This is a genomic window from Actinokineospora sp., from assembly GCF_052390155.1.
Lineage (GTDB): Bacteria > Actinomycetota > Actinomycetes > Mycobacteriales > Pseudonocardiaceae > Actinokineospora.
The window spans coordinates 1-98,971 of the sequence record NZ_JBQTHF010000001.1; the positions used below are offsets into that span (position 1 = coordinate 1).

General features: G+C 74.7%; 6 protein-coding genes and 1 pseudogene. 6 read left to right on the forward strand and 1 reads right to left on the reverse strand.

Annotated elements, in window-relative coordinates; translation table 11 throughout:
- Positions 1 to 17: 17 nt before the first annotated feature.
- The 5 genes and pseudogenes from ACT4N7_RS00005 to ACT4N7_RS00025 form a co-directional block, all read left to right on the forward strand.
- Positions 18 to 6,683 (forward strand): annotated as a pseudogene (locus tag ACT4N7_RS00005) (SDR family NAD(P)-dependent oxidoreductase); the annotation flags it as partial.
- The gene (locus ACT4N7_RS00010; RefSeq protein ID WP_444826424.1) at positions 6,680 to 24,997 is read left to right on the forward strand and encodes a type I polyketide synthase; all 18,318 of its coding nucleotides are present in this window, start codon (positions 6,680 to 6,682) and stop codon (positions 24,995 to 24,997) included. The pseudogene ACT4N7_RS00005 and the gene ACT4N7_RS00010, both read left to right, overlap by 4 nt.
- Before the next feature lie 177 nt (positions 24,998 to 25,174).
- The gene (locus ACT4N7_RS00015; protein WP_444826419.1) at positions 25,175 to 53,026 is read left to right on the forward strand and encodes a type I polyketide synthase; all 27,852 of its coding nucleotides are present in this window, start codon (positions 25,175 to 25,177) and stop codon (positions 53,024 to 53,026) included.
- A gap of 3 nt (positions 53,027 to 53,029) precedes the next feature.
- Positions 53,030 to 75,022: a type I polyketide synthase gene (locus ACT4N7_RS00020; protein ID WP_444826420.1), complete on the forward strand. Its 21,993-nt coding sequence runs from the start codon at positions 53,030 to 53,032 to the stop codon at positions 75,020 to 75,022.
- Between the two features lie 33 nt (positions 75,023 to 75,055).
- Positions 75,056 to 82,099, forward strand: coding sequence for an SDR family NAD(P)-dependent oxidoreductase (locus ACT4N7_RS00025; protein WP_444826421.1), 7,044 nt, complete (start codon positions 75,056 to 75,058; stop codon positions 82,097 to 82,099).
- On the opposite strand, the gene ACT4N7_RS00030 is transcribed toward ACT4N7_RS00025, so the two are convergent.
- Positions 82,074 to 83,246 carry a cytochrome P450 gene (locus ACT4N7_RS00030; RefSeq protein WP_444826422.1) on the reverse strand — a complete coding sequence of 391 codons (1,173 nt, stop codon included), beginning with the start codon at positions 83,244 to 83,246 and terminating at the stop codon, positions 82,074 to 82,076. The genes ACT4N7_RS00025 and ACT4N7_RS00030 overlap by 26 nt on opposite strands.
- A 290-nt stretch (positions 83,247 to 83,536) precedes the next feature.
- Here ACT4N7_RS00030 and ACT4N7_RS00035 point away from each other — a divergent pair.
- A partial coding sequence (locus tag ACT4N7_RS00035; protein ID WP_444826423.1) for an SDR family NAD(P)-dependent oxidoreductase occupies positions 83,537 to 98,971 on the forward strand: 15,435 nt, incomplete at its 3' end.

Sequence of the window (98,971 nt, forward strand, 5' to 3'; positions counted from 1 at the left end):
AGGAGCGGTTCCGTGCGGTGGCGGGCAGTGTGGACGTGGTGTTGAACGCGTTGGCTGGGGAGTTCGTGGACGCGTCGCTGCGGTTGTTGGCCCCGGGCGGTCGTTTCCTGGAGATGGGCAAGACCGATGTTCGCGCGGCGGGTGCGGGGTATCGGGCGTTCGACCTGAGCGAGGCCGGACCGGACCGGACGCAAGAGCTGCTGGTCGAGTTGATGGCCCTGTTCGACCGGGGCGCGCTGCGGGAACTGCCGGTGGCGGCGTGGGATGTGCGGCAGGCGCGCGCGGCGTTCCGGTTCATGAGCCTGGCCAAGCACGTCGGCAAGATCGTGCTGACCATTCCGTCCACTTGGGACCCGAACGGCACGGTGCTGATCACCGGGGGGACGGGTGGTCTCGGCGCGGAGTTGGCCCGGCACCTGGTGGCGGCGCGGGGCGTGCGGCACCTGGTGTTGGTGTCGCGGCGCGGGCTGGACGCGCCGGGTGCGGTGGCGCTGCGGGCGGAGTTGACCGCGTCGGGTGCGGAGGTGGTGATTGCCGCCGCTGATCTGGGTGTGCGGGAGTCGGTCGCCAGTGTCGTGGCGCTGGTGTCCGCCGCGCATCCGTTGACGGCGGTGGTGCACGCGGCGGGTGTGCTCGACGACGGGCTGGTCGGGTCCATGACGCCGGAGCGGCTGGCGGGGGTGTTGCGGGCGAAGGTGGACGCGGCCTGGCACCTGCACGAGCTGACGTCCGGTTTGGATCTCGCCGGGTTTGTGTTGTATTCCTCGCTGTCGGGAGTGTTGGGCGGTTCGGGGCAGGCCAATTACGCCGCGGGCAACACCTTCCTCGACGCGCTTGCCGCGTACCGGCGCGGGTTGGGGCTGTCCGGGGTGTCGGTGGCATGGGGCGCGTGGGCCCAGGGCGGCGGGATGACCAGCGCACTGTCCGATGTGGACATGGCACGGATGGCGCGGTCCGGCCTGCCCGCGTTGTCGGTGGCGCGGGGGTTGGCGATGTTCGACGCGGCGACCGTGTCCGAAGCGTCGATGGTGGTCGCGGCGACCGTCGACGCGCGTGCGCTGGGGGAGCGATCGGACGTGGCGGCGGCGCTGCGCGGCCTGGTCCGCGCCCCGCGCCGGGCGGCAGCCAACAGCGGCGGTTCGTCGCTGGTCGGCCGGTTGGGCGGGCTGGACGCGGGGGCGCGGCTGGGGGCGCTGGTCGAGGTGGTGGGTGCTGAGGCCGCCGCCGTGCTGGGCTACGAGTCCGCCGTCGAGGTCGACCGCTCGTTCAAGGAGTTGGGGTTCGACTCGCTGACGGCGGTGGAGTTGCGCAACCGGCTCGCCACGGTGGCAGGGGTGCGGCTGCCGCCCACGCTCGTGTTCGACTACCCGACCGTGACGGTGCTGGCCGGGCACCTCTTGGCCGAACTGTTCGGTTCCGACACCGTTTCCGTGCGGGCGGCCGCGCCCACCCGGGTGGTGGACACCGACCCCGTGGTGATCGTGGGGATGGCGTGTCGGTTCCCGGGCGGGGTCGGGTCGCCGGAGGAGCTGTGGCGGCTCGTCGTCGAGGGGCGGGACGGGATCACCGACTTTCCCACCGATCGCGGGTGGGACGTGGCGGACCTGTACGACCCGACCGGTGTTCGGGCGGGGAGTTCGGCGACGCTGGCGGGCGGGTTCCTCGCTGAGGCAACGGGTTTCGACGCGGGATTCTTCGGCATCTCGCCGCGGGAGGCGCTGGCGATGGACCCGCAGCAGCGGGTGCTGCTGGAGACGGCGTGGGAGGCGGTGGAGCGGGCCGGAATCGACCCCGGCGGGTTGGCCGGGACGTCGACGGGGGTGTTCGTCGGCGCGGCGAGCGCGGAGTACGCGTCGCTGCTGCCCGGGGGTCCGGCGACGGAAGGGTTTGTGCTCACCGGGAACACGGCGAGTGTGCTGTCCGGGCGGATCGCGTTCACCCTCGGGCTGGAGGGGCCCGCGTTCACTGTGGACACCGCGTGCTCGTCTTCGCTGGTGGCGCTGCACTTGGCGGGTCAGGCGCTGCGCCGCGGGGAGTGTTCGCTGGCGCTGGTCGGCGGGGTCGCGGTGATGGCCGAGCCGTCGATCTTCGTGGAGTTCACCCGCCAGGGCGGGGTCGCGCCGGACGCGCGGTGCAAGGCGTTCGCCGAAGGTGCGGACGGCACTGGCTGGTCCGAAGGTGCTGGTGTCCTTGTGGTGGAACGATTGTCGGACGCGCGGCGCAACGGCCATCGGGTCTTGGCGGTGCTGCGCGGATCGGCGGTCAACTCCGACGGCGCGTCGAACGGGTTGACGGCGCCGAACGGTCCGGCGCAGCAGCGGGTGATTCGGCAGGCGCTGGCGGACGCGGGGCTGACGGTGTCCGACGTCGATGTGGTGGAGGCGCACGGGACCGGCACCGCGCTGGGTGATCCGATCGAGGCGCAGGCGTTGCTGGCGACCTATGGGCAGGACCGTGAGCGGCCGGTGTTGTTGGGGTCGATCAAGTCGAACATCGGGCACACGCAGGCCGCCGCCGGGGTGGCGGGCGTGATCAAGATGGTGCTGGCGATGACCGAGGGCACCGCGCCCCGATCGCTGCACCTGGACACGCCGACGACTCATGTCGACTGGGCCTCGGGTGCGGTGGAGTTGCTCACCGGCAACACCGACTGGCCGGACACGGGTCGGCCGCGCCGAGCGGCCGTGTCGTCGTTCGGGATCAGCGGCACCAACGCGCACCTGATCATCGAGGAACCACCTGCCGTGGCCGAGGCCGAGCCTGCTCGCGCGCCTGCCGTGGTTCCATGGATTCTCTCCGCCAAGTCCGATGCCGCGCTGGCCGAGCAGGTCGACCGGTTCACTGTCTACACGGGACACTCGGCGGTCGATGTCGGCTACACCCTGACCACTCGGTCCGCGTTCCGGCATCGGGCGGTCGTTCTCGCGGGCGAGGGCGGCAGCGGTGCCGTGCTGCGGGGGGTCGCGGGTGACCGCGTGTTGGCGGTGCTGTTCTCGGGCCAGGGGTCGCAGCGGCTGGGGATGGGCCGGGAGTTGGCTGCCCGTTTCCCGGTGTTCGCGGCCGCCTTCGACATTGTGCTGTCCGAACTGGACGGACATCTGACCGGCTCCCTGCGCGAGGTGGTGTGGGGTTCGGACGCGTCGGCGTTGAACGGGACCGGGTGGGCGCAGCCCGCGCTGTTCGCGATCGAGGTGGCGCTGTTCCGGCTGATCGAGTCCTTCGGTCTGGTGCCGGACTTTGTCGGCGGGCACTCGATCGGCGAGGTCGCGGCGGCGCACGTGGCGGGCGTGCTGTCGCTGGCGGACGCGTGTGTGCTGGTGGGGGCCCGGGCGTCGCTGATGGCGGGGTTGCCCGCGGGTGGGGCGATGGTGGCGGTGCGGGCGTCCGAGGACGAGGTGGTGCCGCTGCTGACCGAGGGGGTGTCGATCGCGGCGGTGAACGGACCCGTCTCGGTGGTGGTCGCGGGGGAAGAGTCGGCTGTGCTGGCGCTCGTGGAGCGGTTGGATGGTCGACAGACGTCGCGGTTGGCGGTGTCGCACGCGTTCCACTCGGCCCTGATGGAGCCGATGCTGGCCGACTTCCGGCGCGCCATCGAGGGGTTGTCCTTCGCGGAACCGCGAATCCCGATCGTGTCGAACGTGACCGGCGAGGTGGCGAAACCCGACCAGTTGTGCTCGGCCGAGTACTGGGTGCGCCACGTCCGCGAACCCGTCCGGTTCGCCGACGGTGTCGGGGCGCTGCGAGAGTCCGGTGTGGACACTGTGCTTGAGCTTGGCCCCGATGGGGTGCTGGCGGCCATGATCGCGGCCGCGGACACCGTGGTGGTGCCGCTGCTGCGCAAGGACCGGACCGAGGAACTTGCCGTGGTCACCGCGCTGGCCGGGTTGCACGTCCACGGGGTGACCGTCGACTGGGCCAGGGTGTTCGCGGACACCGGGGCGCACCGGGTCGGCCTGCCCACCTACGCCTTCCAGCGGGAGCGGTTCTGGCCGGAGCCGGTCGCCGACCTCGGGATGGCGACCGGTGACCACCCGGTGCTCGGTGCGGCGGTCGGCCTTGCCGAGGCGGGCGGCGCCGTGCTCGTCGGCCGGGTCGGGCTGCGGTCGCACCCCTGGCTCGCCGAACACGCGGTGCTGGGCTCGGTTGTCGTGCCGGACACCGCGTTCGTCGACTGGGCGGTGCGCGCCTGCGCCGAGGTGGGCTGCGATGTGGTGGCCGAGTTGACCGTGCACGCGCCGCTCGCACTGTCCGAAGAGGACTCCGTACAGCTCCAGGTCTCGGTCGGCGAGCCCGATGCGACCGGACACCGATCCGTCGGCGTGTACGCCCGGGTGGCGGACGCGCCCTGGACCCGGCACGCCACCGGCACACTGGCCACGGGGACCGCACCTGACCAGCCGAACCTGGCCGAGTGGCCGCCCGCGGGCGCGCGGCTGGCGGACGCGGCCGAGCTCGACCGGCTCCTGGCCGACCTCGATCTCGGTCCCCTGTTCCGCGGGATCGGCGGCGCCTGGCGGCTCGGCGAGGAGACCTTCTTCGACGTGGCGCTCCCGGAAACGGCGCACGCGCTCGCGGCCCGATTCGCCGTGCACCCCGCACTCTTGCAGGCCGCCGTGATCGCGGGTCTGGCCCAGCGGGCGGTCGCGGGCGATGGCGCGCTGCTGCCCGCCACCTGGCGCGGTGTCCGCGTCTCGACGTCGGGTGCGACCACGCTGCGGGTCCGCCTCGCGCCCGGGCCCGACGGCGCGCTCGCGGTGACCGCCGCCGACGCCGCGGGCGAGGTCGTGGTGACGGTCGACGCCGTGGTGGGCCGTCGAGTCCGCGCCGACGAGCTGGCGGCCGGGCGCGACGAACTGTTCCAAGTGGACTGGATGCCGTTGTCACACCACGACGACGACGCCATCGGCACGCACGGTACCGCGCACGATGTCGGGGAGCTGGCCGCGCTGGCGGTCGACGCGCCTGCCGTGGTGGTGCTGCGTGTTCACCAGGACACCGACGCGGACGTGGCCGCCGCCGCTCGCCGGACCGTCCACACCGTACTGGATGCGCTGCGAACCTGGCTGGCGGAACCGGGTTTCGCCGCGTCCCACCTCGTCGTGGTGACCAGGCAGGCCGTGGCGGCGGCGCCGGGCGAGCAGGTCGCGGGGCTCGCCGCGGCCGGAGTCTGGGGGCTGGTGCGGTCCGCGCAGGCCGAGCACCCTGGCCGGATCACCGTGGTGGACCTGGACGACGACGCCGCCGAGCAGACCCTGCCCGCGGCGATCGCGGCCGCGCGCGCCGCCGACGAACCGCAGCTCGCGGTTCGCGGTGGCCAGGTGCGCGTCGCGCGGCTGGTTCGGGCCGACACGGCCGACTCCGGCGGGGTGGACTGGGCGGCCGCGCGGGCGGGCACGGTGCTCGTCACGGGCGGCACCGGCACCCTCGGCGGCCGGTTCGCTCGCCATCTCGTTGCCGCGCAAGGTGTTCGGCACCTGCTGCTGATGAGCAGGCGCGGCCCCGAGGCGCCCGGCGCGCGGGACCTGTGCGACGAGTTGACCGCGCTCGGCGCCGAGGTCGAGGTGGTGGCCTGCGACGCCGCCGACCGGGACGCGCTGGCCGCCGCGCTGCGGGCGATCCCCGCCGACCGGCCGCTGACCGCGATCGTGCACACCGCGGGCGTGACCGACGACGGCGTCCTCGGCTCGCTCACGCCCGAGCGGATGGACCGGGTGTTCGCGCCGAAGGTGGCCGCGGCGTGGAACCTGCACGAGTCGACCCGCGACCTGGCGGCGTTCGTGGTGTTCTCCTCGGTGTCCGGGGTGACCGGCAGCGCCGGGCAGGCCAACTACGCCGCGGCGAATACGTTCCTGGACGCGCTGGCCGAGCACCGCCGCGCCCGCGGGCTGCCCGCCACCTCGCTCGCGTGGGGACTGTGGGCCGAACGCAGCGGCATCACCGACATCCTGGACGACGCCGACTTCGCCCGGCTGCGCCGCCAAGGTGTCCGCCCACTGTCCACTGAGGAGGGTCTGCGGCTGTTCGACACCGCGTGCGGAGCCGGTGCGGCACTGCTCGTTCCCGCGCCGCTGGACCTGCGAGTGCTCGCCGCGGACGACGTGCCCGCGCTGCTGCGCGCGCTCGTTTCCCGACGTGCCACCAGTTCGCCGCGCTCGTCGGCGCCCGATCTGCGGGCGCTGCTGTCGGGGCGGACCGCGGCCGAACAGGAAACCGTGCTGCTGGGCGCGGTCCGCGCGCACACCGCGACGGTGCTCGGCCACGCCTCGGCGGGCACGGTCGAGTCCGACCGCGGGTTCGTGGACCTCGGCATGACCTCGCTGTCCGCGGTCGAACTGCGCAACCGGCTCGCCGTCGACACCGGCCTGCGACTGCCCGAGACGGTCACCTTCGACCACCCCACGCCGATCGCGCTGGCGCGGTACCTGCTGGCCGAACTCGGCGCCGACGGCATGCGGGCGCCCGCGCCCGTGCTCGCCGAACTCGAACGGCTGGAGGCCGCCGTGACCAGCACCGCGCTCGACCCCGACACCGTGGCCAGACTGCTGACCCGGTTGACCGCCGTGCAGTGGAAGTTGGAGGAGCGGGCCGGGGCGCCGACCGACGATCTCGATCGGACCGAACTCGCCGTGGCGAGCGACGACGAGATGTTCGCCCTCATCGACAAGGAACTCGGACTCGACTGACGCGACCAGCAAGCCCCGTCGACAGTCTCCTTCCGAACCGCGAGGAACCAGCCATGAGCACCACCGAAGACAAGCTCCGCGAGTACCTCAAGCGGGTCACCGACGACCTGCGGCTCGCCCGCAGGCGGTTGCGCGCGGCGGAGGCGAAGGACCGGGAGCCGATCGCGATCGTCGCCATGGCGTGCCGCTACCCCGGTGGAACCCGCTCGCCGGAGGAGCTGTGGCGGCTGCTGGTCGAGGGCGGCGACGCGGTGTCCGCGATGCCCGCCGACCGCGGGTGGGACGTCGAGTCGGTCTACGACCCCGATCCAGACCGGCCGGGCAAGTCCTACAGCCGGGAGGGCGGATTCCTCCGTGACGTCGGTGCGTTCGACGCGGAGTTCTTCGGCATCTCGCCGCGCGAGGCGGTGGCGATGGACCCGCAGCAGCGGCTGCTGCTGGAAACGGTGTGGGAGGCCGTGGAGTGCGCCGGGGTGGACCCGAAGTCGTTGCGCGGCAGCGACATCGGCACGTTCATCGGTGCGGGCAACTCCAGCTACGACACGTTGACGGGGTCCATGGAGTCGGCCGAGGGCTATTCCGTGACCGGCGTCGCGTCCAGTGTGCTCTCCGGGCGGGTGGCGTACGTGTTCGGCCTGGAGGGGCCCGCGGTCACCGTGGACACCGCGTGTTCGTCGTCGCTGCTGGCGATTCACCTCGCGGCGCAGGCACTGCGCGGCGGCGAGTGTTCGATGGCGCTCGCGGGCGGCGTCGCGGTGATGGCGACCCCGGCGGAGTTCGTGGCGTTCTCCCGCCAGCGCGGACTGGCGCCGGACGGCCGGTGCAAGGCGTTCGCCGCCGCCGCCGACGGGGTCGGCTGGGGCGAGGGCGTCGGCGTGCTGCTGCTGGAGCGGCTCTCCGACGCCGAGCGCCTGGGGCACCCGGTCCTGGCGGTCGTCCGCGGCTCGGCGGTCAACCAGGACGGCGCGAGCAGCGGTCTCACCGCGCCCAACGGCCCGTCGCAGCAGCGGGTGATCCGGGCGGCGCTGGAGAACGCCCGGCTGACCGCCGACCAGGTCGACGTGGTCGAGGCCCATGGCACCGGTACCCGGCTGGGCGATCCGATCGAGGCGCAGGCGCTGCTCGCGACCTACGGCCAGGACCGCGCCACGCCGCTGCTGCTCGGCTCGGTGAAGTCGAACATCGGGCACGCCCAGGCCGCGGCCGGGATGGCCGGTGTCATCAAGATGGTGCTGGCGATGCGGCACGGCCTGCTGCCGAAGACGCTGCACGTCGACGCGCCGACGTCCCGAGTGGACTGGTCGGCGGGCGCCGTCGAACTGGTCACGGAGAACACGCTGTGGCCCGCCACGGACGGACCGCGTCGGGCGGCGGTGTCGTCGTTCGGGATCAGCGGCACCAACGCGCACGTGGTGCTGGAGCAGGCGCCCGCGGTCGCCGAACCCGCCGGCACGTCCGTCGTCTCGCCCGCGGTGGTGCCGTGGGTGGTGTCGGCCAAGTCCGATGCCGCGCTGTCCGGGCAGCTCGACCGACTGCTGACGCTCACCGACGTGTCCACTGTGGACGTGGGATACTCGCTGGCCGTCGGCCGGTCGGCGTTCGAGCACCGCGCGGTGCTGCTGGCCACCGAGGAGGGCATGGTGGCGGCCGCGCGCGGCACGGCGGGCGCGCCCTCGCTGGCGGTGCTGTTCGCCGGGCAGGGCTCGCAGCGGCTGGGGATGGGTCGGGAACTGGCCGACCGGTTCCCGGTGTTCGCCGACGCCCTGAACGCCGTACTGTCCGAATTGGACGGACAACTCTCCGGGTCGCTGCGCGAGGTGGCCTGGGGCGAGGACGTGGAGTCGCTGCACCGCACCGAGTTCGCCCAGCCCGCGCTGTTCGCCCTTGAGGTGGCGCTGTTCCGGCTGGTGGAGTCCTTCGGCGTGCGGCCGGACTACGTGGTCGGGCACTCGTTCGGCGAGATCGCCGCCGCGCACGTGGCCGGGGTGTTCTCGCTGGCCGACGCGTGCACGCTGGTGGCGGCACGCGCGCGGCTGGTGCAGGCGCTGGCCGCGGGCGGGGCGATGGTGGCGGTGCACGCGGCCGAGAGCGAGGTCGTGCCGCACCTGACCGCGGACGTCTCGATCGCGGCGGTCAACGGACCGGCGTCGGTGGTGGTGGCCGGGGTCGAGGCAGCGGTCCTGGAGCTGGCGAGCCGGTTCGAGGCGTTGGGGTGCAAGACATCCCGGCTGTCGGTGAGCCACGCGTTCCACTCGCCGCTGATGGAGCCGATGCTGGTCGAGTTCCGCCGGGCCATCGAGGGTCTGTCGTACACCGAGCCGCGGATTCCGGTGGTGTCGAACCTGACCGGTCGGGTGGCCGCGGGCGAGCTGTGTTCGCCGGACTACTGGGTCCGCCACGTCCGGGAGGCGGTGCGGTTCGCCGACGGGGTCGCCACCCTGCGGGACGCGGGTGTGTCGGCGTTCCTCGAACTGGGTCCGGCGGGTGTGCTGTCGGCGATGGTGCGGGAGTCGCTGCCCGCCGACGCCGTGGTGGTGCCCGCGCTGCGCGCCGACCGAGGAGAAGAGGTCGCGGCCGTCACCGCGCTGGCCCGGCTGCACGTTGCCGGGGTGCCGGTGGACTGGACCGGGGTGTTCGCCGACACGGGCGCGCGCCGGGTCGACCTGCCCACCTATGCCTTCCAGCACACCAGGTTCTGGCCCGAGGCAGGCGAAGCGGACACCGGGGACAGCGGCGGTGCCGAGTTCTGGGGCCTGGTCGACCGCGGGGACCTGGACTCCGTGGCGTCGCTGCTGGACCTCGACGGGGACACGGTCGCGGCGATGGTGCCCGCGCTGTCCACCTGGCGGGCCGAGCGGCGCGCCAGGTCCACTGTGGACTCGTGGCGGTATCGGGTCGTCTGGCGTCCGCTGTCGGAGTCGGCCGGAGCGGCGCTGGCGGGCACCTGGCTGGTCGTCGTGCCCAGGGCGGACGCCAATCGGGACTGGATGAACAGCGTCGCCGGGGTCCTCGCCGAGCGCGGGGCGTCGGTCGTGCAGGCCATTGTGGACGGTGCGGCGGACAGCGCGGTGCTCGCGCGGCAGATTGCCATTCTCGTGCCGGACGGGGAGCCGCTCGCCGGCGTGGTGTCGCTGCTCGGCACGGTGGAATCGGCGCACCCCGGCGCGGACGCCGTGCCCGGCGGTGTGGCCTCGACCCTGGCGCTGGTGCGGGCGTTGGGCTTGGCGGACCTCGACTCTCCACTGTGGAGCGTGACCCGCGGCGCGGTGTCCGTCGGGCCGGACGACCCGATTGGGCACCCCGTGCAGGCGGCGGTGTGGGGCCTGGGCCGCGTCGCGGTGCTGGAGCACCCCGACCGCTGGGGCGGCCTGGTGGACCTCCCGGACGTCCTCGACGACGCGGCGCTGCGCCGGTTCGCGGAAGTGTTGGCGGACCGCCTGTCCGGTGAGGACCAGGTGGCGATCCGGCCGTCCGGCGTGTTCGGCCGCAGGCTGGTCCGCGCCGCGGCCCGCACGGCGCGGGGCGGCCCGTGGCTGCCGCGCGGCACCGTGCTGATCACCGGCGGCACCGGCGCGCTGGGTGCGCAGGTGGCCCGGTGGGCGGTGGACAGCGGCGCCGAACATCTCGTGCTGACCAGCAGGCGCGGCGCCGACGCGCCGGGCGCGGTCGAGCTGCGCGCGGAGCTGGCGGCGGGCGGCACCCGGGTGACGCTCGCGGCGTGCGATGTCGGCGACCGCGCGGCGCTGGCCGAGCTGCTGTCCGCCATCCCCGACGACCTTCCGCTGACCGCCGTCGTGCACGCGGCGGGCACGATCGACGGCGACGGCGAGCTGGACGCGCTGACCCCGGAGCTGCTCGACGCGATGCTGCGGTCCAAAATGGATGCCGCGCGGCACCTGGACGAGCTGACCACCGGAATCGACCTGGACGCGTTCATCCTGTTCTCCTCGGTCGCCGGGGTGTGGGGAAGTGGCGGCCAGGGCGGCTATGCGGCCGCGAACGCGTTCCTCGACGCGTTGGCCGAGCACCGCCGGGCGCGGGGATCGGCGGCGCTGTCTGTCGCGTTCGGACCCTGGGCGGGTGCGGGCGTCACCGCGGGTGGTGACGCCGCGGAGCAGTTGCGCAGGCGCGGTGTCCAGCCGATGGAGCCCGCCGTGGCCATGGCCGCGCTGCGGGCGGCGGTCGAGGACGGCGAGACCGTGCTCACCGTCGCCGACATGGTGTGGGAGCGGTTCGTGCCCGGCTTCACCGCGGGCAGGCCGAGCCCGCTGCTGTCCGAGCTGCCCGACGTGCGCGCGCTTGCCTTGGCGGACACCGGAGACCGGAACGAGGCCGTGGCCGCGCTGCGGCAGCGGCTGGGCGGGCTGTCGGCCGCGGACCGTGAGCGGCTCGTGCTCGACCTGGTCCGCGCGGAGTCCGCGGTGGTGCTCGGGCACGCCGACGCGGCCGCGGTCGGCGCGGACCAGGCGTTCCGCGACCTGGGCTTCGACTCGCTGGCCGCGGTGGAACTGCGCAACCGGCTGACCTCGGCCACCGGCCTGGCGCTGCCCACCACGCTGGTCTTCGACTATCCCAACTCGACGGCCCTCGCCCGGCACTTGGCGGGGGAGCTGTCCGGCGCCGAACCGCGGGCCGACCTCGTCGTCGCGTCGGCCGTGGTGTCGGCCGACGATCCGATCGTGATCGTCGGCATGGGCTGCCGCTATCCGGGCGGTGTCGGGTCCACTGAGGACTTGTGGCGGCTGGTCGCCGAGGGCGGCGACGGGATCACCGAGTTCCCCACCGATCGCGGCTGGGACCTCGACTGGCTGTTCTCCGGCGGCGCCGACGGCGCGGGCCGCAGTGGCACCAGGGCGGGCGGCTTCCTGGCCGACCCGGCGGGCTTCGACGCCGGGTTCTTCGGCATCTCCCCGCGCGAGGCGGCGGCGATGGACCCGCAGCAGCGGCTGCTGCTGGAGACCTCGTGGGAGGCCATCGAGCAGGCCGGGGTGGACCCGCTTTCGCTGCGCGGCAGCCGAACCGGCGTGTTCATCGGCGCGTCCGCGCAGGGCTACGACGCGGACCTCGGCGCGACGCGGGACGTCGAAGGGTACGTCCTCACCGGCAGCACCACCTCGGTGATCTCCGGGCGGCCCGCCTACGTGCTGGGCCTGGAGGGGCCCGCGCTCACCGTGGACACGGCGTGTTCGTCGTCGCTGGTGGCGCTGCACCTCGCGGCACAGTCGATGCGCCACGGCGAGTGCGACCTCGCGCTGGTCGGCGGGGTCACCGTGATGGCCACGTCCGCGGCGTTCGTGGAGTTCACCAAGCAGGGCGGCCTGGCCCCGGACGGCCGGTGCAAGCCGTTCTCCGACAACGCGGACGGCACCGGGTGGTCCGAGGGCGTCGGTGTGCTCGTGCTGGAGCGGCTGTCCGACGCGCGACGTAACGGGCACTCGGTTCTGGCTGTGGTGCGGGGAAGCGCGGTGAACCAGGACGGCGCGTCGAACGGGCTGACGGCACCGAACGGGCCCGCGCAGCAGCGGGTGATCCGGCAGGCGCTGGCGAACGCCGGTCTGTCCACTTCGGACGTCGACGTGGTGGAGGCGCACGGCACGGGCACGGAGCTGGGGGACCCGATCGAGGCGCAGGCGCTGCTGGCCACCTACGGCCGGGACCGGGACCGGCCGCTGCTGCTGGGGTCGGTCAAGTCGAACATCGGGCACGCGCAGGCCGCGGCCGGGGTGGCCGGTGTGATCAAGATGGTGCTCGCGATGCGCGCGGGGATCGCGCCCAAGTCGCTGGCCGCGGACTCCGCATCGTCGCATGTGGACTGGACGGCGGGTGCGGTCGAGCTGCTGACCGAGAACACGGCGTGGCCCGCGCTGGACCGGCCGCGGCGGTCGGCGGTGTCGTCGTTCGGGATCAGCGGGACCAACGCGCATGTGGTGCTGGAACAGGCAGCTGAGATCGAGGAGCCGGTCGACGAGTCCGCCATGACGCCCGCGGTGGTGCCGTGGCCGGTGTCGGCGAAGACGGAGTCCGCGCTGGCCGAGCAGCTCGACCGGCTGCGCTCCCATGTGGACGGTCGGGAGCTGTCTCCGGCCGATGTCGGACGGTCACTGGCGGGCCGCTCGGCGTTCGCGCACCGGGCGGTGCTGCTCGCGGGTGCCGACGGTGTGGTCGAGGCCGCGCGCGGGGTGGCGGGCGCGCCCGCGCTGGCGGTGCTGTTCTCGGGCCAGGGCGCGCAGCGGTTGGGCATGGGCCGCGAGCTGTCCGCCCGATTCCCGGTGTTCGCCGAGGCTTTGACGGCAGTTGTGTCCGAATTGGATGGACAGCTCGACGGCTCGCTGCGGGATGTCCTGTGGGGCACGGATACCGAGTCGCTGAACCAGACCGGGTGGGCGCAGCCCGCGCTGTTCGCGGTCGAGGTGGCGCTCTACCGGTTGGCCGAGTCCTTCGGTGTCCGGCCGGACTTCCTGGCGGGCCACTCGATCGGCGAGGTCACCGCCGCCCACGTCGCGGGTGTGCTGTCGCTGGCCGACGCGTGCCGCCTGGTGGCGGCGCGGGCGCGGCTGATGCAGGCGTTGCCCAGTGGTGGCGCGATGGTCGCCGTGCGCGCGACCGAGGCGGAGGTCGTTGCGCACCTGACGCCGGAGGTGTCGATCGCGGCGGTCAACGGCCCGGCGTCGGTGGTGCTCGCGGGGGCCGAGGCGGCCGTGCTCGCGGTGGCGGGCCGGTTCGCCAAGACGTCGCGGCTGCGGGTGTCGCACGCGTTCCACTCAGCCCTGATGGAGCCGATGCTGGCCGAGTTCGGCCGGGCGATCGGGGGTCTGTCGTTCGCCGAGCCGACCATCCCGGTGGTCTCCAACGTGACCGGCGCCCTCGCCACCGCCGCTGAACTGCGCTCCCCGGAGTACTGGGTGCGCCACGTCCGCGAGGCGGTCCGCTTCGCCGATGGCGTGCGCGCACTGGCCGACGCCGGGGTGACGGCGTTCCTCGAACTGGGGCCGGACAGCGCGCTTTCCGCCCTGGCGAGGGAATCGCTGCCGGTGGCCGCGGTCGTGGTGCCAGTGTCCAGAAAGGACCGTGGCGAGGAGACCGCCGCGCTGACCGCGCTGGCGAGCCTGCACGTGGCGGGCGTGCCGGTGGACTGGGCGCCGGTGTTCGCGGGCACGGGCGCGCGGCGGGTCGACCTGCCAACCTATGCCTTCCAGCACGAGCGGTACTGGTCGGCGCCCGCGCGGGCCGAGGACCCGGCGGACGCGGAGTTCTGGGCCGCCGTCGCGGACCAGGACGTCGACACGCTCGTCTCGACCCTGGACCTCGACACCGCGACCGTCGCCGCGATGGTGCCCGCGCTGTCGTCATGGCGGACGCGCAGGCACGCGCGGGCCACGATCGACTCGTGGCGGTACCGGGAATCCTGGACGCGGCTCGCCGAACCCGCCGCCGCGCCGACCGGACGGTGGCTCGCGGTGACCCCGGTCGGGGACACCTGCGAGTGGATCGACGCCGCACTCGGGTCCACAGTGGACCGAATCGAGGTCGGCGACCTCGACCGCGCCGCGCTGGCCGAGCGGCTGCGCGGTCTGCCGGACGACATCGCGGGCGTGGTTTCCTTGCTGGCACTGGAAAAGACCGGTGTGGCGGGCACCGCCGTGCTGGTCCAGGCCCTCGGCGACGCGGGGATCACGGCGCCCGTGTGGGCCGTCACGAGCGGCGCGGTCGCGGTCGACGGCGCCGACACGGTGACCAGCCCAGCTCAGGCGGGCGTCTGGGGTCTCGGCCGGGTCGCGGCCCTGGAGTACTCGAGCCAGTGGGGCGGTCTGGTCGACCTGCCCGCGGTGGTGGACGAGCACTGCGCCCGCCGTTTCGCGGGCGTGCTCGCGGCCGGGACCGGCGAGGACCAGGTCGCCGTCCGGGCCGCCGGAGTCTTCGGCCGACGCATTGTGCGGGCAGGCACCGAGCCGCGCACCGCGCCGTGGCAGCCGTCCGACACCGTGTTGATCACCGGGGGAACCGGGGCCCTGGGCGGCAAAGTGGCGCGGTGGGTGGTCGCCCAAGGCGCCCGGCAGGTCGTGCTGGTCAGCCGCCGGGGGGCGCGGGCGCCGGGTGCCGAGGAACTGCGCGCGGACCTGGTCGCCGCGGGCGCCGAGGTCACCTTCGCCGCCTGCGACGCCGCCGACCGCGACCGGCTGCGGGCCGTGCTCGACGCCGTGCCCGCCGACTGTCCGCTGACCGCGGTGGTGCACACCGCGGGCGTGCTCGACGACGGCGTGCTGGACGGGCTGACCCCGGACCGGTTCGCCGCCGTGTTCCGGTCCAAAGTGGACTCCGCGGTCGTGCTGGACGACCTCACCCGCGACCTGAACCTGGCCGCCTTCGTGCTGTTCTCCTCCGTCGCGGGCGCCATCGGCAGCCCGGGCCAGGCGAACTACGCGGCCGCGAACGCCGTGCTGGACGCGCTCGCCACCGCCCGGCGGGCGGCGGGCGCGGCCGCGACCTCGATCGCCTGGGGGGCCTGGGCGGGCGACGGCATGATCGCCGCCGTCGAGGACCGGGCGCGGCACCAGGGTGTGGCGCCCATGGACCCGGACCTCGCGCTCACCGCGCTGGGCCAGGCCGCGACCGGCGCGGCGACCGCGGTGATCGCCGACATCCGGCCGGGCCCGCTGTCCGGCGCGCGACCCGCCCCGCTGTTCGCGGAACTGCCGGAGTGGGCCGCCACGCCGAGCGTCGACCAGGCGGGCGCGCTGCGGGACCGGTTGCGCGAGCTGCCTTCCGCGGACCGGCCCGCCGCGGCCGTCGAGCTGGTGCGCGCCCGCGCGGCGGCGGTGCTCGGACACGCGGACCAGACCGCGGTGGGCGTCGACAAGGCGTTCCGCGACCTCGGGTTCGACTCCCTCACCGCGGTCGAACTGCGCAACCAGCTCACCGCGGCCACCGGGCTGACGCTGCCCGCGGGGCTGGTGTTCGACTTCCCGACGCCGCGCGCGCTCGCCGAGCACCTGCTCGCGAACCTGCTCGGCGAGCAAGTGGAAACCGTGGTCCGCGCCCGCGGGGTGACCGACGAGCCGTTGGCGATCGTCGGCATGGCGTGCCGATTCCCCGGCGGCGTGCGGACTCCCGAGGATTTCTGGGCGCTGCTGGCACAGGGCCGCGACGGCATCGAAGGCTTCCCCACCGACCGCGGCTGGGACCTGGCGGGCGGGCGGAGCGTGACTCGCGAAGGCGGGTTCCTGCCCGACGCGGGCGGGTTCGACGCCGAGTTCTTCGGCATCTCTCCGCGCGAGGCCGTCGCGATGGACCCGCAGCAGCGGGTGCTGTTGGAGACCTCGTGGGAGGCCATCGAGCGGGCCGGGCTCGACCCGGTCTCGTTGCGCGGCAGCCAAACCGGGGTGTTCGTCGGCACCAACGGCCAGGACTACGCCACCCTCGTGCTCAACACCGCCGACGACGTGGCGGGCCACGCCGTCACGGGTCTGGCCGCGAGCGTGATCTCCGGGCGGCTGTCCTACACCTTCGGGCTGGAGGGCCCGGCGGTCACTGTGGACACCGCGTGCTCGTCGTCGCTGGTGGCTCTGCACCTGGCCGGACAGGCGCTGCGCCAAGGCGAGTGCGACCTCGCGCTGGCCGGGGGCGCGACCGTGATGGCCACCCCGGAGACCTTCGTCGAGTTCACCCGGCAGGGCGCCATGGCCGCGGACGGGCGGTGCAAGGCGTTCTCCGACACCGCCGACGGCACCGGCTGGTCGGAGGGCGTCGGCGTGCTCGTGCTCGAACGGCTCTCCGACGCCGAGCGCAACGGACACCCGATTCTGGCCGTGGTGCGGGGAAGCGCGGTCAACCAGGACGGCGCGTCCAACGGGCTGACCGCGCCGAACGGCCCGTCGCAGCAGCGGGTGATCCGCCAGGCGCTCGCCAACGCCGGACTGTCCACTTCGGACGTCGACGTGGTGGAGGCGCACGGCACCGGCACCACGCTGGGCGACCCGATCGAGGCCGAGGCGCTGCTCGCCACCTACGGCCAGGACCGCGAACGGCCGCTGTGGCTGGGCGGGGTGAAGTCGAACATCGGCCACACCCAGGCCGCCGCGGGCGTCGCCGGGATCATCAAGATGGTGCTGGCGCTGCGGCACGGCGTGCTGCCCAAGACCCTGCACGCGGACGTGCCGTCGTCGCATGTGGACTGGTCGGCCGGGGCCGTGCGGCTGCTCACCGACGCGGTCGAGTGGCCGCGGGCGGACCGGCCGCGCCGGGCGGGGGTGTCCTCCTTCGGGGTCAGCGGCACGAACGCGCACGCGGTACTGGAGGAGGCGCCACGGCGGGCCGAGGCCGCACCCGGGAGCGCCCCGGCGGTGGTGCCGTGGGTCGTCTCGGCGCGCACCGCGGCCGCGGTGCGCGACCAGGCGGCGAACCTGGTGTCCGGTGTGGACACCGAGTGGCGGCCGGTGGACGTGGGCGCCGCGCTGCTGGCGCGCTCGGTGTTCGAGCACCGCGCCGTCGTGGTCGGTGCGGACCTGGCCGAGCTGAGCGATGGCCTGCGCGCCGTGGCCACCGGTATGCCTGCCCCGGCGGCGGTCGTCGGTCAGTCCGATGTGGACGGAAAGACGGTGTTCGTGTTCCCGGGCCAGGGCGCGCAGTGGGTGGGCATGGGCGCCCGGCTGCTGGACTCCTCGCCGGTGTTCGCCGAGCGGATGGCGGAGTGCGCGGCGGCGCTGAGCGAGTTCGTGGACTGGTCGCTGCTGGACGTGCTGCGCGGCGGGGAACTGGAGCGGGTGGATGTGGTGCAGCCCGCGTCGTTCGCGGTGATGGTGTCGCTGGCCGCGCTGTGGGAGGCGCACGGTGTGGTGCCGGACGCGGTGGTCGGGCACTCGCAGGGTGAGATCGCGGCGGCGTGCGTGTCCGGTGCGCTGTCTCTTGTGGACGCCGCGCGGGTGGTGGCGCTGCGCAGCAAGGCCATCGCGGCCGAACTCGCCGGGCACGGCGGCATGCTGTCGATCGCGCTGCCGGTGGCCGAGGTCGAGGCCGGGCTGACGGCCGCGGTGTCGGTCGCCGCGGTCAACGGGCCGCGGTCGGTGGTGGTCTCCGGTGCGCCGCAAGAGGTGGCCGCGCTGGGCGAGCGGTTGGCCGCCGAGGGGGTCCGGGTCCGGCGCGTCCCGGTGGACTACGCCTCGCACTCCGCGCAGGTCGACCGGCTGCGGGAGCGGTTGCTCGCCGACCTGGCGCCGATCCGGCCGCTGGCGCCGCGGGTGCCGTTCCGGTCCACCGTCACGAGCGCGTGGGTCGACGGCCCGCTGCTGGACGCCGAGTACTGGTTCCGCAACCTGCGCCAGACCGTCGCCTTCGAGGCGGCGGTCGGCGCGCTGCTGGCGTCGGGCCACCGGGCGTTCGTGGAGGTCAGCCCGCACCCGGTGCTGACCGTCGGGGTCGAGGACGCCGTGGCCGCGGCGGGCGTGCCCGCGGTGGTCACCGGCACACTGCGCCGCGACGATGGGGGCCTCGGCCGGTTCGGCACCTCCCTGGCGGAGGCGTTCGTCCGGGGCGTGTCCGTGGACTGGGCGGCCTGGCTCGCGGGCGGCGGCGCCCGGCGCGTCGACCTGCCGACGTACGCCTTCCAGCGCGAGCGGTTCTGGCTCACCCCGGCCGCGGCGCCGACGACCCGGACCGACCCGCGCGACGCCGAGTTCTGGACCGCGGTCGAGGGCAACGACCTGGCCGGGCTCACCGCGAGCCTGCGCGTGGACGAGGACTCCCTCGCCGCCGTCGTGCCCGCGCTGTCCGCCTGGCGCTCGCGGCGCCACGAAGAATCCATTGTGGACTCTTGGCGTTACCGGCTCGCCTGGCGCCCGCTGGGCACGCTGCCCCAGGCCGCCCTCACCGGAACTTGGCTACTGGTAACCGAAAGCGCCGCGGACGAGGTGGCCGCCGCCCTGGCCGACCACGGCGCCGACGTGCGCACCCTGGTGCTCGACGAGTCCTGCACCGACCGCACGGTGCTCGCGTCCCGGCTGCCGAACACCGCCGACCTCACGGGGATCGTGTCCGTGCTGGCCGCCGCCGAGCAGCCGAGCGAGACCTACCCGGCGCTGGCGAGCGGGCTCGCGCTGACCGTCGCGCTCGTGCAGGCCCTCGGCGACGTCGGGGTCGACGTGCCGCTGTGGTTGCTCACCCGGGGCGCGGTGTCCACCGGCCCGGGCGACGACGTGGCGAACCCGGTCCAGGCGCAGGTGCTCGGCGTGGGCTGGACCGCCGCGCTGGAGCACCCGCAGCGGACCGGCGGCGTCGTCGACCTGCCGGTGACGCTGGACGAGCGGGCAGGCCGCGGCCTGGCCGCCGCGCTCGCGGGAGGTACCGGCGAGGACCAGCTCGCCGTCCGTGCCACGGGCGTGCTGGCCCGGCGCGTCGTGCGGGCGCCCGCGGGTGCCGAGCCCGCCCGGCCGTGGCGGCCGCGCGGCACCACCATCGTGACCGGCGGCACCGGCACCATCGGGCCGGACCTCGCCCGCTGGCTGGCCCGGGAGGGCGCCGAGCACCTGGTGCTCACCAGCCGCAGCGGCCCGGCCGCCGCGGGCGCCGCCGAGCTGGTGGCCGAACTCGCCGAGCTGGGCACACGGGCCGACGTCGTGTCGTGCGACGTCACCGACCGGGCGGCCGTGGCCGAACTGCTCGACGGGCTCGCGGCCGACGGACACACCGTTCGGGCTGTCGTGCACACGGCGGCCGTCATCCGGCTGTCCTCGCTGGCCAAGACCAGTCTCGCGGAGTTCGCGGACGTCGTGCACGCCAAGGTGGCGGGCGCCCGGCACCTGGACGAGCTGCTGCCGGACCTCGACGCGTTCGTCTGCTACTCCTCGATCGCCGGGATGTGGGGCAGCGGGGAGCACGGCGCCTACGTGGCGGGCAACGCCTACCTGGGCGCGCTGGCCGCGAACCGGCGGGCCCGCGGCTGCCCCGCGACGTCGGTGCACTGGGGCAAGTGGCCCGACACCGTGGCGACCGACACCGTGGCGACCCACGCTGGGCTGGACGCCGACGACCCGTATGGCGTGCGGCGCAGCGGCCTGGTCTACCTCGACCCGAAGCGGGCGATGACCGCCCTCGGCCGGGTCCTGGCCGACGACGAGACCGCCATCGTGCTCGCCGACGTCGACTGGGACCGCTACCACCCGGTGTTCACCTCGGCCCGGCCCACCACCCTGTTCGACGAGGTGGTGGAAGCCCCCGCCGAGCGGCCCACGCCGCGGGTCGACGGGTTCGCCGCGCGGGTCCGCGCGCTGCCGCCCGCCGAGCGGGACAAGCTGCTGCTGACCCTGGTCCGCGCCGAGGCGGCCGCCGTGCTCGGCCACGCCTCGGCCGAGCGGCTGCCCGAGCTGCGCGCGTTCCGCGACGTCGGGTTCGACTCGGTCACCGCGGTCGACCTGCGCAACCGGCTCACCGCGGCCACCGGGCTGACACTGCCCACCACGATGGTCTTCGACTACCCGAACCCGGTGGCGCTGGCCGAGTTCCTCCGCGGCGAACTGGGCGGCGACGTGGCCGGGGCCGTGCTCCCGAGCGCGGCGGTGTCCGACGACGAGCCGATCGCGATCATCGGGATGGCCTGCCGCTACCCCGGCGGCGTCAGCTCCCCGGAAGACCTGTGGCGGCTCGTCCTCGACGGCGTCGACGCGATCACCGAGTTCCCGACCGACCGCGGCTGGGACGCCGCCGCGCTCTACGACCCGGACCCCGACCGGGAGGGCTACGCCTACACGGTGCGGGGCGGGTTCCTGCACGACGCGGCCGAGTTCGACCCGGGGTTCTTCGGCCTCTCCCCGCGGGAGGCGCTGGCGATGGACCCGCAGCAGCGGCTGCTGCTGGAGACCTCCTGGGAGGCGGTCGAACGCGCCGGGCTCGACCCCACCACCCTGCGCGGCAGCCGGACCGGCACGTTCATCGGCGCCGCCTACCAGGACTACGGGACGGCGATGGGCGACACCGCCGAGGGCACCGGGGCGCACGCCATCACCGGGGTCTCGGCCAGCGTGCTGTCCGGCCGGGTGGCCTACCTGTTCGGCCTGGAGGGGCCCGCGGTCACGCTCGACACCGCGTGCTCGTCGTCGCTGGTCGCGCTGCACATGGCGGCCCAGTCGCTGCGTACCGGGGAGAGCAGCCTCGCGCTGGCCGGTGGTGTGGCGGTCATGGGCACGCCCAGCAGCTTCGTGGGCTTCAGCAGGCAGCGGGCGATGGCCGCGGACGGCCGGTGCAAGCCGTTCGCCGAGGCCGCCGACGGGATGACCCTCGCCGAGGGCGTCGGTGTCGTGCTGGTCGAGCGGCTGTCCGACGCGCTGGCCAACGGCCACCCGATTCTGGCTGTGGTGCGGGGTTCCGCGATCAACCAGGACGGCGCGTCGAACGGGATGACCGCGCCGAACGGCCCCGCGCAGCAGCGGGTGATCCGGCAGGCGCTGGCCAACGCCGGACTGTCCACTTCGGACGTCGACGCGGTGGAGGCGCACGGCACGGGCACCGCGCTGGGCGACCCGATCGAGGCACAGGCGCTGATCGCGACCTACGGGCAGGACCGCGACCGGCCGCTGTGGCTGGGGTCGGTGAAGTCCAACATCGGCCACGCGCAGATCGCCGCGGGCGTCGCGGGCGTGATCAAGATGGTGTCCGCGCTGCGCCACGGCGTGCTGCCGCGGACACTGCACGTCGACGCGCCGTCGTCGCATGTGGACTGGACCGCGGGCGCGGTGGAGCTGCTGACCGAGCAGATCCCGTGGCCGGAGTCGGACCGGCCGCGCCGGGCCGCGGTGTCCTCGTTCGGGATCAGCGGCACCAACGCGCACGTGATCCTGGAGCAGGCCCCGCCGGTCGACGCCGCGGAACCCGCCGCCGAGCCGGAGGTGCTGGCGTGGGTGCTGTCGGGCAAGTCCGAGCGCGCCGTGGGTGACCAGGCCGTGCGGCTGCGGTCGTTCGCGGCCGAGCGGCCCGAGCTGTCACCCGCCGAGGTGGGCTGGTCGCTGGCGACCGGCCGGTCCGGCTTCGAGCACCGCGCCGTGGTGCTCGGCGCGGACCGCGCGGAGCTGCTGCGCGGCCTGGACGCGGTGGCGCTGGCGGGTGCCGCGCCCGGGGTCGTGCGCGGGACCGTGGTCGAGGCGGGCGCCGGACCGGTGTTCGTGTTCCCCGGCCAGGGTTCCCAGTGGTGGGGGATGGGCCGCGAGCTGATGGAGCGCTCGCCGGTGTTCCGCGCGGCGGTCGAGGAGTGCGCCGACGCGCTGGCGCCGTACGTGGACTGGTCGGTGCCCGACGCCGTCGCGGGCACGGGTGACCCCGAGCTGGCGGACCGGACCGACGTGCTCCAGTCGACGCTGTTCACCGTCATGGTGGCCCTCTCCAGACTGTGGCGCGCGCACGGGATCGAGCCCGCCGCGGTCGTGGGGACCTCGCAGGGTGAGATCGCCGCGGCGCACGTCGCGGGCGCGCTCACCCTGGCCGACGCCGCCGCCGTGGTCGCCCTGCGCGGCAAGGCTTTGCTGGCGCTGCGCGGCGGGGGCGGCATGGTGTCGCTCGCCGCGCCCCCCGAGCGGGTGGTCGAGCTGATGGCGCCGTGGTCGGCGCTGCTGTCGGTCGCCGCGATCAACGGCCCGACGGCGGTCGTGGTGGCGGGCGAGCCCGCCGCGCTGGACGCGCTGGTGCTGCGGAGCACCGAACTGGGGGTGCGGGCACGGCGCCTTCAGGTGGACTACGCCTCGCACAGCGTCCAGATCGACCAGGTGCGCGACGAACTCCTGGTGGCGCTCGCGGGGGTGCGCCCGCGGGTGCCGGAGGTGCCGTTCTACTCGACGGTCACGGGCGCCCGGATCGACACCGCCGCCTTCGACGCCGACTACTGGTACACCAACCTGCGGCAGACGGTGCACCTGCGGGACGCGGTCAGCGCGCTGGCCGCCGACGGGCACCGCGTGTTCATCGAGTCGAGCCCGCACCCGGTGCTCGCCGCGGCCGTGCAGGAGACCCTGGAGGCCGCGGGCGTCGACGCCGCGGCCGTGCTCGGGTCGCTGCGCCGCGACGACGGCGGGTCGCGGCGCTGGCTGACCTCGGTGGTCGAGGCGTACGCGCACGGCGTGGCGCCGGACTGGCGGACGGTGTTCCCCGGTGCGCGCACGCGGCCGGTCGACCTGCCGACATATGCCTTCCAGCGGCGCCGGTTCTGGCCCACTGGCGGCGTTTCCGGCACCGCGCACACCGCGCCGGACGCGACCGACTCGGCGTTCTGGGCGCTGGTGGCGAGCGGCGACGTGGCGTCGCTGGCCACCGCGCTCGACCTCGACGCGGACGCGGTGCGGCCGATGGTCCCCGCGCTGTCGGCGTGGCGCGATCGCGGCCGCGCGCAGTCCACTGTGGACTCGTGGCGGTACCGGGTCGAGTGGACCCGGCTCGCGGAGCCGACCGGCACGCCCGGGCCGCTGCTGGTGGTGGTGCCCGCCGAAGGCGCCGATGAGGAGTGGGTGGCCGCGACAGTGGCCGCGCTCGGACCGGACACCGTCCGGGTCGATGTCGACACCGCCGCCGTGGACCGCGCCGCACTGGCGGTCGCGCTGTTCGGGCTGCCCCCGGTGGCGGGCGTGGTGTCGCTGCTGGCGACCGCGGAACGGCCGTGCCCGGACGCCGCGGCCGTGCCGGTCGGGCTGGCGGGCACGGCCGCGCTGGTGCAGGCCCTCGATGACGCGGGCGTCGTGGCGCCCGTGTGGGCGCTGACCCGCGGCGCGATGTCGGTCGGCCCGCACGACCGGGTGCTGCGCCCGGTGCAGGCCGCGGTGTGGGGCCTGGGCCGGATCGTGGCCCTGGAGCAGTCGAGCCGCTGGGGCGGGCTGGTCGACCTGCCCGAGCAGGTGGACGCGCAGGTCGGGGCCCGGCTGCGCGGCGTGCTCGCGGGCGCGGGCGGCGAGGACCAGGTCGCCGTCCGCGCGACCGGGGTGTTCGGCCGCAGGCTGGCGCACGCCCCGGCGCGTGCCCCGGCGGCCCCGGCCCGGCAGTGGCGGGCAGGCGGGACGATGCTGATCACCGGCGGCACCGGCGGGGTCGGCGGGCAGGTGGCCCGGTGGGCGGCGGCCAACGGCGCCGAGCACCTGGTGCTGACCAGCCGCCGCGGCGCCGACGCCCCCGGCGCCGCCGAACTGGCCGCGGAGCTGACCGCGGCGGGCACCCGGGTGACCGTCGCCGCCTGCGACGTGTCCGACCGCGCCGCGCTGGCCGCCGTGCTGGCCGACATCCCGGCCGACCTGCCGCTGACCTCGGTCATGCACGCGGCCGGGGTGGTCGACCCCGACGCGGGTGGCGTCGCGGCGGTGACCGTCGACGGGCTCGACGCCGTCCTCGGCGCCAAGATGGCCGCCGCGTGGCACCTACACGAGCTGACCGAGGGCCTGGACCTGCGGGAGTTCGTGCTGTTCAGCTCGGGTGCCGGAGTGTGGGGCAGCGGCGGCCAGCCGGGCTACGCGGCCGCGAACACCTACCTCGACGCCCTGGCGCAGTACCGCCGGAGCGCGGGTCGCACCGCGACGTCGGTCGCCTGGGGCGGCTGGGGCGAGGTCGGGATCGCCGCCCGGTCCGAGGTGACCGAGCAGCTCGTCCGCCGCGGTGTGCTGTCGATGGAACCGGACCTGGCCATCGCCGCGCTGCAGGGGGCGCTGGAGGACGACGCCACGGTGCTCACCGTCACCAACATGGACTGGGCGCGGTTCGCGCCCACCTTCACCGCCGCGCGGCCGAGCCCGCTGCTCGCCGACCTGCCCGAGGTGCGTGCGCTGGAGTCCGACGACGAACCCGCGGCCGCGTCGCCGCTGCGGCAGCGGCTCGAACGGCTGCCCGCCGCCGAACGCGGGCGCGTGCTGCTCGACGTCGTCCGCGCGGAGGGCGCCGCGGTGCTCGGCCACGACTCCGACGACGTCCTCCCGCCGGGCCGGGCGTTCCGCGACCTCGGCTTCGACTCGGTGACCGCGGTGGAGCTGCGCAACCGGCTCAAGGCGGCCACCGGGCTGACCCTGCCGGGGGCGCTGGTGTTCGACTACCCGACCCCGGCCGCGCTCACCCAGCACCTGCTGCCGCTGCTGTTCCCCGACACCATGGTCGAGGCCAAGGCCGACGACCCGGACGCGGCGGTGCGGGCGGTCCTCGCGTCCATCCCGGTCGGCAGGCTGCGCAAGGCGGGTCTGCTGGACATGGTGCTGCAGCTCGCCAAGGACGACGGCGAGGTCGAGTCCGCGGCTCCGACAGCGGAATCCTCGCTGGACGACATGGACGCCGAGAGCCTCCTGCGGCTCGCGATCGACAGCACGAGCTGAGGGCGCGGGTACCGACACTAGGGATTTTCCTGGCGGGCACGCGACGAGACTCAGGCGCATGTGGTCGTCGAACGCCAGTGTGCCCGCGCGCCCGCCAGGTACCGGCGGGGACGGCCGTCCATCCACTGGGGACACGCGGGGCGTCCGGTCACCGGTCGCCGAGATGGGTTGACGTAGATGGACAACGAGCAGAAGCTCAGGGACTACCTCAAGCGGGCGAGCAGCGATCTGGCGCGGACCCGCCAGCGGCTGCACGACCTGCAGGCCGCCGCGCAGGAGCCCATCGCGATCATCGGCATGAGCTGCCGGTACCCCGGCGGGATCGCGAGCCCGGAGGATCTGTGGCGCATGGTCGTCGCGGGCGAGCACGGCATCACCGGCTTCCCGACCGACCGCGGCTGGGAGATCGACGCGGACCCGGCGACGACGGCGGGCGGCTTCCTGCGCGACGCCGCCGAGTTCGACGCCGGGTTCTTCGGCATCTCCCCGCGCGAGGCGCTGGCGATGGACCCGCAGCAGCGGGTGCTGATCGAGACCGCGTGGGAGGCGTTCGAGCGGGCGGGCATCGACCCGCACTCGATCCAGGGCAGCCAGACCGGCATGTTCGTCGGCGCGATGGGCCACGAGTACACCGTCGGCCCGGACGAGGACGTCGAGGGCTTCCGGTTGACCGGCAGCGCCAACAGTGTGCTCTCCGGTCGACTGTCCTATGTGTTCGGTGCCGTCGGTCCGGCGGTGACGCTGGACACCGCGTGCTCGTCGTCGCTGGTCGCGCTGCACCTGGCCACCCAGTCGCTGCGCGCGGGCGAGTGCTCGCTGGCGCTGGTCGGCGGCGTCACGCTCATGGCGCGGCCGACGACGTTCACCGAGTTCGGCAAGCAGGGCGGCCTCGCGGGCGACGGGTTCTGCCGGTCCTTCGCCGACGCCGCGACCGGCACGGGCTGGGCCGAGGGCGTCGGCGTCCTGGTGGTCGAGCGGCTCTCGGACGCGCAGCGCAACGGCCGCGAGATCCTCGCCGTGGTGCGGGGTTCCGCGGTCAACCAGGACGGCGCGTCGAACGGCCTCACCGCGCCCAACGGGCCATCGCAGCGGCGCGTGATCGAGCAGGCGCTGCTCAGCGCCCGGCTCTCGGCCGACCAGGTCGACGCCGTGGAGGCACACGGCACCGCGACGACACTGGGCGACCCGGTGGAGGCGCAGGCGCTGATCGCGACCTACGGCCAGGACCGGGAACGCCCGCTGCTGCTGGGTTCGGTGAAGTCGAACCTGAGTCACACCCAGGCCGCGGCCGGGGTGGCAGGCGTGATCAAGATGGTGCTGGCGATGCGGCACGGGGTGCTGCCGAAAACGCTGCACGTCGACGCGCCATCGTCGCATGTGGACTGGTCGGCGGGTGCGGTCCGACTGGTCACCGAGAACGTCTCGTGGCCGGACACCGGTCAGCCCCGGCGCACGGCGGTGTCGTCGTTCGGGATCAGCGGCACCAACGCGCACACCATCCTGGAGCAGGCGCCCGAGCGGGCGGTCGAGCCGGAGCCCGCGCGGATCGACGCCGGGCCGGTGCCGGTGCTGGTGTCCGCGCGCACGCGCGCCGGCCTTGCCGCGCAAGCCGAGCGGCTGCTGTCCGCGCTCCCGGACGCGCCGCCGGTCGACCTCGCCTTCTCGCTCGGCACCACGCGGTCGGCCTTCGAGCACCGGGCCGCGGTCGTCGCCGCCGACCTCGACGGCGTGCGCGCGGGCCTGCGCGCCCTGGCCGCGGGTGCGCAGGCCGCCGGGCTCGTCACGGGAACCGTGCAGAGCCGGGCGAAGCTGGCCTTTCTGTTCACCGGGCAAGGCGCGCAGCGGCTCGCGATGGGCCGTGAGCTGTATGGCCGGTTCGCCGTCTTCGCCGAGGCGCTCGACGCCATCGCCGCGGACTTCGCGCCGCACTTGGCGGTGCCGCTGACCGAGGTCATGTGGGGCCAGGACGCCGACCTCCTCGACCGGACCGAGTACGCCCAGCCCGCGCTGTTCGCGCTGGAGGTGGCGCTGTTCCGGCTGGTCGAGTCCTGGGGCGTCAAGCCGGATTTCCTTGCCGGGCACTCCATCGGCGAGATCGCCGCGGCGCACGTCGCGGGCGTGCTGTCGGCGGCCGACGCCGCGAAGCTGGTGGCCGCGCGGGGAAAGCTGATGCAGGCGCTGCCCGCGGGCGGGGCCATGGTGTCCCTCCAGGCGACCGAGGCCGAGGTCGCGCCGCTGCTGGGCGAGCGCGTGTCGCTCGCGGCGGTCAACGGGCCCGCCGCGGTCGTGGTGGCGGGCGACGAGGACGCGGTGGCCGAACTCGCGGCCCGGTTCGACGCCGAGGGCCGCAAGACCAAGCGGCTGCGGGTGAGCCACGCGTTCCACTCGGCCCTGATGGACCCGATGCTCGACGAGTTCCGCCGCGTGGTCGCGGGACTCTCGCCGCGGCCGCCGCGGATTCCCTTTGTCTCCAACGTGACCGGCGCGCTCGCGACCGCCGAGCAGGTCACCTCGACCGACTACTGGGTGGACCACGTCCGCCAGGCCGTGCGCTTCGCCGACGGTGTGCGGCTGCTGCACGGCCAGGGTGTCACGACGTTCCTGGAGTTGGGCCCGGACGGGGTGCTCTCGGCGATGACCGGCGTGTGCCTTGCCGAGGCCGATGATGTCGTCGCGCTGCCGATACTCCGGTCCGGGAAAGCGGAACCGGAGACGATCACCACCGCGCTGGCCGGGGTGCACGCGCGGGGCGCGCGGGTGCGGTGGGCGGCGTACTTCGCCGGGACCGGCGCCCGGCGCGTCGACCTGCCGACGTATGCCTTCCAGCGGCAGCGGTTCTGGCCCAAGGGCACCCTGGCGTCGGCGGGCGACCCGCGGGCGGCCGGGCTCGGCGCGGCGCACCACCCGCTGCTCGCCGCCGCCGTCTCACTGGCCGACTCGGACGGCGCGCTGCTGACCGGGCGGCTGTCCGCGCAGACCCACCCGTGGCTCGCCGACCATGTGGTGCGCGGCCGGATCCTGTTACCCGCCACGGTGTTCCTCGAACTCGCGATCCGCGCGGGTGACGAGGTCGGCTGCGACCGCGTGGAGGAACTCACCCTCGCCGCGCCGCTCGTGCTGCCCGAGCAGGGTGGCGTGCAGGTGCAGCTCTGGGTCGGCCGCCCCGACGAGTCCGGCGCCCGGACCGTCAACATCTACTCCCGGCCGGACGGCGCCGAGGACCAGCGGTGGGCGCTGCACGCGACCGGTGTCCTCGTCGCGGGCGCCCGGCCCCTCCCGTTCGACGCGGCGCAGTGGCCGCCGGCGGGCGCCGAACCGATCGACCTCGACGGCCTCTACGACCGGCTCGACAGCGACGGTTTCGCTTACGGGCCGACGTTCCGCGGCCTGCGCGCGGCGTGGCGCTCGGGCGGCGACGTGCTCGCCGAGGTGGCGCTGCCCGAGTCCGTGGACACCGACGCCTTCGGCGTGCACCCCGCCCTGCTCGACGCGGTGCTGCACGCGCTCGCGTTCGTCGGGCTCGGCGCGGGCAGCCGCGGCGGGCTGCCGTTCTCGTGGGCCGGGGTCTCCCTGCACGCCTCGGGTGCCGCCGCGGTGCGGGTTCGGCTCTCGCTGGTCGGCGACGACACGGTGTCGATCGCGGTCGCGGACGTCGACGGCGCCGCGGTCGCGTCGGTCGAGGCGCTGGTGGTGCGCGCCGGGTCGGCCGACGAGGAGCCGGACGACGCGGGCGTCGCGCGGGACGCACTGTTCCGAGTGGACTGGACGCCGGTCGCGGACCACCCGGCGTCCGACGAGTCGATCGCCGTGGTCGGCGCGGACCCGTGGGGGCTGGCCGAAGTCGTCGGCGCGGCGCACAGCGCGGACCTCGCGGCGCTCGCCGCCGAGGACGGGCCGGTGCCCGCCGTGGTGCTGGTACCGGTCGTCGGCGAGTCGGCCGACGTGGTGTCCGGCGCCCACGACCTGACCGTGTGGGCACTCGGGCTGCTCCAGGACTGGCTGGCGCGGGAGCGGTTCACGGGGTCGCGCCTGGTGTTCGTCCGGCGTGCGGTGTCCGATATGGACAGTGCGGCGGCGGTGTGGGGGCTGGTGCGCTCGGCGCAGTCGGAGAACCCGGGCAGCTTCGGCCTGGTGGAGCTGGACGGCGTCGACGCGGCGGCGCTGCCGCGGGCGCTCGCCGCGGACGAGCCGGAGGTGGCGGTCCGCGACGGGCGCGTGCTGGCCGCCCGGCTGGCCCGGGTCCGCGGCGACTCGGCCGCGATCGGTTGGCGCGCCGAGGACTTGGTGCTGATCACGGGCGGTACCGGCGGCCTCGGCGGCCTGGTGGCGCGGCACCTGGTGGCCGAGCACGGCGTGCGGCGCCTGCTGCTGGTCAGCCGCCGGGGTGCCAACGGCGATGGAGTCGTGGACTTGGTCGCGGACCTGGCCGCGCACGGCGCCGAGGTCGAGGTGGCGGCGTGCGACGTCGCGGACCGCGACGCGCTCGCGGCACTGCTGGCCGCGCACCCGGTGTCGGCCGTGGTGCACACCGCGGGCGTACTGGCCGACGGTGTGATCGGATCGCTGACGCCCGAACGGGTCGACGGGGTGCTGCGGCCGAAGGTGGACGCCGCCTGGCACCTGCACGAGTTGACGCGCGACCGGGAGCTGTCGGCGTTCGTGCTGTTCTCCTCGGTGGCGGGGACCTTCGGCGGTACCGGGCAGGGAAACTACGCCGCTGGCAACGCGTTCCTGGACGCGCTCGCCGCGCATCGGCGAACGCTGGGGCTGCCCGCCGCGTCCCTGGCCTGGGGCCCGTGGACGCAGACCGTGGGCATGACCGCGAGCCTCGACGGCGCGGACGCGCGGCTGGCCCGGATGGGCATGCCGCCGCTGTCGGTCGGGCAGGGACTCGCGCTGTTCGACGCGGCACTGGCGACCGGCGAGCCGGTGGTGGTGCCGGTGCGGCTGGACTTGTCGCTGCTGCGCGCGGGCGGCGCGGTTCCGTCGCTGCTGCGCGGCCTGATCCGGGTCCCGGCGCGGCGCGCGGCCGCGCGCACCGCCGCGGGCGCCGGGCTGCTGGCCCAACTGTCCGAAATGGACGAAGGCAAGCGGCGCGAGTTCCTGGTCGACCTGGTGCGCGGTCAGATCGCCGTGGTGCTGGGGCACGCGGGCGCGGACGCCGTGGACCCGACCAGGCCGCTGCGCGAGCTCGGGTTCGACTCGCTGATGTCGGTGGAACTGCGCAACCGGCTCAACGCCGCGGCCGGACTGCGGCTGCCCGCGACGCTGGTGTTCGACTACCCGACGGCCGCCGCGCTGGCGGGCTACCTGCACGACGAACTCTTCGCGGCCGACGCCCGGGTGGCGGTTCCGGCGCGGGTGTCGCGGGCGGTGGCCGACGACCCGATCGTCGTGGTCGGCATGGCCTGCCGGTACCCGGGCGGGGTGCGCTCCCCGGAAGACCTGTGGCGGCTGGTCAGCGAGGGCACCGACGCCGTCACCGCGTTCCCGGCGGACCGCGGCTGGGACGTGGAATCCCTGTACCACCCCGATCCCGACCACGTGGGGACCTCCTACACCCGCGCGGGCGGGTTCCTGCACGACGCGGGGGAGTTCGACCCCGGCTTCTTCGGGATGAGCCCGCGCGAGGCGCTGTCCACCGACTCGCAGCAGCGGTTGCTGCTGGAGGTGTCCTGGGAAGCCGTCGAGGGCGCGGGAATCGACCCGGTGTCGCTGCGCGGCAGCCAGACCGGCGTGTTCGCGGGCGTCATGTACAACGACTACTCCGCGCTGCTCGGCGGGGCGGATTTCGAGGGATACCAAGGCAACGGCACGTCGCTGAGCATCGCGTCGGGCCGGGTGGCCTACGCCCTGGGGCTGGAGGGGCCCGCGGTCACCATCGACACGGCGTGCTCGTCGTCGCTGGTGGCGATGCACTGGGCGATGCAGGCCCTGCGCGCGGGGGAGTGCTCGCTCGCGCTGGCAGGCGGCGTCACGGTCATGTCGACGCCGATGGCGTTCGTCGAGTTCTCCCGGCAGCGCGGGCTGTCCCCGGACGGCCGCTGCAAGTCCTTCGCCGAGTCGGCCGACGGCGTCGGCTGGTCCGAGGGCATCGGCATGCTCCTGTTGGAGCGGCAGTCGGACGCGCGCAGGCTCGGCCACCCGATCCTCGCGGTGGTGCGGGGTTCCGCGGTGAACCAGGACGGCGCGTCCAACGGGCTCACCGCGCCCAACGGCCCGTCGCAGCAGCGGGTGATCCGGCAGGCACTGGCCGCCGCCGGTCTGTCCACTGTGGACGTCGATGCGGTGGACGGGCACGGCACCGGCACCACGCTGGGCGACCCGATCGAGGCGCAGGCGCTGCTCGCGACCTACGGGCAGGACCGGGAGCGGCCGCTGTTGCTCGGCGCGGTCAAGTCGAACATCGGGCACACCCAGGCCGCCGCGGGCGCGGCGGGCATCATCAAGATGATCATGGCCATGCGGCACGGCCTGCTGCCCAAGACACTGCACGTGGACACCCCGTCGTCGCATGTGGACTGGTCGGCTGGCGACGTGGCGCTGCTGACCGAGCACACGGCCTGGCCCGCGGTGGACCGCCCGCGCCGGGCGGCGGTGTCGTCGTTCGGGATCAGCGGCACGAACGCGCACGTGATCATCGAGCAGCCCGCCGCGGCGGTCGGGCCGGTGGCGGATCCGGTGGTGACCCCCGCCGTGGTGCCGTGGATCGTGTCGGCCAAGAGCGAGGCGGCACTCGACCTCCAGACGGACCGGCTTCGGTCCTTTGTGGAGCAAGGAGCCGGACTGTCCCCTGTGGACGTGGGTGGGTCGCTGGTGGCGGGCCGGTCGCTGTTCGAGCACCGGGCGGTGCTGCTGGCGGGTGCGGACGGTGTGGTCGAGGCCGCCCGGGGCGCGGCGTCTCGGCGGTCGTTGGCCGTGCTGTTCTCCGGCCAGGGCAGCCAGCGGTTGGGGATGGGGCGGGACCTCCACGACCGGTTCCCCGTGTTCGCCGCCGCGTTCGACACGGTGGTCGCCGAACTGGACGGACACCTGGACTCCCCGCTGCGCGAGGTGCTGTGGGGCACCGACCCGCAACCGCTGAACCAGACCGGATGGACACAGCCCGCGCTGTTCGCGGTCGAAGTCGCGCTCTACCGGCTGGTCGAGTCGTTCGGCATCACCGCGGACTTCGTCGGCGGGCACTCGATCGGCGAGCTCAGTGCCGCGCACGTGGCTGGCGTGCTGTCCCTTGTGGACGCTTGCGCACTGGTTGCGGCGCGGGCGAAATTGATGCAGGCGCTGCCCGTCCGCGGGGCGATGGTCGCGGTCGAGGCGGCCGAGGACGAGGTTGCCACGCTGCTGACCGCGGGCGTGTCGATCGCGGCGGTCAACGGTCCGGCCTCGGTCGTGATCGCTGGCGACGAGACCGCGGTGCTCGACCTCGCGGCCCGGTTCACCGAGCGGGGTCGCCGGACGTCGCGCCTGCCGGTGAGCCACGCGTTCCACTCGTCCCTGATGGACCCGATGCTGGCCGACTTCCGCGCTGTCGTGGCCGGTCTGTCCTTCGCCGAGCCCCGTATCCCGATGGTGTCGAACCTGACCGGCGCCCTGGCCACGGCCGAGCAGGTGTGCACTCCCGAGTACTGGGTGCGGCACGTGCGGGAGTCCGTCCGGTTCGCCGACGGGGTGCGGGCCCTGCGGGCGGCGGGGGTCTCCGCGGTACTCGAAGTGGGCCCGGACGGGGTGCTGTCGGCGCAGACGCAGGAGACCCTGGCCGAGCCCGCGGTGCCGGTGGTTCCCTTGCTGCGCAAGGACCGCGCCGAGGAACTCGCGGCCGTCACCGCGCTCGCGCGGCTGCACGTGGTCGGCGTCCGGGTCGACTGGGCGGCGGTGTTCGCGGGCACGGGCGCGCGCACGGTCGACCTGCCGACCTACGCCTTCGAGCACCGCCGCTACTGGCCGGAGCCGGGGGTGGCGCCGACCGAGGTGGACCCGGTGGACGCGGAGTTCTGGGCCGCGGTGCAGCAGCGGGACTTCGACGCGCTGACCTCGACGCTGGAGCTGGACAGCTCGACGGTGGCGGCGATGGTGCCCGCCCTGTCGTCGTGGCGCGCCCGGCGCCGCACTCAGTCCACAGTGGACTCTTGGCGGTACCGGGTCTCCTGGACCGCGTTGACCGAGGTGGCGCGGACGCCGTCGCCCGGGACGTGGCTCGCGGTGGTGCCCGCCGCGGTCGCGGCCGACGAGTGGGTGGCGGCGGTGCTCGCCGCGCTGGGGTCGTCGGTCGTGCGCCTGGAGGTCGCCTCCCTGGAGCGCGCCGCGCTGGCCGAGCGGGTGGCCGGGGTGCCGGACGCGGCGTTCGTGGGTGTGCTTTCCCTGGTGGCGCTGGATGAATCGGACTCCGGCGGAGCGCCTGCCGGGGTCGTCGGCACGGCGGCGCTGGTGCAGGCATTGGGTGACGCGGGCGTCGAGGCGCCGGTCTGGGCGGTGACGCGGGGCGCGGTGGCCGCGGTCGAGGCGGACCGGCCCGCCGATCCGCGCCAGGCCGCGGTGTGGGGCCTCGGCCGGGTCGCGGCGCTGGAGCAGCCGCACGCGTGGGGCGGACTGATCGACCTGCCGGAGCTGATGGACGGGCGCGCCGCACGGCGGCTGGCCGACGTCCTGACCCGCGGCGACGGGGAAGACCAGGTCGCCGTCCGCTCGACCGGCGTGTTCGGCCGCAGGCTGCTGCGGGCGCCGGGCGCGGCGGCGGCGGTCTGGGAGCCGTCCGGCCCGGTGCTGATCACCGGCGGTACCGGCGCCCTGGGTATCCAGGTGGCGCGCAGGCTGGCGGCGACCGGTGTGCGGGAACTGGTGCTGCTCAGCAGGAGCGGGCTGACGGCCCCTGGCGCGCCGGAACTGGTGGTCGAGCTTGCCGAGGCGGGCACCCGGGTCACGGTCGTGGCGTGTGACGCGGCCGACCGCGACGAGCTGGCTGCCGTGCTGGCGGCGCATCCGGTGGCCGCGGTCGTGCACACCGCGGGCGTGGTGGCCGACGGCGCCCTGGACTCGATGACACCGGACCGGTTCACCGCCGTCTTCCGGTCCAAAGTGGACTCCGCGATCGCGCTGGACGAGCTGACCCGCGACCTGGACCTGTCGGCGTTCGTGCTGTTCTCCTCGGTGGCGGGCACCATCGGCAGCCCCGGGCAGGCCAACTACGCGGCGGCCAACGCGATGCTGGACGCGGTGGCCGAGCACCGCCAGGCCGCCGGGCTCGCCGCGACGTCGATCGCGTGGGGCGCGTGGGCGGGCGACGGAATGGCCGCCGGGGGGCAGGAGCGGGCCGGTCGGCTGGGCATCGGCGCCATGGACCCCGAACTCGCGCTCACCGCGCTGGGACAGGTCGTGGGCGAGTCGCGGGCGACCGTGCTCGTCGCCGACATCGCACCGGATCGGTTGCTGGGCGCCATGTTCGCGCTGCGGCCGAACCGGGTGCTGGCGGACCTGCCGGGCGCGGCGGCCGTGCTCGCCGCGGTCGAGGCGGCGCGGCGCGAGGCCGAGTCGGCTGGGGCGGAGCTGACCGAGCGGCTGCGCGGCCGGTCGGGCGCCGAGCGGGTCGCGGTGCTGCTCGACGTGGTGCGCGGCCAGGCCGCCGCGGTGCTGGGCCACGCAGGCCCGGCGGCAGTCGGCGCCGACAAGGCGTTCCGCGACTTGGGGTTCGACTCGCTCTCCGCGGTCGAGTTGCGCAACCGGCTCGCCGAGCTGACCGGGCTGACCCTGACCGCGGGGATGGTGTTCGACTTCCCGACGCCGCGCGTGCTCGCCGAGCACCTCGTCGGCGAATTGCTCGGGCAGCGCGGCGAGATCGCCCCGGTCCGGTCGCAGGTCGGCGGGCCGACCGACGAGCCGCTGGCGATCGTGGGCATGGCCTGCCGGTTCCCCGGCGATGTGCGGACCCCGGAGGACTTCTGGCGGCTGCTGGCGCAGGGCCGCGACGGCATCGGCGGGTTCCCGACCGACCGGGGCTGGGACCTCGACGCGTTGGCGGGCACCGGCGGCGTCTCGCACAGCGACACCCAGGAGGGCGGATTCCTGCCCGACGCCGCGGGTTTCGACGCGGCGTTCTTCGGGATCTCCCCACGCGAGGCCGTCGCGATGGACCCGCAGCAGCGGCTGCTGCTGGAGGTGTCCTGGGAGGCGCTGGAGCGCGCCGGGATCGCGCCGCCCACGCTGCGCGGCAGCCAGGCCGGGGTGTTCATGGGCACCAACGGGCAGGACTACGCCAACCTGGTGCACCAGGCGGCCGAGGACATCGGCGGCCACGCCGCCACCGGGCTGGCGGCGAGCGTGCTCTCCGGCAGGCTCTCCTACACCTTCGGCCTGGAGGGGCCCGCGGTCACCATCGACACGGCGTGCTCGTCGTCGCTGGTGGCGCTACACCTCGCCGGGCAGGCGATTCGGCAGGGCGAGTGCGAGGTGGCGCTGGTCGGCGGCGTGACCGTGATGGCCACGCCGGACAACTTCGTCGAGTTCACCCGCCAGGGCGGGATGGCCGCCGACGGGCGGTGCAAGGCGTTCTCCGACGCCGCGGACGGCACCGGCTGGTCCGAGGGCGTCGGTGTGCTTGTGGTGCAACGGTTGTCGCACGCCCGGCGCGACGGACGCCGCGTCCTCGCCGTGGTGCGGGGCACGGCGGTCAACCAGGACGGCGCGTCCAACGGGCTGACTGCGCCCAACGGCCCGTCGCAGCAACGCGTGATCCGCCAGGCCCTCGCCAACGCCGGTCTGTCCACTTCGGACGTCGACGCGGTGGAGGCGCACGGCACCGGCACCACGCTCGGCGACCCGATCGAGGCGCAGGCGCTGCTGGCGACCTACGGGCGCGACCGCGAGCGGCCGCTGTGGCTGGGGTCGGTCAAGTCCAACATCGGGCACACGCAGGCCGCCGCGGGCGTCGCCGGTCTGATCAAGATGGTGCTGGCGCTGCGCAACGGCGAGCTGCCCAAGACGCTCTACGCCGAGGTCCCGTCGTCCCATGTGGACTGGCAGGCGGGCCCGGTGCGGCTGCTGAGCGAGCCGGTCGCGTGGCCGCGCGCGGACCGGCCCCGGCGGGCCGGGGTGTCCTCGTTCGGGGTCAGCGGGACCAACGCGCACGCCGTGCTGGAGGAAGCACCCGCGGAGTCGGACGTGGCCGAGTCGGTCGCCGGGCCGGTCGTGCCGTGGCTGGTGTCGGGCCGCGGTGCCGCCGCCGTGCGGGAACAGGCCGCGAGCCTCGCGTCCACTGTGGACGCCGCGAGCGATGTCGGGTTCACCCTGCTGGACACGCGCGCGGTGTTCGAGCACCGGGCGGTGGTGGTCGGCGAGGAGTCCGCGGACTTGCTGGCGGGTATAGGCGCCTTGGGTGCTGGGCTGCCGTCGCCCGCGGTGGTCGAGGGTCTGGCCGATGTCGAGGGCCGGACCGTGTTCGTGTTCCCCGGCCAGGGTTCGCAGTGGGTGGGCATGGGGGCCCGACTGCTGGACTCCTCGCCTGTGTTCGCCGAGCGGGTGGCCGAGTGCGCGGCGGCGCTCGACCCGTTCATCGACTGGTCGCTGGTCGAGGTGTTGCGCGGCGAGGCACCGGACTCGGTGCTGGAGCGGGTGGACGTGGTGCAGCCCGCGTCGTTCGCGGTGATGGTGTCGCTGGCTGCGCTGTGGGAGGCGCACGGTGTGGTGCCGGACGCGGTGGTCGGGCACTCGCAGGGTGAGATCGCGGCGGCGTGTGTGTCCGGTGCACTGTCTCTTGTGGACGCCGCGCGGGTGGTGGCGCTGCGCAGCCAGGCCATTGCCGCCGAGCTGGCGGGCAAGGGCGGGATGGTCTCGATCGCGTTGTCGCGGCACGAGATCCAGGACCGGCTGGCGGCGTGGGACGGTCGGGTGTCGCTGGCCGCGGTCAACGGGCCGCGGTCGGTCGTGGTGTCCGGCGAGCCCGACGCCCTGGCGGAGCTGAGCGCGGCGGTCGCCGCCGACGACGTCCGGGTCCGGCAGATCCCGGTGGACTACGCCTCGCACTCGGTGCAGGTGGAGTTGGTGCGGGAGCGGCTGCGCGAGCAGTTGGGGCCGGTGCGGCCGCGGGTGCCGCGGGTGGCGTTCTACTCCACGGTGAGCGACGGCTGGATCGACCAGCCGGTGCTGGACGCCGACTACTGGTACCGCAACCTGCGCCAGACCGTCGGCTTCCAGCCCGCGATCGAGGCGCTGCTCGGTCACGGCTACCGGGCCTTCGTCGAGGTCAGCGCGCACCCGGTGCTGACCTTGGGGGTGGCCGACTCGGTCGCCGAGGCCGGTGAGCCCGCCGTGGTGGCGGGCACGCTGCGCCGCGACGACGGCGGCCTGCGCCGGTTCGCCACGTCGCTGGCGGAGGTGTTCGTCCGGGGCGTGGCGGTGGACTGGGCACCGTTCTTCGCGGGCACCGGCGCGCGCCGGGTCGACCTGCCGACCTACGCCTTCCAGCACGAGCGGTTCTGGATCGCCACCACCGCACCGCGATCGGCCTCGGCCGACCCGGCGGACACCGAGTTCTGGGCGGCGGTGGAGCGCGCCGACGTTGCCGAGTTCGCGGCGGGCCTGCACGTGGCCGAGGACTCGCTCGCCGCGGTGCTGCCCGCGCTGTCGTCCTGGCGCAAGCAGCGCCGGGACCGGTCCGTTGTGGACTCATGGCGCTACCGGGTCGCGTGGCGCCCAACGGAATCCGCGCCGCGGGCGACCCTGGCGGGCGACTGGCTGCTGGTGACCGCCGAGGGCATCGCGGACGAGGACGTGGCCGCGGCGCTGGGCGCGCACGGGGCCGGGGTACGCAGGCTGGTGCTGGACGAGTCGTGCGTCGATCGGACCGAGCTGGCGTCGCGTATGGACAGTGCGGGCGATGTCGCGGGCATCGTGTCGGTGCTGGCCGCCGCCGAGCAGCCGTGCGAGCGGTACCCGGCGCTGGCGACCGGTCTCGCGCTGACTGTCGCCCTGGTGCAGGCACTGGCGGACACCGGGATCGAGGCGCCGCTGTGGCTGCTCACCCGGGGCGCGGTGTCGACCGGGCCGGGCGACACGGTCATCCGGCCGGTGCAGGCCCAGGTGCAGGGCATCGGGTGGACGGCGGCGCTGGAGCACCCGCGGCGCGGCGGCGGCGTGGTCGACCTGCCCGAGACCCTGGACGAGCGCGCCGCGCACCGGCTTGCCGCTGTGCTGGCGGGCGGAACCGGTGAGGATCAGGTCGCGATCCGGGCAGCAGGCGTGCTGGCGCGGCGGGTGGTGCGCGCACCGGCCACCGAGCGCGCGCGGACGTGGCGCCCGCGCGGCACCACACTGGTGACCGGCGCCACCGGGTCGATCGGACCGGACCTGGCGCGGTGGCTCGCGCGGCGCGGCGCCGAACACCTGGTGCTGACCAGCCGCAGCGGGCTGGCCGCGCCCGGTGCTGCCGAACTGGTGGCCGAACTCGCCGAACTGGGCGCCACGGCGACGGTCTTGTCGTGCGACGTCGCCGACCGTGACGCCGTCGCCGCGCTGCTGGCCGGGCTCAAGGCCGACGGGCATGTGGTGCGCACGGTCGTGCACACCGCGGCCGTGATCCGGTTGGGCCAACTGGCACAGTCCACAATGGACGAGTTCGCCATGGTGATCGACGCCAAGGTGGCGGGCGCGCGGCACCTCGACGAGCTGCTCGACGACGACGAGCTGGACGCGTTCGTGCTGTACTCCTCGATCGCGGGCCTCTGGGGCAGCGGCGACCACGGCGCCTATGTCGCGGGCAACGCCTTCCTCGGCGCGCTCGCCGCGGACCGCCGGGCCCGCGGCCTGCACGCGCTGTCGCTGCACTGGGGCAAGTGGGCCGACGACGAGCGCCTCGGCGAGGACCCGTTCGGGCTGCGCCGCCGCGGCCTGGTGTACCTGGACCCGGAGACCGCGATGGCCGGGCTGGGCCAGGCGCTCGACGGCGACGACACCGCCGTCACCGTCGCGGACATCGACTGGACGCGCTACTACCCGGTGTTCAGCTCCAGCCGCGCCACCCGGCTGTTCGACGAGGTGCCCGAGGTGCGCCTGCTGTCCGCGGCGACCCAGCGCAGTGCCGCGCCCGGGGGCGAGTTCGCGACGAAGGTGCGCGCGCTGCCCGCCGCCGAGCGGACGCGGACGCTGCTGGACCTGGTCCGCGCCGCGGCCGCGGCCGTGCTGGGCCACGCGTCCGGCGAGGCGCTGCCCGAGCGGCGCGCGTTCCGGGACGTGGGCTTCGACTCGGTCACCGCGGTCGACCTGCGCAACCGGCTCGCCGCGGCCACCGGGCTGACCTTGCCCGCCACCATGGTGTTCGACCACCCGAACCCGGTCGCGCTGGCCGAGTTCCTGGGCACCGAGATCGCGGGCGGCGCCCGCACGGTCGTCACTGTCGAGAGTGGACAGTCCGCTGCGGACGACGAGCCGATCGCGATCATCGGGATGGGCTGCCGGTTCCCCGGCGGGGCGGGTTCGCCGGAGGAGTTGTGGCGGCTGGTCCTCGACGGGGTCGACGCGATCACCGGGTTCCCGGCCGACCGCGGCTGGGACCCCGAGTCGGTCTACGACCCGGACCCCGACCAGCCGGGCAAGAGCTACACCGTGCAGGGCGGATTCCTGCACGACGCCGCGGAGTTCGACCCCGGGTTCTTCGGGATCTCGCCGCGCGAGGCGCTGGCGATGGACCCGCAGCAGCGGCTGCTGCTGGCCACCGCGTGGGAGGCGATCGAGCGGGCGGGCATCGACCCCGAGTCGCTGCGCGGCAGCCGGACCGGCGCGTTCATCGGTGCCAGCTACCAGGGTTACGGCGCCGACGGGTTCGGCGGGGTCGAGGGCGCCGAGGCGCACCTGATGACCGGCTCGTCGTCCAGTGTGCTGTCCGGCCGGGTGTCCTACCTGTTCGGGCTGGAGGGCCCCGCGGTCACCCTGGACACCGCGTGCTCGTCGTCGCTGGTGGCGCTGCACCTGGCGTGCCGGTCGGTGCGCAGCGGGGAAAGCTCGCTGGCGCTGGCGGGCGGCGTCACCGTGATGGCCTCGCCCACCAGCTTCGTGGGCTTCAGCAGGCAGCGCGCGCTGGCGGTCGACGGCCGCTCCAAGGCGTTCGCCGATGCGGCGGACGGGATGACGCTGGCCGAGGGCGCCGGCGTGCTGCTGGTGGAGCGGCTGTCCGACGCGGTGCGCAACGGGCACCCGATTCTGGCTGTGGTGCGGGGAAGCGCGATCAACCAGGACGGCGCGTCCAACGGGCTGACGGCGCCCAACGGGCCGTCGCAGCAGCGGGTGATCCGGCACGCGCTCGCCGACGCCGGACTGTCCACTTCGGACGTCGACGTGGTCGAGGCACACGGCACCGCGACGCGCCTCGGCGACCCGATCGAGGCGCAGGCGCTGCTCGCGACCTACGGCCAGGACCGGGACCGCCCACTGCTGCTGGGCTCGGTCAAGTCCAACATCGGCCACACCCAGGCCGCCGCGGGCGCCGCAGGCGTGATCAAGATGGTCATGGCGCTGCGCCACGGCATCCTGCCGAAGACCCTGCACGTCGACGCGCCGTCGTCGCACGTGGACTGGTCGGCGGGCGCGGTGGAGCTGCTGACCGAGCAGGCCGCGTGGCCGGACCGCGGCCACGCGCGCCGGGTGGGCGTGTCGTCGTTCGGGATCAGCGGCACCAACGCGCACGTCATCCTGGAGCAGGCGCCCGGGCAGGCCGAACCGGCGGACGCGCCCGCGCCGGGGCTCGCCCCGGTGCTGATCTCCGCGCGCACCGACGCGGCGCTGCGCGTACAGGCAGGCCGACTGCTGTCCATAGTGGACCAAACGGCGGCCGCGGACCTCGCGTTCTCGCTGGCCACCGGCCGATCCGGGTTCGAGCACCGGGCGGCGATCGTGCCGGGCGACCACGCGGACCTGGTCCGCGGCCTCACGGCGCTGCGCGACGGCGTGCCCGCCGCCGGTCTGGTGCGGGGCACCGCGGTGGCGGGCCCGCTCGCGTTCCTGTGCGCGGGCCAGGGCAGCCAGCGCCCGGGGATGGGCCGCGAACTGTACGCCGCGTTCCCCGCGTTCGCCGACGCCTTGGACGCCGTGCTGATCCACCTCGACACCGAACTGGACCGCCCGCTGCGCGAGGTCATGTTCGCCGAGCCGGACACCGCGGCGGCGGTGTTGCTGGACGAGACCGGTTACACCCAGCCCGCGCTGTTCGCGCTGACCGTGGCCCTCTACCGGCTGGTCGAGTCGTGGGGCGTCCGGCCCGACTACCTCGCCGGGCACTCCATCGGCGAGATCGCCGCCGCCCACCTGGCGGGCGTGCTCTCGCTGCCCGACGCGTGCACCCTGGTGGCCGCCCGCGGGCGGCTGATGCAGGCGCTGCCGCGCGGCGGGGCGATGGTGTCGGTGCGGGCGAGCGAGGACGAGGTCACCCCGCTGCTGACCGACCGGGTGTCGATCGCGGCGGTCAACGGTCCGGCCGCGGTGGTCGTCGCGGGCGACGAGGACGCCGTGGCGGCGGTGGCCGAGCACTTCGCGGCCCTGGGCCGCAAGACCAAGGCGCTGCGGGTGAGTCACGCGTTCCACTCCCCGCGGATGGACGCCATGCTCGCCGACTTCGCCCGTGTCGCCGAGCGGATCTCCTATCGCGCGCCGGAAATCTCACTGGTGTCCACTGTGTCCGGTGCGCTCGCCACCGCCGAGCAGGTCTGCTCGCCGCGGTACTGGGTCGAGCACGTCCGGCACGCGGTGCGCTTCGCCGACGGGGTCACCTGCCTGGCCGCACAAGGGGTCCGCACGTTCCTGGAACTCGGCCCGGACGGCGTGCTGTGCGCCATGGCGCGCGACAGCCTGGCCGACGAGCGGACGGTGCTCGTGCCCGCCCTGCGCCGCGACCGCGCCGAGGTGTCCGCCATCGTCACCACCCTGGCGGGCCTGTACGTGCACGGTGTGGCCGTGGACTGGGCCGCCTACTTCGCCCGCGCGGGCGCGCGCCGGGTCGACCTGCCCACCTATCCCTTCCAGAACCAGCGCTTCTGGCCGGAACCCTCGATCGTGCCCGCGCTCACCGAAGACGGTGTGGACGCGGAGTTCTGGGCCGCGGTGGAGCGCGGCGACCTGCGGTCGCTGGCCACCACGCTCGACCTCGACGGCGACACCCTCACCACCCTGGTCCCCGCGCTGTCCTCCTGGCGCCGCAAGCGAACCGCGCAGTCCATGGTGGACGGGTGGCAGCACCGGGTGACCTGGAAGCCGCTCGGGTCCGCCATTGCGCCGTCGAGCGGCACCTGGCTGGTGCTGATCCCGGCGGGCGCGCGGTCCGACGAGTGGGCCGCCGCCGTACTGGCCGGCCTCGGCGGGGACACCGTCCTGATCGAGGTCGCCGACCCCGACCGCGCCGCCCTCGCCGAGCGGCTGCGCGCCCTGGGCGCCGACGGCGTCCGGTTCGCGGGAGTGCTGGCGCTGCCCGCGCTCGCGTCCGGCGGCGCCGAGGTGCCCGCCTGCCTCACGTTCACCACCGCCGTCGTGCAGTCGCTGGGCGACGCGGGCATCGAGGCGCCGCTGTGGTGCCTCACCCGGGGCGCGGTGTCCGTCGGCCGGTTCGACGCCGCGCCCGATCCGGTGCAGGCCGCGGTCTGGGGCCTCGGCCGGGTGGTCGCGCTGGAGCACCCGCGCCGCTGGGGTGGGCTCGTGGACCTGCCCGCCGACCTCGACCCCGCCGCCGTCCGCAGGCTCGCGGGCGTCCTGGCCGGGACCGACGGCGAGGACCAGGTGGCCGTGCGCGCGGCGGGCGTGTTCGGGCGCAGGCTCGCGCACAGCCCGGCGACCGGGGACGCCGCCCGGCCCGAGTTCGCCCCGCGCGGAACGGTGCTGGTCACCGGCGGTACCGGCGGCCTCGGCAGCCAGGTGGCCCGCTGGCTGGCACACGCGGGCGCGCGGCACCTGCTGTTGACCAGCAGGCGCGGCATGGCCGCGCCCGGCGCGGTGGAGCTGCACCGCGAGCTGACCGACCTCGGCACCAGGGTCACCATCGCGGCCTGCGACGCAGCGGACCGGGACGCGCTGGCCGAGCTGCTCGCCGCGGTCCCCGCCGACTGTCCACTCGGTACGGTGATCCACACCGCGGGCGTCGTGGCGGACGGTCTCGTGGACGCGTTCACCCCGGCGGACTTCGCGGCCGTGCTGCGCGCGAAACTGGTCGCCGCCACCAACCTGCACGAGCTGACCGCGACCGCCGACCTGTCCGCGTTCGTCCTTTTCTCCTCGACGGCGGGCGTCATCGGCGCCGCCGGGCAGGGCAACTACGCCGCGGGCAACGCCTTCCTGGACGCCCTCGCCGAGCGGCGGCGGGCGAGCGGGCTGCCCGCGACGTCGATCGCGTGGGGCCCGTGGGCCGACACCGGCATGGTCGCCGACGACGCCGACGTGCGGAACCGGGTGCGCCGCGCGGGATTCACGCCGCTGGCACCGGACGCCGCGCTCTCCGCGCTGCGTCAGGCGATCGAGCAGGCGGACCCGGTCGTCGCCGTCGCGGACGTGGACTGGGCCCGGTTCGCCGCCGCGTTCGCCGCCTTCCGGCCCGCACCGCTGATCGCGGACCTGCCCGAGGTGCGCGCCCTCGCCGAGCCCGGGATCGGCGCGGGCCCGGCCGCGGACTCGGTGCTCGCGGACCTGCCCGCCGCCGACCGGGCGCGGTTCGTACTCGACGTGGTGCGCGCGCAGGTGGCCGCCGTGCTCGGGCACGCCGACGCGGGTGCCGTCGAGGCCGACCGGGCGTTCCAGGACCTGGGCTTCGACTCGCTGACCACGCTCGAACTGCGCAACGGCCTCGGCGTCGCCACCGGGCTGAGCCTGCCCGCGTCGCTGGTCTACGACTACCCGACACCGCGCGCGCTGGCCGAGCACCTGCTCGCCGAACTGCTCGGCTCGCTGCGGGAGCCGGTCGCGCCCGTCGTGCGGGTGTCCGACGACGACCCGATCGCGATCGTCGGCGTCGGCTGCCGGTTCCCCGGCGACGTGGCCACCCCCGAGGAGCTGTGGGCGCTGCTCGCCGACGGCCGCGACGGGATCTCGGGCTTCCCCGCCGACCGCGGCTGGGACCTGGCCGGGCTCGCCGCGGGCGCCTCGATCACCCGCGAGGGCGGGTTTCTGGCCGACGTGGCCGAGTTCGACGCCGCGTTCTTCGGCATCTCGCCCCGCGAGGCGCTGGCGATGGACCCGCAGCAGCGGCTGCTGCTGGAGACCTCGTGGGAGGCGCTGGAGCGCGCCGGGATCGACCCTGCGACCCTGCGCGGCAGCCAGACCGGCGTGTTCGTCGGCACCAACGGCCAGGACTACGCGGGCGTGGTCCGCGCCGCCGCCGCCGAGGTCCAGGGCTACATCGCCACCGGCACCACCGCGAGCGTCATGTCCGGGCGGCTGTCCTACGCGCTGGGGCTGGAGGGGCCCGCCGTCACGGTCGACACGGCGTGCTCGTCCGCGCTCGTCGCGATGCACTGGGCGATGCGCGCGCTGCGCGGCGGCGAGTGCTCGCTCGCGTTGGCGGGCGGCGTGTCGGTGATGTCCAGCCCGGACTCGTTCATCGAGTTCAGCACCCAGGGCGGGTTGGCGCCGGACGGCAGGTGCAAGCCGTTCGCCGCCGCCGCGGACGGCACGAGCTGGTCCGAGGGCGTCGGCGTGCTGGTGCTGGAGCGACTCTCCGACGCCGTCCACAATGGACACGACGTGTGGGGGCTGCTGCGCGGGTCCGCGGTCAACCAGGACGGCGCGTCCAACGGCCTGACCGCCCCGAACGGCCCGGCGCAGCAGCGCGTCATCCGGGCGGCCCTCGCCGACGCCGGCGTCGGCCCGGACGAGATCGACGCGGTCGAGGCACACGGAACCGGCACCACCCTCGGCGATCCGATCGAGGCGCAGGCGTTGCTGAGCACCTTCGGCGCGGACCGGGAGCGGCCGCTCTGGCTGGGCTCGGTCAAGTCGAACTTCGGGCACACGCAGGCCGCGGCGGGCGCGGCGGGCGTGATCAAGATGGTGCTGGCGATGCGGCACGGCGTGCTCCCGCGCAGCCTGCACATCGACGCGCCGACGTCCCATGTGGACTGGACGGCCGGGCCGGTGGCGCTGCTGCGCGAGCCGACGCCGTGGCCCGAGACCGGGCGCCCGCGCCGGGCCGGGGTGTCCGCGTTCGGGGTCAGCGGGACCAACGCGCACGTCATCGTCGAGCAGGCCGGGGTCGCGCCCGAACCGGTCCCGGCACCCGTCGCGTTGGCCGCGGTCACGCCATGGCCGGTGTCCGGCCGGACGGCGCAGGCGCTGGCCGCGCAGGTCGAGCGGCTCACGTCCTTTGTGGCCGGTCGACCGACGGTGTCCCCGGTCGACGTGGGGCACACGCTCGCCACCGCCCGTTCGACCTTCGCCCACCGCGCGGTGCTGCTGGCCACGGCCGACCGGGTGTTCGAGGTCGCCAACGGCGTCGCCGCGCGCACCTCGGGCGGCACCGCGTTCCTGTTCTCCGGCCAGGGTTCCCAGCGCGCGGGCATGGGCCGCGAGCTGTACCACCGGTTCCCCGTGTTCGCGGCGGCCTTCGACGAGGCCACCGCGCACCTCGACCTGGACCTGGACCGCCCGCTGCGCGGGATCGTGCTGGCCGACGCGGGCACCGCCGAGGCGGCTCTGCTCGACCGGACCGGCTACACCCAGCCCGCGCTGTTCGCCGTCGAGGTGGCGCTGTTCCGGCTGGTCGAGTCGCTCGGCGTGCGGCCGGACTTCGTCGCGGGCCACTCGATCGGCGAGATCACCGCGGCCCACGTCGCGGGCGTACTGTCCCTTTCGGACGCCTGCACGCTGGTGGCCGCGCGGGCCCGGCTGATGCAGGCGCTGCCCGCGGGCGGCGCGATGGTGGCGTTGCAGGCGAGCGAGGACGAGGTCGTCCCGCTGCTCACCGACCGGGTCTCGATCGCCGCCGTCAACGGGCCCACCTCGGTGGTCGTCGCCGGCCGCCAGAGTTCGGTCGTCGCGCTCGCCAAGCGGTTCGAGGAGCGGGGGCGCCGCACGAAGCCGCTCCCGGTGAGCCACGCGTTCCACTCGGCGCTGATGGACCCGATGCTCGAAGACTTCGGCACCGTCGTCGCCGGACTGCGGTTCCAGGCGCCGCGCATCCCCGTGGTGGCCAACCGCACCGGCACCCTCGCCGCGCCGGACACCCTGTGCTCGCCCGAGTACTGGGTGCGGCACGTGCGGGACACGGTGCGCTTCGGCGCGGGCGTACAGGCTCTGCGCGCCGCGGGCGTGACGACCTTCGTGGAGGTGGGCCCAGACGGCGCGCTCACCGCGCTGGCCCGCGAGGTGCTCGCCGAGTCGGCCGACCTGCTGCTGGTTCCGTTGCTGCGCAAGGACCGCAGCGAGGAGACCGCGTTCGCCACCGCGCTGGGCAGGCTGCACGCGCACGGCGTCGGGGTGGACTGGTCGCCGCTGTTCGCGGGCACCGGGGCGCGCCGGATCGACCTGCCGACCTACGCCTTCCAGCGCACCCGGTTCTGGCCCGACACCATCGCGGGTGCCGAGGCCGAACACCCGGTGGACGCCGAGTTCTGGTCCGCCGTCGACCGGGCCGACCTTCCCGCCCTGTCGTCCACATTGGACATCGAGGCCGGTGAGCTGTCCACTGTGGTCACCGCGCTCTCCACGTGGCGCAGGCGCAGGCACGAGAAGTCCACTGTGGATGGCTGGCGCTACCAGGTGGTCTGGGCGCCGGTCACCCTGCCCAAGGCGACGCCCGGCGGACCCTGGCTGGTGCTCGCCAGCCCCGGACAGCCCGAGGCCCCGTGGGTGTCGGACGCGCTGACTGCGGTGTCCGTCGAGGTCGACGGGACCGACGACGCGGCGGTGGCGCGGGCGCTGACCGGGCTCGGCGACCCGCCCTTCGTCGGCGTGGTCTCCCTGCTGGCCGGGCTGACGCCGGAGTCGCTGCTGTCCGCCCTGGCCGACGCGGGTGTCGAGGCGCCGCTGTGGTGGGTCACCCGGGGCGCGGTCGCGGTCGGCGGGACCGACCGGCTGGGCGATGTCGGACAGGCCGCCGGGTGGGGCCGGGGCCGGGTCGCGGCGCTGGAGCAGCCGCGGCGGTGGGGCGGCCTGGTCGACCTGCCGGACACCCTCGACGACGCCACCTCGGCCGCCTTCGCCTCGGTGCTGGCCGCGCGCGACGGCGAGGACCAGGTCGCGGTCCGCGCGAACGGCACCTTCGGCAGGCGGCTCGTCCGGCTGAACCCGGCCGGTGCCGGATGGTCTCCCGATGGCACGGTGCTCGTCGCGGGCGGGGTCGGGCCGATGGGGGCCCGGGTCGCCAGCTGGCTGGCCCGCGAAGGCGCCGAACACGTCGTGCTGACCGGGCGTCGCGGCGCGGCCGCCACTGGCGCGGCCGACCTCGAAGCGGACCTGCGCGCCCTCGGCGCGGACGTCACGGTCGCCACCTGCGAGTCCGCCGACCAGGCGGGCATCGCCGCCGTGCTGGCCGCGATTCCCGCGCCGAGCACGGTGTTCCTCGCCGACGACGAACCCGACTCCGCCGACGACCCGCTCGCTGCCGTGGCCGCCGTGGCCGCGGTGCTCGCCGACCGGCCGGACACCGCGCTGGTGCTGTTCGGGTCGATCGCCGGGGTCTGCGGCTTCCGCGGGCAGAGCGCCGAAGCCGGGGTGAGCGCCGTCCTCGACGCCGTCGCCCAGGACCGGCGCGACCGCGGCCTGGCCACCCTCACGGTGTCCTGGGGCGCGTGGGACACCGCCGTCGACTCGGCGACCGGGACCGGCGGGCACCTGCGGCTGAGCGGGCTGCCCGCGATGGACCCCGACCTCGCGCTGGCCGCGCTGCCCGGCGCGCTCGCCGCGGGCGTGCCCGCCGTGACCGTCGCCGACGTGGCGTGGGACCGGTTCGCGCCCGCGTTCACCGCGACCCGCCGCAGCCCGCTGCTGGGCGCGCTGCCGGAGGCCAGGGTCGCGATCGAGGCGGCCGCCCAGGCGGGCGAGACCGTTGGGGCCGAGCTGCGGGCGAGGCTGCTGGCCCTGCCCGGCGCCGAGCGGTCCGACGAGGTGCTGCACCTGGTCCGGGCCAAGGTAGCCGTGGTGCTCGGGCATGCCGGGCCGGAGGTGATCGAGCCGGACTGGCCGTTCAAGGACCTCGGGTTCGACTCGCTCACCGCGGTCGACCTGCGCGACCAGCTCACCACGGCGACCGGGTTGCGGCTGTCCGCCACCCTCGCCTTCGACTACCCGACGCCCGTGGCGCTCGCCGACCACGTGCTGGCCGAACTCGTCGGCGACGGCGGCGTCGACGACGCGCTGGTGCCCATGGCCGGTATCGACGCCAACGCCGACGACCCGATCGTCATCGTCGGCATGAGCTGCCGCTACCCGGGCGGGGTCCGCTCGCCGGAAGACCTCTGGCGGCTGGTGCTCGACGGCGTCGACGCGGTCGGCGACCTGCCCGCGGACCGCGGCTGGGACCTCGACGCCCTGGCCCGCGGCGACGCGGCGGGCCACGGCCGCAGCGTCACCGCGCGGGGCGGGTTCCTCTACGACGTCGCGGACTTCGACCCCGACTTCTTCGCCATCTCCCCGCGCGAGGCGCTGGTGATGGACCCGCAGCAGCGCCTCGTGCTCACGGCGGCCTGGGAGGCCCTGGAGCGCGCGGCGATCGATCCGGCCGCGCTGCGCGGCACCGACGTCGGCGTGTTCGTCGGCGGCGGCAGCGGCGACTACCGCCCGCCCGCCGAGACGGGCCAGTGGCAGACCGCGCAGTCCGCGAGCCTGCTGTCGGGCCGCGTCGCCTACACCTTCGGTTTGCAGGGACCCACCGTGTCGGTGGACACCGCGTGCTCGTCCTCGCTCGTGGCGCTGCACCTTGCCGCGCAATCGATCCGCGGCGGCGAGTGCGCGATGGCGCTCGCTGGCGGCGTCACCGTGATGGCCACCCCGATGGGCTTCACCGAGTTCAGCGAGATGGGCGCGCTGTCCCCGGACGGCCGGTGCAAGGCGTTCTCCGCCGACGCCGACGGCACCGGCTGGGCCGAGGGCGTGGGCATGCTCGTGCTGGAGCGACTCTCCGCCGCGCGCGACCAGGGCCACCGGGTGCTGGCGGTCCTGCGCGGGTCGGCGATCAACCAGGACGGCGCGTCCAACGGCCTGACCGCGCCCAGCGGACCGGCCCAGCAGCGGGTCATCCGGCGCGCGCTGGCCGCCGCCGGACTGTCCGGCACCGAGGTCGACGCGGTCGAGGCGCACGGCACCGGCACCACCCTCGGCGACCCGATCGAGGCGCAGGCGCTGCTGGCCACCTACGGCCGCGAGCGCGCGCGCCCGTTGCTGCTCGGCACCGTCAAATCGAACATCGGCCACACGCAGGCCGCCGCGGGCGTCGCGGGGATCATCAAGATGGTCATGGCGATGCGGCACGGCGTGCTGCCCAAGACCCTGCACGCGGACACCCCGTCGGCGCATGTGGACTGGTCGGCGGGCGGAGTCGACCTGCTCACCGACGCCGTGACGTGGCCGGACACCGGCCGCGCGCGCCGCGTGGGCGTGTCGTCGTTCGGCGCCAGCGGCACCAACGCGCACGTGATCCTCGAACAGGCGCCGCCGGTCGAGACCGCGGACCGGACGGCGCCCGAGCACGGGGTGCTGCCCGTGCTGGTCTCCGCCCGCACGCCCGCCGCGCTGCGCGAGCAGGCGGGCCGACTGCTCGCCCACGTCCGGGAGCACGACGTCACGCCCGCCGACCTCGCCTTGTCGGCGTCGACCCGATCGGTGTTCGAGCACCGGGCCGCCGTGCTCGGCGGCGACCGCGACGAGCTGCTCGCGGGCCTCGCGGCGCTGGCCCGCGACGAGCGCGCGCCGCACGTCGTGCGGGACGAGGCCGCCCGGTCGGGCAAGCTCGCGGTGCTGTTCTCCGGCCAGGGCAGCCAGCGGCTCGGCATGGGCCGCGCGGCGTACGACCGGTTCCCGGTGTTCGCCGCCGCGCTGGACGCGGTGCTGGCCGAGTTGGACGAGTCGCTGCGGGACCTGATGTGGGGTGCCGACGCCGACGCGCTGAACGAGACGGGCACCACCCAGCCCGCCCTGTTCGCGATCGAGGTGGCGCTGTTCCGGCTGGTCGAGTCGTGGGGGGTGCGGCCGGACCTGGTGGCCGGGCACTCGATCGGCGAGATCGCCGCCGCGCACGTGGCCGGTGTGCTGTCGCTGCCGGACGCGGCCCGGCTGGTCACCGCGCGGGCCCGGCTGATGCAGGCCCTGCCGCGCGGCGGGGCGATGGTGGCGGTGCGGGCGACCGAGGCCGAGGTCACCCCGCTGCTCGGCGACCTGGTGTCGATCGCGGCCGTCAACGGGCCCACGTCCGTGGTGATCTCCGGCGACGAGGCCGCGGTGACGGCGCTCGCGGAGACCTTCGCGGAGCAGGGCCGCGAGACCTCCCGGCTGCGCGTGTCGCACGCGTTCCATTCGCCGCTGATGGCGCCGATGCTGGCCGAGTTCCGGGCCGTGGTCGAGGGTCTTTCCCTTGCGGCGCCCCGTATCCCGGTCGTGTCGAACCTGACCGGCGCGGTGGCGGGTGCCGACGAGCTGTGCTCCCCGGAGTACTGGGTGCGGCATGTGCGCGAGACGGTCCGGTTCGGCGACGGGGTGCGGTCGCTGGTCGAGCGGGGCGTGACGGCGTTCGTCGAGCTGGGGCCGGACGGCCTGCTGTCGGCCATGGCTCAGGACAACCTCGGTGCGGCGCCGACCGCGCTGCTGGTTCCCGTGCTGCGCAAGGACCGCGGCGAGGAGATCAGCCTGGTCACCGCCCTGGCCCGACTGCACGCCCGCGGTGTGCGCGTGGACTGGGCCGGGTTCTTCGCGGGCCGCGGCGGGCACCAGGTCGACCTGCCGACCTACGCCTTCCAGCAGCAGCGCTACTGGCCCGACGCCGTGGCGCGGGTCGCCGCGCCGGGCGCGCCCGACCACGAGTTCTGGACGGCCGTGGCCGAACAGGACTTCACCGCCCTGGAGTCCGTGCTCGACGTCGAGGGCGACGCGCTGTCCAAGGTGCTGCCCGCCCTGATGGACTGGCGCAGGCAGCGGCAGGATCAGGCCGAAGTGGACAGTTGGCGGAACCGGATCACCTGGAAGCCGCTGACCCGGCCCGCCGCGGCCGCGCCCGCCGGGACCTGGCTCGCGGTCGTGCCCGCGGCCGGGTCCGACCCGGCCTGGGTGTCCGCCGTGCTCGACGCGGTGGGCACCGACGTGGTGCGGGTCGACGTGGCCGAGCCCGATCGGGGCGCACTCGCCGCGGTGCTGGGCGAGCGGGCCGCCGGGGTCGCGGGCGTCGTCGCGCTGCCCGCGCCGGGCGGTGCCCGGGCCGGGGCGGCGCTGGCCGCCACCGTGCTCCAGGCCCTCGGTGACGCGCGCGTCGACGCTCCACTGTGGTGCGTCACGCGCGGCGCGGTGTCGGTCGGCCGGTCCGATCCGCCGCGCGACCCGGCGCAGGCCGCCGTGTGGGGGCTCGGCATCGTGGCCGCGCTGGAGCACCCGCGGCGCTGGGGCGGGCTGATCGACCTGCCCGACACCCTCGACCAGCGGTCGGCGGACTGCCTTGGCGCGGTCCTGGCCGGTCTCGACGGCGAGGACCAGGTCGCCATCCGGCCCGCTGCGGTGTTCGGCCGCCGGATGATGCCCGCGCCCGCGCCTCGGCCGGGGGAGCAGTGGAACCCGAGCGGCACGGTCCTGGTCACCGGAGGTACCGGCGCGCTGGGCGGGCACGTCGCGCGCAAGCTCGTCCAGTCCGGCGCCGAGCACCTGGTGCTGGCCAGCCGCGGCGGACCGGCCGCGCCCGGCGCCGCCGAGCTGCGCGACGAACTCGCCGCCCTGGGCGCCCGGGTCACCGTGGCGGCCTGCGACGTCGCCGACCGCGACGCCCTGAGCGCGCTGCTGGCGGACATCCCGGCCGAGTACCCGCTCACGGGCGTGGTGCACGCGGCGGGCGTGCTGGACGACGGCGTGCTCGACCGGCTCACCCCCGACCGGTTCGACGCGGTGTTCCGCGCCAAGGTCGACTCGGCGTTCCTGCTCGACGAGCTGACCCGGGACCTGGACCTGGCGGCGTTCGTGCTGTTCTCCTCCGCGTCGGCGGCGGTGGGCAACCCCGGCCAGGCCAACTACGCGGCGGCCAACGCCGTGCTCGACGCGCTGGCCGACCAGCGTCGGTCCCGCGGCCTCGCGGCGACCTCGATCGCCTGGGGCGCCTGGGGTGGCGGCGGCATGGCCGACAGCGCCGACGCGGCGGCGAGCTCCCGGCGCGCCGGGATCGCCACGATGGACCCCGAGCTGGCGTGCGCGGCGCTGTGCCAGCTCGTCGCGGAGGACGAGCCGACGGCGGTGGTCGCCGCCGTGGCGCGGGGCCAGTTCGCCCGCGGGTTCCTCGGTGCCCGGCCCAGCGCGCTGCTGCGGGACATCCCCGGTGCCGCCGACGCGGCCGTGCCCGACGCCGTCCCGGCCGCGGGCGAGTTCCGCGCGCACCTGCTGGCGCTGCCGCGCACCGGCCGCTTCGACGAGGTTCTCGACCTGGTCCGCACCCGGTCCGCCGAGGTGCTGGGCAGGCCGGACGTGGACGCCGTGGGGGCCGAGCGGCCCTTCCGCGACCTCGGCTTCGACTCGCTGGCCACGGTGGAGTTGCGCAACCAGCTCACCGCCGTGACCGGGCTGAACCTGCCGTCGACGCTGGTGTTCGACCACCCGACGCCCGCCGCGCTCGCCGAGTACGTGCTGGCCGAGCTGGTGCCGGACGACGCGGCCGACCCCGCGACCGACACCGGGGAGGCCGAGATCCGGGCGCTGCTGGCCACGGTGCCGCTGTCGCGGCTGCGGGAGATCGGGGTGCTGGAGCCGCTGCTACAGCTCACCGGGCACGACGGCGCCGCCGCGTCGACCGCGGCGCGGGACGACGACGACTCGATCGACGCGATGACGGTGGACGACCTGGTGCGGGCGGCTCTCGACGGAGAGTCCGACCTGGCGCACGACCGGAGGAACTGACCCATGAACTCGCCCAGCGACAAGGTCGTCGAAGCGCTGCGCGCCGCGGTCAAGGAGACCGAGCGGCTGCGCAGGCAGAACCGCCAGCTCGTCGCCGCCGGTGCCGAACCGGTCGCCATCATCGGGATGAGCTGCCGGTTCCCCGGCGGCGTGACCTCGCCGGAGCAGCTCTGGGACCTGGTCGCCGACGGTCGCGACGCCATCACCGGCTTCCCGACCGACCGCGGCTGGGACGTCGACGTCCTACGCGGCGGCGAGGTCGACGAGCGCGGCAACAGCGTCAGCCAGCAGGGCGGCTTCCTCAGCGGCCTCGCCGACTTCGACCCCGGGTTCTTCGGCATCTCGCCGCGCGAGGCGCTCACCATGGACCCGCAGCAGCGGCTGCTGCTGGAGACCTCGTGGGAGGCGATCGAGCGGGCCGGGATCGACGCCACCGCGCTGCGCGGCACCCGCACGGGCGTGTTCGTCGGCACGAACGGCCAGGACTACGCCTACCTGATGATGCGCTCGCTGGCCGACGCCACCGGCGATGTCGGCACCGGGATCGCGGCCAGCGCGGCGTCGGGCAGGCTCGCCTACGCGCTCGGCCTGGAGGGGCCCGCGCTGACCGTGGACACGGCGTGCTCGTCGTCACTGGTCGCGCTGCACCTGGCGGCGCACTCGCTGCGCACCGGGGAATCCTCGCTCGCCCTGGCGGGCGGAGTGAACGTGATGTGCACGCCCGGCTCGCTGCTGGAGTTCAGCCGCGCGGGCGGGCTGGCCGTGGACGGCCGGTGCAAGGCGTTCTCCGACGACGCGGACGGCACCGGCTGGTCGGAGGGTGTCGGGCTGCTGCTGCTGGAGCGGCTGTCCGACGCGCGGCGCAACGGACACCCGATCCTGGCCGTCGTGCGCGGCTCCGCGGTCAACTCCGACGGCGCGTCCAACGGCTTCACCGCACCGAACGGCCGCGCGCAGCAGAAGGTGATCCGCCAGGCGCTGGCCGCCGCCGGGCTGGCACCGTCCGATGTGGACGCGGTGGAGGCGCACGGGACGGGCACCACGCTGGGCGACCCGATCGAGGCGCGCAGCCTGCTGGCCACCTACGGCCAGGACCGCGAGCACCCGTTGGCGCTGGGCTCGATCAAGTCGAACCTGGGGCACGCGCAGGCCGCGGCCGGGGTCGCGGGCGTGATCAAGATGGTCATGGCGATGCGGCACGGCGTGCTGCCCAAGACCCTGCACGCGCAGCGGCCGTCGTCGCATGTGGACTGGTCGGCGGGCAAGGTGTCGCTGCTCACCGAGTCGCGCGCGTGGCCGGAGGTGGACCGTCGCTGGCGGGCGGGCGTGTCGTCGTTCGGGGTGAGCGGCACCAACGCGCACGTGATCATCGAACAGGCGCCCGAGGTCGAGGCCGTGCCGTCGGACGGGACCGTCGTGCGGTCGGCGGCGGTGCCGATCGTGCTGTCCGGCCGGACCGCGGCCGCGCTGCGCGACCAGGCGACCGCCCTGTTGTCCTATATGGACAGTAAGCCGGAGGTGTCGACGCTCGACGTCGCGCTGTCCCTGGCCACCTCCCGGGCGAGCTTCGAGCACCGGCTCGCCGTGGTGTCGAGCGACCGCGACACGCTGCGGGACGCCCTCGCGGGCTGGACGTCGGACGGCGTCGCACCCGGCGTGCTGACCGGCGCCGCCCCGGGGCGGGTGAAGCTCGGTGTGCTGTTCTCCGGCCAGGGTTCGCAGCGGCTCGGGATGGGCCGCGAACTGGCCGCGCGCTACCCCGCGTTCGCCGCGGCCCTCGACGCGGTGCTGGCCGAACTGGACCCGCACCTGCCCGGCCCGCTGCGCGAGGTGCTGTGGGACCTCGACCCGGACCGGCTGGACCGGACCGGGTGGACCCAGCCCGCGCTGTTCGCCGTCGAGGTGGCGCTGTTCCGGCTGATCGAGTCGTTCGGCGTCCGGCCGGACTTCGTCGGCGGCCACTCGATCGGCGAGATCGCGGCCGCGCACGTGGCGGGCGTGCTGTCGCTTGTGGACGCTTGTCGGCTGGTGGCCGCGCGGGCCGGGCTGATGCAGGCGCTGCCCGCGGGCGGCGCGATGGTGGCGGTGCGCGCGACCGAGGCCGAGGTCACCCCGCTGCTCACCGCGCGGGTGTCCATCGCCGCGGTCAACGGCCCGTCCTCGGTGGTGCTCTCGGGCGACGCGGACGCCGTGGCCGAGCTGGCCGGGCGGTTCGAAGCCCTGGGCCGCAAGACGAAGCGGCTGACCGTCAGCCACGCGTTCCACTCACCGCTGATGGACCCGATGCTGGCCGGGTTCCGCGAGGTCGTGGCGAGCCTGTCGTTCGCCGCGCCGGAGATCCCGGTGCTGTCCAACCTGACCGGCGCGCAGGCCACGACGGCCGAGCTCGGCTCGGTCGACTACTGGGTGCGCCACGTCCGAGAGCCGGTCCGGTTCGCCGACGGCGTCCTGACGCTGGCGGCCGCGGGCGTGGGCGTGCTGCTCGAACTGGGGCCGGACGCGGTGCTGACCGCGATGGCGCGGGAGACGCTGAGCGACGCCGAGCGGCCGGTCACCGCGCTGCCCGCGCTGCGCAAGGACCGCGGCGAGGAGATCGCGCTGGTGTCCGCGCTGGCCGGGCTGCACGTCGCCGGGGTGTCCGTCGACTGGTCCGCGCTGTTCGCGGGCACGGGCGCCCGCCGGGTCGACCTGCCCACCTACGCCTTCCAGCACGAGCGGTTCTGGCCCGCGGTGTCGGTGCGCGCCGGGGACGCCGTCGGCCTGGGCCTTGCCGCGACCGAGCACCCGCTGCTGGGTGCCGCGATGACCGTGGCGGGTTCGGGCGAGCTGATCCTCACCGGTCGGCTCTCGCTCGGGTCGCACCCGTGGCTGGCCGACCACGTCGTCGGCGGCAAGGTTCTCTTCCCCGCCACCGGGTTCCTGGAGCTGGCGCTGCGCGCCGCCGACCACGTCGAGTGCGACCGGGTCGAGGAACTGACCCTCGCGGTCCCGCTGGTGCTCGACGAGCACGACGCGCCCGCGGTGCAGGTGTGGGTCGGTGCCGCCGACGAGTCCGGCACGCGCCCGGTCGGCGTGTTCTCCGAGCCCGCGAACGGGTCCGGCTGGACCCGGCATGCCTCCGGCACCGTCGGCGCGGGCGCCCGGGTGTCCACTTTCGACACCTCGGTGTGGCCGCCCGCGGACGCCGAAGCCGTTGATCTGGAAGGGTTCTACCAGCGGCTCGCCGACACGGGGCTCGACTACGGCCCGGTTTTCCGGTGCGCGAGCGCGGCGTGGCGCCGCGACTGCGAGGTGTTCGCCGAGGTCGCGCTGCCCGAGGAGGTGGGCGACGCGGCCGCGTTCGGGGTGCACCCGGCGCTGCTGGACGCCGCGCTGCACCCTGGTCTGTTCCTCGGCGGCAACGCGGGTGCGGGCCTGCTGGTGCCGTTCGCGTGGCACGGGGTGTCGCTGCACGCGTCGGGCGCCGCGGCGCTGCGGGTGCGGCTCGTTCGGACCGGCGAGTCGGTGTCGATCACCGCGGTCGACGTCGCGGGCGCGCCAGTGGTGTCCGTCGAGTCGCTGGCCCTGCGCGGCGGGTCCGTCGAGTCGGCGGCCACGGTCCGGCGCGAGGCGGAGTCACTGTTCCGAGTGGACTGGGTGGCGTACGCGTTGCAGGACGCGGTGCCGGACGTGCGCTGGGCGGTCGTCGGCGACGACGTGGACGAGTTGTGCGCCGCCGTCGGTGGCGAGCCGGTGTCCTCGCTCGCGGAGCCCGCCGAGCGGGGCGCCCCGCCGATGGTGCTGTTCCCCGTGGTCACGCGAGCCGGTGGGCCCGAGGTCGTGCACGACGTGGTGAGCCGGGTGCTGGACACCGTGCAGCACTGGCTGGCCGACGACCGGTTCGCCGAGTCCTGCCTGGTGGTGCTGACCCGCGGCGCGGTCCCCGTGGACGACGAGGCCATCGCCGACCTGGGCGCGTGCGCGGTGTGGGGACTGGTGCGCTCCGCGCAGGCGGAACTGCCGGGCAGGCTGCTGCTGGTCGACATCGATGACGCTCCCGAGTCGCTGGCGCTGGTCGCCCGGCTGCCGGAACTGGCCGCGGCCGACGAGCCGCAGGTCGTGCTGCGCGCGGGCGTCGCGCGGGTGGGCAGGCTGGCCCGGCTGGCGTCGAGCCCGGCGCTGGTGCCGCCCGCCGAGGTGACCTGGCGGCTGGACAGCGTGCGCAAGGGCAGGCTCGACGGGCTGACCCTGTTGCCGCACCCGCACGCGTCCGATCCGCTGACCGGCCACGAGGTCCGCGTCGCGGTCCGCGCGGCGGGCCTGAACTTCCGCGATGTGCTGAACGCGTTGGGCATGTACCCGGGCGAGGCCGGGCTGTTCGGCTCGGAGGCCGCTGGCGTGGTGGTCGGTGTCGGCCCCGAGGTCACCGCGCTGGCGCCCGGCGACCGGGTGTTGGGCATGCTGTTCGGCGGGTTCGGCCCGCTGGGCGTGACCGACGAGCGGCTGCTGGTCCGGGTGCCGGACCGGTGGTCGTGGGAGACCGCGGCGTCGGTGCCGCTGGTGTTTCTGACCGCCTACCACGCGCTGGTGGACCTGGCCGAGGTGCGCCCCGGCGACAAGGTGCTGATCCACGCGGGCACGGGCGGCGTCGGCATGGCGGCGATCCAGGTGGCCAAGCACCTCGGCGCGGAGGTGTTCGCCACCGCGAGCGAGGGCAAGTGGAGTGTCCTCAGTGGACTCGGCGTGCCGGACGACCACATCGCGTCCTCGCGCACGCTGGAGTTCGAGCCGCGCTTCCGTGCGGTGGCGGGCACTGTCGACGTGGTACTCAACGCGCTGACGGGCGAGTTCGTGGACGCGTCGCTGCGGCTGCTGGGGCGAGGCGGCCGGTTCCTGGAGATGGGCAAGACCGACATCCGCGCCGCCGACGACCTGCCTGGCGTGCGGTACCAGGCGTTCGACCTCGGCTGGGTCGACCCCGGCCGAATCCAGCAGATGCTGGTCGAGCTGGTCGACCTGTTCGACCGCGGCGCCGTGGTGCCGCTGCCGGTGGCGACGTGGGACGTGCGGCGGGCTCCGGCCGCGTTCCGGTTCATGAGCCTGGCCAAACACATCGGCAAGATCGTGCTGACCGTTCCGTCCACTTGGGACACCGAGGGTACCGTGCTGATCACCGGCGGTACCGGTGGTCTCGGCGCGGAGCTGGCCAGGCACCTGGTGCGGACCAGGGGGACGCGGCACCTGGTGCTGGCCTCCAGGCGCGGGCCGGACGCCCCTGGCGCGGCCGAGCTGCGCGCGGAACTTGAGGCGGCGGGCGCCCGGGTCGGCATCGAAGCCTGTGACACGGCCGATCGGGCCGCGGTTTCCGCGCTGCTCGGCCGGATTCCGGTCGAGCACCCGCTGACCGCGGTGGTGCACACCGCCGGGGTGCTCGACGACGGCGTGGTCTCCGCGCTCACCCCCGAGCGGCTGGCCGCGGTGCTGGCGCCCAAGGTCGACGCCGCGTGGCACCTGCACGAGCTGACCCGGGACCTCGACCTGGCCGCGTTCGTCCTGTACTCCTCGTCCGCGGGCGTGATGGGCAGCCCCGGCCAGGCGAACTACGCCGCGGCCAACTCGTTCCTCGACGCCATCGCCGCGCACCGCCGCGGCCTGGGCCTGCCCGCGATCTCACTGGCCTGGGGCGCGTGGGAGCAGAGCAGCGGCATGACCAGCGGCCTCGACGCGGCCGCCCTGGCGCGCATCGCCCGCTCGGGCATGCCGCCGCTGTCGGTGGCGCAGGGCCTGGCGATGTTCGACCTGGCGACCACTGTGGACGAAGCGCTGGTCGTCGCGGTCGGCACCGCGGCGGGTTCGGGTTCGGGCGCGGCGCCCGCGCCCGGTCAGGTGCCCGCGATCCTGCGCGGGCTGATCCGCACCCGGCGCACCGCCGCGGCCGCCGGACAGGTGAGTGCCGCCGGTCTGGCCGAGCGGCTGGCCGAACTGCGCGCGGGTGACCGGGTCCGGTTCCTCACCGACCTGGTCCGCGGCGAGGCCGCGGTGGTGCTCGGGTACGCCTCCGCGATCGAGATCGGGGCGGAGCAGGAGTTCCACCGGCTCGGTGTCGACTCGCTGACCGCGGTGGAACTGAGCAACCGGCTCACCGCGGCCACCGGGCTGCGGCTGACCGCCACCCTCGTCTTCGACTACCCGACGCCGGTGGTGCTCGCCGAGCACCTGCTCGGCGAACTGCTCGGCGGCGTGGTGGCGGTGGCCGTCGCCGCGCCGGTCGCCGCGCTGGACGACGACCCGATCGTGATCGTCGGCACGAGCTGTCGGTTCCCCGGCGGTGTGGCCTCCCCGGAAGACCTGTGGCGCCTGGTGGCCGACGGCCGCGACGCCATCACCGGGTTCCCCACCAACCGCGGCTGGAGCGCCGACGCGGCGGGCCGGGGCGGGTTCCTGCTCGACGCCGCCGAGTTCGACCCGGCGTTCTTCGGCATCTCGCCGCGCGAGGCGCTGGCCATGGACCCGCAGCAGCGGCTGCTGCTGGAGGTCGCCTGGGAGGCGGTCGAGCGGGCCGGGATCGACGCGGCCACGCTGCACGGCAGCCGGACCGGGGTGTTCATCGGCTCCAGTGGCCAGGACTACGGCCACGTCGTGCTGCGGTCCACAGAGGACGTCGAGGGGCACGTCAGCACCGGCCTGCCCACCGCGGTGATCTCCGGGCGACTGGCCTACACCTTCGGCTTCGAGGGGCCCGCGCTCACCGTCGACACGGCGTGCTCGTCGTCGCTGGTGGCGCTGCACCTGGCGGCGAACGCCCTGCGCGGCGGCGAATGCACGCTCGCGCTCGCGGGCGGGGTCACCGTCATGGCCACCGAGATGAACTTCGGCGGCTTCGCCCGGCTGGGCGGGCTGGCGCCCGACGGCCGGTGCAAGGCGTTCGCCGAGGGCGCCGACGGCACGAGCTGGGGCGAGGGCGCGGGCATCGTCGTGCTGGAACGGCTGTCCGACGCCCGGCGCAACGGGCACGACATCCTCGCCGTGGTCCGCGGGTCCGCGGTCAACTCCGACGGCGCGTCCAACGGGCTCGCCGCGCCGAACGGCCCCGCGCAACAGCGAGTGATCCGGCAGAGCCTGGCCAACGCCGGGCTGGCACCGTCCGATGTGGACGCGGTGGAGGCGCACGGCACGGGCACCGCGCTGGGCGACCCGATCGAGGCGCAGGCCCTGCTCGCCACCTACGGCCAGGACCGCGCGCGTCCCCTGTTGCTCGGCTCGATCAAGTCCAACATCGGGCACACCCAGGCCGCGGCGGGCGTCGCGGGCCTGCTCAAGATGATCATGGCGATGCGGCACGGGGTGCTGCCGAGCACCCTGCACGTCGTCGCGCCGTCGTCGCGAGTGGACTGGTCGGCCGGGTCGGTCGAGCTGCTGACCGAGTCGACGCCGTGGCCCGAGACCGGGCGTTCGCGCCGGGCGGGCGTGTCCGCGTTCAGCATCAGCGGCACCAACGCGCACGTCATCCTGGAGGAGCCGCCCGCGGTCGCGGCGCGGGTCGAGATGCCCGAGGTGGTCCCGGGCACGGTGCCGTGGCCGGTGTCCGCGACCACGGCGGACGCCTTGACCGCGCAGCTCGCCCGACTGTCCGATGTGGACGGCTCGGCGGTGGACGTCGGACTGTCACTGGCGACCGGGCGGTCGGTGTTCGAGCACCGCGCGGTGCTGCTGTCCAGTTCGGACGGTGCGGTGGGCAGCGCGGCCGAGGTGGCGCGCGGCGCGGCGGGGACGCGGTCTCTCGCGGTGCTGTTCGCGGGCCAGGGGTCGCAGGTCTTGGGCATGGGCCGGGAACTGTACGGCCGGTTCCCGGTGTTCGCCGAGGCGCTGGACGCGGTGCTGGCCGAACTGGACCTGCCGGTGTCGGCGGTGATGTGGGGCTCGGACGCGGCGGAACTGGGCCGGACCGGGTGGGCGCAGCCCGCGCTGTTCGCCGTCGAGGTGGCGCTGTTCCGGCTGGTGGAGTCGTTCGGCGTGCGGGCGGACTTCGTCGGCGGGCACTCGATCGGCGAGGTCGCGGCGGCGCACGTCGCGGGTGTGCTGTCGCTTGTGGACGCTTGTCGGCTGGTGTCGGCGCGGGCGCGGCTGATGGCGGCGCTGCCGGACGGCGGCGCGATGGTGGCCGTCCAGGCGACCGAGGCCGAGGTGCTGCCGCTGCTGACCGACGAGGTCTCGGTGGCGGCGGTCAACGAACAGGCTTCGGTGGTGGTGGCGGGTGCCGAGGCCGCCGTGCTGGCGGTCGCGGCCGAGCTGGAAGCGTTGGGACGCAAGACGAAGCGCCTCGCGGTGTCGCACGCCTTCCACTCCCCGCTGATGGCGCCGATGCTGGCCGAGTTCCGCTCGGTGGTCGAGGGGCTGACCTTCGCCGAGCCCGCCATCCCGGTCGTGTCCAACCTGACCGGCGCGGTGGCGGACGCGGCCATGCGCACACCCGAGTACTGGGTGCGCCACGTCCGCGAGACCGTCCGCTTCGCCGACGGCGTGGCGGCTCTGCACGCCGCGGGCGCGACGGCGTTCCTGGAACTGGGCCCGGACGGCGTGCTGTCCGCCCTGGTGCGCGACTGCGTGCCCGCGCTGCGCAAGGACCGCGGCGAGGAGGCGGCGTTCCTCACCGCCCTGGCCCGGCTGTACGTCCGCGGTGTGTCCGTCGACTGGGCGCCCGCCTTCGCGGGTACCGGCGCCCGGCGCGTCGACGTGCCGACCTATCCCTTCCAGCGCGCGGCGTACTGGCCGCGCACGCACGCCGCGACGCAGTGGCAGGACCCGCTCGACGCGGAGTTCTGGGCCGCGGTCGACGGCGCCGACCTGACGTCGCTGGCCGCGACCCTGGGCCTGGACGACGAGACGGTGTCCGCCGTGGTGCCCGCCCTGTCGGCGTGGCGCGGCAGGCGGCACGCGGAGTCCACAGTGGACTCCTGGCGGTACCGCGAGACGTGGCGGCCGCTGACCGGGCTGCCCGCCCCGGCGTCCGGCGCCTGGCTGGTGGCCGTGCCCGCGGGCTGGGCCGACGACGAGTGGGTGGCCGCCGTGGTGGCGGCGCTGGGCCGCGAGGCCGTGTGCGTCGAGGTCGGCGACGTCGATCGCGACGGGCTGACCGCGCAGGTGCTCGCGCTCGCCGGTGACGGCGCCCGGTTCACCGGGGTGGTGTCGCTGCTCGGCGCTTTGCAGACCCCGCAACCGAAAGCGGTGGCGGCGCCCGCCGGGCTCACCGCCACCCTGCGGCTGCTCCAGGCGCTCGGCGACGCCGGTCTGACCGCGCCGCTGTGGGCCGTGACGCGCGGCGCGGTGTCCGTCGGCCGGGCCGATCCGCTCGCGCGACCGTGGCAGGCGGCGGTGTGGGGGCTGGGCCGGGTGGCCGCGCTGGAGCACCCGCGGCGCTGGGGCGGCCTGGTCGACCTGCCCGCGGTGCTGGACGAGCGTTCGGCGCGGCTGTTCGCGGCGGCGTTGGCGCATGACGAGGACCAGGTGGCGGTGCGCCCGTCCGGGGTGTTCGGCCGCAGGCTGGTGCCCGCTCCCGCCGGGCCCGCCCCCGAGTCCTGGGTGCCGACGGGCACCGTGTTGATCACCGGCGGTACGGGTGCGCTCGGCGCGCACGTGGCCCGCGACCTGGCCCGCCGCGGCGCCCCCCGGCTGGTGCTGCTCGGCAGGCGCGGCCCGGACGCCCCTGGTGCGGCCGAGTTGCACGCGGAGTTGGCCGCGCTCGGCGCCGAGGTGACCATCGCCGCCTGCGACGCGGCCGACCGCGACGGCGTCGCCGCTGTGCTCGCCGCCATCCCCGCCGAGCACCCGCTGACCGGCGTCATCCACGCCGCGGGTGTGCTCGACGACGGCGTGCTGGACGGGTTGACCGCGCAGCGGTTCGAGGCCGTGTTCCGCGCGAAGGTCAGCTCCGCATTCGTCCTGGACGACCTCACCCGCGGTCTCGACCTCGACGTGTTCGCGCTGTTCGCCTCCACCGCTGGCGCGGTCGGCAACCCCGGGCAGGGCAACTACGCGGCGGCCAACGCCGTGCTCGACGCGCTCGCCCAGCGGCGGCGGGCCCGCGGTGCCGCGGCCACCTCGATCGCGTGGGGTGCCTGGGCGGGTGCCGGCATGGCGGGCCAGGCCCGGGTCATCGGCGCGCTGGACCCGGCGCTGGCGGTCTCGGCGCTCGCGCAGGTCGTCGCCGCGCCGGAGCCCACCGTGACCCTCGCCGACCTGGCGCAGCCGCAGGTGCTCACCGCGCTGCTGAGCCTGCGCCCCAGCCCGCTGCTGAGCGAACTTCCCGGCGCCCAGCGCGCCGCCGAGGAGGTCGAGAGCGCCCGCCAGGAGTCCGCGTCGGCCGCCGTCGAGCTGACCGGCAGGCTGCGCGGCCTGCCTGTCGACGACCGCGCGGGCGTGGTGCTCGACCTGGTCCGCACCACCGCGGCCGCCGTGCTCGGCCACCCGGACCGCGCCGCGGTCAGCGCGGACAAGGCGTTCCGCGACCTCGGCTTCGACTCGCTGACCGCGGTCGAGATGCGCGACCAGCTCGGTGGGGGCACCGGCCTGACGCTGCCCGCGGGCCTGGTGTTCGACTACCCGACCCCGCGTGCGCTCGCCGCGCACGTCCTCGCGGAACTGTTGGGGGACAACGACATTCCGGTGGTCTCGACCGGGCAGGCCGCCGTGTCGGACGAGCCGGTCGCGATCGTCGGCATCGGCTGCCGGTTCCCCGGCGGCATCGCCTCGCCGGAAGACCTCTGGGAACTGCTGGTCGAGGGCCGCCACGCCATCGGGTCGTTCCCGGACGACCGGGGCTGGGACCTGGCCGCGCTGGCAGGGCAGGGCCCTGGGCACAGTGCCACCGATCGCGGCGGGTTCGTCGTGGACGCGGGTGCGTTCGACGCCGGGTTCTTCGGCATCTCCCCGCGTGAGGCGGTGGCGATGGACCCGCAGCAGCGGCTGCTGCTGGAGACCTCGTGGGAGGCCGTCGAGCGGGCCGGGATCGACCCGATCTCGTTGCGCGGCAGTCGAACCGGGGTGTTCGTCGGTACCAACGGGCAGGACTACGCGCACCTCGTGCTCGTCTCCGGCGAGGACCTCGAAGGCCACGCGGGCACCGGACTCGCGGCGAGCGTGATCTCCGGGCGGCTCTCCTACAGCTTCGGGCTGGAGGGCCCGGCGGTCACCGTCGACACGGCGTGCTCCTCCGCGCTGGTCGCGCTGCACTGGGCCGCGCAATCGCTGCGTACCGGCGAGTGCGCGCTGGCGCTGGCGGGCGGCGTGACCGTGATGGCCACGCCGACCAGCTTCGCGGGCTTCACCCGGCAGGGCGGGCTCGCGCCGGACGGCCTGTGCAAGGCGTTCTCCGACGACGCGGACGGCACCGGCTGGTCCGAGGGCGTCGGCGTGCTCGTGGTCGAGCGGCTGTCCGACGCGAAGCGCAACGGACACCCGATTCTGGCTGTGCTGCGCGGAAGCGCGGTGAATCAGGACGGCGCGTCGAACGGGCTGACGGCGCCGAACGGCCCGTCGCAGCAGCGCGTGATCCGGCAGGCGCTGGCCGCGGGCGGTCTGTCCACTTCGGACGTCGATGTGGTGGAGGCGCACGGCACGGGCACCACGCTGGGCGACCCGATCGAGGCCGAGGCGCTGCTGGCCACCTACGGCCGGGACCGCGAGCGGCCGCTGCTGCTGGGCTCGGTCAAGTCGAACCTGGGCCACACCCAGGCCGCCGCCGGGGCCGCCGGTCTGATCAAGATGGTCATGGCGCTTGCGCACGGAATGGTGCCCCGGACGCTGCACGTCGCCGAGCCGTCGTCGCATGTGGACTGGTCGGCGGGCGCGGTCGTGCTCGCGACGGAGAACTCGCCGCTGCCCGAAGTCGGCAGGCCGTGGCGCGCGGGTGTGTCGTCCTTCGGGATCAGTGGCACCAACGCGCACGTCGTCATCGAGGGGGCGCCCGCCGCCGCCGGGATTGTCGAGGCGCCAGCGGTGACGCCTGCCGCGGTGCCGTGGCCGGTGTCGGCCGCGACCGAGGACGCGTTGGCCGCGCAGCTCGACCGGCTGCGGTCCACTGTGGACGGCTTGGCGCCGCTGGATGTCGGCTTCTCGCTGGTGACCGAGCGGGCCGTGTTCGAGCACCGCGCGGTGTTGCTGTCCGGTGTGGATGGTGCCGACGGTGCGGTCGAGGTGGCGCGGGGCGCGGCGGGTGAGCGCACGCTCGGGGTGCTGTTCGCCGGTCAGGGCGCGCAGCGGCTGGGCCTGGGTCGCGAGCTGTACCAGCGGTTCCCGGTGTTCGCCGAGGCGTTCGACGCGGTGGCGGCGCACCTGGACGACCACCTGGACCGCCCGCTGCGCGAGGTCGTGTGGGGCGCCGACGCCGAGCTGCTGAACCAGACCGGGTGGGCGCAGCCCGCGCTGTTCGCGGTCGAGGTGGCCTTGTTCCGGCTGGTCGAGTCGCTGGGCGTGCGGCCGGACTACGTCGGTGGCCACTCGATCGGCGAGGTCGCCGCCGCGCAGGTGGCGGGCGTGCTGACGCTGCCGGACGCGTGCGCCCTGGTCGCCGCGCGCGCGACGCTGATGCAGGCCCTGCCCGGCGGCGGGGCGATGGTGGCCATCCAGGCCACCGAGGCCGAAGTGGCGCCCCTGCTGACCGACGAGGTGTCGATCGCGGCGGTGAACGGGCCGAACTCCGTGGTGGTGGCGGGGGTCGAGGCGGCCGTGCTGGCCATCGCCCACCGCTTCACCGGACGCAAGACGTCGCGGCTGACGGTGTCGCACGCGTTCCACTCGCCGCTGATGGAGCCGATGCTGGCCGACTTCCGGCGCGCCATCGCCGGGTTGTCCTTCGCCGAGCCGCGGATTCCGGTTGTGTCCACTGTGACCGGTCGACTCGCCGAGGGTGAGCTGGGCTCGCCGGACTACTGGGTGCGCAACGTCCGGGCGACCGTGCGCTTCGCCGACGGGGTCACCGCGCTGCGGGCCGCGGGCGTGGACACGCTGTTCGAACTCGGGCCCGACGGCGTGCTTTCCGCGCTGGCCCAGGAATCGCTCGCCGACGCGGCCGTCACGGTCACGCCCGCGCTGCGCAAGGGCCGCGGCGAGGAAGCCGCGCTGCTGACCGCGCTCGCCCGGCTGCACGTCGCCGGGGCGCGGGTCGACTGGACCGGGGTGTTCGCGGGAACCGGGGCGCACCGGGTCGACCTGCCCACCTACGCCTTCCGGCGCGACCTGTTCTGGCCATCTGGGCCCGCGGGCGCCCGGGATGTCTCCGGCCTCGGCCAGCAGGCCACCGCCCACCCGTTGCTGGGTGCGGCGGTGGCGATGGCCGATGCCGACGAGGTCGTGCTGACCGGCAGGCTCTCGGCCGCGACGCTCCCGTGGCTCGCCGACCACCGGGTGGGCGGCGTGCTGTCGTTCCCCGGCACCGGTTTCGCCGAGCTGGCGATCGTGGCGGGCGACCAGGGCGGCTGCGACCTGGTCGCGGAACTGACCGTGCTGGCCCCGCGCGCCCTTGGCGAGCGGGACGCGGTGTCGGTCCAGGTCCGCGTCGGCGCCCCCGACCCGGCGGGCAGGCGCGCCCTGACTGTCCACTCGCGACTCGACGGGGCGGCCTGGGCCCGGCACGCGACGGGCGTCGTGGCCGCGGGGGAGCGGATCGCCGAGTTCGACACGGCGCAGTGGCCGCCCGCCGAGGCCGTCGCGCTGGACGTCGACGCGTTCTACGCCGACCGCGCCGACGGCGCCGCGTTCCGCGGCCTGCACGCGGCCTGGCGGCGCGGGGCCGAGGTCTTCGCCGAGGTCGCGCTGCCGGACGAGGCGGCCGCGGCGGCGTTCGCGCTGCACCCGGCGCTGCTGGCGGCGACCATGCACGCCGCGGGCTTCGCCGGGATCGAGGGCCCGGAACCGGTGTCCTGGCGCGGTTTGTCGCTGCACGCCGCCGCCGCGTCCGCGCTGCGGGTGCGGCTCACCGCGACCGGGCCCGACACCATGGCCGTGGCCGCCGTCGACGTCGAGGGTGCCCCGGTGCTGTCGGTCGAGTCGGTGGTGTTGCACGCGCCCGCCGCGCCGGTCGCCGCGCCCGTCCGGTACGACTCGCTGTTCCGGGTCGACTGGGTGCCCGCGACCGAGGCCGCGGCCGAGCCCGTGCGCTGGGCCGTGCTCGGCGCCGACCCGACCGGGGTCGCCGACTCCCTCGCCGCGCCGGTTCTCCGCGTGCGCGCACTGTCTGATGTGGACGGTCGGGCGGACCTCGTCGTCGTTCCGGTCGGCTGCGCGGGCGACGATCCCGCCGCCGTGCACGCCGAGACCGCCCGGGTGCTCGCCCTGCTCCAGGAGACCGGGCCCCGCCTGGTGTTCGTCACCCGGGGTGCCGTCGCGGGCGACGACCTCGCGGCGGCCGCCGCCCGGGGCCTGGTGCGTTCGGCGCAGTCGGAGAACCCCGGCCGGTTCCTGCTGGTCGATCTGGCCGATGTGGACAGTGCGGCCCAGGTTTTCCCCGCCCTGCCGGGATTGTTCGATGCGGGTGAGACGCAGGTGCTCGGGCGCGCGGGTGCCGTCCTGGTCGCCCGGCTCGCCCCGGTGACCGGGGCGGTCGGGACCGCGCGGCCGTGGGACCCCGACGGCACGGTCCTGGTCACGGGCGGAACCGGTGGTCTCGGCGCCGAACTGGTACGCCATCTCGTGGCCGAGCGCGGCGTGCGCACCCTGCTGCTGGTGTCGCGCCGCGGCCCCGACGCGCCGGGTGCGCTGGAGCTGCGGGCGGAGCTGATCGCGCACGGCGCGGAGGTGACCGTGGCCGCGTGCGACGTCGCCGACCGCGCCGCGCTGGCCGAGGTGCTGGCGGGCGTCCCCGCGGCGCACCCGCTGACCGCCGTCGTGCACACCGCGGGTGTGCTGGACGACGGCGTGATCGGGTCGCTGACACCGGACCGGCTCGGCACCGTGCTGGCGCCCAAGGTCGACGCGGCGTGGCACCTGCACGAGTTGACCCGCGGGCACGACCTCGCCGCGTTCGTCCTGTACTCGTCGATCTCGGGCGTGCTGGGCAGCGCGGGTCAGGGCAACTACGCCGCGGGCAACGCCTTCCTCGACGCCCTCGCCGCGCACCGGCACCGCCGCGGGCTGCCCGCCACCTCGCTCGCCTGGGGGCCGTGGGCACCGGTCGGCGGCATGACCAGTGGGCTGAGCGTGGCCGCGCGCGAGCGGATCAGCCGCTCCGGCCTGCCGCCGCTCTCGGTCGAGCAGGGCCTCGCGCTGTTCGACGCCGCGGCCACTGTGGACGAACCGCTGCTGGTCCCGGTCGCCATGGCCGCCGGGCCGGGCGCGGCGCCCGCGCTCGCCGAGGTGCCCGCGATCCTGCGCGGCCTGGTCCGCGGCGGCAGGCGCGCCGCCGCGCGCCGCGGGATGGCCGCGGCCGGCCTGGTCGAACGGCTGACCGGGTTGCGCGCCGCCGACCGGGCGCGGCTGCTGCTCGACCTGGTGCGCACCGAGGCGGCCGCCGTGCTGGGCCACGGATCGAGCGCGGCCGTCGCCGCCGAGCGCGAGTTCCGCCAGCTCGGCTTCGACTCGCTGACCGCGGTGGAACTGCGCAACCGGATCACCGGCACCACCGGGCTCGCGCTGCCCGCGACGCTGGTCTTCGACTACCCGACGCCGCGGGTGCTGGCCGAGCACCTGCTCGCCGAGCTGCTCGGCGCGGGCGACACGACCGAGGTCGTGCCCAGTGCCGCTGCGGTGGCCGACGACCCGATCGTGATCGTCGGCATGGGCTGCCGGTTGCCGGGCGGCATCGCCTCGCCGGAAGACCTGTGGGAGCTGCTGGTCGAGGGCCGCGACGCCATCGGCGGGTTCCCGGACGACCGGGGCTGGGACCTGGCCACGCTGGCGGGCGACGGTCCGGGCCGCAGCGCGACCGGCCGCGGCGGGTTCGTGGCCGGTGCGGCGGAGTTCGACCCGGGGTTCTTCGGGATCTCGCCGCGGGAGGCGGTGGCGATGGACCCGCAGCAGCGGCTGCTGCTGGAGACCTCGTGGGAGGCCGTCGAGCGGGCCGGGATCGACCCGGTGTCGTTGCGCGGCAGTCGAACCGGGGTGTTCGTCGGCACCAACGGGCAGGACTACGTGCACGTGGTGCTGGCCTCGCGCGAGGACATGGAGGGCCACGCGGGCACCGGGCTCGCGGCGAGCGTGATCTCCGGGCGGCTCTCCTACAGCTTTGGGCTGGAGGGCCCCGCGGTCACCGTGGACACCGCGTGCTCGTCGTCGCTGGTGGCGCTGCACCTCGCGGCCCAGGCGCTGCGCGCGGGCGAGTGCTCGCTCGCGCTGGCGGGCGGTGCCACGATCATGGCCACCTCGGCGAGCTTCACCGGCTTCACCCGGCAGGGCGGGCTCGCGCCCGACGGCCTGTGCCGGGCGTTCTCCGACGACGCGGACGGCACGGGCTGGTCCGAGGGCGTCGGCGTGCTCGTGGTCGAGCGGCTGTCCGACGCGAAGCGCAACGGACATCCGATTCTGGCTGTGGTGCGGGGTTCCGCGGTGAACCAGGACGGCGCGTCAAACGGCCTGACGGCGCCCAACGGGCCCTCGCAGCAGCGCGTCATCCGGCACGCTCTGGCGTCCGGCGGTCTGTCCACTTCGGACGTCGACGTGGTCGAGGCGCACGGCACCGGCACCACGCTGGGCGACCCGATCGAGGCGCAGGCGCTGCTGGCCACCTACGGTCGCGACCGCGAACGGCCGGTGCTGCTGGGCGCGGTCAAGTCGAACATCGGCCACACCCAGGCGGCGGCCGGGGTCGCGGGCATCATCAAGATGGTGCTCGCCCTGGGCCGCGGCGTCGCGCCGAAGACCCTGCACGTCACCGCACCGTCGTCGCATGTGGACTGGACGACGGGCGCCGTGGAACTGCTGACGGAGAACACGGCGTGGCCCGCGGTGGACCGCCCGCGCCGGGCGGGGGTCTCCTCGTTCGGCATCAGCGGGACGAACGCGCACGTGATCCTGGAACAGGCCCCGGAACTCGGGCGCCCGGTCGAGGCGCCGATCGTGCCCGCGCCGGTGGTGCCGTGGCCGGTGTCGGGCGCGACCGAGGCCGCGTTGACCGACCAGGTCGGCCGGGTCGAGGCACTCACCGGACTGTCCGCTGTGGACATCGGGTTCTCCCTGGTGTCGGGTCGGTCGGCGTTCGAGCACCGGGCGGTGCTGCTGTCTGGTGTGGACAGTGTGGTGGAGGTCGCGCGTGGGGTGGCGGCCGAGCGGACGTTGGCGGTGTTGTTCTCGGGTCAGGGGTCGCAGGCGCTGGGGATGGGACGCGAGTTGCACGCGCGGTTCCCGGTGTTCGCGGCGGCGTTCGACGCGGTGGTGTCCGAATTGGATGGACGTCTTGACGGTGGACTGCGTGAGGTGATGTGGGGTTCGGACGCTGCCCTGTTGGCGCGGACGGGCTGGGCGCAGCCCGCGTTGTTCGCGGTGGAGGTGGCGCTGTTCCGGCTGGTGGAGTCCTTCGGGATCACGCCGGATTTCGTGGGTGGGCATTCGATCGGCGAGATCGCGGCGGCGCACGTGGCGGGTGTTTTGTCCCTTGTGGACGCTTGTGCGCTGGTGGCGGCGCGGGCCCGGTTGATGGAGGCGTTGCCGGGTGGCGGGGCGATGGTGGCGGTGCAGGCCGCGGAGGCCGAGGTGCTTTCGCTGCTGACCGAGGGGGTGTCGATCGCCGCGGTGAACGGGCCGGACTCGGTGGTGGTCGCGGGGATCGAGGCCGAGGTGGTCGCGATTGCGGATCGGTTCACCGTGCTGGGGCGGCGGACGTCACGGTTGTCGGTGTCGCACGCGTTCCACTCGCCGCTGATGGACCCGATGCTGGCTGATTTCCGCGCTGTGGTGGCGGGATTGTCGTTCGGGAAGCCGACGATCGCGCTGGTGTCGAACCTGACCGGCGAACTGGCCACGGGCAACGACCTCGGCGAGCCCGAGTACTGGGTACGGCACGTGCGCGAGTCGGTCCGGTTCGCCGATGGCGTGGCCGCGCTGACCGAGGCGGGCGTGTCGGCGGTGCTGGAACTCGGCCCGGGCGCGGTGGTGTCGGCGATGGCCGCGACCCTGGTGGCCGACGACGCCGTGGTCGTTCCCGCGCTGCGCCAGGACCGCGGCGAAGAGGAAGCGGTGCTGACCGCGCTGGCCCGGCTGCACGTCGCGGGCGTCGCGGTCGAGTGGGCCGGGGTGTTCGCCGGTACGGGCGCGGCCCGGGTGGACCTGCCGACCTATGCCTTCCAGCGCGAGCGGTTCTGGCCGTCCGGGGCGCGGATGGGCTCGGCGGACGCCGCCGGTCTCGGCCTGGTGTCGGTCGAACACCCGCTGCTGGGTGCGGCCATGGCGATGGCGGGCACGGACGAGGTGGTGCTGACCGGGCAGGTCTCGCTGCCGACCCACCCGTGGCTGGCGGATCACCGGATCGGTGGCGTCGTGTTGTTCCCCGGCACCGGATTCGTGGAGTTGGCGGTCCGCGCCGGAGACCAGGTCGGGTGCGCCAGGCTCGACAAGCTGACACTGCTGGCGCCGCTGGTGCTGACCGAGCACGACGCGGTCGCGCTACAGGTGCGGGTCGGCGGCGCGGACGATTCCGGCGGCCGCGAGGTCACTGTCCACTCGCGACCGGCGGTGGCGGCGGCCGAGCCGTGGACGCTGTACGCGTCGGGACGGCTGTCCGCCACCGGGACCGCGGCAGGCGGGTTCGACGTGACCGTGTGGCCGCCCGCCGACGCCGTGGCGGTGGACCTCGACGGCGGCTACGCCAGGCTCGCCGACGCCGGATTCGGCTACGGGCCGGTGTTCCAGGGGCTGCGCTCGGCCTGGCGGGACGCGGCGGGTCTGTACATCGAGGTCGCCCTGCCCGAGCAGGCCGTCGACGCCGACGCGTTCGAACTGCACCCGGCGCTGCTGGACGCGGTGCTGCACGCCACCGAGTACGTCGAGGGCATCGATGTCGGCGAGAGCCTGCTGCCCTTCCAGTGGTGCGGCGTGACGCTGCACGCGGCGGGCGCGTCGGTGCTGCGGGTCCGGGTGACCCACACCGGCCCGGACTCGGTGACGATCGCCGCGGTGGACGTGCGGGGCGCGCCCGTGCTGACCGCGGAGTCGCTGGTGCTGCGTGCCGCGCCGATCGCGGAGCTGCTCGCGCCGAGCGCGCCGGACTGGCTGTTCCGGCTGGACTGGGCGCCCGTCGAGGACGAGATCGCCCCGACCGTGCCCGGCACCCGGTGGGCTGTCGTCGGCGCGGACGAACTCGGTGTCGGCGCGGCGATGGCCGCGGCCGGACATCTCGGTGTCGCCGCGGCGGAGTCGCCGGACGTCCTGTTCGTCCCGGTGGTCGGCGACCAGACCCGCGACCTGCCCGAGGTCGTCCGCGAGGTGACCGCACACGCGTTGCGCGTCGTCCAGGAATGCCTGGGCGACAACGGGTTCACCGAGTCCCGGGTCGTGTTCGTGACCAGGAACGCGGTCGCCGCGGACCACACCGAGGGCGCGGACCCGGCGGTGGCGCCGGTCTGGGGTCTGCTGCGGGCGGCGCAGTCGGAGAACCCCGGCCAGTTCCTGCTGGTCGACCTGGACGGGTCGGCCGAGTCGGCTGCCGCGCTGCCGAACCTGCTGGGACTGCTGGATTCCGGTGAGACCCAGGTGGTGGTGCGGGCAGGCGCGGCGCGGGTCGGCAGGTTGGCGTCGATGGTGTCGGGGGCCGCTCTGGTCCCGCCAGCGGACGGGCCGTGGCGGCTGGATTCCGTGGCGAAGGGAAGTCTGGACGGGCTGGCCTTGGTGCCGTGTCCGCAGGTGTTGGAGCCGCTGGCGGCGCACGGTGTGCGGGTGCGGGTCGCCGCGGCCGGGCTGAACTTCCGCGACGTGGCCAACGCCATGGGCGGGTACGCCGGGCACGACATCCTGTTCGGCGCCGAGGCGGCCGGTGTGGTGGTCGAGACCGGGTCGGCGGTGACCGGTCTGCGGCCGGGCGATCGGGTGCTGGGGATGTTCGACGGCGGGTTCGGTCCGCTGGCGGTCACCGACGAGCGGTACCTGGCCGAGGTGCCGCCGGGGTGGTCGTGGGAAACGGCGGCGTCGGTGCCGATGGTGTTCCTGACCGCCTACTACGCGCTGGTCGACCTGGCCGGGCTGCGGCCGGGGGAGAAGGTGCTGGTGCACGCCGGTGCCGGTGGCGTCGGCATGGCGGCGATCCAACTCGCCCGCCATCTCGGCGCCGAGGTCTATGCCACGGCCAGTGAGTCCAAATGGGACACTCTGCGGGCGCTGGGTGTGCCGGACGACCACATCGCCTCCTCGCGCACCACGGAGTTCGAGCGGCGCTTCGGCAGGGTCGACGTCGTGCTCAATGCCCTCGCCGGGGAGTTCGTCGACGCCTCGCTGCGGCTGCTCGGTCCGGGCGGCCGGTTCCTGGAGATGGGCAAGGCCGATCTCCGCGACGCCGCCGACCTGCCCGCGGTGTCCTACCGGAGCTTCGACCTGGGCGAGGCAGGCCCGGAGCGCACCAGGGCGATGCTGCGCGCCCTGCGCGACCTGTTCGACCGGGAGGTGTTGTACCCGCTGCCGGTCACGAGTTGGGACGTGCGCCGCGCGCCCGAGGCGTTCCGGTTCCTGGGCGAGGCCCGGCACGTGGGCAAGATCGTGCTCACCATGCCCCGCCAGTGGGCGCCCGAGGGCACCGTGCTGATCACGGGCGGCACCGGCGGTCTGGGCGCCGAACTGGCGCGGCACCTGGTGGCCGAGCGCGGAGTCCGCCACCTGCTGCTGGCGAGCAGGAGCGGGCCGGACGCGGCGGGCGCGGTGGAACTGCACGCCGAGCTGACCGCGCACGGTGCCGATGTCACGGTCGCCGCCTGCGATGTGGCCGACCGGGACGCGCTTGCCGCCCTGCTGTCCACGATCGCGGCGGACCATCCGCTGACCGCGGTGGTGCACACCGCGGGCGTGCTCGACGACGGCGTGATCGGACGGCTGACCCCGCGGCGGCTCGACACCGTGCTGCGGCCCAAGGTGGACGCGGCGTGGCACCTGCACGAGCTGACCCGTGACCTCGACCTCGCCGAATTCGCGCTGTACTCCTCGGTTTCCGGTGTGCTGGGCGCCGCGGGGCAGGCCAACTACGCCGCGGGCAACGTGTTCCTCGACGCGCTCGCGGCTCATCGGCGCAGCCACGGCCTGGCGGCGACGTCGATCGCCTGGGGGGCGTGGGACCAGAGCGTCGGCATGACCGGCGACCACGTCGAGCGCCTGTCCGGCTCGGGTATCCCGCCGCTGTCGGTGGCGCAGGGCCTCGCGCTGTTCGACGCCGCGGTCGCGGTGGACGACGCGCTGGCGATCCCGATCAAGATGGCCGCGGGCGGCGCCGCACGGTCCAAAGAGGACGTTCCGGCGCTGTTCCGCGGGCTGCTGCGGGTCGGCCGCACGGCCGCGGCCGCCCGCGAGTCGGGCGCGGACCTGATCCAGCGGCTGAGCGGGTTGCGCCCGACCGAGCGGGTGCGGCTGCTGGTCGAGCTGGTCCGGGCCGAGGCGGCCGCGGTGCTGGGTCACCCGTCGTCGGACGCGATCGGCGCCGACCGCGAGTTCCGGCAGCTCGGCTTCGACTCGCTCACCGTGGTGGAACTGCGCAACCGGCTCAACGCCGCGACCGGGCTGCGGCTGCCCGCCACCCTGGTGTTCGACTACCCGACCCCGATCGCGGTCGCCGAGCACCTCGCGTCCCGGCTCACGCCGGGGCCCGCCGACGCGCCGGACGAGGGCACCTCGCTGCTGGCCGAACTGGACCGGTTCGAGGCGGCGCTGGCCGCGGGCACTCCCGACGACGTCACTCGCGGCGGGCTCGCGACCCGGCTGCGGCAGTTGTTGGCGCGGTGCACCGAATCGGACACCGCGACGGCCGGACTCGGGGTGACCGAGCAGCTCCAGGCGGCCAGCGCGGACGAGGTCTTCGCGTTCATCGACAACGAACTCGGTCGACTCAGCGACCGCTGACCGCGGCCCACTCGCAGGAAGGTCTACAAGACGATGCCGGACGAAGCGAAGCTGGTCGAGTACCTCAAGTGGGTCACCGCGGACCTGCACCAGACCCGCAGGCGGCTGGCGGAGGTCGAGGCCGGTGTGCACGAGCCGGTCGTCATCGTCGGGATGGCCTGCCGGTATCCGGGCGGGGTGGCGACGCCGGAGGAGTTCTGGGAGCTGGTCGTGTCCGGTGGGGACGCGATCTCGGAGTTCCCGGTGGACCGCGGGTGGGATCAGAGCGTGCTCGGCGGCCCGGGTGAAGGACACAGCGCCACGCTGCAGGGCGGCTTCCTCTATGACGCCGCGGCGTTCGACCCCGGCTTCTTCGGGATCTCGCCGCGCGAGGCGGTGGCGATGGATCCGCAGCAGCGGTTGGTGCTGGAGACCGCGTGGGAGGCGATCGAGCGGACCGGGATCGACCCGATGTCGCTGCGGGCCAGCAAGACCGGGGTGTTCGTCGGCACCAACGGCCAGGACTACGGCCACGTGCTGTTCGCCACCCGGGAGGACGTGGAGGGGCACGCGGGCACGGGTGTCTCGGCGAGTGTCCTATCGGGACGGCTGGCCTACGCGTTCGGGTTCGAGGGTCCGGCGGTGACGGTGGACACGGCGTGTTCGTCGTCGCTGGTGACGCTGCACCTGGCGGCGCAGGCGCTGCGCGGCGGCGAGTGTTCGCTGGCGCTGGCGGGCGGGGTGACCGTGATGACCACGTCGTCCAGTTTCGCCGGGTTCACCCGGCAGGGCGGGTTGGCCCCGGACGGGCGGTGCAAGGCGTTCTCCGATTCGGCCGACGGCACGACATGGTCCGAGGGCGTGGGGATGCTGGTCGTCGAGCGGCTCTCGGACGCGCGCCGCAACGGGCACCCGATCCTGGCCGTGGTGCGGGGTTCCGCGGTGAACCAGGACGGCGCGTCGAACGGGCTGACCGCGCCGAACGGGCCCGCGCAGCAGCGGGTCATCCGGGCCGCGCTGGCCGCCGCCGGGCTGACCGCCGCCGACGTGGACGCCGTGGAGGCGCACGGCACGGGCACCACGCTGGGCGACCCGATCGAGGCGCAGGCGCTGCTCGCGACCTACGGCCAGGGCCGCGAACGGCCGCTGCTGCTGGGCGCGGTCAAGTCGAACATCGGGCACGTGCAGGCGGCGGCGGGAGTCGCCGGGGTGATGAAGATGGTGCTGGCGATGCACCACGGCGTGCTGCCGCGCACGCTGCACGTGACCGAGCCGTCGTCGCATGTGGACTGGACGGCGGGATCGGTCGACCTGCTGACGGAGAACACCGCCTGGCCCGCGGCGGACCGGCCGTCGCGGGCCGGGGTGTCCGCGTTCGGGATCAGCGGGACGAACGCGCACGTGATCCTGGAGCAGGCGCCCGCCGAGGCGGAACCGGCGGCGTCGGTTCCGCCGGAGGTGTCGCCAGGGGTGGTGCCGTGGGTGGTCTCGGCCAAGACCGCGGCGGCGCTGGACGCGCAGCTCGACCGGGTTCGGTCCGGTGTGGCCGGTCTGGCCGCGACCGACGTCGGGTATTCGCTGGTGTCGGGTCGGTCGGCGTTCGAGCACCGGGCGGTGCTGCTGTCTGGTGTGGATGGTGTGGTGGAGGTCGCGCGTGGGGTGGCGGCCGAGCGGACGTTGGCGGTGTTGTTCTCGGGTCAGGGGTCGCAGGCGTTGGGGATGGGGCGCGAGTTGCACGCCCGGTTCCCGGTGTTCGCGGCGGCGTTCGACGTGGTGGTGTCCGAATTGGATGGGCGTCTTGACGGTGGCCTGCGTGAGGTGATGTGGGGTTCGGACGCGGGGTCGTTGAACCGCACGGGGTGGGCGCAGCCCGCGTTGTTCGCGGTGGAGGTGGCGCTGTTCCGGCTGGTGGAGGCGCTGGGCATCGTGCCGGACTTCGTGGGTGGGCATTCGATCGGCGAGATCGCGGCGGCGCACGTGGCGGGTGTGTTGTCCCTTGTGGACGCTTGTGCGCTGGTGGCGGCGCGGGCCCGGTTGATGGAGGCGTTGCCGGGTGGTGGGGCGATGGTGGCGGTGCAGGCGTCGGAGGCCGAGGTGGTTCCGCTGCTGACGGAGGGGGTGTCGATCGCGGCGGTGAACGGGCCGGGTTCGGTGGTGGTGGCGGGGGTCGAGGTCGGGGTGGTGGCGGTCGCGGATCGGTTCACCGCGTTGGGGCGGCGGACGTCGCGGTTGTCGGTGTCGCACGCGTTCCATTCGCCGCTGATGGACCCGATGCTGGCCGAGTTCGGTGCGGTGGTGGCCGGGCTGTCGTTCGGGAAGCCGACGATTCCGGTGGTGTCGAACCTGACCGGCGAGGTGGTCACGGGCACCGAGTTGGGCGAGCCCGAGTACTGGGTGCGGCACGTGCGCGAGTCGGTCCGGTTCGCCGATGGCGTGGCCGCGCTGACCGAGGCGGGCGTGTCGGCGGTGCTGGAACTCGGTCCGGGCGGCGTGCTGTCGGCGATGACCGCCGAGCTGATGGCCGACGATGCCGTTGTGGTGGCGGCGTTGCGCCGCGACCGTGGCGAGGAGGAGACGCTGGTCGCCGCGGTGGCCGGGCTGCACGTCGCGGGCGTGCCCGTCGAGTGGGCCGGGGTGTTCGACGGCACGGGCGCGGCCCGGGTGGACCTGCCGACGTATGCCTTCCAGCGCGAGCGGTTCTGGCCGTCGGGCGCGCGAATGGGCGTGGTGGACGCGGCCGGACTGGGGGTGGCCTCGGCGGGACACCCGCTGTTGGGCGCCACGGTGGCGATGGCGGGTTCGGACGAGGTGGTGCTGACCGGACAGGTGTCGCCCGCGACCCACCCGTGGCTGGCGGATCACCGGATCGGTGGCGTGGTGTTGTTCCCCGGCACCGGTTTCCTGGAGTTGGCGGTCCGCGCGGGCGACCAGGTCGGGTGTGCCAGGGTCGACGAGTTGACGCTGGTGGTGCCGCTGGTGCTGACCGCGCGGGACGCGGTGCAGGTGCAGGTGCGGGTGGGTGCCCAGGACGACTCCGGTCGCAGGCCGCTCACTGTCCACTCGCGACTCATGGGCGCCGGGGACCAGGAGTGGACACTGCACGCGTCGGGCGGACTGCTGCCCGACGAGACCGAGGTCGCGGCCTTCGACACGACCGAGTGGCCGCCCGCCGACGCCGAGCCGGTCGACCTGGACGACTTCTACGCCCGGTACGCCAAGCGCGGCTTCGTCTACGGGCCGGTGTTCCGGGGACTGCGGTCGCTGTGGCGGCGCGCGGGCGAGGTGTTCGCCGAGGTCGCGCTGCCCGACGAGGTGCGCGACGCGGCCGCGTTCGGGCTGCACCCGGCGCTGCTGGACGCGGCGCTGCACTCGACGGCGCACGTCGAGGGCATCGGCGCCGGTGTGCTCCCCTTCGAGTGGAGCGGGGTGTCGCTGCACGCCGATGGCGCGCCGCTGCTCCGGGTCCGGGTGAGTCCGAACGGGACGAACGCGATCTCCCTCGCCGCGGTCGACGCCCACGGCGCGCCCGTCATCACGGTGGAATCCCTCGGGATGCGCGCCCCCGCCGCAGTGGCGCGGTCGGACCGCGCCGCGCGGGACTCACTGTTCCGATTGGACTGGATTCCCGCCCCGGCCGACCCGGAGTTGGTCGCCGGGGTGCGGTGGGCGATCATCGGTTCGGACGATTTCGATCTGGCGAGCACGATGTACCGGGCAGGCGAGACCATCGCCGCCTACGCGGACACCATCGCCGGGGCGGTCAGCGAGCGCGCCATGGTGCCGGAGGTCTTCCTGGTCCCGGTTCTCGGCGGCCGCGACCCGGAGTCGGCGCACGCGGTCACGACCAGGGTTCTCGGTCTCCTGCAGGAGTTCCTGGCCGATGACCGGCTCGCCGACTCGCCGATGGTGATTATCACCAGGGGGGCCACGACCGGCGACGACCTCGCCGCGGCCGCGGTGTGGGGGCTGGTGCGCTCCGCGCAGTCGGAGAACCCGGGCAGGCTGCTGCTGGTGGACCTGGACGGCACCGACGTGTCGACCGCGGCGCTGCCCGCGGTGCTGGCCTTCGAGGAGCAGCAGGTCGTGGTGCGGGCAGGTGCGGCGCGGGTCGGCCGGTTGGCGTCGATGGTGTCGGGGGCCGGTCTGGTTCCGCCCGCGGGTGGGCCGTGGCGGCTGGATTCGGTGAAGAAGGGAAGCTTGGACGGGCTGGCCCTGCTGCCGTGTCCGCAGGTGTTGGAACCGTTGGCGGCGCACGGTGTGCGGGTGCGGGTCGCGGCGGCCGGGATGAACTTCCGCGATGTGGTCAACGCGTTGGGCATGTACCCCGGTGACAATGTGCTGTTCGGCGCGGAGGCGGCCGGTGTGGTGGTGGAGACCGGGTCGGCGGTGACCGGTCTGCGGCCGGGGGACCGGGTGTTCGGGATGTTCTCGGGCGGGTTCGGCCCGCTGGCGGTCGCCGACGAGCGGTATCTGGCCGAGGTGCCGGACGAGTGGTCGTGGGAGACGGCGGCGACGGTGCCGTTGGTGTTCTTGACCGTCTACTACGCGTTGGTGGACTTGGCGGGGTTGCGGGCGGGGGAGAAGGTGTTGGTGCACGCGGGTGCCGGTGGTGTCGGTATGGCGGCGATCCAGCTTGCCCGTCATCTCGGCGCCGAGGTGTACGCGACGGCCAGTGAGTCCAAATGGGACACTCTGCGGGCGCTGGGCGTGCCGGATGACCACATCGCCTCCTCGCGCACGACGGAGTTCGAGCGGCGCTTCGGCGGGGTCGATGTCGTGCTCAACGCGTTGGCGGGGGAGTTCGTGGACGCGTCGTTGCGGTTGCTCGGTCCGGGTGGGCGGTTCCTGGAGATGGGCAAGACCGACATTCGTGACGCGGCCGGTCTGCCGGAGGTGTCCTACCGGGCGTTCGACCTGGCGGAGGCGGGTCCAGCGCGCACTCGGGAGATGCTGCGCGAGGTGCTCGACCTGTTCGGTCGGGAGGTGTTGCGGCCGCTGCCGGTGGCGAGTTGGGATGTGCGTCGGGCACCGGAGGCGTTCCGGTTCATGAGTCAGGCCAAGCACGTCGGCAAGATCGTGTTGACCATGCCCCGCCAGTGGGACCCCGAGGGCACCGTGCTGATCACCGGCGGCACCGGCAGCCTCGGCGGCCTGCTCGCCAGGCACCTGGTCGCCGAACACGGCGTCAAACACCTGCTCCTGGTGTCCCGCAGCGGTGTGGACGCCGAGGGCGCGTTGGCGACGCAGGCCGAGCTGACCGCGCACGGCGCCGAGGTGACCGTCGCCGCGTGCGACGTCACCGACCGCGCCGCGCTGGCCGGGCTCCTCGCGGCGATTCCGGCCGCGCACCCGCTCACCGCGGTGGTGCACACCGCGGGCGTGCTCGACGACGGTCTCGTCGGGTCGCTGACACCGCGGCGGTTGGCCGAAGTGTTGCGGCCCAAGGTGGACGCCGCCTGGCATCTGCACGAGCTGACCCGCGAGCACGACCTCGCCGCGTTCATCCTGTACTCGTCGGTGTCCGGCGTGATGGGCGCTCCCGGCCAGGGCAACTACGCCGCGGCCAACGCGTTCCTCGACGCGCTCGCCCAGCACCGCCGCGAGCTGGGCCTGCAGGCGACCTCGCTCGCCTGGGGCGCCTGGTCCCCGGACGGCGGTATGACCAGCACGCTCAGCGCGGCGGACCTCGACCGGATGGAGCGCTCGGGCATGCCGCCGCTCTCGCCCACCCAGGGGCTGGCGCTGTTCGACGCCGCGATCGCGGGCGACGACGCGGTGGTGGTCCCGGTTCGGATCAACGCGGCCGAACTGCGGGCGCAGCGGCTGATCCCGCCGGTCCTCAAAGGACTGGTCACCGGCACCCGGCGCGCGGCCGCCGCCACGGGACAGTCCACCACCTCGCTGCGTGGCAGGCTCAAGGAGTTGGACGCCGCCGCGCGGGAGGACCTGCTGCGAGACCTGGTCGTGCAGCGCGCCGCCATCCTGCTCGGCCACGGTGACGCGGCCGCGATCGATCCCGAGCGCAACTTCCTCGAACTCGGCCTCGACTCGCTGATCGCCGTCGAGCTGCGCAACCAGCTCGGCGACCTGGTCGGCCTGCGCCTGCCGTCCTCGGTGATCTTCGACAGCCGGACGCCCGCCCAGCTCGCCCGGTGGCTGCAGGCCGAACTCGCGGATCAGCCGGACTCGCGCAACGCGCCGACGCGCGGCGCCACCATGGCGATGGGGGAGCACGCCGACGACACGATCCAGCGGCTGTTCTTCGCCGCCCTCAACGGCGGCAAGCAGGTCGAGGCCATGCGGATGCTGTCCGCGGTGGCGGCCACCCGGCCGAGCTTCCACTCGCCCGCGGAGCTGGACGAACTGCCCGCGGCGGTCACACTGTCCGACGGGCCGAGCGAGCCGCGGCTGATCTGCGTCAGCGCCCCCGGCGCGACCGGCGGCGTGCACCTGTACGCGCGGATCGCGGCGCACCTGCGCGGCAAGCGGCACGTCTCGGCGCTCCCGCTGGTGGGCTTCGCCCCCGGCGAGAGCCTGCCCGCCACGGCGGAGGCCGCGGCCAGGGTGATCGCCGAAAGCGCGTTGCAGGCCAGCGACGGCGACCCGTTCGTCCTAGTGGGACACTCGACCGGCGGCACCCTCGCCTATCACGCCGCGGGCGTGCTGGAACACGTCTGGGGCATCCGACCCGACGCGGTGGTCCTGCTGGACACGCTGAGCCTGAGTTACGACGGCAAGGACGGGGTGGACTTCGGCGACATCGGCCGGTACTACCTGGCCGACATCGATTCGCCGCTGGTCACCTTGCACAGCGCGCGGCTTTCCGCCATGGCGCACTGGTTCCTCCGGTTGACCGGCATGGACGTCGGTCCCACCACCGCCCCGACGCTGCTGGTCCGCTGCGCGGTGACGCCGGACGGCGAGGAGATCCCGTGGAACGAGCCGCCGGTGCCGGTGGACGCGATCCGCATGATCGACGCGGATCACCTGTCGCTGGCGGCGGAGCACTCGGCGCTGACCGCCGGGGTGCTCGACGAGTGGATCGGCACCATCGTCAGCGCCGCGGTCCGGGCTACCAGCGGACCGGCAAAGCCTTGAGGCCGAACAGGAGTCCGTCGTACTTGAACGGCAGGTCCTCGACCGGCTGGGCGAGCTTCATCGTCGGGATGCGCTCGAACAGCGTCCGGTACGCGATGTCGAACTCGGCCCGGACCAGGTGCTGGCCGAGGCACTGGTGCACGCCGTAGCCGAACGCGACGTGGTGGCGGGCGGAGCGGTCGGGGTCGAACTCGCTCGCGCGGTCGAAGACGGTGCCGTCGTGGTTGGCGGCGGCGACCAACGGCACGATGCCCTCGCCCGCCCGGATGAGCTGGCCGCCGATCTCGACGTCCTCGACCGCCACCCGCAGGGCGACCATGTCGGCGACGGAGTAGTAGCGCAGCAGTTCCTCCACCGCGCGCTCGTCGCCGATCCACTTCGGGTTCAGCAGCAGGGTCACCATGCCCAGCGCCATGTTGTTCGCCGTGGTCTCCTGGCCCGCGATGAGCAGCAGCATCGCGGCGCCGGACACCTCGACCGGGGTCATCGCCTCCGACGCCAGCATCACGCTGATCAGGTCGTCGCCGGGCCGCTTCTGCCTGACCCGGATCAGCCTGGCGAGGTAGCGCATGATCTGCCGGGTCGCGAGGTCGCGCTGCTCGTCGGTCGAGGTCAGCGTGACCAGGTCCTGGATGCGGGACTCGAAGAAGTCGCCGTCGACGCTCGGCACGCCCAGCAGCGCGGAGATGACCAGCGCGGGCACCGGCCCGACGAAGTCGGCGACCAGGTCCGCGGAGTCGCCCTTGGCTAGCATGGCGTCGATCCGGCCGTCGATGACCGCCTGGATCGCGGGCCGCAACTGCCGGATGCGCCGGACGGTGAACTCCGGGATGAGCGCCTTGCGGAACCGGTCGTGGTCAGGCGGGTCGACGCCGACGAACCAGCCGGGGATCTGGTCCTGCCCGGGCACCCCGCCGGTCTGCCCGACGCTGGGAAACCCCGCGTGCGCGGGATTGGAGCTGATCTTGGGGCTGGTGAGGACCGCGCGCACGTCCTCGTAGCGGGTGATCAGCCAGACCTTCGCCCCGGTCGGCATGGTGGACCAGACGAGTCCCTCCCGTTGCCGGTAGTCGTGGTACTGCTTCGGCGGGAAGGAGTCGCCGGGCTTGCGCAGCGGAAAGGGGACCAGGTTCGCGGTGTTCGACATCTCTGCGCTTCCATTCCGGGTCCTGAATCGGCGGGGCGTCGGCCCCGGCTGTGCCGCGAGACCAACACCACCGTGCGCGGTGTCGCAAGTCGCGGTCCGCCGCGCACTTCAGGTCGAGAGGATTCCCTAGTTTCCGCGCGTCGCGGGGGTCCGGTCCGCTGTGGACGATCACGGGTTCTAAGGGATTTCGTCTTGTTCTGCTGTCGTGCCGGGTGTGGGGTAGTGGGTGGCGTGCCCTGGGCAGGCCACGAGCACACGACGACCTTGACGTGCGACCCGGAGAGAGCCCGATGACCAGCTCCACCAGCCAATACGTCGAGGCACTGCGCGCGTCTCTCAAGGAGATCGAGCGGCTGCGCAAGCAGAACCAGCAGCTCGTCGCGGCGGCGGGGGAGCCGATCGCCGTCGTGGGCATCGGCTGCCGGTTCCCGGGCGGCGTGCGGTCCCCCGAGGACCTGTGGCGGCTGGTGGCCGAGGGCCGCGACGAGATCTCCGCGTTCCCGGCCGACCGCGGCTGGGACCTCGACGCCCTGGCCGGTTCGGGCGAGGGCGGCAGCGGGACCATGGCGGGCGGGTTCCTGGCGGACGCGGCCGAGTTCGACGCCGGATTCTTCGGGATCTCCCCGCGCGAGGCCGTGTCGATGGACCCGCAGCAGCGGCTGCTGCTGGAGATCTCGTGGGAGGCGCTGGAGCGGGCGGGGATCGACCCGGCGGTGCTGCGCGGCAGCCAGACCGGCGTGTTCGTCGGGACCACCGGGCAGGACTACGCCACGGTCGTGATGAACTCCGACGAAGAGGTGGGGGTCTACGCCAGCACCGGGTTCGCGGCGAGCGTCATCTCCGGGCGGCTGTCCTACACCCTCGGCTTCGAGGGCCCCGCGGTGACCGTGGACACCGGCTGTTCGTCGTCGCTGGTCGCGATGCACTGGGCGGTGCAGGCGCTGCGCGGCGGCGAGTGCTCGCTCGCGCTGGCGGGCGGCGCGTCGGTGATGACCACGCCCGCTCCGTTTCTCGCGTTCACCGCGCAGGGCAGCGGATTGGCCGCGGACGGCCGGTGCAAGCCGTTCGCCGAGTCCGCCGACGGCACCGGCTGGTCCGAGGGCGGCGGCGTGGTGGTGCTGGAGCGGCTCTCGGACGCGCAGCGCAACGGGCACCCGGTCCTCGCGGTGCTGCGCGGCAGCGCGATCAACCAGGACGGCGCGTCGAACGGGCTGACCGCGCCGAACGGCCCGGCGCAGCAGCGGGTGATCCGCGCCGCGCTGGACAACGCCCGGCTGACCCCGGACCAGGTCGACGCGGTCGAGGCGCACGGCACGGGCACCACGCTGGGCGACCCGATCGAGGCGCAGGCGGTGCTGGCCGTCTACGGGCAGCACCGGGAACAGCCGCTGTGGCTGGGTTCCATCAAGTCGAACATCGGCCACACCCAGGCGGCGGCCGGTGTGGCAGGCGTGCTCAAGATGATCATGGCGATCCGGCACGGGGTGCTGCCCAAGACGCTGCACGCGGACGAGCGTTCGTCGCATGTGGACTGGTCGGCGGGCGCGGTCGAGCTGCTCACCGAGGCGCGGCCGTGGGCCGACACCGGCAGGCCGCGGCGGGCGGGTGTCTCCGCGTTCGGCATCAGCGGCACCAACGGGCACCTGATCGTCGAGCAGGCCCCGGCGCCCGCCGACGTGGCACAGGTGGAACCCGTTGTGCGGCCCGGGGTTGTGCCGTGGCCGGTGTCCGGCCGGACCGAGGCCGCGCTGGCGGCCCAGCTCGATCGGCTCCGGTCGTTCGGCACCGCGCACCCCGACCTGTCCGCGCTCGACATCGGCCACTCGCTGGCGGCGGGTCGGTTCGCGTTCGAACACCGCGTCGTCCTGCTGGGGGACGCCGAGTTGGCCCAGGGCGTGGCCACGGACCGGTCCGTGGCGGTGCTGTTCTCCGGCCAGGGTTCGCAGCGCCTCGGCATGGGCAGTGAGCTGGCCGAGCGGTTTCCCGTGTTCGCGGCGGCGTTCGACGCCGTGGTGTCCGAATTGGACGGACACCTGCCCGGCTCGCTGCGCGCTGTCATGTGGGGGTCGGACGCCGAGCTGCTGAATCGGACGGAGTGGGCGCAGCCCGCGCTGTTCGCGCTGGAGGTGGCGCTCTACCGGTTGGCCGAGTCGTTCGGGATCACGCCGGACTACCTGGCCGGGCACTCGATCGGCGAGGTCACGGCCGCACATGTGGCAGGCGTTCTGTCCCTTGTGGACGCTTGTGTGCTGGTGGCCGCGCGGGCCCGGCTGATGCAGGCGCTGCCGACCGGCGGGGCGATGGTGGCGGTGCGGGCGGCCGAGGCCGAGGTCGTCCCGCTGCTGACGCCCGAGGTGTCGATCGCGGCGGTCAACGGGCCGAATTCCGTTGTCGTCGCGGGAGAAGAAGCCGCGGTGTCGGCGGTGGCGGACGTGTTCGCCGCGCAGGGCCGCAAGACCTCGCGGCTGTCGGTGTCGCACGCGTTCCATTCGCCGCTGATGGAGCCGATGCTGGACGGGTTCCGCCGCGCGATCGAGGGCCTGTCGTTCGGCGAGCCGAGCATTCCCGTGGTGTCGAACCTGACCGGCCGGGTGGCGACCGCCGCGGAGCTGGGCTCGCCGGAGTACTGGGTGCGCCACGTACGCGAGGCCGTCCGGTTCGCCGACGGCATCGCGGCCCTGCGGGCGGCGGGCGTGGACGCCCTGCTGGAACTGGGGCCGGACGGCGTGCTTTCCGCGCAGGCACAGGAGTGTCTCGGCGACGACGCCGCGCACGTGCCCGCGGTTCCGCTGCTGCGCAAGGACCGCGCCGAGGAGACCGCCGCCGTCACCGCGCTGGCCCGGCTGCACGTCGCCGGGGTGCCGGTCCGGTGGACCGAGCTGTTCGCGGGGTCCGGCGCCCGCCGCGTCGACCTGCCCACCTATGCCTTCCAGCGCAACCGGTACTGGCCCGCGCCGTCGATGCGGACCGGCGACCCGTCCGGTCTCGGCATGACCGCGGCCGGGCACCCGCTGCTCGGCGCGGCGGTGGAACTGGCCGACGGCCAGGGTGCGCTGTTCACCAGCAGGCTGTCGGTGCAGACCCACCCGTGGCTCGCCGACCATGCTGTCATGGGCCGGATTCTGTTCCCCGGCACCGGTTTCGTGGAACTGGCGTTCCGGGCCGCCGACGAGGTCGGGTATGGCAGGGTCGAGGAGCTGACCCTCGCCGCGCCGCTGGTGCTGCCCGAGCGCGGCGGCGTGCAGGTGCAGTTGCGGGTCGGGCCAGCCGACGCCGCGGGACGCCGCGCGATGCGGGTCGATTCGCGGCCCGAGGGGGCCGTCGACCTGCCGTGGACGCCGCACGCCACCGGAGTGCTCGGCCCGGTGTCGGCCGCTGCCGACACCGGGTTCGACGCCACCGAGTGGCCGCCCGCCGGCGCCGAGCCGGTGGACATCGACGGGCTCTACGCGGGCCTCGCGGCGGCCGGATTCGACTACGGGCCGGTGTTCCAGGGCCTGCGCAAGGTGTGGCGGCGCGACGAGGAGGTGTTCGCCGAGGCGGCCCTGCCGGGCGCGGTCGAGGGCACCGTCAGCGCGTTCGGCCTGCACCCCGCGCTGCTCGACGCGGCCCTGCACGCGGTCGCGTTCGCCGACCTCGGCGCGATCAGCCGGGGCGGGCTGCCGTTCTCCTGGGAAGGCGTGACGCTGCGGGCGTGCGGCGCCTCGACCGTGCGCGCCCGGCTGCGCCGCGGCGGCGAGGACTCGGTGTCGATCGAGGTCGCGGACACCGCGGGCGAGTCGGTCGCGTCGATCGAGTCGCTGGTCGTGCGGACGGTGCCGGTCGACCAGCTCAGCGACGCGGGCCTGGTCGACCGCGACTCGCTGTTCGGCGTCGAGTGGACCGCGGTCGGCCCCGGGTCCGCGGGTGTCGACGCGGTGGCAGTGGTGGGCGCGGATGTGTTGGGACTGGCGGATTCCGAGCTGCCCGCGTACGCGGACCTGGCGGCGCTGTCCGAGCCGGTCCCGGCCGTGGTGCTGGTCGGACTGGTGAGCGATCCGGGCGGCGACGTCGTCGCCGCGACGCACGAGCTGACCACGCGGGTGTTGGGCCTGGTGCAGCAGTGGCTTGCCGAGGACCGGTTCGCCGACGCCCGGCTGGTGTTCGTCACCCGCCGCGCGACCGACGGCGCCGACCTGGCCGCGGCCGCCGCGCGGGGCCTGGTGCGCTCCGCGCAGTCGGAGAACCCCGGCCGGTTCGGTCTGGTCGACCTCGACGGCGACGCGGTCTCCCGCTCGGCGCTGGCGGTCGCGCTCGCCGTGGACGAGCCGGAACTCGCGGTGCGCGGCGGGCAGGTGCGCGGCGCTCGGCTGGTCCGCGTCCCGACCTCGCGCGAGCCGATCGAGTGGGACCCCGAGGGCACCGTGTTGATCACGGGCGGTACGGGCGGCCTTGGTGCGGTGCTGGCCCGGCACCTGGTGGCCGAGCACGGAGTGCGGCACCTGCTGCTGCTCAGCAGGCGCGGCCTCGACGCGCCGGGCGCGGAGGACCTGCGCGCCGAACTGGCTGCCGCGGGCGCCGAGGTGACCGTCGCGGCCTGCGACGCGGCCGACCGGACCGCGCTCGCCGCCGTCCTCGCGAGCACGCCCGCCGCGCACCCCGTGCGCGCGGTCGTGCACACCGCGGGCGTGCTGGACGACGGGGTGATCGAGTCCCTGACGCCCGAGCGGGTGGCCACGGTGCTCGCGCCGAAGGTCGACGCGGCGTGGCACCTGCACGAGCTGACCGCCGACCTGCGCGTGTTCGCCTTGTTCTCCTCCGCCGCGGGCACTTTCGGCAGCCCCGGGCAGGGCAACTACGCGGCGGGCAACGCCTTCCTCGACGCCCTCGCGGCGGCCCGGCAGGCGCACGGCCTGCCCGCGGTGTCGCTGGCCTGGGGCGCGTGGGACACCAGCATCGGCATGACGGCCACGCTGAGCGCGGCAGACGTCGAGCGGATGGCAGGCTCGGCCGCCCCGCCGCTGTCGGTGGCCCAGGGCTCGGCGCTGTTCGACGCCGCCCTGGCGGCAGGCGAGCCGATGGTGCTGCCGATCCGGCTCGACCTGCCGGTGCTGCGCGCCCAGGGCGAGATCCCGCCGCTGCTGCGCGGCCTGATCCGCACCAGCGCCCGGCGCTCGGTCGCCGCGGTGCCCGCCACCGTCGACGGGCTCGTGCGGCGGCTGGCCGGGCTCGGCGCGCAGGAGCGGCACGAGGCCGTGCTCGACCTGGTGCGCCGCCAGGTCGCGCTGGTGCTCGGGCACCTGGGCGGCGACGCCGTCGACCCGACCCGGGCGTTCCAGGACCTGGGGTTCGACTCGCTGACCGCGGTCGAGCTGCGCAACCGGCTCAGCGCGGAGACCGGGCTGCGGCTGCCCGCGACGCTGATCTTCGACTACCCGACCACGGCCGCGCTGACGAGCTACCTGCTCGACGAGGTGTTCGGCTCCGAGGCCGCCCCGCGGGTGCCCGCGCGGGCACTGCCGCCGGTCGCCGACGACCCGATCGTGATCGTCGGCATGGCCTGCCGCTACCCCGGCGGGGTCACCTCGCCCGACGACCTGTGGAAGCTGCTGATCGACGGCGGCGACGCCGTGACGGCCTTCCCGACCAATCGCGGCTGGGACGTGGATTCCCTCTACGACCCCGATCCCGACCACCCCGGCAAGACCCACGTCGTCGAAGGTGCCTTCCTGCACGACGCGCCGTGGTTCGACCCGGCGTTCTTCGGGATGAGCCCGCGCGAGGCGTTGGCCACCGACACCCAGCAGCGGCTGCTGCTGGAGGTGTCCTGGGAGGCGATCGAGCGGGTCGGCATCGACCCGGCGACCCTGCGCGGCAGCCAGACCGGCGTGTTCGCGGGCATCATGTACAGCGACTACATCACCCTGCTCGACGGCGGCGACTTCGAGGGCTTCCAGGGCAGCGGCAGTTCGCCGAGCGTCGCGTCCGGCCGCGTGTCCTACACCTTCGGCCTCGAAGGTCCCGCGGTCACCGTCGACACGGCGTGCTCGTCGTCGCTGGTGGCCATGCATCTTGCCGCACAGGCGTTGCGCAGCGGGGAGTGCTCGCTCGCGTTGGCGGGCGGGGTCACCGTGATGTCCACGCCCGGCCCGTTCGTGGAGTTCTCCCGCCAGCGCGGCCTCGCCGGCGACGGGCGCTGCAAGTCGTTCTCCGAGTCGGCCGACGGGGTCGGCTGGGCCGAGGGCATCGGCATGCTGGTGCTGGAGCGGCGCTCGGACGCCCGGCGCAACGGGCACCCGATCCTGGCCGTGCTGCGCGGTTCCGCGGTCAACCAGGACGGCGCGTCGAACGGGATGACCGCGCCGAACGGTCCGGCGCAGCAGCGGGTGATCCGCCAGGCGCTCGCGAGCGCCGGTCTGTCCACTTCGGACGTCGACGTGGTCGAGGGGCACGGCACCGGCACCACGCTGGGCGACCCGATCGAGGCGCAGGCGCTGCTGGCCACCTACGGCCGCGACCGCGACCCGGACCGGCCGCTGCTGCTGGGCGCGATCAAGTCGAACATCGGGCACACCCAGGCGGCAGCCGGGGTCGCCGGTGTGATCAAGATGGTGCAGGCGATGCGGCACGGCGTGCTGCCCAAGACGCTGCACGTGACCACTCCGTCGTCCCATGTGGACTGGACCGACGGTGCCGTCGAACTCCTCACCGACACCGTGGCCTGGCCCGAGACCGGGAACCCGCGGCGCGCGGCGGTGTCCTCCTTCGGGATCAGCGGCACCAACGCGCACGTCATCGTGGAGCAGGCGGCGGCGCCGGTCGCCCCCGCGGCGCGGGCTTCTGGTGTGCTGCCGTGGGTCCTGTCGGGTCGGACGGCGGCCGCGGTGGCCGACCAGGCGGCCCGGCTGGCCGCCGCGCTGGACGGCACGGACGCCGCGCCCGCCGATGTGGCGCTGTCGCTGGCGACCGGCCGGTCCGGGTTCGAGCACCGCGCGGTGGTACTGGTCGGCGACGATGTGGACGCGGCCCGCGGCCTTGCCGCGCTCGCGGCGGGCGAGCCGGACCCAGGCGTGGTCACCGGGTCGCTCGTGGCGGGGAAGACCGCGCTGCTGTTCGCCGGACAGGGCGCGCAGCGGCTCGGCATGGGCCGGGAGCTGCACGCCAGGTTCCCCGTGTTCGCCGAGGCGTTCGACGCTGCGGTGTCCGAATTGGACGGACACCTGGGCGCGTCGCTGCGGGACGTGGTCTGGGGTGACGACGCGGATCTCCTGGGGCAGACGGGGTTCGCCCAGCCCGCGCTGTTCGCGGTCGAGGTCGCGCTCTACCGGCTGGTCGAGTCGTTCGGCGTCCGGCCGGACTTCCTCGCGGGCCACTCCATCGGTGAGATCGCCGCCGCGCACGTGTCCGGCGTGCTGTCCCTTGTGGACGCGTGCGCGCTGGTGGCGGCCCGCGCGACGCTGATGCAGGCACTGCCCGCGGGCGGCGCGATGGTGGCCGTGCGGGCGACCGAGGACGAGGTCGCCGCGCTGCTGACCGACGAGGTCTCGATCGCCGCCGTCAACGGGCCGGACTCGGTGGTCGTCGCGGGCGCCGAGGACGGCGTGCTCGCGATCGCGGACGCCTTCGCCGCGCGGGGCCGCAAGACCTCGCGGCTGTCGGTGTCGCACGCGTTCCACTCAGCCCTGATGGAGCCGATGCTCGACGGGTTCCGGCGCGTCGTCGAGGGCCTGTCGTTCGCCGAGCCGCGCATCCCGATCATCTCCACCCTGACCGGCGCGGCCGCCACCGCCGAGGTGTCCACACCGGACTACTGGGTGCACCACGTCCGCGCGGCCGTGCGCTTCGCCGACGCCGTGCGCACCCTGCACGCGGCGGGCGTGACGACCCTGGTCGAGATCGGGCCGGACGGTGTGCTTTCGGCCATGGCACGGCAAGCACTGCCCGACGACGCCGACACCGTGGTGACCCCGGTGCTGCGCAAGGACCGCGACGAGGAGACCGCGCTGGTCACCGCGCTGGCCCGGCTGCACGTCGCGGGTGCCCCGGTCGACTGGACGCCGACGTTCGCGGGCGCGCGCCGGGTCGACCTGCCGACCTACGCCTTCCAGCACGAGTGGTTCTGGCCGTCTGGGCTGGTCGGCCTCGGCGACGCCGCCGCGGTCGGCATGACCGCCGCCGGACACCCGCTGATCACCGGCACCGTCGAGCTGGCGGGCGGCGAAGGCGTGCTGTTCACCGGCAGGCTGTCCCTGCGGTCGCACCCGTGGCTGGCCGACCACGCCGTGCGCGGCGTGGTCATCGTGCCCGGGACCGCGCTGGTGGAGATGGCCATCCGGGCGGGCGACGAGGTCGGCTGCGACCTGCTCGCCGAGCTGACCCTCGCCGCGCCGCTGGTGCTGCCCGAGCAGGGCGCGGTGCAGGTTCAGATCGCCGTCGGCGCGGCGGATGCGGCGGGCCGCCGCACCATCACCGTCCACTCGCGACCGGAGGGCGCCGTCGACGAACCGTGGCGCAGGCACGCCGCAGGCGTGCTCGACGTCGCGGGCGACCGACCGGACTTCGACACCGCCGTGTGGCCGCCCGCGGGGGCCGAGCCGGTGGACGTGACTGGGTGCTACGACGGGTTCGCCGAGGCCGGTTTCGGCTATGGGCCGGTGTTCCAGGGGCTGCGCGCGGTGTGGGTGCGCGGTGTCGAGGTGTTCGCGGAGGTGTCGCTGCCCGAGCAGGTCCAGGACGCGGGCGCGTTCGGCCTGCACCCGGCGCTGTTCGACGCGGGCCTGCACGCGATCGGCGTGGCCGGTCTGGCCACCGAGCCCGGCATGGTGCCGTTCTCCTGGGAGGGTGTCGCGCTGCACGGTGCGGGGGCCGCGGCGCTGCGCGTGCGGCTCACCCGGTCCGCCGACTCCGCCGACGATACGGTGTCGATCGTCCTCGCCGACACCGCGGGCGGCTTGGTCGCGTCCGTCGACGCGCTGGTGCTGCGCGCGTCCGCCGAGCAGCGGGCCACCGGCAACGACGCACTGTTCCGAGTGGACTGGACGCCCGTTCGCCGCGGGACCGCGGCCACCTCGTTCGCCGTCGTGGGCACGGACCCGTTCGGCCTGGGAGCGGCCCTGTCTGCCGAAGCCCACGCCGATCTCGACGCGCTCGCCGCCGTACCCGAGGTCGTGCTGGTTCCCTTGGCTGGCAACCCGGACGACGACGTGGTGGCCTCGACGCACGCGCTGATCGCGCACGCGCTCGGCCTGCTCCAGCGCTGGGTCACCGACGAGCGCTTCGCCGCCGCGCGGCTGATCGTGGTGACCTGCGGCGCGGTGTCCGGTGTGGACATCGCGGCCGCCGCGGTGCGGGGCCTGGTGCGCTCGGCGCAGTCGGAGCACCCCGACCGGATCACCCTGGTAGACCTCGACACGCCGGCCGCCGCACCGGTTCTGCCGCACGCCATGGCCACCGACGAGCCCGAACTGCGCGTCGTCGGTGACGAGTTGCTGGCCGCCCGACTGGCCCGCGTTTCGGCATCTGAGTCCGATGTGGACTGGGACCCCGATGGCACCGTGCTGATCACCGGGGGCACGGGCGGCCTCGGCGGCGTGGTGGCCCGGCATCTCGCCGAACGCGGCGTGCGGAACCTGGTCCTGGCGAGCAGGCGCGGTGCCGCGGCAGCCGGCGCGGCGGACCTCGTCGCGGAGTTGTCCGCGCGGGGTGCCGTGGTCGAGGTCGCGGCCTGCGACGTCGCGGATCGCGGCGCACTCGCCGCACTGCTGGGAAAGCACGCGGTCACGGCCGTGGTGCACACCGCGGGCATCGTCGACGACGGCGTGGTCGAGTCGCTGACGCCCGAGCGCGTCGCGGCCGTGCTGCGTCCGAAGGTGGACGCCGCCTGGCACCTGCACGACCTCACCCGCGACCTCGCCGCGTTCGTGGTGTTCTCCTCGGCCGCCGGGGTCTTCGGCTCCGCCGGACAGGGAAACTACGCCGCGGGCAACGCTTTCCTCGACGCGCTGGTCGCCCGGCGGCGCGCCGCCGGGCTGCCCGGAGTCGCGCTCGCCTGGGGTCCGTGGGCGCCCGAGGTCGGTATGACCGGCGCCCTCGGCGCGGCCGAGATGGAGCGGATCGCCCGCGCCGGAATGCCGCCACTGTCGGTCGAGCAGGGCCTCGCGCTGTTCGACGCCGCCGTCGCCGGGGCCGAGCCCGCGGTGCTCCCGGTCCGGCTCGACCTGCCCGTGCTGCGCGCTCAGGGCGACGTGCCGCCGCTGCTGCGCGGCCTCATCCGCACCCCGGTGCGCCGGGCCGCGGCGCGGATGTCCGACGCGGCGAAGGGTCTCGTCGCGCGACTGTCCGGGCTGGTCGAGATCGAGCGGCGCGAGTACCTGCTCGACCTGGTGCGCAGCCAGGTGGCGCTGGTGCTGGGGCACGCGGGCGGCGGCCAGGTCGACCCGACGCGGGCGTTCCAGGAACTCGGGTTCGACTCGCTCACCTCGGTGGAACTGCGCAACCGGCTCGCCACCGCGACCGGCCTGCGGCTGTCCGCCACGCTGGTGTTCGACTACCCGACCGCCGGGGCGATTTCGGCCTACCTGCACGAAGAACTCTTCAACTCCATTGTGGACACCGCGCTGCCGGTGCTGGCGTTGCCGTCGCTGACCGACGACCCGATCGTCGTGGTCGGCATGGCCTGCCGCTACCCCGGCGGCGTCCGCTCGCCCGAGGACCTGTGGCGGCTGGTCAGCGAGGGTACCGACGCGATCGCCGAGTTCCCGGCCAACCGCGGCTGGGACGTCGACTCGCTCTACGACCCGGACCCCGAGCACCTCGGCACCTCGTCCACCCGGCACGGTGGATTCCTGCACGACGCGGGCGAGTTCGACCCCGCCTTCTTCGGGATGAGCCCGCGCGAGGCGCTGGCCACCGACTCGCAGCAGCGGCTGCTGCTGGAGGTGTCCTGGGAGGCGGTCGAGCGGGCGGGCATCGACCCGGTCTCGTTGCGCGGCAGCCAGACCGGCGTGTTCGCGGGCGTGATGTACAACGACTACAGCTCGCTGCTCGACAGCGAGTACGAGGGGCACCTCGGCCAGGGAAGCGCGGGCAGCGTCGCGTCGGGCCGGGTGTCCTACACCTTCGGGTTCGAGGGTCCCGCGGTCACCATCGACACCGCGTGCTCGTCGTCGCTGGTGGCGCTGCACCTTGCCGCACAGGCGTTGCGCGGCGGCGAGTGCTCGCTCGCGCTGGCAGGCGGCGTGACCGTCATGTCGACCCCGGTCACCTTCGTCGAGTTCTCCCGCCAGCGTGGCCTGTCGCCGGACGGGCGCTGCAAGTCCTTCGCCGACGCCGCCGACGGCGTGGGCTGGGGCGAAGGCGTCGGCATGCTCGTGCTGGAGCGACGCTCCGACGCCGAGCGCAACGGACACCCGATCCTGGCCGTCGTTCGCGGGTCGGCGGTGAACCAGGACGGGGCGTCGAACGGCTTGACCGCGCCCAACGGCCCGTCGCAGCAGCGGGTGATTCGCCAGGCACTGGCCGCCGCCGGTCTGTCCACTTCGGACGTGGACGCGGTGGAGGCGCACGGCACGGGCACCACGCTGGGCGACCCGATCGAGGCGCAGGCACTCTTGGCGACCTACGGTCCCGACCGCGAGCACCCGCTGTGGGTGGGGTCGGTCAAGTCGAACATCGGCCACACCCAGGCCGCGGCGGGCGTCGCCGGGATCATCAAGATGGTGCAGGCCATGCGGCACGGCGTGCTGCCCAAGACCCTGCACGTGGACGCCCCGTCGTCACATGTGGACTGGTCGGCGGGCGATGTCGAGCTGCTGACCGACGCGATCTCGTGGCCCGCGGTGGACCGGCCCCGGCGCGCCGGGGTGTCGTCGTTCGGCGTGAGCGGGACGAACGCGCACGTCATCATCGAGGCGGGCGCCGAGATCGCGGCCCCGGTCGGGAAACCCGCCGTGTCGCCCACCGCGGTCCCGTGGGTCGTCTCGGCCAAGACCGAGGCCGCGCTGGACGCCCAACTCGACCGGGTCCGGTCCCTCACCAATATATCCACTGTGGACGTGGGCCTGTCGCTGGCCACCGGGCGGTCGGAGTTCGAGCACCGCGCCGTCCTGCTGAGCACGGCCGAGGGCGTGGTGACGGCCGCGCGCGGTGTGGCGGGAACGGGTCGGCTGGCGGTGCTGTTCTCGGGCCAGGGCGCGCAGCGGCTCGGTATGGGTCGGGAGCTGTACGCCAGGTTCCCGGTGTTCGCCGAGGCGTTCGACGCCGTGCTGGCCCACCTGGACGAATCGGTGCGCGAGGTGGTGTGGGGCGAGGACCCGGAGTTGGTGAACAGCACCGGCTACGCCCAGCCCGCGTTGTTCGCGATCGAGGTGGCGTTGTTCCGGCTCACCGAGTCTTTCGGGATCCGGCCGGACTACGTGGCGGGCCACTCGATCGGGGAAATCGCGGCCGCGCACGTCGCGGGCGTACTGTCCCTTGTAGACGCCTGTAGCCTGGTTTCGGCGCGTGCGTCCCTGATGCAGGCCCTCCCTGCCGGTGGCGCGATGGTCGCCGTGCGGGCCACCGAGGGCGAGATCCTTCCGCTGCTGACTCCGCGGGTCTCGATCGCCGCCGTCAACGGACCTGCCGCGGTCGTCGTCGCGGGCGACGAGGACGCGGTGTCGGCGCTCGCCCACCGCTGCGCGGAGTTGGGCCACAAGACCGCGCGACTGCGGGTGTCGCACGCGTTCCACTCGGCCCTGATGGACCCGATGCTCGACGGGTTCCGCGCCGCGGTGAGCGGCCTTTCGTTTGCCCCGCCCCGGATTCCGCTGGTGTCGACGCTGACCGGTGCGGTTGTCACCGACGAGCTGTGCGCACCCGAGTACTGGGTGCGCCACGTCCGCGAGGCCGTCCGGTTCGCCGACGGCATCGCGACCCTGCACGCGGCGGGTGTCTCGGCGTTCCTGGAGCTGGGGCCGGACGGCGTGCTGTCGGCGATGGCGCGGGAGTCGCTGCCCGTGGCCGCGGTCGTGGTTCCCTTGCTGCGCAAGGACCGCGCCGAGGAGCCTGCCGCGATCACCGCCCTCGCCGGGCTGCACGTGGCCGGGGTGCGGGTCGACTGGCGGGCCGCGTTCGCAGGCACGGGCGCACGCCGCGTGGATGTGCCCACCTACGCCTTCCAGCACGAGTGGATCTGGCCCGCCGCGTCCCCGGCGCGGCCGGGCGACATGCGGGCCGCCGGGCTCGGTGCGGCCGACCACCCGCTGCTCGGTGCCGCCGTCGAGCTGGCCGACGACGACGGGCTGGTGTTCACCGGCCTGCTGTCGATGCGGACGCACCCCTGGCTGGCGGACCATGTCATCGCGGGCTCGGTGCTGGTGCCCGGGACCGCGTTGCTGGAGTTGGCCGTCCGCGCAGGCGACGAGGTCGGCTGCGACCGGGTTGCCGAACTGACGCTCGCGGCACCGCTGGTGCTGCCCGAGCAGGGCGCGGTGCAGGTCCAGGTGCGCGTCGGCGGCGCCGATGACACCGGGCGCCGCGGTGTCGCCATCCACAGCAGGCACGACGGCGCCGTCGACTGGACCGCGATCGCCACCGGCGTTCTCGCCCCCGACGCCCACCGCCCGGCTGACGCGTTCGACGCCGCCGCGTGGCCGCCCGCCGGGGCCGATCCCGTTGACCTCACCGGTTTCTACGAGACGCGGGCCGCCCGCGGGTTCGACTACGGCCCGGTGTTCCAGGGTCTGCGTGCCGCGTGGCGGCGCGGCGCCGAGGTCTTCGCCGACATCGCGCTGCCCGAGCAGGTCCAGGACGCGGGCGCGTTCGGGCTGCACCCCGCGCTGCTCGACGCGGTCTTGCACGCCGCCGCGTTCGTCGACCTCGGCACGGACGGCGTGCCGTTCTCGTGGACCGACGTGTCCCTGCACGCGTCGGGCGCGTCGGCGGTGCGCGTGCGGGTGTCGCGGCGCGCCGACGACGCCGTGTCGATCGCCGTCGCGGACACCGCGGGCGCTCCCGTGGCGTCCGTGGACTCCCTTGTCGTCCGTCCACTGTCGACGGACGCCGTGGCGCCGAGCGACCTCTACGGTCTCGGGTGGACAGTGGTGCCCGCCGACGCCGGACTCGACCTCGGCTCGGTGGCACTGCTCGGGCCCGACGCGTTCGGACTCGCCGAGGCGCTGGACGTGCCGGTGGCGGCGTATGCGGACCTCGATTCGCTCGACGCGGCGCCGGACGTCGTGCTCGTCCCGCTCGTGGCCGCGCCGGGCGATGTCGTGGCCGCCACGCACGACCGCACGGCGCGGGTGCTGGACCTGGTGCAGCGCTGGCTGTCCGACGACCGGTTCACGGCCTCGCGGCTGGTTTTCCTTACCCGGGGCGCGATCGGCGTCGACGGCGCGGGGCCGACCGATCTGGCCGGTGCCGCCGCTTGGGGCCTGGTGCGCTCGGCCCAGTCGGAGCACCCCGGCCGGTTCGCGCTGATCGACCTGGACCCGGACGCCGTGGCGGGATCGCTCGGTTCCGCCCTGGGTGGCGACGAACCGCAGGTGGTCGTCCGCGGCGGTGTGGTGCGCGCCGGTCGCCTGGTGCGGATGCCCGCGATGGGCGGCGCGGCCTCGTGGCCGGTGTACGGGCAGGTGTTGATCACTGGTGGTACGGGTGGCCTGGGTGCCGTGGTGGCGCGGCATCTTGTTGCCGCGCACGGTGTTCGGGACCTGCTGCTGGTGAGCAGGCGCGGTGCGGCGGCCGTGGGCGCGGCCGAGTTGGTCGCCGAACTGGGTGAGCTGGGAGCGGCCGCTCAAGTGGTGGCCTGCGATGTCGCGGACCGAGGTGCGCTGGCGGAACTGTTCGACACCCACGCGGTGTCCGCCGTAGTGCACGCGGCGGGCGTGTTGGACGACGGGGTGATCGAATCCCTGACGCCGCAGCGTCTCGCGGCCGTTCTGCGGTCCAAAGTGGACGCCGCGTGGAACCTGCACGAGGTGGCGGGCGAACTGTCCGCGTTCGTGGTGTTCTCGTCGGTTGCGGGTGTGCTCGGCGCGGCGGGGCAGGGCAACTACGCGGCGGGCAACGCTTTCCTGGACGCGTTGGCACAGTACCGGCGAGACCTCGGCCTGCCGGGTGTCTCGCTGGCCTGGGGTCCGTGGACCACCGACGTCGGCATGACCGGCGGGGTCGACGTGGACCGGATGGCCCGGTCCGGGATGCCGCCGCTGTCGGTGGAACACGGTCTGGCGCTGTTCGACGCCGCGCTCGACTGCGGCGAGGCGGCGGTCGCGCCGGTCCGACTCGACCTGCCCGCGCTGCGCCTGCAGGGCGATGTCACGCCGATGTTGCGCGGTCTGCTGCGGATGCGGTCGCGCCGGTCGGTGGCAGGCGGTGCGAGCGCGACGGCCGGATTGGTGCGGCGGTTGGCCGCCCTCGGTGCGGCGGAACGCCAGGAGCAGGTGCTGGACCTGGTGCGCGCCGAGGTCGCGACGGTGTTGGGCCACGCGAGCGCGACGGCGGTCGACCCGACGCGGGCGTTCCGCGATCTGGGGTTCGATTCGCTGACGTCGGTGGAGTTGCGCAACCGGCTGACGGTGGTGTCGGGTCTGCGGTTGCCCGCGACCTTGGTGTTCGACTACCCGACCGCGTCGGTGTTGGCTGGGTATCTGTTGGGTGAGTTGTTTGGTGTGGAGTCTGGGTTGTCGGTTTCGGTGGGGTTGTTGCCGTCGTTGGTTGATGATCCGATTGTGATTGTGGGGATGGCGTGTCGTTATCCGGGT

Excerpts from the sequence above, each read along its gene's own strand:
- ACT4N7_RS00015 (WP_444826419.1), top strand. The coding sequence starts at position 25,175 with ATGGACAACGAGCAGAAGCTCAGGGACTACCTCAAGCGGGCGAGCAGC.
- ACT4N7_RS00020 (WP_444826420.1), top strand. The coding sequence starts at position 53,030 with ATGAACTCGCCCAGCGACAAGGTCGTCGAAGCGCTGCGCGCCGCGGTC.
- ACT4N7_RS00025 (WP_444826421.1), top strand. The coding sequence starts at position 75,056 with ATGCCGGACGAAGCGAAGCTGGTCGAGTACCTCAAGTGGGTCACCGCG.
- ACT4N7_RS00030 (WP_444826422.1), bottom strand. The coding sequence starts at position 83,246 with ATGTCGAACACCGCGAACCTGGTCCCCTTTCCGCTGCGCAAGCCCGGC.